We start from the raw sequence: 80,869 nt of genomic DNA, 5'->3' as shown, positions 1-80,869 counted from the left end.
AGCTTTTCACAAATCTTCTGACTACATGTGATCCGATAAAACCGGCTCCTCCTGTGATAAGTATTTTCTTCATAAATTTCCTTTACTAGCAAATATGAACAAATCTACACACTTTAAACGAAATCAAATTATTACAGATTGAAACGAGAGATCCAGGATGCTATTACTGTTGCTAATTGTCAGAAAAACAGAATTTTTCTACTATTAAACTCAAAATAACAAAACATATAACAATCCAAACAAAGAAATATAAAATCCGAACTCCAATAAAGGTTAAGTGAAAAAAATAAAAAACAAACATCCAAACTAATCTTCTTTCCGTACATAGATGATGAGTATATATGTATATTAATGTTTTTTTGAGTCTCAATATCGGTACAGATATTGTTTATTAAACAGAAGATGCGAGAATATGTGATTCAGTTATGTGACGCAGGTCACTTTTAATGTCGCAATATATAAATAAATGAGATAAAACGAGCAAAAAATTCTACACATGAGGAAATAAATACACAAAGCGTGTATTTATAAACAAAAAACACTTGGTAACACTAGTTTTAAATTAACTAACTCTCACAACATGCTAATTCATCACGGACAAATTATCGAAAAAGTAGTAAGAAGAAACGGACACTCAATAAGTGACGTGGCACGCTTAACAAATGTAAACAGACGCTCAGTCTATAATTGGTTTAATCAACAGCAACTTAAGCCTGAAATTATTTATAGGATTGGATGTGTCATCAATCATGATTTTTCCGTAGAGCTACCGCAGCTCTTTACATCTGAAGATTTTCAAAAAGGATTTAGAAAGACTTCATTCTTAAATAACAGCACGGATCAACCTGAGGATCTTTATAACAAACATTATTGGAAAGACAAATACATTGATTTACTGGAACGCTACAACACCTTGCTTCTACATCAGGTATCTGTAGCTTAACTATTTAAATCATGCATTCCTTAGATCAAGATACTCTAAGATACTTTTATCTACTAATGAAGGCTCTTTAAGATATAGCATCACATTGCTAATTATATTATTTTTATTCAGATACTTTTCAGCATACCAGCGACCATTTACGGTTTCGCTGGTATGGTCTGACACACAGCAATCCAGAATTGCTACTTTCAAGGCCGTTTCATCCTCGCTTGGAATCACAATTCCCATTTCATGATCCACAACAACCTTATATAAAGACGTGCCCTGATCGGCTGTTACAAGAGCCAAACCTCCTGATGACAATATTCCTGTTAATTTTGATGGTAGCATCAGATCCGCTGCATTTTTCTTTTGTAAAACAAGATGCACATCGGCCATATTTAACAAGCTATTGAACTGTTCTAAAGGTTGCAATGGCAAGAAAAAGATATTGTCTAACCGCTCCTTATAGACTAATTTAATCAAGTGCTCTTTATATGGTCCAATTCCACAAATCACGAATTTAATGAATTTATAAGCCTGCAAGCTTTTGGCAATTGGAACCAAACTTTGTAACCCCTGTTTTTCACCAATACTTCCTGAATAAAGAATAATTTTATCCTCTACATTAAATCCCCAGGCTTTTTTTAATGATTGCCGATCAGTAATAGGAAAAAGTTTTTGAGTATCGACCCAATTAGGAAACATAATAATATCACGCTGAACCTTCTTTTGAATTTTCGCTTTCATTCCTCCTGAAATAGTACTTACATAATCCACACTATTCAGTATATATTTTTCGAGCCTGAATAAAATCCGGAAAGCAATGTCACCCTTAATTATTCTTAACTGTCTAGCAGACTCAATTTGCATATCATGCACATGATAATCTATTTTACCACCTTTAAAAAAACGATAAAACAGACTAAGAAAACCTAAATGAAAAGGCGGTGCCATCACAAAAATCTGATCATGTTTTTTTTTGAACAGCAAATAGAATATAATAAAAAATGAACATATAAAAAAAGTAAACTCTTGCAACACTCTCTTTAAACCTGAAGGAACTATAGGAATGTACATGGGACAACGAAAAACAGTAAGCTTTCCTTCCTTTTCCGTTTCCTTTTTAAACCATCTACCCGAATATGGCTTATGAACACTCCAGTTAGGATAATAAGGAAACGAAGTAACCATGGTAACCTGGTAGTCTTCATCTACAAGCCAGTCCACCATTTCACCTGTATATTTCCCTATTCCTGTTAATTCAGGAGCAAAATTGATTCCCAGAATTAATACCTTTTTTTTATCAGTAGTGCATTCCTTCGTTTTCTTAGCTTTAACCTCATGTTCATATTCATGAACCGGAAAAACAGATGCCTCTTTTGGCTCATTCTGTTTTTTAATTACTTCCCTTAGATTCAATTTTTTTACATACTGCTTCATCACAATTTCAAGAGCGAACCGATGCTCAAAAGTCTTCCTGGCATTCTCTCCCATAGCTAGTTTTTCATTAGAGGATAAGTCGTGCCAAAACTTAAGAAGATTACCCGTACCATACAGGGTATCATCAGCAGCTATTCCGGCACCTCCTTTGACAATATCTTCCCATATGTTCACCTGATTAGATATCAGAACCGGTTTACTACAGGCAAGAGCTTCAACTACTGCGATACCAAAGTTTTCCTGATGACTAGGCAAGACAAACGCTTCGCAACCATAATAAGCACCCCATTTTAAATTACCAGACAACATTCCAGGGAAAATAATCTGATTGCTACTATTGGAAATAGATTCAGCCAGTTTCAGTAGCTGCTTTCCATACACACTCTCTAAACCTGGTCCGGCTATCAGCAATTTAGGTATTACCAGCGAAGGATCTTTTTCTAGAAGCGAATCAGTAAATTGCTTATACGCCTGAATCAACATCACTATTCCCTTTTTCTCATCAATTCGACCGAGAAAAAGAAGATATTGCTGGTTTTGAAGTTCTGGGAAACGTGCATAAAAATCTGCCATCATATGATGGCTTTTTTCAGGAGGTTCTTCAACACCAAGTCCTACTACCAATTCGCTTTTAGGATGATATGGCAGAAAGGGCATTTCTGCTAACCTTTTTTCCTCTTCGCATGTAAATAAAATACCATCCGCAAAATTAACAAGCTTTTGCTCCACTAATTTCCAATAAATAACATTCCGTATAGCTTTTAACTTTCTTCCCTCCGATTTTTGAAAATATGGATCAAGCATACCATGAGTCATGATATATAATTCAGGCCGATTTTGTGCAATTTTATTTAGTGCTTTATACAATGCATATCCAGGATATTGCCACAAACCATGAAGAATAACTTTGTCATACAGCTTAAGATTCTGTATTAACCAAGGATAAAAAGATTTATGATAATGCCATGGACCCGTTCCCCGTCCAACTGCATGAATCTTTATAACACTACTCTTGATATAATCACTTTGAGGATCATCAAGCGAAACAACTTGATTTTGAATCCCTTCAATATACAAGCCAACAATAAGTGTTCTGACAGCTTGAGACACTCCGCCAAAGTTTGGATTTACTGAAGGAACAACATGTAGTACTTTCATTTATTGATAGATTAAATACAGCTATTTGGTTATTAAAATATTAAGACTGAACTGGCAAACTGTGCCATTTAAATTCACATTTAATATTTAAAAAATAGAAGTGAAAAAAATTTAAACAGCAATCAACTTGATGTCCTTTATTATATCACTTCATAAAAACATAAATAAAGTCTTGTTAAGTAATTAAAAATTAATATCTACCTGACTATGTCCTTAATAATTATCATAAAAGTAATGTCGTTATTCTGATTCTAGGAATAAATCTATTATATGTAGCATAACCCGGGAATTAATGAGAAACACTGGCTACCAATCAATTAGATATGTGAACTATTGTAAATAATAGTAACAAGTTCAGTTATTCAATATATTTCCTATGATTTCACACTTATCTACAAAGTGTTATACATGGTGAGAAAGCACCAGATTTTCGAGTAGGTTTTTAATTAATTTCGTATTAACCTTAAGTCAGAGTAACAAGATTAATACAGATTATATAAGGTCAAAAATTATGGATGTGAACGGATTTTTACTTACAAAAAATGATAGTTTAAAAAAGACATGGATGGTGATTTATACACGTTCAAAATGGGAGAAGAAAGTTGATCGCTTATTAAAGGAAAAAGACATAGAATGTTTTTGCCCTCTAGTAAAAACCAGCCGTAAATGGGCAGACCGAAACACAACTGTAGAAATGCCTCTATTTAGTTCTTATTTGTTTGTTCATATCAACGCCTCGGAACAAAATAGAGTGAGAGAAACAATGGGAATCATCAATTTTATTTACTACTGCGGTAAGCCAGCAATAGTAAATGATTCTGATATTGAAAAAATAAGACAGATAGTAGATACATACAAAGATATTGAAACTTTAAGTATAAGAAATTTTTCCCCTGGAGACCGGATCAAAATAACACAGGGAGCTTTCATTAATTACGAGGGAGAAATTATGGAAATTAAAGGCAAATCAGTTTTAATTAGCATCCAACAATTAGACTGCGTATTGATCGCAAAAGTATCCGTTGACCAAAATATCATATTTGCAAATTCTATTTCCAGTTCAGCTTTAGCTGTACAGGCTTAAAAAAAAAAACATGAATGAAAACTTCAAAGATCAGCACTATGGACAAATTATTGAAAAGGTAATTAGGCGAAATGGGTACAGTATCAGTGAACTTGCACGCTTGACGGATGTGAATCGCCGATCAGTATATAATTGGTTTAACCAAAAATATCTAAAACCTGCAATTATTCATAAAATTGGCGTAGCTCTTAAACATGATTTCTCAAATGAGTTTCCTGAATTATTTATGAAAACCGACCAACGAACCCTCCCTAACACGTCTGATGAAGCCGTATATGTTGAGGATGAGTTTGACGGAAGAACACGAAACGAGCAATATTGGAAGGACAAATATATTGACTTGTTAGAAAAACATAACCAGTTACTACTAGCCTACGTTGAAAAGAATTCTCTTTATTTATAAAAGGTCTAAAAAACAGTCCCCCACAATTAGGGGGAACCAAATTAGATTAAATAGGTAAATTTTATTCTTGTACCGGACTTAACATTGTTTTTAATAAAAAACCAATTTCTCTTAAAAAGAGGAGATGTGGTCTTATTTGCTCAATGGTTAGATCTCCGCTTGCAGAATCAATTAGCGTGTCTGAAATTTCTTGTGTGAGCAACTCAAATTGAGTCACATTCTCCAAAGGCATAAATTTTCCACATTGTTCAATAAATGCTTCAATCTCTTCAATATTGACTGTATAGTCAGTTCCATTCATTCTCAGAGTTGGCTGATCATGAAAACTTATCGATTTTTCTAATTCCATTTGTGCCATAAAGTAAATATACGTATATAATAATGTATTTATACGCAAATAAAAACAAAGAGTTAGCTATATTTTTAAATAAAAAAAAGAGTATAAATGCGATTGTAAATTAATTGCATTTATACTCTTTCAGTAAAAGATTTAAGAAACAATAAGCCTTTATTGTTAAGTAGCATTTATATATCATGGTAAAATTGATTGATAAGATTTAAAACCACAACAAAAATATATTTAATCTCTAAAATTCTGCTCTATTATTTTATATTTTATTCAACATTTTAAACGTGAGAAAAACAAGCATCCCATCATTTATAATCTGGCATCTACTATTTCTCGTCTTAAACATGCTTTTGTATCAAATATTACTCCGTCTTCCATCTTTAATGCTTCATAATCTAAACCCAAAAAATCTTTATGAGCTACCGCTACTATTATGGCATTATAGCGAATACTCATATCTAATGTATTTAAAATATCCACTTTATATTCCCGTTTTACTTCTTCCTTATCTGCCCAAGGATCATAAATAACAACCTCCACTCCAAAATCCATTAATTCATGATAAATATCAACCACACGGGTGTTTCGTACATCAGGACAATTCTCCTTGAAAGTAACCCCTAAAATCAACGCCTTAGAGCCTTTTATACGTTGATCTTTTTGAATCATAAGTTTAACCACTTTATCAGCTACAAACGCTCCCATCGCATCATTTACCCTTCTGCCAGATAAAATAACTTGTGGATGATATCCCAGTGACTGCGCCTTGTAGGCCAAATAATAAGGATCTACCCCTATACAATGTCCACCTACTAATCCCGGTTTATATTTTAAAAAATTCCATTTGGTACCTGCAGCTTCAATAACGTCATTTGTATCAATACCAATCCGGTCAAAAATAAGGGAGAGCTCATTCACAAAAGAAATATTTACATCTCGTTGCGCATTTTCTATAGCTTTTGACGCTTCCGCTACCTTTATGCTAGGTGCTTTATGCGTTCCGGCTAAAATAATAGAACCATATAAGGCATCCACCTCATCAGCAATGAAAGGAGTTGAGCCGCTGGTTACTTTTTTAATTTTAGTCAGCGTATTTATTTTATCTCCGGGATTTATACGTTCAGGCGAATATCCCGCAAAAAAATCTTTATTAAATACTAAACCAGATACTTTTTCCAGTACAGGAATACATACTTCCTCCGTACAACCAGGATAAACAGTAGACTCATAAATCACAACATCACCTGCTTTTAATATTGAGCCTAGCATTTCAGAAGCCTTAATCAAAGGTTGAAGATCAGGTGATTTAAACTCATCTATTGGAGTAGGCACTGTTACTATAAAGGTATTATAAGCCGACAAATCTTCCTTGTTCCATGAAAAACGCAGACCCTTGCTAGCCATAACCAGTTGTAAATCATCAATATCAGCTTCCTGAGTGCGGTCACGTCCTTCCGACAGTTCCTTTACACGCCCCTGATTGATATCAAAACCTAAAACAGCGTATTTTTTAGCAAATTCGATAGCAAGAGGCAATCCTACATACCCAAGTCCAATTACCGCAATACGTGCATTTTTTGCCCGATATGTCTGTCCAATAGAATCCATAGGGTAAAGTTAATATATTTGTCAAATAATGACGATAAGCTATGCACTAGAACTTCTGGGATGTATTTCCTTTGCTATCTCAGGAACGTTCGCCGGTATCCAAAAAAGGCTCGATATCTTCGGTGTCCTAACAGTTGCTTTTGTTACCTCTATTGGAGGAGGAACGGTACGCGATATACTCATGGGTGAGTTACCCGTAAGCTGGATGCTGGACAAATTTTATGCAGGTGTAACTTTTTTTTCTACCATTGCAACATTAATCTTCTGGAAGCGTCTAAAAGCTTTTAAGCTACCTTTATTTCTATTTGACACCATTGGCCTTGGTTTGTTTACCATTTTAGGCGTACAAAAAGGTCTTAATGCAGGATTAAAACCAGAAATATGTGTTGCATTAGGTACCATAACCGGATGTTTTGGAGGCATTACCAGGGATATATTACTGAATACTATCCCTTTACTGTTTCGAAAAGAAATATATGCTACTGCATGTATTGCTGGTGGATTGGTGTATATTACATTAATAAAAATAGGAATCGATATTAATATCACCCGATTTACTTCAATCATTGTTATCTGCATTATACGAATTGTGGCGGTAAAATATAAAATGAGTTTGCCAAGAATGTATTGACGAAAAAAGTATGAATAAAATCCTTCGCCTTTTCACTGTATTATCCTGTATTATTCTGCTATTAACCTATTTGGGTGGCTACATAGATCCCCGGTCATTTTGGCCTTTGGCTTTCATCAGTCTGGCTTACGTGCCTGTCCTGCTCATTACCCTGATCTTCCTATTTATATTAATCCTCCAACGATCCTGGTTTGCAATAGTGCCGCTTTGCTGCATTTTACTGGGATGGTCTAACCTGACAAATTCTTTCAGCTTGCATAAAAGAGCAACAATAGAACCTAAAAGTTCGTTGGCCGATTCCTCAGCAATCAGGGTGATGACCTATAACGTTCATTTCTTCAATGAAGCCACTCATGATCCTGAAAAAAGCAAAGTTGTATTCAACATTATCAATCGCATACAACCCGATGTCGCCTGTTTTCAGGAATTTTATAACGACACCAGGCCTAATAGGTTGAATTCCGTAGATTCATTAGAAAGAATCCTTCAGACTAAGAACTTTCACTATGTAGATTTTAGCAAGCAAGGATCAGGAATAGCTATTTTCTCTAAATTTCCTATTGTATCTAAGGGGATTGTTCCCTTTTCAGAAGATCATGATGGCAATCAATGCATTTATGTCGACTTGCTAAAGAGTGGCCTCACATTCAGAATCTATGCCGTTCATCTGGAATCTATTCGCCTCCAGCAATATCAGCTGAACTACATGAGTAAATTCATTAAGGGAAAAACACAGAGATTAAGACCCTCTAAAAAGATTGGCGGACAGTTAAGAAGAGCCTTTCTGGAACGTGCCCATCAAGTAGATCTGGTGAGGGCACATGCAGCTACAAGCCCTTATCCTTATCTTATTTGTGGCGACTTCAACGACCCACCCTCTTCCTACGCTTTTAATCAAATGGCAAAAGGCATGCAAAGCACGTATAAGGAAAAAGGAAGTGGCTTATACGCGGTAACCCTGCACAAAGGTTTTTTACGCTATCAAATTGATCATATTCTAACTTCACCCGGATGGAGCGTTCTTTCTCATATTATTGTGGCAGAAAAAGCTTCCGATCATTATCCTGTATATACTGACCTATCATTGAGCGCTTCAACCAAATAGCATCAAAAAACAAATCAGTAACTTTACCACTCTGATAAAGCTTCACATATGCCGGATAAAAAAATTAAAATACTTTATGTTGATGATGAAGAGAACAACCTGTTTTCATTTAAGGCTGCTTTCCGTATAAAATATAAAGTTCTGATTGCTAACAGCGGAGATGAGGCACTCAATTTGATGCGCACCAATCAAGTCCACATTATCATCACGGATCAAAGAATGCCCAATATGACAGGTGTCGAATTTTTAGAAAAGGTAATTGAGAAATTCCCTGATCCAATCCGCATCCTATTAACTGGTTATGCTGATATGGCAGCCGTAGTAGACGCCGTAAACAAAGGAAAAATATTCCATTACCTGACTAAGCCATGGAATGAAGAAGAACTTGATATGACAATTAAACGTGCATACGAGGTATATAAGGAACGCGAAGAAGTGAAAATTATGAATGAAAAATTAGCTACCTCTAATGATCAGCTTGAATTTATATTAAGGCAAAAATTACTCGATTAAACAACAAATCAAAGCTTACTTACTCGGAATGATCACTTTAAAAGTAGTTCCCCTATTGAGTACGGAGCTGACCTCTATGTGCCCGTTTAGCTTTAATATTGCACTCTTCACATTATAAAGTCCAAAACCAGAGCCTGTAGACTGAGAGGTCGCTCTGTAAAACAGATTAAAAATCTCATTGATATGATTTCTCAGAATCCCAATTCCATTGTCGCTTATTTGAAAAGTTGCCTGTTCTTTGTTCACCTCAATACTTAGTTCAACAACTTTATCCGACTTATCCTTTTCCTGGTACTTGAACGCATTGGATAAAAGATTATTCAGAATAAGCTGTATTGGCCCTTCATCATTATAAAAAGGTTCCGACTGATCAATCTTTAAAACAAAAGAGATGTTGCTTGTTTCAGCAATTACCTGATATATATTTTTTAAGCCTGACGCTACCTCCTTGAAATCAATTTCTTTAATCTGTAATTCTCCCCTTTGCAGACTATGGTATTCATGCATATTCACAATGTAATTATCAAGGTTTTCCAACGATTTCTCCATCATACCCAGAACTTCTTTCATACCCTCAACATCATCGGTAACCCTTGCTACATTAATTGCACCTAAGATACCCGAAAGCGGGCCACGAATATCATGGCTTACACTATAAGCAAACTTGTCCAGTTCACTATATGCTCTCTGCAATTCCTCATGCTTAACGGCAAGCATATAATTGCTGATAAAAAATTTATTTGCTTCTTCAATAGCTGAAATAATGTCGATTTCAGCCCAGGGTTTTTTAACAAACCTGAATATATTCCCTTTATTGATTGCATCAATAATAGACTCCACATCGGTATAGCCAGTTAGCAGTATCCTAACTGCGGATGGATAGAGAGATCTCATTTCATCAAAAAGCTCAACTCCAGTCTGATCAGGCATCCGTTGATCACAAAATACAATCCTGATATCAGGGTAATTTTTCAAATGCAAGTAGGCCGCCACTGCATTTTCTGCAATAAAAACCTGATAATCAAAGCGAAAAGAAGCTTTAAAACCTACCAAATTATCCGGCTCATCATCAATATATAATATTTTTATCTTTTCTGCCACTTGGTTTTGTTTTATGCGGACAACTTAATTCAGATGAGATAATTGTTAATTACTAAAAATGGGTATTTGCAGACTAAACTGAGACCCTTCCCCAAGTGAAGAATTAACACTTATCTCACCCTTATGTTTTTTAATTGTATTGTATGCAATAGACATACCCAAACCTGTACCCTCACCCACATCTTTAGTGGTAAAAAATGGCTCAAATACCTTTTTCTGTGTTTCAGCACCCATTCCTATTCCATTATCACAAATCTTTATAAACACATTTTCATCATCAGCAGATGTCGTAATTTTCAACTCCCCTCCCGCAATACCACCGAATTTTGCATGAATAGCATGTATGCCATTGACGATTATATTCAGAAAAACCTGGTTTAGCTTTCCAGCATAACATTCAACTAAAGGCACATCACCATACTCCATTATTACCTTAATATTATTATTCAATTGATTATTAGCAATAATCATGGTCGAATCAAGACACTGATTGATGTCCGCTTTTTTTAAGTCATCTTCATCCAACCGCGAAAAAACACGAAGTCCCTTTACAATTTCCGCAGTGCGCGAGGCTCCTTCATTAATACCTTTAACCAGCTGATTGATTTCTACCTTAAGATAGTCAAAATCAAGGTCTTCTTTATATTCTTTAATACGCAGCTGTTTTGCAGAAACAGTGCTATCAGACAGACCAACAATTTCAATTTCATCCAGTGCAGCAAGTAAAATATCAATATCCCGCTTTAATGGATTAATATTGGAAGTAACAAAATTTATAGGATTATTTATTTCATGTGCTATTCCTGCAGTGAGCTGACCTAAAGAAGCCATCTTTTCTGATTCAACAAGCTGAGATTGTGTTTGCTTCAGATTTTCCAATGTACTATTAAGCTCCTCATTTGCTTCATATAATTCCGACGTACGCTCATTAACTCTGGCTTCAAGAACAACATTCTGATCTTTTATGATCCGTTCATTCTCTTGCAAGGCCTTCAAAGTTTCCAGCTGAGACTGCTCCTTTTCGCCTTTAAGGATATTTATCTTATCAGCTAATGCAAATGATAACATAATCGCTTCGAAAGCAGATCCAATCAGTAAGGTAAAGTTGGTAATGTTGTTATAATGAAAAATCAGATTAAAATCTTTTAATACATACACGATCACACAAAAGATAAAACCAGTCCAAGCTATCAGGAAGAACTTTGCAGGGCGAAATCCCTGCAACATGATCACCACAGCCATATACAACACATATATGGCACTAACCATAGCCAAGGCCAACATCATGCTATAACTAACGTTTTGATATCCGGCAAGAGCTAAAGAAATCTGAATACCGTATAAAGCCCAAAAAACAAATGATATCCGGTGCAATAGTGGCGTATACTGTTTAGAAGAAAGAAAATGCTTTGAAAATTCAATGGCCGCAATACCAATAAGCGAGGTACTGATATAAATGAACATATCAGCTATTTCCGGATAGGTGGGTAGAATAAACCGGAAGATATAACCTTGCATAGATGCCTGTGTAAGCATCACAATGCCCAGGTATGCCACATAATACAAATAGGTAATATCTCTTATCGAGAAATAAATAAACAGGTTATAAAGCAGCATAACCATTATAATCCCTATGTAAATGCCAAATAATAAATCAATAACCATGGCATTTTCCACGATCTCCTCTATCGAACCGACGTAAATAGGCAACGTAAGTTGCTTTCCGCTTTTTACCTTCAGATAGATCGTCTTACTCGTTCCTTTGGTAATCGGTATTTGATAAATGTAAGTTTGATGTTTTATGAATCGGTTATTAAAAGGCCTTCTGTGACCTGTAAAATTTGTACGCGTTACCGAATCCCCTTTTACCTGATAAAAATCCACATAATCCATCATAGATTGCGTCAGCTGGATCCCCATTGCCTTCGAATCACTCTCATTCTCCAATGTAAACCGGATCCAATACGAGTAAGGGGTTGTCCCCAGATTAGGAAATTGACTACCCGAAGATCTTATAAAAGCCTTTGATAACAGTGCTGATTGTAAAGATATCGTAGAATTGCTATCTGTCAATATTTCTACCTGATCACCAATAGGCACTAATTCACCCTTAAACTTCAGCACTGGCTGAGCAAAAGAAGCATTTAAAGTGAAAAATAAGAATATCAATAACGCATTAGCTCGTTTTATCATGTTATATCTAGCCCTTATTCCCGGTCAAACAACTCTTTTTTATCCTTCCTTAAGGATGTACTCTCCGCATCCGGAGCAATCGAAACTTTCATTAAGAAAACCTCCTTTTGAACCGGATTCGCAGCATTTACATCCTCCAATGCGAATACCTTTAAAAAACGCTGTCTCAATAAAGACAATTTATCCGCCACATGTGCTGGCAACTCTTTCCCTTTTCCATGCATCAGGCGATTAAAAAAGAAAGCAGTAGAAAGCATTGGATGCACGGCAACGTGTTGCTGACAGGCAAAAATCCAGGCCTTTTGTGCTGCCCTTCCCGCCTCAATCAATGCCTCATGTGTAAATTCGGGAACGCTTAATACCACAATGCCAGAAGCACACTTTATACCATCCAGCGACATTTTCTTAAACGCATTACCTTTATCCCATTGTGCCAGTAACTTCACTGCATTCCAATCCTGTGCCACTCTAAAACCGGCCTTTTCACTTGGGGTTATATCAACCGCATCAATTTCGACACCATTTTTAGTCTTGCCTGCCTCTTCTTTGTTCCATCGTATTTCATGAAAAAACTCCTCATGACCCATTTGGTTCAGTAACCTGACCTTATCACATTCAGCAATTATATCGGCTAATTCAGCCAGTGCCAGTTCATCTTCAGTATAGTGGAGGTTTACATGATCGATCTGATGGACCACATCCTCCATTCTATGATAAAAATCATCCCCCAAAACTTTCCTTTCCGCCAGTTTTCGATTCGTATTACGAATATAAATATATTTTGCCAGTTCAACAGCATCTGCCGTAACCACTTCAGTTGAGGCGCTAAAACGAATAGCAGCAATCAGCATCTGCCTGTCTTTCACAGGAAACAATTCTACAGCATCATTCAAACCCAATGCTTGAGCTTGTATATGAACGTTTTCCAAAGCGCCACCCAGCGACAAATGAGATCCCATTTCATAATAATCACCCCATGACCAGGACTGAAATTTATCATGAAACAAAAACAGGACGTTATGACTGTAGAACCATTTCCAGGGTTGATTATTCCCCGCAGATGGAGCTATTAAAGCTGCATCAATTAGACGATTAAGCTGATCTTCAGTAACTCCAAACGCTGACTCTTCCTTATTTTGAAAATACTGATCAACCTGGGCCTTTATATCAGACCGTTCAATAGGCAAATATGGATTTACTTCTTTGACCTCTTTTTCAGCATGTACTACTTTCTCATCCTTTACCAAATCTTCCAGATCAATGTAATACCGGCCCGATTCATGATATTGATCCAATAAAATCCGTCTGCACACGTCGGTGGTAAGCGCGCCCCCTAAAGTTACCGATGATGCCAGCTGCGGCCATGTATTAATTGATTGTTCCACTTCCAGCATAGAGGCCTTCATCCTGGTAGATATCGTATCCGCACCTATCATCCGCAAAATATATGGCACTTTATCTTCATTACTAAGCCCTCTGATACTTTTCGGATCCAATCCTTCAGTTAGACCATGCAAAACAGGACGATCAGGCTCGAGGTCAAAACGCTCTACATCAAGCATTCCCCGATCATTCGTATCCATCACTACCGGAATTCCAAATTCCTTTGCCTTATAACGACTCTCTATTTTAATATCCAGTCCGTCGCATACTTCAATAAACAGATCCAGCTTTCCATTGGCGGTGAAAAAATGATCCATATTATCCTCCTGGAGGCCGTCCATGTATAAACGAACTTTTATAAAAGGATCAATCTCCAGAATTTCCCTGGCGGCAATAATCGCTTTATTGACACCCAGGTTCTGTACACCGGTCCTAATCCTATTCAGATTGCTCAATTCAGCGGTATCAAAGTCTGCTAAGCGCAACTCCCCACAGGTACGTTCCATCGCTAAGGTTAAAGCAATAGACTGCCCTACAGACAAGCCCACAATACCAATTTTCTTTTCCCGAAGCGCATTTTGCTCTTCTCTGGTAATCTTATAGCGGTTTCTGTTGGTTCTCACTTCCACAAACTCTGCTTCATCCAGCAGATGTACCATACGCAAACTCCATGGATAATAAACCCACACCCCATACTCATCGATCGCAATACCAGCAAGGTGCTGATCAATCAATGCTGGATAATCTTCCTTTTTGATCTTTGTAGAAGGATGCTCAGATTTAATTAGTTCCTGTAACTGACCATAAATTTCGTCATGAAAGAACATTACTTTTTTATCGTCAATTAAAGCATCGAACGTTTCTTTATCAACAGGGTTAGTGATTCTTAATAATATGGGGGTATAATTTTGATTTATCTCCATGAATTTATATTTTACGGATAATTGAATTAAAAGATACTTAAATCGTCTTCATCGAGGGAACCTTTTAAAAAGTTCATTTTGGCATTCTTAATCGTATTTCCCAGATCCCATTTATCGATAGAAGGAATCTCAGTTTCATAATGAATCTTGATGGTTTTTCGCCTTAATTCCTCCAGACGGATAATATTTAAAGTTTCCCTGATTTTAAAAATAGCGTCCTTATCCTCAGGATAGGCCTTTTTGATAGTAGACACATCCTTTAATAACATCGTAGTAGCCAGAAGATCCAGTTTTGGATAATAAAAGGTCCCATTGTTACCAATGCTTTCTTCCAGTTCCATGCCTATTGCTTCCACAGGTTTTATCGTATATGGAGCACACAGCGCAAAAAGCGACTCGATACCTATTTGAGTGGAAATAGCAACCGCAGCACGGATTAGGAAAATACAGCCTATGCCGTATCCGGAGATCTCGCGTGAATTCCATAATCCACATAACTCGCCCGTACCTTTTTGTGCAAATTCCCACACCAGTTTAAATATCTGCGGATCTATAGCTCCCGTAGCCTGTTCAATAGGCAAAGGTTCAGTACCTCCTGCCACTTGTACCCTCGCACCACCATATACTTTTTTACGATCCAACGACTCTACAACAATCACAAATGTCGCCGGATTAAACATCCATTCATTTTTAGATGAAGTAACTTTGGTTACGCCTATGCTTGTCAGTACGTGTGTATGTCCTTCAATAAAGAGTTCGCAGGTTTCCGGTTCATCTACTGCCCGAAATGCTCTTAGCCTTACTTCCGGATTTTCTTTATTTAAGCTATCACTCATTCATATTCTTCAATTAGAGCTGTAAAGCTAGCGATTCATTAAAGATAAGTGCCATTCTCTTACTTATTAAATCAAATATTGCATGGTATTTCCAGCCCATGATTACACTTATACATGTAACCTCAAATTAAAGATTCCGGTAAGAATCTAATATGACTCCCATATAAGTCCCACTTACATGTATTTAAGTCGGACTTTTGTCGGAAACACACTAGTTTTATTTTGCTATCAATAACAATCAGGTTAGTCTAAACCCCTAAATGTCTTGGGTTAGAAATTTGATTGAAGAGATATAAAAGCTACAAATAATTAATTGATACTTTCAATTACACCTTGTTACAAAATAGTCCTTATGTATATAATTCGTTTAAAATTTTTCTTTATGAATCTATAATTTAGATATAATTGTATTTTAAGACACAATTATGGAAAAGACCTATTTAAGTGACTCGGGACCGAAAGTATCATCAGCAATATATGGATTTTATCGCTGGAATGATGAAGCAAGTAATGTTGCGGCCGACATGGAACGAATTGTTAACCTGTGTCTTGAACTAGGCATTAATACCTTTGACCATGGCGATTCGTATGGCTCCTATCAGTGTGAAGAATTATTTGGTCAGGCTATCAGCCAAAAATCCTTTAAAAGAGAAGATCTTGTCATATTTACAAAGTGTGGATTGAGAGTTCCGCATAGTAGTCAGCCTGGCGTTCGCATAAAACACTACGATACCTCCAGCAAGCATATTTTAGCATCGGTAGAAAACTCATTACGGAAGCTACGTACCGATTATATTGATATCTTTTTGCTTAATCATCTCGATCCGATCTCTAATATTGAAGAAACGGCTCTAACATTAACGCAACTTAAAAATTCAGGAAAAATAAAGAATATTGGAATCACAAACTTTTCAGTATTTCAACACCAGTTGCTTGCATCATTTTTAAATGCACCAATAGTAACCAATCATATCGAGCTAAATTTATTAAATACATCGGCCCTGGATAATGGTCAGATTGATTATATCAAGCAAAGGTATATGAAACCTTTAGCATCCGCCCCTCTGGCGGATGGAAGGATTGCTCATGGCAAGGACGACCTTGCAATTAAAGTTAGGATGAAGCTGCAGAAAATTGCAGTAAAATATGAGATGGATATCGAATCAGTAGCAGTAGCATGGTTGATAAAACTTGGAGCGCTTCCTTTAATAGGTACCAGAGAAGAGCAGAGAATAAGAAATATCGTAAAGGCTTTTGACATTGATCTGGATCATCAGGACTGGTATGAGCTTTACGCTACTTCCAGAGAGGATATTTATTTAAAATAAAAAAGTCCGGACCAGGAGGTTCGGACTAATTTTCCTTTCAACTCATTAAGAATGTTTCTACGACAAACATACAATCACATGCCTATTTAAAAAATGATCATCATCATTCTTTATAAATAAATATTTTTTTTCTAATTTTTCTAACAGAAATAGCGGTTAAATGCAAACAATTTGCTTTACAGAACCTTATTGAAAGATTAAGAGCTTAATTTGACACGTATGACAACTGAAAAGAAAACCGAAGAAACAGAAGGAATTTCCGCTTATTCTGTAAAAACTAAGACTAAAAATGTTCCGATGATTGATCCAGTGATCGACATTAAGTCAGGAAGATATATTGCTACTGGTAAAGATAGCGAAGGAAACAAGATGGCCGCCATCCTTGGTAAGGTTAAAGCTGAAGAACATGTTAAATCTGGTGTAGCCACTAAGGGCTCCGGCTGGGATTAGTAATTTAAAAATAGGTCTGAAAATGAAAAATTTTCCGTTTAAAGAACAGAATGTGGTGTAAACGACAATCCGTTCTTTAAACGAAGGGCACCTATTACTATCAAATTTCCTTTGCCAAAATATATAAAGCAAATGGAGTAATGAAGGCAATAACGGCTACCGCATTTCCTATGATAAATGCCAAAATTGTAATCTTGTTAATCTCTGCTGGTTCTTCAAAAAATTCTTTCGCTTTCATTTCTTTCCTTCGTTGTTCTATGTAAATAAACGAGAAATTTTGTTACAATTTTCCCATTAAATAACTTTTAAGAAAATGTTAAGCTTTTTTTATTTCCATTGAAGTTTCAATTCTAATTAGATGATTTTCACTGATTTTTGATAAGATAAGCGAGAAATATCAACCTAATTAATTCCAGCAAATCGCTTCTAAAAATCGTTAATTGTCACTTCAAGAGCCTAAAAGCGCATTTTTTGATGGTTAGACAACTATTATTCCATTTATTGCATGTCTTTATTAAGGGAAAAACAAATCTGATTTCTCGAATTAGGACCTATTCTTCTATAAAAAAAGCTCCGTATTTCGGATTGGGTAATTTCCCAGATATTTAGCAGCGTCTCCACTCTTCACAAATTTGTTTACATATTCCAGATGTTTATCATGATGCAGATCAGACCCTACAACGTCTATCATGTTTTCTTTGATTAGCATCAACGCAATTTGCTTAACCGCTTTTCCATAATAACCTGCCAGGGAAAGCAGATTAAGCTGAAACAGGCATCCCTGTTCTTTCATGCGGCGCAATTGTTGAAAATTATTGTGGTAATAGATATACCGTTCCGGATGAGCAAGTACGGGTAAATAGCCTTTGATATTTAAATCGAAGATAAATTGATCTATATTACGGGTTTCAACTTGATAGGACATCTCAACAAGAACATATTTCCCCTTTAAGCATAATATCTGATCGTTTTTTAAGAGATCTAAAAAATCTAGATCCATCATGTACTCGGCGGCAGCATTCACTTCTACATCTATATGCCGAAGAACAAGCTCTTTCCTCAGAGACTCAAGTACAGGAGTAATTGTATCCACGTTATTGGGATAAACTTCAGTAAAAATATGCGGGGTGCAGATAAACTTCTTGATTCCTAATTCAGAAAGGCCCTTAATATAGGATATGGAACTGGTCATATCTCTGGAGCCATCGTCTATCCCCGGCAGAATATGTGAGTGTATATCTACGCCCATCCATTCTAAGGTGACATTAGTTGGTTTTTTGGAGAAAAAATTAAATGATGAGAACATAGATGCAAATTTAGAAAATAAAAAGAGGGAAAGCATAAGCTTGTCCCTCTTTAACAACACTAAACCAACATAAAACCTTTATTGTTTGATAGTAGTTTTTTTTCTATATAATACGTATTGCTAAATATTGAAAAATTAGAATGCATATACTGCCGCCAGAGAAAATTGAGATGCACTTTTTGTGAAATCACCGTTTTTCTTTAGAAATCTATCCGCTTCAGATGTATTATCCAATCTTAGTTCAGGTATGAAAGTAAGTCCGCCTGCTTTTACATTTGCAGTTAAAGTGAATGCTTTTACTGAAGTTCCGGAAACCTCTGCAACATCTTTAGATGTGAAGTATTCACCGCGTAGTCCTATGATGAAATTATCAGAAACTCCATATTGAGGATACAAAGCAATACCGCTATAACCAAGGCCACCTGCGTTATCATTCGGCATACTGTAATCTGCAGCGTTTAGGCCTAACTTAAATGCTGGAGTGATCTGATAAGCCGTAGTCAAGTCAAGTATGGTTCCTGATCCTAATATTTCAGAAGATGGAGTTCCATCTCCAAAATCAACATCTGCAATACTAGCAGAACGACCTGTAAGGACATTCAAGTAAGCAGTCCACCCTTCAACTGGAGATAAAGACAATTGTGCTCCAAAGTGAGATACACCATTACGGTCTTTATATACGTTCCAATCGTTAAATACACCAATCATTAATCCTACCTGATCGCTCAATGTAAAGTTTGCCTTGATACCTGCATTTTGAAAAGGACCATTAGTAAACAAGTATGAAGTAGAATAATTGAAATTACCGACCGGAGAGATCACTTCATAGCCAATGAATGTACCCATATAACCACCTGTTACAGAAACTTTCTCATTGAAAGCGTAGGTCATATATAAATTCTGAATATGAAAACTATTTCCGGCCACATCTACGCCATCTCCATTAGGAATAGACTGGTATTGACCTCTTGGGCCAAATGAGAGCTCACCGACAAATGAAGCTTTTCCGGTACTTTTCTTCAGCATCAGATCAATCATTCCCAGGGAGAGTGAATTATTGTCACTGGCGAACGAAGTCCCGATGTTGCCGCTACCACCTTTCGGCTGCGCAAAATCATACTTATAATAGGCATCAACAGAACCGGAAATTTCCAGCGGTGACACACTCGAACTGTCTTGAGCATAGGCAGATGTTGCCACTGCAGCGATTGACATCGCAGTAATGAATCTTTTTAGCATGTTGATAATTAATTTGATTGTTTAAGGTTGCTTTGAGGTACAAGAGTTGCAGAGCGATGAGGCCTCAAAGCCCTGCAACTCATTTTATTATTTTTACTGTTTTAATCATTTATAAAGGCTAAAGTGCATTTTCCTCTGTGGTTATTCCATCTTTAGTAACCAGCAGTGTGCCCTGCATGTATTTTTCATTATGCTGAGAGGCATCAAGTCCTAGTTCTTCTTCCTCTGTGCTAACACGTATTGGTTGAATCAGGTTAATAAGTTTGAAGATCAGGAAGGAAACAGTGAAACTATACACTACAGCAACAGCCATCGCTTTAAACTGAGTAAAAAAGAATTCAGGATTGCCATAGAATAAACCATCAGCACCAGCTCCATTAACTGTTTTAGTAGCAAAAATACCTGTTAAAAGCATCCCTACCATACCACCTACACCATGACAAGCAAATACATCAAGTGTATCATCGATGCGGGAGTTTGTCATTTTATGTGCAACTATATTTGATATAATGGCGGCAATAAATCCAATAAAGATACTTTGTGGAATGGCTACAAATCCTGCACCTGGAGTAATTGCTACCAGACCTACTACAGCACCGATACAAAAGCCAAGAACAGAAGGTTTTTTTCCACGGATGACATCAAAGAACATCCAAGCTAGTCCAGCTGCACCAGCAGCAACATTAGTAGTCATAAAGGCAGAAACAGCAAGTGAATTTGCGCCTAAAGCAGAACCTGCATTAAACCCAAACCATCCAAACCATAATAAACCCGTACCAATCAGTACATAAGGAATATTGGCAGGTGGAACTTCGGTATTTTCAAGGTGAGCTCTACGGCGTTTTAAAACCAATGCACCAGCAAGAGCAGCACATCCGGCTGAAATATGTACTACAGTACCACCTGCAAAATCAAGGGCTCCCATTTTAAAAAGGAAACCTCCCGGATGCCAGCTCCAATGTGCCAATGGGGCATATACGAACAGCATGAATAAAGCGATGAATGTGATATACGATGTAAAACGGATTCTTCCGGCTACAGCACCCACTACCAATCCTGGTGTGATGATCGCAAACATCAATTGGAATATGGAAAATAGCGTTAGAGGAATAGTTGGAGCTCCTGCCCAGGGAGCACCTGAACTTACTCCCTTAAAAAACAGGAATGTTAAAGGATTACCTATTATTCCGTTAACGGAATCGCCAAAGCATAAACTAAAACCGACCACTACCCATAATACGGTAACAATTCCAGCTGCTACCACACTCTTTATCATCGTGGATAGCACATTCTTGCGGTGAACCATTCCTCCATAAAAGAAAGCAAGCCCTGGTGTCATCAAGAACACTAATGCTGTTGCAGTCATGATCCAGGCTATATCTGCACCATTGTAAATTTTTCCCCCGTCATCGAAATTTTGCATGGAAGGAATAAAAACTGACCCTATTGCTGCCATTAGCAGCAAAATAAATGGGATAGTTTGTTTAGCTAAGCTTTTACTCATAATTTTTTTTTTAGTGTTGTTAAATTAAAGATTTGTTGGTATTAGTTAATCTTTAGAGTTTTTTGTATTGATTTTTAAATAAAAATAGGCATTTTTTAGATAATTCATAATTATTTTTGTATTTTTTTTAACTTTATTTCAATAAAACACATATTTACCTCAATTACACAAGACAAAAATTGATTATAAATGATTGTAAAGCGATATTTTACATGAATTTACCACAGATAGTATAAAAAAATAAAAATTAAATATTTTTTTATACTTTAATCATTGGGATCGATCAATTAAAGGAAAGAACACCATAAAATTGAATTTTTGGCTCTAATTACAAAATTGACCCGCTTAAAAAAACATTTCTTCAGAATATCTCTAAATGGAACTTTTAGCTTGAAATACTGTTAACACACTATGAAGATTTACACTTTTCGCTTCGAACAGAAAATGCCTGTGACTATGGAGACTGCATGGGATTTTTTTTCCTCTCCTTTTAACCTCGCACACATAACCCCTTCCTTAGGCTTCAAAATTGTAAGCGATTTAAAAACTGATCAAAAAATGTATCCTGGAATATTAATAGCCTATACCGTAGCACCGTTACTAGGAATTAAAATGGATTGGCTGACAGAGATTACCCATATTACTGAACATGAATATTTCATAGATGAACAACGCTTCGGACCTTTCGCCTTATGGCATCATCAACATCATTTTAAAGAAATAGATCATGGAATAGAAATGAAAGATATTCTAACCTATGCGATACCATATGGTTATGTAGGCAGAATTGCTAATGGAATTACGGTAAAAAGTAAAATTCAAAAGATATTTACTTACAGAGAGAAGAAAATTAACGAAATTTTTGGCACTTATAAAGATATATAAGAGGAACCCTGCACTACATTTTGTTTTTCCAGGTATTTATCCAGATATGTTTGAATACCTGACTTTTTAAGTCCCCAATTAGGTGCGATCAACAAATCCAGATCAGAGATTCCAAACAGCCGCTGAATCACTATATCCGGGCGAAGAAGAGGAATAAATTGGGCAAGAAAAGCTGCATACTCTTCCATTGAAAACAACTTAAAGGGCTCACGTTTGTATTGAACACCCATGATAGAACCCTGCACTACATATAATTGATGGAGTTTAACAAACTTGATCTGCGGAAACCGATTAATTTCAGCTGCATAACGTAACATCATTTCGGTACTTTCCCATGGAAAACCAAATACGGTATGAAGACAAACATCAAGTGTAGAATTCTCCAACAAATTTAAAGTATGCTCTAACTCTTCATGGGTACATCCTCTGTTAATCCGGCTGAGTGTTTCATTATAAATGGATTCCATACCCATTTCAAGATCAACATCAAGTCCCTTATGTGCATAACTTTCAAGAAGCGCGATTTTCTCAGCATCTATACAATCAGGACGGGTTCCAATAGAGAGGCCTACTACTTTATCAGAAGGACATGCATCTAGCGCCTCATCATACATCATTTTTAGGTAGTGCGTCGGAGCGTAGGTATTTGTATTGGGTTGAAAATAAATAATAAATTTATCCGCTTTATAACCATTGACGGCACGCTCGATTCCATTCTCAATCTGCTCGCGGATATTAGAAGTCTGACGTGTAAGTTCAGGTGTGAAGGAATCTACATTGCAATAGGTACAGCCGCCGTAACCTTTGCTGCCATCACGATTTGGACAAGTGAAACCACCGTCTACAATAATTTTGAAGACACGTTGCCCCTCATACTTTTTTTTAAGATAGGCCCCGTATGAATTATAATTTTTATATCCATTATCAACCGTCTTCAGCTTCTCCATTAACACAAAGATAATCAATATGATGTTGTAACTTTGAGAATGCTTCGTATTTACTATAAAAAAGACAGACGACTTATTAAAGAAACTGATCTCGAAGATCTCCGCGATATAGCAATGACCAGTATGGTTTGGGTAGATCTTCAAAATTCTACGATAGAGGAGAAGGTGACCGTAGAAACCTATTTCGATATTAAATACTCTTCGGAAGAAGAATCTCAAGAGATTGAAAGTTCTTCCCGTTTTAGTGAATTTGAAGACGAATTAATCATAAATAGCAATTTCTTATCCATAACCGTAGAGGGTTTTGAATATTGTCCTGTATCTATTATCGTTGAAAAGGGAATTTTATTTACCTATAGGTATAATGACCTGAAAACATTTAGTGAATCAGTCAAAAAGATACGAGCCAGTCCTGCATCTTTTAATAATGGCTACCAGGTATTAATGACTTTATTAGAAACATCCATTGATCTGGATGCCGATTTAATAGAAGCACTAGCGAGGAAGATCGCAAAGCTTAATCAGGATATTATTCTTCGTCAGAAGCGTTCAGATGAAGAAGTGCTGATTCAGATCTCGTCTTTTCAAAACGAAACCATGTCTTTAAGGGAAAATATAATAGACAAGCAACGTTTAATATCAGCCTTAATGAAAAGCAATAGCTTCCCCGAAGAATACATGGCTTTTTTACGTATTATGATTAAGGACATCAATTCTATCCTGGAGCACAATAAATTTGCTTTCGAAAGACTAGAATATCTTCAGGATACGTTTATGGGCTTTGTGAACATTGAACAGAACAGAATCATTAAGATTTTTACCGTAGCTACAGTTGCTTTTATGCCACCTACCTTAATAGCGAGTGTATATGGTATGAATTTCAAGTTAATGCCTGAATTAAACTGGGAATGGGGATATGCTGCAGCAGTTTTGTTTATGATTGCCTCCTCATTATTTACTTTAATCTACTTTAAAAAGAAAAACTGGCTTTAATGAAATATATTTTTACATTTTAACAATATCATTATCTTGATCCACGTTTAAATAAGTCCTAAACACACTTTTGAAAACATTGACGTGAAAGAAATAATATTAGTGGATGATGAACCTTTAATCAATAAAATTCACTCGATGCTGCTTAAATCGACAAATGCAGACCTGCAATTGTCGGTTTTTAAAGATCCTACACTTGGAGTTATTTACGTTAAAAACGCACCTGAGAACAAGCTGGTTTTATTGGATATAAATATGCCCGTGATGAATGCATGGGACTTTCTTGATACCCTTAAAGAGGCTTCTATATGCATAGATGTAGTCATTCTTTCATCATCAATAAATCCTGAAGATATCACCAGAGCTGGAAACTATAAAAACATCAAGGGATTTTTAAATAAACCCCTTAATAAAGCAAACATTATGTGGTTAATAAACGAATCAGGCCTTATTACTGAGTTACCTTCATTAGATACCTGATCAGGTTTTTCATTATTTGAGTTTTTAACAAATAATGGAAAATGGTTATCCCCGATAAAGCACATATTATTCCGGCAAAAACATCTAGAAAGTAGTGATGACTCGTATATACCGCCGCGAACCAGATCCCAATCATGATAATTGCGAATAAGATATTAATATATTTCAGCTTGTTTTTGATACCATAAAAAAGCACCAACAAGGGGTAAGAAGAATGAAGAGAAGGCATTGCAGCGAACACATTGGAACTCCTGGCATATATAGATTTAAAAATTTCTGCTCCGAAGTAAGTATCAAAACGTCCCAATCCAGCTGTATTGCCCAGGGTTATAGGATTAAACACAGTCCCATACTGTTGAATATACCAGGGTGGAGCTGCTGGATGTAGGTAATATATAACAAAACCCATTATATTGATTAACAAGAAAGTTAAAGAAAAGTAAAAAAACTGCTCTCTCTTAGTAAAAAACAAGTACAGGGCAAAAAGCATAGGTACAGGTACCCATGTTAAATAAAAAATACCTGCCGTAACATCCAGAAAAGAATTTTGTTTCAGATCTAAATACTCATTCAAACTCAGAACTTGATTCTGATAATTGATGCCAAATAATTTCTTATCCAAATGATAGATGGGTAATATATCAACTGAATGATAGAGATAATTAGGAATGGCCTTCATATAATCGAAAAGAATCCAATATATAATGAAAATAGAAAATCCGATTATAACTCTTCTGGTTACACCGGATACGTAAAATAAAAAGTTTACTAATGCAGCCAGAAATAGCTGCTCAACTTTAAATCCGATCAGGAAATAAGAAACCAGCGGGTATAAAACAGATAAGATAGTGACTATCCAGCTGTGTTTTTGATTAAAACTCATTACACTTTAATGCGTTCTGTCAATTTCTCTCCTGTAACTGGGTCAGTTGCTTTAAACTCTACATATACTACATTTGGAACCCAGAAAGTCCCCCCTTTTATATGTACATAAATACTATTCAGAATGGCATTTCTATTGGCTACTTTCGAATATACATGATATTTATTATCCTTGCCCTTTTTTAAAGACATCAGATATTTTGGGTAGGAGACAAAGTTAAGTTCAAATTCCTCAGTAGTCACCTGCCTTGAACTAATACCGTAAGCCAGCTTTCGCTGAATATAGCTAAGTTGTGCATATTGCCCCTTTTCCGAATAACGGATCCAATATACATTTACAGGATTCTTTTTATCTGGCTTGCCATTCTCATCTAACTTTAGCTGACAAATGATTGTATTCGAATTCGGATCGCGCTGCAGATAAAAGAGTTGGTTCTTGATATTTTTAGGAACTGGAAAATTAGCAGGTGGATCTATACCTGCTTGAAGTGTTAGAGGAGTAAATGTCGCTAAAGTGAATAACAGAATCAAAACAGCCGCTGTTCCACTCTGTTGCTTTAATGATGTCACCTGAGCATCTTTCTCGTCCAGCGCTTTTTTTGAACCCATAAGCCTTTTTATTGCGGTTATGTTTGTCAGGATAGCCATTATAGTAATCGGGATAGTAAAAATAGACATGGTTTCAAAAACATGAACTGAAATCCCAGGAATAAATAATTTATAGTCACTGCCAATATATTTAGCGCTAATGCCACAGGCAAGTGCAGTAATTCCAATCAGCACAACTCGTTCGGGTCTTTGCATGAAGCCGCCTTTACATTCAATACCCAAGCCTTCTGCTCTTGCCCTGGTGTAGCTCACCATCATGGAGCCGATCATGGCAATAAAAGCAAAAAGAGAGCTCAGGAAATAATGGTGGGATATTAAGTAATAACAAATTCCGAGAAAAAGAAAAAGTTCACTATATCGATCCAGAACAGAATCGTACATGGCACCGAAGGTGGATTTCATATTTCCGAGACGGGCAACCTGACCGTCAAGCATATCAAATACGCCGGCAAATAATACCAGAGCTCCTGCCCATCCTACAAATTGCAAATCACCACGATTTCCCTTTTCTGCACCCATTATAAAAATGGCTGCAACTCCTAAATTCAGTATCAGGCCGATCGTCGTGATTGCATTAGGCGTTAATCCCATTTTTATAAGCATTCTTACAAAAGGATTGATTACTTTATAAATGCTCAACTGCAGACTGGTCCGGATAGACTCAAAAGACATAATTTTAATTATTTATTAACGCAAAGGTAATGTTAGAAATCTAATTTAAAGCGTGTTCTTATACCCCATTCTGAAACTTCAGGATGATCAAGATAATTAAATCGCTTTACCAGATCAATTCGAAGTACCTTAAATATATTGGAGAGGCCTACACTTCCCTCTATATAAGGCGATTTGTCTAACGTATAGGTACTGCGGACCGCGTTTTCATTGGTCGGAAAGCTGTATAACTCATTATGTATACTAGGATTATTTTCATTTCTTAACCCTCCATAAAGGCCTTTAAAGGTGACCACTTCACGCAACTTTAGTTTATTTATCAAAGGCACTTTATTTAAAAAGAATCCATTAAAGCTATGGTCAATATTTAAGCTGGCATAATGGTCACTCACAAACTCTAAAAAATTCATCAGGTTATATGAATTTAACTGATAAGAATAGGTTTGATTCGCCCTATGTATGTCAAGAAGAGGAAAGGGAACTTGTCCAAAGATATAGCCACCTTCAACAGTCACATCTGTATATCCCAACTGTGACAGATAAAACCGTTTATACACATTGCCCAGCAAGTTATGATAGTTGTATTCCCCCTGAAGTATTCCTTTGATCCCTGCGGTATATCTTGCAGTAAATACAGGATTAGGTCCTGGAACCGGAGTACGGTAAATTTTGCTTTGATAGAACTTTTCATTGGGTGCCCAGCGCAATTCAAGTGAGAGTTCGGAGGTATTGAGATCATCATGAGAAACTACGGTATTGTTCTGACTGGAGTTATATTGAAGCGATCCTGCAGGTGATTGATTCCATTTCCTGAATCCAAGCGTATATGAAAAATGGTTTTCAAATTCCTTGATATAATCCAACCTGTAAACGTCATTGTACAACCACTGATTATTATCCCCTCGTTTGAAAGATAATAGAAAATTGTCTTCCTGCACAAACTGCAATTCCTGTCCTGGAATCTTCGTATCCCTTTGAAAACTTGCACGGATATAATTTTGCGGGAACTGGTAAATAGACTTGTTATTCAGTGAATAGGTGGAACTTAAAAAGTACTTCCATTTCTCATCTTTAAAACCATATGCTCCATAGCCTTCAAAATAATAGCGCTTACTGAGTTGGGTAGTGGTTCTGCCCCCAAACCTAAGTCTGAATCCTTCAACCGGATTAAAGCTATAGAAGGTATTTGCCGGACCAATTTCTACAGGTCCAAAAGATTTATATCCAGCTATAAGTAAAGTGGCGATCTCAGCTGTACGCTTGAAGGATGACATATTCTGCAGACTGTCAATATTATGATAGATCCCTTGTTCACTAGCTGCTAAAACCTCATGACGGTTGTCTTTCCAAAACGCTTCTGTATGCACATCGGCACTTTTCACTACTTCCTCCATCGGACCGTTAAATACACTGTCAGGGATAGGTTTATCTATGATATAGTTTTTAAACGATACCATACGCTCACCAAAGACACCACTCCCCTTTGATTTGGAAATCCCGAAGTTGATCTGTAAAGTATTTTTGCTTAAATAATACTGTCCCTTTTCATTCTGATTAAAGTCAAGAGTAGATTCAAAGTCCCGGATAAAGTTTAAATTGATATTTTTATGTACGGTTACTAATGCCTGCTTGACGGCGAACTTGCCATCCTGACTGATATATAGCTTGCCCTGAAACAACATATCGCCTTTGTTTCTTGGAGCGTAGCTTAATTCAATGACTTTCTGATTGTCAATCACTACCGTATCCGTAATGTAATACAGATAAAAATTGGGTGCACTGTTTGCAATAGGGCTCAAAAACTGATTACTTACGACAAAAATGTTATTCTCATAAATATCAATATCCTGATACATCCTGTTCATGTAAGCACTTACTCCTTGCTGATCAATATATTTAGGATCAAAGTCAACCTTTTTCATTGCAAGTATCTTAGTCTTGGTTTGAGAAGGATTCTTCTTATAGTACACTTCAGATAGCTTTTCTTCCATATAAAGAGGAAGAATAGTCTGCCCCCCTATTGCTGTCGAATCCTGATTTTTAAAAAGAAACTGATAGTTTTTAAAAAGCTTTTTTTCTTTGAACTTATCCGACAAATCGCTTAAAGCGAATGAAAGCTTCTCGTACTTTTGATACTCAGCGAAGTCATACCCTTTAACCCTGTTGTTATCTTTATTGGCAATTACCTTTTCAATCAGCTCGACAGCAGGATTATTTTTATTCCTGTATTTTTTCCGTCTTCCTGATTTAACAACAACTTCGGATAATACATTCGCATCCGTTTTTAAGAGTACTTTAATGGTTTGGGGAATTCCTGGAGTGATATTTCTCACTTGTGATATATACCCTACGTATGTAAAAGAAATGGTTTTATAATTGCCACTTAACTGTACATTAAAATTACCGTCGGCATCTGTGCTGAAACCTAACCTGGTCCCTGGTATGGTAACACTGACAAAAGGTAACGTTTCTTTAGTCTTTGCATCAATTACTGTCCCTTTAACCACGGTAGTTTGCGCAAATGACAATTGCACAAAGAATACGGAGATGATGGTAAAAAAGCTAATTTTAATAAACCTGTTGATTGAATCCACTTATTTAAAGACAAAATGTTTTTGTAAAAAATAGTTCCACCCTACGCTAACGAAAAGAGATACAATTACTTTACTATATATATAAGATATGCTCATATAATGAGTGAGAACAAATACCCCAGAAGTATTGAGTATTATATTCCCAATCCAAACTAATACATATCTAAAAGCTTGCAAATGCAACTTTTCACCACGGGCTTGGAACACCCATATTCTACCCAGCGCAAAGTTGGTTAACCCTCCTAATATGTTTCCAGCTAAATTAGATGACACATACCAGTGATTAAAAACCTCCACACTGACTATTGTAGTAGAAAAGTCAATAGCTGTGCCACTAAATGATGCAAGTTGTGCTTTGATGAATTTTTTCATTGAATTTACAGAAAGCTTACAAATAAGGCGATTTGCAGGATCAGGTTTGCATAAATTCCTGCCAGAACGTCATCCATCATTACGCCTAAACCACCTGGCAGTTTTTCAAGGCGCCTGATATAAAATGGTTTTGTGATATCAAAGAGTCGGAAAAGAACGAATCCAACGAATAAGGTTTTCAAACTTAATGGCACGAAGAGCATGGTGATGTACATACCGGCAATTTCATCAATAACGATCCGATAATTGTCTTTCCCCCATAGAGGCTCCATTTTCTCTGCAGTGAACCAGCCTACTGCAAAAATGATTAGGGCAATAAGTACTGACAACGGGGGACTAATTCCACAAGTCCGGCTAAAATATAAGCATATACAGCATAACAGAGACGCAATTGTACCCCCTCCTTTTATATAACCAATACCCAGACTTGTGGAAATTAATTTATACATATTATTGAATAGAGTCAACCAGGTCCTGATAATAATCTAAACCGAGGTGGGTAATTAGATCTTCATCCATCATATGGCGCAATGTATTCTGCAATTTCATTAATTGTTTAAAAATGTCATGCTCAGCCCTTAACCCTTCGGCAGTTTGAGGAGACTTTAAATAGAAGGACAACCATTCCTGAATTCCTGACATTCCAGCTCTCTTGGATAGATCCATAAACAAGGCAAGATCTAATACAATTGGGGCAGCTAAAATAGAATCGCGACAAAGAAAGTTAATTTTAATCTGCATTGGATATCCTAACCAACCAAATATGTCAATATTATCCCAGCTCTCTTTATTATCACCATGTGGGGGATAGTAGTTAATTCGAACCTTATGGTACATATCCGCATATAAATCCGGGTTAGCTTCCGGTCTGAAGATCTCATCCAAAACGCTAAGTTTAGAGACTTCTTTCGTCTTGAAATTATCCGGATCATCCAATACCAGACCATCTCTGTTCCCTAAGATATTAGTAGAAAACCAACCACGAACACCAAGCGCCCTGGCGCTTAAACCTGGGGCAATAATTGTTTTCATGAGGGTTTGTCCGGTTTTAAAATCCTTACCAGCAACAGGAGTATGCGTCAAACTAGCCAGTTCTAACAAAGCTGGAGTATCCACCGTTAGATTAGGAGCACCATTTGCAAAAGGAACGCCTTCTTTAAGAGCCGCGTAAGCATAAATCATACTTGGGGCAATTTCAGGATCATTATTACGCAATCCCTCTTCAAAAGCTGCCAGAGTAAGGTGCACATCGCTGATCTGATGATAGATCTCTGTTGATCCGCACCACACCATAACCAGTCTCTCACAATCATTATCCGCTTTAAAATTCCGGATATCGGCAATAACCTGTTCGGCCAAATCATATTTGGTCACGAAAGACTTAATATAAGTGCCATCCAGATTTTTAACATAACGCCTGTCAAACGCCGCTTTCATTGGAACGATAGCTTCTAATTCTGCCTTTACCGCAAATAAAAGATCCTTTTCCAATACTTTTGCTTTTGAGGCAGCTACATATACATTATCTGCGTACACATCCCATCCACCAAACACAATATCATTCAAATCGGCCAAAGGGACAAAGTCTTTAATCTTCGGGTTTCTATCTTCCGTTCTTTTACCAACACGAATATTACTCATTTGAGTAAGGGATCCTATTGGTTGAGCGAGACCCTTTTTAACGGCCTCTACCCCAGCAATAAAAGTTGTCGCCACAGCACCTAAACCAGGAATCAGAATTCCCAACTTACCTGTAGCAGGTTTTACTTGTTCTTTCATTTCTATTGATTTATCAGTTATTAAACTATTAAAATAACAATCTTAGGTTAGCCAATTATTTTGCTTATACCACAATAAGGTCTCTTCCATTCCTTTTTGAAGTGGGTATTCAGGAATAAAATCCATATCCTGTTTCAACGCAGAAATAGAGCAGGACCAGTTTTCAGCATTTAATTCGGCAACTTTTTCTTTATTCAGTGCTGGCGCATCGCTTCTGAACGTATATATCAACTCCATTAAAGACCCTAGAAGACTTACCAGTGGGATCGGTAAATGGAACTTAAATGTTTTTTTCTTTAATAAGTTTTTTGTGATTTCTGCCAGTGCATATTTTGAATATACGGCTCCGTCGGATACGTTGTAGCTACTTCCTATGGGAATAGTAGTACGCAAACTGACCAAAAGCACCTTGACAAGGTCTTTCACATAAATAAAACTTAATTTCTGTGGATTACTGCCAATATAAGGCTCCAGACCTGAAGCTATAGTTTTGATGACAATGAAAATATCCTTTTCACGGGGGCCATAAACAGCTGTAGGGCGAACAATTACTAAAGGGAGATTCTTTATTTCCTTCAACTGCTTTTCAGCAAGAAGTTTACTTTTCCCATATGCAGTAACTGGTCGGGGCACATGATTAACCTCTATAGGGTTATTATCCTCATAGCCGATCGGCCCTAATGCAGCAAGACTACTCACAAAGACAAACTTTTCCAGAGGAATAGCGGCTTGAGCAGCTGCGCTTGCCAGGTTTGTTGAAAGTTCCGCATTTACGTAATCATAATCACGTTGCGTTTTTGCTTTTGTCGATCCGGCACAATGGATGATGAAGTTATATTGATTTAGCTCTAGTTCAGACTGTAATTTCTGAGGCTCGGACATACTGAGATTGACCCAATGGACCGGTAGTGATTGAAAATCTTTTATATTACTGGAAGATCGAACAGCGGCATACACTTCTAACCCTTCATCAAGAGCAGCGGTTATAAGATGAGAACCTACAAACCCGGAGGCGCCTGTAATTAGGATCCGTTTTCTCATAAAGCCTTTTCAAGAAGCCTGTATTTTTTATATATTTTGCCGTTAATGGCCTCAATCGCATTATTCATCATGTAGTTATCCTCCAACATCCAGGAACATTCAGCACCTTTTATGTTATTGGCCATTGCATTCTGAATAATTATACCGTAGAGACACGCCTCAATTCCAAGCTTCCGATACTCCGTTAGCACACCCAAAGCCATCACCCTTAACCAATCAACCTTTTTAAGGCCAAACAAAAGTTTAAATATGCCAAAAGGCAGTAAGCGACCTCTTTTTACCTTTCGGAGCACTTGATTAATATCAGGGATCCCCAGAGCAAAGCCTATAAACTTATCACCCTGTTCAGCAACAAGACAGAATTCAGGATTTAAAATTAGCTTAAGGTCTTTAGCCATATGATCAAATTCCTTTTCCGTCATCGGAACAAATCCCAGGTTTCGATCCCATGCCTGATTGTAAACATCGCGCAATTTGGCGGCTTCATTTTTGAAGTCTTTCATGTTTAATTTCCGGATAATGATATTGCTTCGCTTCAATCTGGCTTGTAAAGCACCTAGTAATCTTACAGACCGGTCATTATGTGTATCATAAGGCACATCATAAGCGAGCAAGTCTGTTTTTTTAGCATATCCTGCATTCTCAATCAGTTGAAGATAGTAAGAGTAATTGTAAGGCATCATCACGACAGGGGGACTGTCATACCCATCAACAAGGAGACCTACTGTTTCATTTGTAGAAAAATTTGCTGGGCCGATTATATTTGTGATACCTTGTTTTTTCAACCATACCTCAGCTTCATTAAGAAGCGCAGTTGCTACTTCCTGGTTGTTGATACATTCAAAGAAACCAAAGAAACCGTCAGTGGTATTATTAAATGTGTTATGATTGTTATTTAATATAGCGGCAATCCGGCCACAAACTTTATTCTGATCATCATAAGCCAGAAATAACTGAACCTTTGAATGTTCATGAAAAGGGTGCTTGCCCGGAGTCAATATATCATGTTGAGCAATATATAATTCGGGTACATAATTCGGATCATTGCGATATAAATCATGTGGGAAATCAATAAAACTTTTTAAACTTTTTTGTCCTTCAAGAGCAAGCACTTTCATTTCTAATTCTTTATGGCTGCAAATATGTCACGTCTTTTAAAGGCGCGTGTTAATTTATCAACCGCTTCGTCAATCTGATCAAACGTATGTGTCGACATCAGTGAAAGTCGAAGTAAGGATGAATCTGAAGGCACAGCAGGAGAAACAACAGGATTTACAAACACACCATCCAGTAATAAATCATTGGTAACCTGGAAAGTTTTTTCGTTATCACGAACATAGATAGGCAGTATAGGACTTTCAGTATGACCAATATCAAAACCATTCTCTAACAATAGCTTCTTAGCATATCGGGTGTTATCCCAAAGTTTGTCAATGATCTGTGGTTCGGCCTGAATAATATCAAGAGCAGCAATAACACTTGCAACTGCTGCAGGAGTCATACTTGCACTGAACAATAAAGAACGGGCTCTATGTTTAATATAATCAATGGTTGCTTCGTCTGCAGCAATAAAGCCGCCCAAAGAGGCTAGTGATTTACTAAAAGTACCCATAATCAAATCGACCTGATCAGTCAGGTTAAAGTGGGATGCTGTACCTGCACCATTTACACCGATAACTCCCAGACTATGTGCATCATCTACAAAGATATTCGCACCAAATTCATTTGCCAGATCAACTATTTCAGGTAACTTAACGATATCACCTTCCATGCTGAATATACCATCTACTGCAATTACTTTGGCTGCTTCTTCTGGCAACAAAGCTAATTTTGCACGAAGGTCATTCATGTCATTGTGAGCATATTTAATAGTTTTGGAGAAAGATAAACGACTTCCGTCTATAATTGAAGCATGATCAAACTCATCAAGGATGAGATAATCATTTCGGTTGGTGACGCATGATAAAACGCCCAGGTTGACCTGGAAGCCAGTACTGAAAATTACAGCGGACTCTTTACCTACATAGGTAGCAAGCTTGCGCTCCAATTCCAAATGAATATCCAGCGTTCCATTTAAGAAACGTGAACCTGCACATCCTGTGCCATATTTATCAATTGCCTGTTTGGCTGCTTCCTTGATTTTGGGATGACTTGTAAGGCCTAAATATGAATTAGAGCCAAACATTAAAACTTCCTTACCATCAATAAACACCACTGTATCCTGGCCGGATTCTATAGCCCGGAAATATGGATACAAACCCTTTCTTTTAATTTCTAATGCTTCTGTAAAAGAAAGAACCCGATCATGTAATTTTTTACGCATTAAGGTGAAGTTAATTTTTTGTAAAAGTAAAACTCATTTATGTGATTATACGCTTTTATTTGGTCTTTTTTTTGTCTTATTTGACCATTAGCCGCAAAAAGTCAAAAATACGTTAATTGATCAATTAATCTCATCTCAATATTTTTTCGCGTCTAAGTAAATGCTTAACTGAAATCCAACACTAGTTTAAATAAAAAAAATTTACATGATATTGTATTTCAGAACATTAAATATAAAAAGAACAAGTTAATATAAAAATATTTTTTTTAAACAACAAAAAAACGTGAACAATTAGGCGTAAATCTTTTTTTTTAGTACGATTAATTTCAAATTAAGCAGCGTATGTTGGATTTTTGCATTCTTAATTTTCTCTGTTTCGAAGATTTAAGCAAAAAATGGCAGTATCTATTAAAAAAGATTATATTTAAAATCTGCGTTTAAAAATACTTCAATTCGCGGTACTTTTCCTAGTATGCCTCATAACTTAATTTCACTTTACTTCCAGATGACTCGCACCTTCTCCGCACCTTCTCCGCTCGGAATTGTCTAAACTGCGGATTAGTTTAAAAATAGTTCATTTTTAGTGAGAGCTTAAATAATAAGTTGTGCTATAATTTTGAATGACTATTTTAAAGGAAAAATAGATTTGTTATGTATAAAATTGAGACAGTGCAGGATAGCCATTGTTCTGATCTTGGAATACGTTCTGTTTTACAACTACACTCCTCATTTATTGAGGTTTAACACAACTCGCATCTATCCTTTTATTATTTATTGCACAGCATGTTAATTCGTACATTTATGTGCTGCTAAGGTTTTTTATTCTTATTAAACTATTTTCGGCAAACAACATGTTTTCAAAACAACGCATCATTTAATCGATGTTAATTGTATCCCTCTGATTAGATTAGTAGATCCCAGGCTACCTACATACGACCGAATCAATAGGTTTTAAAAACAATGTCTGTCTTAAAAATGTTAGTCTTATAATGAAAATAGCATATATTTCTACGTATTTACCCCGTGAATGTGGAATTGCTACATTTAACAGCAATCTGATTCTGGCCATAAGCTCTAATTTTAAAGATCAAGTTTTCTCAGATAGTGGATTTGTAGTAGCACTTAACGATTCTGATGATATTAAGCAGTACATCTATCCGAAAGAAGTAAAATTCGTAATACGCCAAGAGCAACAAAAGGATTACATCCATGCAGCAGAGTTTATTAATAACAGCGATGCTGACTCTTGTATCTTAGAGCATGAGTTTGGAATTTATGGTGGTGAATGTGGAATTTATCTATTGTCATTACTTACCTCTTTACAAAAACCGCTGATTACTATTCTTCATACTGTTTTACGGGAGCCTAATTACACCCAAAAACTCATCACACGACAAATTGCACAGCACTCCTCACGTATAGTGGTGATGAGCAAAAAAGCGGTTATGTTTCTGACTACCATTTATGGTATACCTTTAGAAAAAATACAGTTAATTGAACATGGTGTTCCCGATTTAGAGTCACCTAAGATTAATTTAGTAAAGAATCTGGCTCCGTTTAAGGGCAAAAAGACCTTATTTACATTCGGATTAATCAGCCGGAATAAGGGATTAGAAACTGTGATACGTGCTCTTCCAGGAATTGTAAAAAAACATCCAGATGCTGTATATGTCATATTGGGAAATACACATCCTGGTGTTATAAAGAATTCGGGCGAAGAATACAGAGATTCATTGAAGCAACTTGCGGAAGAACTACAGGTTGCAGATCACCTTTTCTTTATCAATAAATTTGTTTCAGAAGAAGAGTTAATGCATTACCTTACCGCATGCGATATTTATGTAACTCCATATTTAAACGAAGCACAAATTACAAGTGGCACCCTTTCTTATGCAGTTGGTGCAGGTGCCGCTGTGGTTTCTACTCCCTACTGGCATGCCCAGGAATTATTAGATAACAATAGAGGCCGATTATTTAATTTTAAAGATTTCAATACGCTGGCAGATATTGTTAATGATTTGCTTGATAACGAAGACAAATTAACCAAGTTAAAGAAGAATGCCTACGAATACGGCCTACATCTGAGATGGCCTTTTATTGGCAAACAATATATCAATGCGTTTAACAAGGCCATAAAAGATGCAAGGTCCAAAACGGAGAATTCGACATCTCTTCCCGAAAAAGAATCATTGCCTCCATTTGACCTCACACATATCCGACGGCTTACAGACTCAACAGGCTTAATACAGCATGCCAAGTACGGCATTCCAAATTATAAAGAAGGTTACTGTCTGGATGATAATTCACGTGCCCTGATCCTTATGCTGATGGTACATCAATACGATAAATCGGCGGAAGCGTTGGAACTTTTTCCTAAATATCTGAGTTATATCCATTACATGCAGCGCGAGGATGGAAATTTCAGAAACTTTCTGAGTTTTAACCGTGACTATCTGGATGAAAAGGGCTCTGAAGATTCGTTCGGCAGAACTATCTGGGCATTGGGCTACCTGATAAATGCTTCACCAAACAATTCATACCGGGAGTTTGGCGAAGATTTGCTTCGATACTCGATACCTCATTTTAAGAACCTACGCTATATTCGGGGAATTGCGAATACGTTGATCGGGGTGACTTATTATTTGAAGACTTATCCATCAGATGGAAAGATGATGGCCCAGCTTCAAATACTCACCGAACAATTGGTGGCAACTTATAAGGCTAACAGGTCAGAAAACTGGCATTGGTTTGAATCGAGCATGACCTATGATAATGCTATACTTCCGCTTGCCTTATTACATTCCAGTGAAATAACAGGGATTGAAAGCGTACGTTTAATTGCGTTGGAATCATTGACATTTTTAGAAGAAAAGACCTTTTATAAAGAATATCTGACTCCAGTTGGGAATACTGGGTGGCTGATTAAGGGAGGCGAAGCGCCGTTATACGACCAGCAGGCTATTGAAACGATGGCCATGGTACTTATGTATTCTCAAGCGTATCATTTAACTCAGGATCCTAAAATGCTACATAAAATGTATCAAAGCTTTATGTGGTTTTATGGTCTGAATGAGTTGCGGATTCCTTTGTATGATTCAGAAACAAAAGGCTGTTCGGATGGACTGCAAATGAGTGGCATAAATAGAAATCAAGGTGCAGAGAGCACGTTGGCTTGTTTGATATCACATATAGCGGTTCTTAAAGGCATGGATGATGCGTCAAGGTATTATAAAATTAAACGTAAGGCTTCAGCCTCTGTTCTTTAATGCGAATAGCTATATTATCACCTGTCGCCTGGAGGACCCCACCCAGGCATTATGGACCATGGGAACAAGTTGCATCTAATATCGCCGAAGGGTTAGTGATGCAAGGTCATGATGTGACGTTATTTGCTACTGCAGATTCCCTGACTAAAGGAAAACTTGATGCTGTGGTTAAAAAAGGATATGGGGAAGATAATGACCAGGATGCCAAAGTATTAGAATGCCTCCATATCAGTAATTTAATGGAGAAATCTTCTAATTTCGATCTTATTCATAACAATTTTGACTTCCTGCCTTTAACGTATTCCCGACTTATAAAAACTCCCTTTTTAACTACAATTCACGGCTTTTCATCAGAAAAGATTTTACCTGTTTACAAAAAATACAACCAATCTACTCAGTATGTGTCCATAAGTAATTCAAACCGGAGTCCAGAGCTTGATTATATAGCAACCGTATATAATGGATTGAATGTATGTGACTTTGATTTTAATAATTCGCCAGAGGATTACCTATTATTTTTGGGCCGGATTCATCGTGATAAAGGTGCATCTGAAGCTATTCAAATAGCGATTAAGAGTAATAAAAGGCTGATAATGGCTGGCCTTATTCAGGATACCCATTATTTTAATGAACTGATTAAACCCTTTTTGAATGAACAGATTCAGTTTATAGGAAACGTAGGTCCATCGCAACGGAATAAATTATTAGGAAATGCGCTAGCACTATTACATCCCATCAATTTTAAAGAGCCCTTTGGAATGAGCGTTGCTGAGTCGATGCTGTGTGGAACTCCCGTAATAGCTTTTAATAAAGGATCTATGCCTGAGTTAATTGATGATGGAAAAAGTGGAGTATTGGTAAATTCCATAGACGAAGCGGCAGAAGCAGTAAAGACAATATTTCATATTGATCGCCTTTACTGCCATAACTGGGCCAAATCTAAATTTTCAACTGAAAAAATGGTGACCGATTATATTCGTGTATACCAAAAAATAATTTCTACTTAAGGTGTCTCTGAAGTTAATTTATCAATCAGTTCTTTTAATCCTACAATTGCGAACGAAGAAGAATAATCAGACAGTCCGTAAGGTATAATTAGTTTATCATTATTGATTATCGATCCACAAGAATAAACGACATTTGGTACATATCCTTCTCTTTCTTCCTTGTTTGGCACCAGTAATGGTTCCTTTAATCTGCCTATTTCTACACTGGGGTCATCCAGTTTAAACAAACTAGCCCCAAGGCAATATCTTCGCATTGGACCAACACCGTGGGTGATGACAAGCCATCCATATTCGGTTTCGATTGGCGATCCGCAATTCCCTATTTGAACAAACTCCCAGTTGTATTTTGGTTCCTGAAGTAAGATAGGATCTTCCCAAATCGTAATATTTTTGGAATACATGATGTAATTGTTCCATCCATCTATACGGGAAATCATGACATAATTGCCATTTATTTTACGTGGAAACAGTGCGAGGTTCTTATTCTGAGCTCCCTTTCCATATAATGGTCTTATTTTAAAGTCATAAAAATCGCGGGTTTCAAGTAATTTAGGCATAATCATAGCCCCATCAAAAGCAGTGTAAGTTGCATAGTAAATAGGATTTCCGTCCTCATGTGTAAATTTCACAAAACGCGCATCTTCAATACCTTTTCTTTCAAGTTCTGAATAAGGGAAAATAACCCGGTCGGTAATATCGGTATCCAAAGAAAAGACCATCTCATAATACGAGTCAGAAAGCCACAATACCTTTTCATACTGAAGCTTTTTATAATCATCTTCTTCAACTCGCTGACACTCTATAATTATTTTCCTTAAAGCGGCGTATTCAAATTGATCATCAAGCTTAGCTTTTAAAACTTCTAAAACACCCTCATCTATAATTGACGCTATGGCTTTTTCAAAAAACAATTTCTTGTTGTACCGCGCATTTCTTATTACTTCAGCTTCATCAATATAGTTCCCTACAGGAATAACATTGATTGAATTATCTTTATTAATAATAGCTCTTCTAAATACGATTGAGGAAATATGCCCCTCGCCTACAGCTCTAAAACTTATAATCAGTCGCTTTTGTCCTTCTTCTAAATCACTCTGATCGGGATCCTCAACAATAGAAGGATTAAAAAAGGCAGCTGATTCAATTGAATATTCATGAGTAAAATAAGATCCGATTAAAAGTCTGCGATAATGTTTAACTTCATCATAGTCAATATTTAGATCCTCAAAAAGATGTTTTAACTTATTACAGTGTTTGTGAAGTAAACGGGTAATATTCCTTTGTCTTTTAGAATAATCCTGCAAAATTGGAGAAATCAATCCGAAGACTTCCTGCTCGTTGATTGCCATTACTCTTCTAATGATTCCTTTAGCTCTTTCTTCACCGTTAAAAAAAAATCGTGCTATTACTCTTTTTGAATCAGGGTAAACCTTAACTGGTGATCGTTCAATAGGGATTCTCATAAATTTTATATACGGCTATCTAGCCAATTATTTTAAATGAATATTAATAATTTCAATGTACTGATCTTTTTTAAATAATGACAAATAAAACGATTCGGATGTATTTAAGTACGTTTAAACCGCCATTCTATTTCGCTTTATCAAATAGGAATGAAGTACATTAGTAAAGCCGGCATTTATATCGGCTTCGATTAAATCGATTGAATATTGAGCACACTTAAGTCTGAGCTCTTTTAAATTTGATGCAACAGATTCTTTAAATGCTTCACGCAACAAAGAAGGATGCAGCTTGATCTCATCTCCGTTCTCGATATCTATAAAATGATAAGGACGTTCTTTGAAATTAAAGTTTATCTCTTTTTCATAGTCGAGCACGTTGAAAATAATGATCTCATGTTTATTGTGCTTAAGATGCTGTAGCGCAGCAAACAGGTCTGAATAATCAACTTTTTCTGTATAAGACTCATACAAATCAGTAAAAACAATAACTAATGATCTTTTATGAAGCTTCTCTGCAAGTTCATGCAGAGAGGATACGAGTGCTGTTCGTTTATTTTGGGAGTTGTGTAGGATCAGGTTTTGAAGTTCCGATAGGAGGAAATTCTGATGAGCCGTTGTTGACCTGGCGGCAGATGAAAATTCAAGGGTATTAGAGAAGTAGCTTAATCCAAATGCATCCCTTTGTCGTTTAAAAAGTTGCATTAACGCTGCAGCTGAACAAGCTGAAAAAATTAGTTTATTGAATTTATTTTCAGGAAAAAACATCGAGGACGATACATCAAGAACAAGTTGACATCTTAGATTTGTTTCTTCTTCAAATCGCTTTACAAATAGCTTATCCGTTCTTCCATATAACTTCCAATCCACATTTTTAATAGAGTCCCCATTATTATACAAACGATGCTCAGCAAACTCGACAGAGAAGCCGTGAAAGGGACTTTTGTGTAAACCAGTAATGAAGCCCTCTACAACTTGCCTTGCAAGAAGTTCCAGATTAATAAAACCCTCTGAACTAATATCTTCGAGTTGTAATGTTGCTTTCTGAACTTTTCTCATAAAGTAAAAAGCCGGCCCCAAGGAGCCGGCTAGAACTAATTTTTTATACTTAATCTAAGCTAATTGCTTAACTAACTTATCAGCAAGTACTGATTTTGGTACTGCACCAATCTGCTTGTCAACAACTTCACCGTTCTTAAAGAACAGTAGAGCAGGAATATTTCTAATTCCGAATTTAGTAGATATACCGGGATTATTGTCCACGTTTACTTTTCCAATTACTGCTTTTCCTTCGTATTCCTTAGATAATTCTTCTACTAAAGGACCTACCATACGGCATGGGCCGCACCATTCTGCCCAAAAGTCAACTAATACAGGTTTATCAGATTTGAGAACTATTTCATCAAAGTTTGCATCTGTTATTTCTATAGCCATTTTTAATTATTTACGTGGTTCTTAAACAAATTTATGAATACAATAACCTTACCACAAATTAATTGGGACATTGTGACAGGGATATGTTTAAAGCCTTCTAGTTAAACCGATACATGATATTTTTGGAGTTTAAAGCATGTAAGAATTCATTACTTGGAAATATTTTAAAATTCTTTGAAGGCATCTCTACAGAGATGGTTCTTTCTTCCTCATCATATATGGCAAATTTTAATAAACAATTTCTATTCGGGTTCTGCTCTATATTAAGATTAAGAAGCTCATCCATCTGTTCTATAAAGGTTGAGGATAACCCTTGTAAAGGTAGGTGTATGGTGAGACACTTTGACATCTTATCCCTTAAATCTGATAGTAATGAAATCTGAGTAATCTTAAACTCCCAATTATCCTTTTGACGATATCGCTCAGAGATGGTCCCCTTTATCTGTAAAAAGTAACCATCTGCAAAAAACATCTTTTGTTTTACATACTCCTCACCAAATAAAACAATCTCAGCAGAATGATTATAATCTTCCAGCATCATAGAGCCGAAAGGCTTGCCATTTTTAGTATAACGATCTTCAGCATTAGACACTAATCCTCCAATACAGATCTCTTTGTTTTTAAGTTTCTCAAATTCTTCTGCATCCTCCTCATTCATCTCACCGCTTTTAGACTCAGCTAAAAGCAATAAGTGCCTGACCTGATGTGTGCAGAAATTATTCATTTCAAACTTATAATTATCGAGCGGATGTCCGGTAAGATAAATACCGATCATTTCCTTTTCGTATTTAAGTTTTTCGAGCAAGTCCCATTCTTCACAATCAATCATGATGGGTTCCGAAATATTTGCATCAGAAGTACCACCAAACAAAGAAGACTGTGAGGTATTTAAACTATCCTGATAATCATTATTATATTTAACAAGGCGCTCTATACCATTATAAAAGCCTCCATCCGCTTTAAAAAAGAATTGCGCACGGTTGAAACCGTAGCAATCAAATCCACCACTATAAGCCAGATTTTCATAAACTCTTTTATTAACAGTTCGTGAGTTAACACGTTTAGCAAAATCATAGATACTAGTAAACGGCCCATTCAAATCACGTTCCTCAATAATGCTTTCAACAGCCTTTTCGCCTACCCCTTTTATAGCGGACATACCAAAGCGAATTTCTTTTTTCTTATTAACTGCAAAGCTCAGGTTCGACTCATTGATATCGGGACCCAGAACAGCAAGACCCATACGGCGGCATTCCTCCATAAATGTGGTGATCTTCTCAATATTATTCTGGTTGTTTAATACCGCCGCCATGTATTCAGAGGGGTAATGTGCTTTCAAATAGGCTGTTTGAAAGGCTACAAGCGCATAACAAGTTGAATGCGATTTATTAAAGGCATAAGAGGCAAAAGCTTCCCAATCCGTCCATACCTTCTCTAGCAACTTCGCATCATGCCCTTTTTCCTTTGCATTTTCAACAAATTGAGGCTTCAATTTGTCAATCATCTTTTTATCCTTCTTACCCATTGCTTTACGCAATACATCGGCATCGCCTTTTGTAAAGCCGGCAAGTTTTTGAGATAGAAGCATCACCTGTTCCTGGTAAACCGTGATTCCATATGTATCCGCAAGATATTCCTCCATATCCGGAAGGTCATAGGTAACCAACTCCCGGCCATGCTTACGTGCAATAAAATTGGGTATATATTCTATTGGTCCCGGACGATATAACGCATTCATCGCAATAAGATCTTCAAACTTATCAGGTTTAAGTTCCCTTAAATACATTTTCATGCCTTCGCTTTCAAACTGGAACGTTCCATTTGTATCACCACGTTGATATAGTTCAAGTGTGGTCAGGTCATCCAGCGGGATATAATCAATATCAATGGAGATCCCATAATTTGATTTAATTAGCCGAAGGGCATCTTTAATAATGGTTAAGGTTTTTAAGCCCAAAAAGTCCATTTTAATTACTCCAGCATCTTCGATAACCCGTCCATCGTATTGCGTAACTAGCAATGGGGAGTCTTTCATAATGGCTACCGGAATAATATTGGTCAAATCTTCTGGTGCAATGATAATACCGGCGGCGTGAATACCCGTACCTCTGATCTGGCCCTCCAGCTTTCCAGCTGCACGAAGTACCTGTGCTTTCATGTCATTCCCTTTCAGGATCGCATTAAGCTCGGGCACCTGTTCGAAAGCTTGTTTAAGTGTAATGCCAAGGGTATCAGGAACCATTTTCTTCAACGCATTACTATCAGACAAGGGCACATTCAAAACGCGCGCTACATCCGCAATACTACTCCGTGCTGCCATAGAGCCATAGGTAACAATCTGCGCAACCTGGTTTTTCCCATATTTCTCGACCACATAATCGATTACCTTCTGGCGCCCTTCATCATCAAAATCTGTATCAATATCGGGCATTGACTTTCTGTCTGGATTTAAGAAACGCTCAAACAGCAGATTATACTTGATAGGATCAATATTGGTGATACCCGTACAGTAGGCCACAACAGAACCTGCAGCAGAACCACGGCCGGGGCCAATAAATACCCCAATATCCCTTCCTGCCTTTATAAAATCGGATACAATCAAAAAGTATCCTGCAAATCCCATAATGCGGATCGTGTTCAGTTCAAAATCAAGACGTTCCTGAACTTCTGGTGTAATGTCCTGATAGCGTTCTTTCGCACCTCTCATGGTCATATCCTTCAGAAATTCCCATTGATTCATTACGTCATCCTTATGGATACTGAATTCTTTAGGAATTGGGAAATTGGGAAGCATAATATCTCTTTTCAGCTTGAGATGCTCCACTTTATCTATAATTTCATTGGTATTATCTAACGATTCGGGAACATCATGAAACAGCTTACCCATTTCATCCTGTGTCTTAAAGTAGAACTGATCATTTGGAAATCCGAATCGATATCCTTTTCCACCCTCCTCATCTGTTGCTATTGGAGTGATTTGCTTTTCTCCTGTATTTAAACAGAGCAATATATCATGTGCATTTGAATCCTCCTGATCCACATAATGAGAATCATTAGTGCAAATTGTTTTGATGTTATATTTTTTAGCAAACTTTAAAAGGGTATCGTTGATAATTTGCTGTTCAGGAATTGCATGGCGTTGAAGTTCAATATAATAGTCGTCACCAAACAAATCATACCACCATTTAAGTTCTTTCTCTGCTTCCTCTTCTCCTTTTTTAAGAATAGCCTGAGGCACTGAAGCACCTATACAGCAGCTTGTCGCAATAAGTCCTTCATGATATTGAAGTATTAATTCTTTGTCAATTCGAGGCCATTTACTATACAACCCTTCCAGGTAACCTAAAGAGCAAAGCTTAGTCAGATTTCTATAACCCTGCGCATTCTTAGCCAGAAATAGCTGATGAAAACGAACGTCACGTTTTTCTTTGGTAAATTGTTTTTTATGCCTGTCATCTACTAAATAAAACTCACAACCTACAATTGGCTTTACATTATGCTTGCCAGCTTCAGCAACAAACTTAAACACGCCGAACATGTTTCCATGGTCGGTAATGGCCAGAGCCTTCATGCCATCGGCAGCAGCTTTCTTATACAATTTAGAAATATCTGCTGCTCCGTCAAGAAGGGAGAATTGTGTATGTACATGTAAATGAGAGAATTCCGGCATCGCTAATCGTTCTATAGGAAAAACCTAAAATTACGAAAAAATGAAGCTTGAATTACTGGCATGTTGAAAAACTATCATCAATAATTTTAGCTGATAGTAATGCTAATGGAATGCCTCCTCCAGGATGAACGCTTCCTCCAACAAAATAAAGCCCATCAATACTACTGGAAAAATTAGGATGACGGAGGAAAGCAGCAAATTTACCATTTGAACTCGTGCCATATAAGGAGCCTTGATATGAAAATGTATTAGATTCAATAGTTCTTGGATCCAATACATTTTCGGACACAATGAGTGATCCAATATCTACTTTTAATATCCGGCTTAATTTCTCTATAATATGAGTCCTTGCCGCTGCAATTAATCCATCCCAGTCCTGCCCGGTATTAGCTGGTACATTAATCATAACAAACCAGTTTTCTGCATCTATTGGCGCATCAGTAGGGCAATATTTTGATGAAATATTCACATAAACAGTAGGATCATTATAAATAGTTTGCTGGTTCCAAATGGCAGAAAACTCCTTTTCATAATCCTCACTAAAGAAAATATTGTGCAAATCGAGCAAGGGAAATGCCTTATTTATACCCCAATAAAAGATAAGTGCAGAACTGCTTCTTTCCTGTTTTAAGATCTTTTCAGGTTTCTTTACCCCTTTTAACAGCTGATTATAGGTAAACCACACATCCATATTTGATATGACATATGGTGCATAAATAGATTTATCAGTAACTCTTATTCCTTTTACCTTTTTATCTTCGAGAAGAATCTCGTCAACTTTTGCATTATAATGAAAATGAACGCCAAGCTCCTCTGCAAGCCTGACCAGAGAGCTGCTGATGCTATACATCCCATTTTCCGGGAAATAAGCACCAAAATGTTGCTCCAAATGAGGGATAATATTCAGAGTTGCAGGGGCACTATAAGGGTTTGAGCCATTGTATGTGGCATATCGATTAAAAAAACGACGCGTTTTACTGTCCTGAAAATAACTTTCATTTGCCTTGTTCATCGTCCTGAAGGGATCAATATCCAGGAAACTTAAAAGGGACTTCATCGTACTCCAATTGAAGTAAGTGCTCAGCTTATGAAGAGATTTTTCTAAGAAAACATGATGGGTTATTGTATAAATCTTGCTGCTATTTTTCAGAAACCGAGTGATTGATTCTTTGGTGTCACTGGTTTTCAATTCAAACTCTTTAGCCAATTTATCAGGATCTGACCAAGCCGTTAAATTAGTGCTATCCTCGAAAAAGTACTGACATACCACCTCAAGTTTCTTATATCTGAAATAATCTTGGGGGTCTTTATTTGCCAGGCGAAACAATTCATCTACATATTGAGGCATGGTAAACAAACTTGGACCTGCATCAAAGCGAAATCCTAAATTGGTAAATTCAGTTAATTTACCTCCTGGAACTGAATTAGCCTCATAAACATCGACTTTATACCCCTTTATGGCTAGTCTAATTGCAGTAGCGATCCCTGCAATGCCTGCACCTATAACAATAACGTGTTCACTCCGTATTTGACTGTCGACCATTCGAAACTTTTATGCAGGAATGAACTTAAATCCCCTTATCCTTATTAGCCTGATAAGCAACAAGCACTGCAAATACAAGGAGCACTATTAACACCGCAATACCCAAATTACGTTTCTGTTTATCTTTCCAAATCAGATAAAAAATAAAGCCCAATAGTGGAACTGCGAAAACGAAGGCGAATATTAATGAGTTAACTATCATTGTTTTTTTTTAAAAGTCCATTCGGGCAAGGGGAGAAACATCCTGTCCAACAAAATCTCCATGAATATATTTATAATATCCGGCAATGGCAATCATAGCAGCATTATCGGTACAATATTCAAATGCAGGAATATAAATCTGCCAGTTTTCTTTCACAGCTGTTTCAGTAAGCAGATCACGGAGCCCCGAATTTGCTGAAACACCTCCTGCGATTGCAACATCAGAAATGTGGTATTGTTTAGCTGCCTTTTTCAATTTATTAAGCAGTATAGTAACGATCCGATACTGTACAGAAGCACAAATATCTGCCAAATTATTCTGCACAAAATCCGGATCAAGCTTCTTATGATCTTTTACAAAATAGAGTATCGATGTTTTTAATCCGCTAAAGCTAAAATTCAATCCGGGGATTTGCGGTTCAGGAAAAACAAAGGCATGCGGATTACCTATCCGGGCCTGTTTATCCACTAAGGGTCCCCCAGGATAAGGCAAACCCAATATTTTTGCGGTCTTATCAAACGCCTCTCCTGCTGCATCATCAGTGGTCTCCCCAACAATCTCCATATCAAAATAATCCCTCACAAGGATAATTTGTGTATGCCCTCCAGATACCGTAAGACAAAGAAAAGGAAACGCAGGTTTAGGATCATCTATGAAATGAGCCAGTATATGGGCATGCATATGATTTATTTCAATCAGAGGCACATTAAGAGCCAATGCAAAGCCTTTAGCAAAGGAAGTTCCTACAAGTAAAGACCCTAAAAGTCCGGGTCCTCTGGTAAAAGCAACTGCTTGAATGTCTTTTTTGCTTACTTTAGCAGCCAAAATAGCCTCTACCACTACAGGAATGATATTTTGTTGATGAGCCCTGGAGGCAAGTTCTGGAACTACGCCTCCATATTTTTCGTGAACTGCTTGAGTTGCAATTATATTAGATAGGATTTTACCATCTTTACATATAGATGCAGAGGTTTCATCGCAGGATGATTCGATAGCGAGAATTGTAGCCAAACCAGATAATGAATTTGTTGTTGTGATACTTAAAGTACAAAATTATTAAAAAACTACTTAAAATAACATTATGGATTTTGTCAGCAATAATTTTGCTGGCTGCATCACTAATATTTGCACTGCAATTTAAATCAGTCCAAACATTTGCTGCCAAAAAGGCTGCCACCTATTTATCAAAAGAACTCGATACTAAAATCGAGATTACTAGCCTGTACATTAAACCGTTCAAACTTCTAGTTCTTGAAGGCTTATATGTACAAGACCGCGATAAAGATACATTACTTTATACACCTAAGTTCTCTGTTGACTTAAATTTACTTTCATTAAAAAATAAAATCATTGATATCAATACGATCCAACTGGATAACGGATCATTCTTCCTAAAACGTTATCCAAATAAAACCACCAACCTCCAGTTTATTCTCAATTACTTTAACTTTGGTAAACCCAAACAGAAAACAACAGGGAAACCCTACACAATTACTTTAGAAAAGGTCATTGTGAACAACACATCCTTTAAATATAAAAACCTAAATGACTCTACTATTACAACTGGCGTTAATTTCAACCATATTGCACTGAGTGAATTAAATACCGTTTTAACGGCAATAGACATCAATAAACACCTCTTTAAAGCGAAGATTCGCGGTCTATCTTTTAAGGAAAGTAGTGGATTCAAGCTCAATAATTTAAATGCCAATGCAACAATTGATACGGCAAGGATGGAATTTGCGGACCTTCATTTGGAAACAGATAGGAGTCTGGTTAGTAATTATCTAGTATTTAAATACAAAAACTTTGGTGACTTCAGCGACTTTATCAACAAAGTATACGTTAAGGGATCATTAAAAAATAGCACATTAGATTCTAAAGACATCTCTTACTTCACCACTGCACTCGATAAAATGAATATTTCCGTTAAACTTAACGGAGATTTAAGTGGATTTGTAAATAACATAAACGCACAAAAATTCTCCATTACTGCAGGTCAGGCCACTTATGTTAAAGGTGACTTTAAAATTAAGGGACTGCCGAACCTGGATAAAACCCATTTAGATTTAAAAATAGAGCGGTTCTTTACGAATAAAAAAGATGCGGATAATTTAATAAAACGAGCAACAGGACTAACCGGTAGAATTCCAGTAATTGCACAAAAGCTAGGTAATGTAAGCTTTACCGGTTCATTTAAAGGGTTCATTAAAGATTTTGAGACTAAGGGTGAAATCAAAACAAGCCTTGGACGTGTAATTCCTGACATCCGAATTAATCTTTTAAATCTACCGGCCTATTCAGGAACCGTCAAAGCGATAGATTTCAACCTGGGAGAATTACTCGATCAAAAAACACTTGGTCGTACCACACTTACCGCCAAAGTTGATGGAAAAGGCTTTAAAATGAATCAACTCAAGGACAAAATAGATGCAAAAGCAACCTACTTTGATCTAAAAGGCTACCGGTATACCAATATTAATATCAACGGGAATATTATCAATAAACTCTTCAAGGGCAATATTAAAATCAATGATCCTAATATAAAGCTAGATTTCGATGGCGACATTAATTTAAACACGAAACTGCCATCCTTTAATTTTAATGCCTCACTTACAGGTGTAAATCTGCATAAACTCCATTTTTCCAAAGACACACTTCAGTTAGATGCAGACTTAACTACCACATTTACAGGAAATAATTTAAATAACATTGAAGGTAAACTAGAAATGAATCGGTTAAGGTTTACCAGTTCCGACAGTTCATTAGTAGTGAATTCTATCATTTTAAGTGCCGATGGAATTGGCAGCTCCAGATCAATAGCTATAAATTCAGATATAGTCGAAGCTAAAATCAATGGTCAATATGATCTGAATACCCTTCCATCCTATTTTAAATCGGTAGTTAAACGCTATATTCCATCACTAAAAACTGATATCCGGCAGTTTGGCTTACAGAAATTTAATTTTTACTTAAACGTAAAAGATTTTGCCCCTTTGAGCATGCTTCTCATTCCTGATCTAAAAATACCTAAAGGTGCCGTTTTCTACGGTCGATTCAATAGCCAGGATAGTCTCGCCGCAATTAACGGATCCAGTGAACTGATCCAGTATAAAAAGATTAAAGTGAATAATTTCATTATCGATGAATCAGCAGCAAGTAAAGCCCTTAACTTGTTTATGACCGCTGACCGCATTGACATAACCGATAGTCTATACATCCAGAATATAAACGTAGCCAACATACTATATAACGACAGTCTGGCCCTCAATATCAAGCTCTCAGATAAAGATGCCAACAATCAGCTCGATTTAAATGCTTTGGTAGAATTTGGAACTGACACCCTTGCCAAATTAAGCCTGCTTCCTTCTGATTTTATTATTAACAGAGAGATCTGGAAAGTCCCCGAGCAAGTTAAACTACGATTTGATAAACGTAAAGTGTTTATCCAGGGCTTTGAACTCTTACGAAATGACCAACTTTTAACCATTGATGGAATTATCTCTGACCAACCTGATGAAAAGCTGAATATAGGGTTCCAAAATTTCACCCTTGTAACCTTCAATTCTTTGACAAAAGCAGCGGGAGTTGTTCTTGGAGGACAACTGAACGGAAATATAGCTTTAAGTTCTGTTTTAAAAACCGCAAAAGTAGAGTCAGAATTAAAGATTGATACCCTTGTGATGAATAATACAGAGATAGGTGACCTTAAACTAGTCGCAGATCTGGATAATCAGACCAAACTTGTAAATGTCAACATGGATATCACAAAAAATGGCACAAAAACCATGAATATCCAGGGAACCTACAACGCCAGCGCAGAAATCAACACACTCGATTTAAACGTAAATATGGAGGATAATGAACTTGTCATCTTTACCCCTGCCATACGAAGCCTGGTTTCCAATGTTAAAGGTAAAGTGTCTGCCAAAGTAAATATAAGCGGTAACATTCTTGATCCTAAAATAAACGGAACCTTAAACTTAAAAGATGCTCACCTAACAGTGAATTATTTACGAACCCCGTACCGGATCACAGATAATGTTTCCATAGAAAACAGTGTCATAAATCTAGATGATCTGGAATTAACGGACATCAACAACAATAAAGCCATTGCCACAGGAACAGTAGACTTGACCAACCTACAGAATCCGGTGATGAATATTTCAATCAGGGCTACTAGTTTCATGGCATTGAATACAACTGCAAAAGACAATCCCATCTATTACGGAACAGCTTATGCAACAGGAACCTTCAAGTTCAGAGGACCCACAAAAAGTATGAATATCGATATAAATGCCAAAACTGAAGCAGGTACCGTATTCAACATCCCTTTAAATGCCTCTGAAACAATAGGAAATAATGATTATATCACTTTTGTAGCAAAAGACTCTTCATTCACTCCTAAAGCACAATCTTTCTTTCAGGGGCTTGTCATGAATTTCGATCTGGTAGTAGATGAAAACAGTCAGGTCAATATAATAACCAACCTGGGAAAATTAAACGGAAGAGGAAATGCCACTCTAAATCTGAAGATTACCAGTTTAGGTGATTTCGAAATGTACGGCGATTACCTCATATCAAGTGGTAAATTTCAACTTACCGCACAAGATTTCATCAATAAAATATTTGATCTAAGTCAGGGTGGGTCTATCCGCTGGACAGGCGACCCCTCAGACGCCCTCATTAACTTAAAAGCAGTTTATGGTGTGAGAACTGACATCAGCCCTCTTTATCAGGCAGCGGGAAGAGCAGCGTCATCAACAGGAAGGGTACTGGCCGAAGCGATAATGAACCTGAGCGGCAATCTGGCACAACCAGATATCTCCTTTGACATCAACTTCCCTACAGATACTTATTTCAAAGATGAGTTTCAAAACTACTTTAGCGATGTAAATAATAAGAATACACAAGCTTTGAGTTTAATTGTGCGACGCTCATTTTCCCCCAACACCGGACTTGTTAATGTACAAGCCGTTAACTCAACTTTATTCAGTGCCGGTACTGAGCTCTTCTTTAACCAGCTGAATAATATTCTCGCTCAATCTCTTAATCTTAATTTTGTAGATTTAAATATTCGCTCGCTGAACGAGGCCAGCGCTTCATTACGGCTATTAAAAGATCGTTTAGTAATCACAGGAGGTGTTACAGACCGAAGAGCAGAACTGAACGACTTAAACATTATTGGCAATTCAGTGGCCAGAGATGTTGAGCTTCTATACCTACTGCGAAAAGACGGAAGTTTGAATGTAAGAGCATCAAACCGGTTAAACAATAGAAACTTTCTAAATCCTGATCAGGAATATATCAGTGCTATTGGGTTACTTTACCGACAAGACTTTGAAACCCTAAACGAATTTTTACGCGCCTTGGTTGGTAAAAGAAGAAGGGATGAAAGACAATTACCTGCTCCCATCCCTGTTTCTACATCTCCTTCAACTCCTGCTACCGTTATTTTACCATCTTCATCAGACACTCCCAAACGGAAAGTATCCAAATAATATTAAATAATTGGATTAATCATAATAGAATGGCCCATTCGATCACGCTTAGTCTTCAGGTACAATTCATTATGAACATTAGAAGCTATTTCGATTGGAATGTTCTCAACGATCTCTATCCCATATCCTATTAGTCCGGCACGCTTAGTTGGATTATTAGATAGTAATTTCATTTTAGTAATGCCCAGACTTCTTAATATTTGAGCACCTACACCATAATCCCGTTGATCCATTTTAAAACCAAGTTGAAGATTGGCATCAACCGTATCAAAACCATTCTCCTGAAGATTATAGGCATGAAGCTTATTAATGAGCCCTATTCCACGACCTTCCTGATTCATATAAATAACAACGCCTTTCCCCGCTGCATCAATCATTTGCATCGCTTTATGAAGCTGAGGTCCACAATCACATCTGCATGAACCAAATATATCACCAGTCACACAAGAACTGTGTACACGCACTAGAACCGGTTCATCAGGCTCCCACTCCCCTTTAATAAGAGCAAGGTGATGTTCCTGAGTATCAGTTTGGGTATAAGCTATCATTTGAAAATCGCCCCACTCGGTAGGAAGCGTTACCGAAACCTCTTTAGTAATTAAAGATTCCGTTTGCAAACGATAGTTTATGAGATCCTTAATGGAAATTATCTTTAAATTATGCTTCTCTGCAATGATCATCAAGTCTGGAAGACGGGCCATTTCCCCGTTTTCTTTCATGATTTCAACCAAAACACCCGCAGGTTCCATTCCAGCTATACTGGCCAAATCTACGACCGCTTCAGTATGTCCGGCACGGCGTAATACGCCTCCTTCTTTAGCTCGCAATGGAAACACATGACCAGGGCGACCCAGGTCTTCCGGACGAGTAGCAGGATGAATTAAAGCTTGTATTGTTTTGGAACGATCGGACGTTGAAATACCTGTCGTGCAACCATTACCTATTAAATCTACTGATACCGTAAAATTCGTTTCATGAAGAGCTGTATTGTTCCCTACCATCAAATTAAGGCCCAGTTCATCACATCTCGCCTCCGTCATTGGTACGCAAATCAGACCTCTGCCATATGCGGCCATGAAGTTTATAATTTCAGGAGTTACGTTGCGGGCTGTAGTAATAAAGTCTCCTTCGTTTTCCCGATCTTCATCATCAACTACAATGATAACCTTGCCGGCTTTAAGCTCGTCAATGGCTTCTTCAATTGTATTAAGTTTAATATTCATTTGAGTACAAAATTAAGTTAATCCGTCAAGATTACTATAATAGATAGGTAAAGATTCACAAGAACATCCCTATACTTATTTAACGGTTTTATTCTTCTTAAAGCGATTAAAGAATTTTACAATGGCCTGCTTATATGAATCAGCATCAAACAAAGCAGAATCGCTGGCAGCCTTGTAAGTTAAAAATATACCAAGGGGGGTTAGGACAAATATAGCAATCCACATGCCGAATACAGGTGACATGGAACCTTCTTTAGCTGATTTTTCTCCAATCGTAGAAATGATATGATAGATCAGGAAGAAGATGATGGACATGACAACTGGCAGACCCAGCCCACCTTTACGGATGATTGCGCCAAGAGGAGCCCCTATTGAAAACAACACCAGGCAGGACACTGATAAGGTAAACTTCCGGTTATACTCAATCAAATAACGCCTGATTGTTTTTTGCAGTGATAAATACTCTTCAGTTCTTCCTGTCAGCGTCTCGGTAACAGATCGCGCTTCATTTAGTGCATAACTTACTGCAGACGACCTCTGATCTTGCTTAAAAAGCTCGGAAACACTGTTCTGGTATACTTTAACAGTCCGAACAGGACGATCGGGCGGTTTCACAAAACTAAACAGTCTGTATGATGGAGCAATAAAAGGCATTATTGCCTTTACAGCACTATCCGCCTGCCGTGTTGTCGAATCTTTATAAATCTTCAACTGACGAAGGTTTAACATGGCATAATTAGACTTAAAAAGACCCTCATCTGTCCGTTTCATTTCAAAATCATCCAGCGGAAACTTCTGCTCTGTAGCTTTAAAACGATATCGGGTAAAACGTTGTCTTGGGTTATAAGATTTATCACCTGATGTTTCTTCATAACGAACCCCATCTTTCAATTCCAATACCAATGTACGGTCCTTGTTTATTTTGTACATTAACCCTTCTTTAGCTAATGTAGTAGAAATATTCCCATTAGTTCCTGTTTGATCATAGATCAAGACATTTTTCAAAGTACGACCATCATCTCCTTTTTGTTGAACACGTATGGCGTAACCTTCAATACTATTATTAAAAATACCTTCTTCTATCAGGAATGATGCTTTTTGATTTCGGACATCATACAATAAAGAACCCATTTTTAAGTTTGCAACAGGAAGCATATAATCGGAAAACAGAAACGCAGAGATACTTAATAATGTGACAAGCAAAAACAAAGGACGCATTGCCTTTTGTAAAGAAACTCCAATAGATTTTATAGCAACAAGCTCATAACTTTCACCCAGGTTCCCAAAAGTCATAATGGACGAAAGCAACATAGCCAAAGGCAGAGCCATCGCCACATTTGTTGCCGAAGCGTATAGTAACAAACGCAAAATCACATGCCACTCAAATCCTTTACCAATCAGATCGTCGATGTATTTGAATAAAAACAACATCAGCAACACAAACATCACAATGAAAAAGGTTACAATAAAAGGCTTAATGAATGCCTTAATTAGTAGCAGATATACTTTCTTCACTTTACAAAATTAGTGAATTGTTACTTATGCACCTAATACACTGATCAAATACTGAATTTGATTATCCCAAATAAGTCTTCTTTCTTCAATAGCTTCAGGCGGCGCAAAATCTGTTATGGATAAAGCAACATCATTTGTTAACTCATCCTGTAGAATCTCCATCTCAAAGAAATATTGAGGTTCATCATCAAGCCATCTAAACCGAACAAATTTGTTCTCTTTTACGTTTGTAAGTTTTGCTCTGTGCTCTTCTCCATCCCACATAAACGAATAGATTTGTTCCCTGTATAAAACGTCATCAGCAAACCATTGAGCCAATCCATTGGGTTCATTCAGGAAAGTAAACAAAATTTTAGGTGAAGAATGAATTTCGTACTCTAACGTAAACTTCTTTTTCTCAGACATTTTCTTGATTCAAAAAACCTAATGCAAGCATTTTTTAGATTTATTTCCTAAAGAAAAGTAATTTAAACTATATTTGCAACTCAATTTTGAAAGGCGGCAATGTAATTTGCTTTGTTGCAAACTATAAAGCCAATCAAATATGAACACGGCGGGGTAGCTCAGATGGTTAGAGCGCAGGATTCATAACCCTGAGGTCGGCAGTTCGATCCTGCTCCCCGCTACCAAATAAACAAAAGAGGCATTATCCAGATTTGATTCAGGAATGCCTCTTTTCGGTTTTAATGTCTTTATTAAAACATGACCGATAGCGGGATTGTTTAAACTTTCATTTACTACCTTTATCATATCACCTATTACGTATTGTGCGATTAATCATCGAGCGCATATTTAAGCTAATTAATTGTTTTATTGTTTTTGATATTTGATACTGATTTTTAAGTATCATGCGCAACCTTCTTATGCATTTTCTTCTCTTTTTTATCACAAAACACATGAGTATAACTAACCTATTCATGTAAGCTTGAATTTTAAATACTCTAATAAGAATGCGATATGGGTCCATAATAAGTCCGGTATTAGATAGTTTAAGTCGGACTTACACCTGATTCTTATTAGTTTATTTTTGCTATAAACTATAATCAGTTATTGTTTAAACTATACAATAAAGCACTTTGTAGCGTATTTAGGTGAATGCGTTTGATCGGGTATTGTTACAATCACTTCCACCTTACCTGTGTTAAAATAAAAAAATGTGATTTATGTGGATCATTTGAGCTCTCATGGCTACTGTTTCAGTAGCACGAGTTATCATCCTAACGAAAGCAGGATTAAAAAATGCAGACTCTAGTCTTGCTTTCGCTATTCAATCTATTTTCATTTTAACAATTACTTGGGGAGTAGTATCCTATCAGGGAACCTTTGCCGGATTAAAAGAAATTGAAAGTAAATATGGATGTTATTAATCCTGGCAGGAATAGCCACTTCTCTTTCCTCCTTGTTATCTTACAAAGCATTATCCATGAGGCCTGCCTCCTACGTTGCAACCATAGAACGACTCTCCATGGTTTTCTTAATTGTAATATCCATACTATCCTTAAAAGAAAAATTCACCTGACAATTGCTGGTTGGAGCCTCTTTTATGGTAGCTGGAGCCGTATTAATTGCACTTTCTGAACCAAGAAAATTAAAAAGGCCAAATGGAAATCATCCATTCGGCCTTTTTAAAAAATAATCATTTAATTGCATCTGCATCAACCCCTTCAAATGTAATCTGCACAGGCTTAATTAAGCCATCAGCATCAAATTCCATTTTCTCAATACAAGTAACACGATGATTCCCGTTCGTCTCTCCCAGCGGTCGCCTGTGGTATACAATGTAATATTGCTCCTTACCTGGATGCTTGATTACAGAATTATGACCGGCACCAGTTGCAACTTTAGGATCTTGTTTCAGTATTTGGCCTATTCTTTTAAAGGGCCCTGTAGGCGAATCTGCTATTGCATAAGCTACCGAATAATCAGGTCCTGTCCATCCTCCCTCAGACCACATAAAGTAATATTTACCATTTCGCATAAACATATAAGGCCCTTCCACATATCCTTCAGGGGTTATTTCTTCAAAGGTTTTTCCATTTGCAAAAGGGGTAAATCCCGTAAAGTCGTCCTTTAATTTGGCAATATTGCAGTGCTTCCAGCCTCCGTAAATCAGGTAATGCTGCCCATCTTTATCTTTAAAAACAAACTGATCTATTGGCTGCGCCCCATTGTGAAACTTGTCTACAAGCGGTTTGCCCAGATGATCGCGAAATGGCCCCTCCGGTTTATCAGAAACGCCTATTCCTATACCTCCTACTTCCTGATCACTCTGGATATCATTTGCTGCGAACAAAAGGTAGTATTTCTTATCCTTCTTAATTATGGAAGGGGCCCATACCGCTTTCTTGGCCCACTTGAAGTTCAGGGTATCAACAACCCGTTCATGTTTGGTCCAGTGCGTTAAATCTGATGAAGAGAAGGCATCTAAAAATACCTGGTTCTCATACTTGTCTGAAAAAGTGGGATAAATCCAATAGGTCTTTCCAAAGACAGCACCTTCCGGATCAGCATACCAACCGGGAAACACGGGATTACCAGATTTGCCCGCTATCTTTTTTTGCGGTTGTGCGTTTAAATAAAGCGTAGTAAAACCACAAACAAACAGTAATAAAATAGATTTCATGTTCGATTATATTAAAATTAAATTTCTTTAGAGGCTTAAACAAATGGTGAATCTATTTAACCCTAATTAAATAAATAGCTCAAAACTTATCGTTGGTCAATACGCAAATAGCATAACCAATACAATTATATAATTTCAAAAGTATAGGTTCCCGCTTCTATTTGAAATTGATCACCTTCAGTGGTATGGATCGGATTCAACTTTTGATTTAAAGATTTTGGTCCCTCTCGAAGTGATTTAACTTTCCCGGATTCAAGATATACAGAGGCACTTGAGTTTGCAGGTACGATAACCTCATAAACGATTTTTTTACCTACCCTCTTCCATGATGATTTTATGATACCGTAAGGCCCTTCATGTTTTGCTTCAAATTGGCTTAAGCCAGGAACAAAGTGAGGCCTAAGAAGCACATTCTTGAAACCTGGTGATTGAGGATCAGGTTTAATGCCACCCGGCCCTTTAAACAACCATGCACCGATTTCACCAAACATGATATGATTTAACGAGATATCATATTTAGATTGAATGTTCCAATTTTCATATAACGTAGTGGCTCCGTTAGCAATCCACCATCCCCAGGAAGGATATTTCTCATTTGAGGCGAGTCGATATGCTACATCGGCATGTCCATTTTCACTTAAGGCGTTCAAAATAGCCTTGGTTCCCAGTAAACCAACATCCAGCTGAAAATGATCTGCTGCTACCCGGTTAGCCAGACTAGAGGCAACTTTTTCTTTCATGTCCTCCGGCACCAAGCCCCAATAAAGTGGCACACTCAATTCGGTCTGCACACCACTTCCATAAATTCCAGTATCCCGATTCAGATACTTATCATTAAACGCTTTTTTGATCTTAGCTGCTAAAGCACTGTATTTTTCATAATCTGCAGTGTGGCCAAACAGCTTAGCCGCATTGGAAAGGATAATGGCATCGGCATAATAATAACAAGTAGAGGTAAGCTCTACAGGTGACTTTGATTTCACAGGCACCCAGTCACCCAATCCCCAATCAGTTAAACCGGTAGGACTCAACTCATCGATATGATCCACGTACCGTTTAATGGGCTCATAACAATCCTGCAGTGTTTTAATGTCGCCATAAAAAAGGTACAGGTTCCATGGAATAATGGCAATAGTGCTTGTCCAGTCCGGACCGTTACCCCATTCATACCCCCAACCATTAGTGGGAATAATAGAGGGAAGAACGCCATTGGGTTGTTGTTCATCGCGATGGTCAGCCATCCATTTTTCATATACGGTTATCCCGTCAAAATTATATAAACCGGTTTCTATAGCAATCTGTGCATCACCTGTCCAGCCATTTTTCTCCCGTTGCGGACAATCTGTTGGATAACCAAAAAGATTAGACAGGTATGAATTATTTGTTGCAAACCAAAGCTTATTAATAGTTGGATTAGACGATTTAATTGATCCCGAAACAGGAACATCGCTATGCATAAAGTAGCCCTTCAGACTTTCTTTTGTCAACTGTATTGGTCTGTTACTGGTTACCTCTACATATTGAAAGCCCTTATAATTAAAGCGCGGCATAAAAGTTTCTAATCCCCTACCGCTTAGTGTAAAGACATCGGTTTGAAAAGGATCCTGATTGTCTGTGGGGCGATAATGTAAATCTATATTGGACAAGTCAACCCGGCCATCTTTTCCGAGGCGTTCACCATGAATTAACCGAAGCCTTGTACCCTCTTGAGCCTGCAACGAAATTTTACTTACTCCTGAAATGTTCCTGCCCAGGTCAAACACATACGTGGTATCATTAATCCGGGTTATTTTCTGCGCTTTAATTTCCTCTACATTTCGTACAGGTTGCATGGCTTGAGATACAATATTTAAAGAAGGAGCTGTTCTATTTATCACCCCTTTCCATTTTGAATCATCAAAACCAGGAGAATTCCAGCCTATCTGCTCCAAACGTGCATCATAATGTTCAGCAGTATATATGCTGTTAAAAATAACCGGACCTAATGAAGTTTTCCATGATTTATCAGATTTAATCATCTCTACTGTTCCATCTTCATAGGTAATTCTGATATCCATACAAAATGTTGGTCTGGCACGCCAATGAGCCTTATGAAAGTCCCAAACAGCTGTGGACTGATGATTATACCATCCGTTACCCAGCATCACCCCAACTGCATTTTCGCCTTCCTGAAGAGAAGAGAAAATATCATGAACCACGTACAGGTTCCGCCTGTCAAAACGGGTATACATAGGATCCAAACGATGATTGCCTATTTTCTTTCCATTGACATATAATTCGAACAAACCTGCAACTGCAATATAAGCCCTGGCTTGTTTCACTTTTTTCTTCGTAACAAAGTCTTTTCTGAATAATGGGGCAGGTTTCAAATAAATATCACCTTCATCGCTGATCCATGTACCTTTCCAGTTTGTTGATGACATTAAACCAGTTTCAAAAGTAGCAACAGGGGAATTCAACGGTTTTCCTGTTTGATCCCAGGATGCTACCCGCCAGTAATATTTGGTAACTGGAAGCAGTGCAGTCCCAGAATAGGATACCAGCATCGCATCATTATTCTGTTTTTTGGAATCCCATACCAGATTTTCACCTTTCAGGAGACCTAATGAATCAACACCAATAATCAATCTAAAGGCAGTTTGTTTAGCTCCTTGACGTTTGTCGCTGAGCTGCCAGGTAAACCGAGGTGCACTTGCATCAATTCCTATCGGATTAATCAAATATTCGCATCTTGTTTTGACAACTTCTAAGTTCTGTGCCTCAGCATTTGCAGAGAAAATTCCTGCAATACCGAACACGAGCAAAGCTTTTAAAAAGAAATATTGCTGTTTCATAAAGATCTATAATTTGGGTTCACCTGTTTTAAGAGGTTCATTTTAAAAGATAAATAACAGGCTATTTACTAATTTTAGGTTTTGGTCCCATCGTATAAATAAGAGTTCCTCCTTCCGTAATATCATGATGGGAAATATACAACCGATCAAGAGCATTACCGTTCAAGGTTACCTTTTGTACATATACATTCTTATCACTCTGATTTTTAGCTTCTACTTTAAATATTTTCCCATTTTCAAGCTGTATAGCGGCTGAGTAAACAGAAGGACTTCCTAACCAATACTGATCAGAAGCAGGTGCCACCGGGTAAAAACCTAGTGAACTGAATATATACCAGGCACTCATTTGTCCGCAGTCATCATTCCCTCCTAATCCACCAGGACCAGTGTGATATTGCTTTTTCAGAATCATCCTTACTTTCTCCTGCGTTTTCCAGGGCTGTCCAGTCCGGTTATATAAATAGGCAACATGGTGTGAAGGTTCATTACCATGCACATAGTTTCCAATAATGCCTTCCCTTGTAATATCCTCTGTTTCTGCAAAAAACTCATCAGGCAAATGCATACTGAACAAGGAATCAAGATGTACAGCAAACTTCTTTTTACCACCCATCATTTCGATCATCTGATCGGGATCCTGTGGAACATATAAACTATAATTCCAGGTGTTCCCTTCAATAAAACCCTGTCCGTCAGTTTTCAATACATCAAATTCCTTCCTGAAAGTGCCGTCAGTCATTCTTGGCCGCATATAACCAATAGAAGAATCGTATACGTTTTTCCAGTTATCTGCCCGCTTAATAAATTCATTGTACAGGTCTGTGCGCTTCAACTTATTTGCAATTTGCGCAATACACCAATCATCATAGGCATATTCCAGCGTAGAGGAAACAGAAGTACTGTTCTTATCCTGAGGAATATACCCCATGTCAATATAATAACCAATGCCTTCATAACTCCTGGTCCGGGCTGTAGTTACACAAGCTTCAAGCGCTTTTGCCGCACCACCTTTAAAAGTTCCTTTTATAATGGCATCAGCAATAACAGATACACTATGATAGCCACTCATGCACCAATTATCGTTTGCGTAATGAGACCATATAGGCAGCATTTTCTGGGCACTCTGGTCATAATGAGCTAACATGGATTGAATCATATCTGCGTTTCGGGAAGGGTTTACAATGTTCAGATAGGGATGGAAGGCCCGGTAAGTGTCCCATAAAGAAAAAGAAGTATAATGAACAAAACCCTCTGCTTTGTGCACATTCTGATCCAAACCCTTATACTCGCCGTTCACATCCATGTAAACCGTAGGCATCATGGCAGCATGGTACATCGCGGTATAAAAGTTGACCATCTCTTCAGTTCCAGCGGCTTTAATTTTAATTTTACTCAGCTCCTTTTCCCATTGCTGCTGTCCTTCTTGCTTCACCTGGTTGAAATCCCAATGTGGTATTTCCGCCTGCATATTCTCTAGTGCATTTTTTGTACTTACCGGAGATAAGGCAAACTTGATCTTAATCTTTTCCTGATCTGTAGTATTGAAATTGAAGTACATCCGCAATTGCTTTCCTGCTATTTCAGGAAAGTTTTTACTCTGATCAAACTTTCTCCAAAACCCTTTATAAACCTGTCCCTTGGAATAATCCCTGGTACCATATTCTTTAAACGGCTTTGAGAAAGACATGGCAAAATAAACCATGCGGTTTTTTGCCCAACCATTTGTCTGCCTGTAACCCGTTACCAGCGAATCATTTTCTACCCGTACATGCGTCCACACCGTTTTATCTTCATAATTATAAATCCCCGCCATCAGGTCCAGAATAATATGCGCCTCATCAGATGCGGGAAAAGTATATTGATGAAAACCGGTTCGTGTGGAGGTAGTCAGCTCCGCAAGGATTTGCTGGTCATCGAGTTTAACTTTATAATAATTAGCTTCTGCTACTTCATTTTTATGAGAGAAAGCGGACCGGTAACCATTCTCAGGATGGTCCGCAGTTCCCGGATTCAACTGCAACTTCCCTACAGTAGGCATGATGAGAAAATCGCCTAAGTCTGAATGTCCCGTACCACTGAAATGCGTATGACTGAACCCCACAATAGTGGGATCGTCATATTGATAACCGGCACAATAACGGTATACATCCTTATTATACTTCCCGTCCTTTTCATAAGGAATCGTATCAGTATCGGGACTAAGCTGTACGGCTCCAAAAGGTACTGTAGCACCCGGAAAGGTATGTCCCATCTTTTGCGTTCCAATAATGGGTTTCACATATTGAATCAATAATTGATTTTGCTTATTCTGACTATAAGCATAAAAGCTTGAACACAGAACGAACACCGTTAGCAGTTTCTTCATTATAAAAAATAACAGTTTTAAAAATAATTATCAATTCGCAATCGCCCGATCTATAGGTTTTCTACATCATCCTTATTTGAAGTTTCAGCACTATTTATCTGTTGAAAACATCAACCTGATTAGGAGCTCCAGTACTATTTATCTGTTGAAAAGGAATATGGATAATCCTTTTTATCAGATCCCCTTTGTGTATTAGCTGTTTGGGTCATACTAAAATCAAGCACTGCACCCTTTAACAATTCACTATGGCTCACCCAGTTTTTGCTATAAGGTTTTCCATTCCAGCTTAAAGATTTGACATACTTATTTTCTGCACTGTTAGCCCCGGCATTGATGATCACCTTCTTTCCATTTTCCAGATTAAGAGTCACCTTTTTAAATAAAGGAGCTCCAAGCACATACTGATCTACAGCAGGTGTAACCGGATAGAAACCCATCGCTGAGAATACATACCAGGCAGAAGTCTGTCCGTTATCCTCATCTCCACAATAACCATCAGGTGTGGCGCGATACATTCTGTTCATTGTTTCACGTGCCCAGTACTGTGTCTTCCATGGTGCGCCTGCATAGTTATACAAATAAATCATATGCTGAATCGGCTGGTTTCCATGTGCATACTGGCCCATATTAGCTATCTGCATCTCTCTGATCTCATGGATCACGCCTCCATAGGCACTTTCATCAAAAACGGGAGGCATTGAAAATACGGAATCCAGTTTAGTTACAAACTTCTGATCTCCTCCCATTAAATTCACAAGTCCATTCATATCATGAAAAACAGACCATGAATAATGCCAGCTGTTTCCCTCTGTAAAAGCTCCACCCCATTTAAAAGGACTAAAAGGAGATTGAAAGCTTCCGTCTTTATTCTTACCACGCATTAAACCGCTTGAGGGATCAAACAAGTTGCGGTAATTCTGACTCCGTTTAGCATAAATTCCAATCTCAGATTCAGGTTTGTTAAGCGCTTTTCCCAGTTGATAGATGGCAAAATCATCATAAGCATACTCCAGCGTTCTGGCAGCATTTTCATTGATATCCACATCAAAAGGAATATAACCCAGCTCATTATAAAACTTCACTCCTTTACGGCCTACTGCTGAGATAGGGCCTTCGTTATTCGCTCCGTGAGTAAGCGCCTTATATAAGGTGTTGATATCATAGCCACGTAATCCTTTAATATATGCATCCGATACCACTGAAGCTGAATTATTACCAACCATAATATCTGCATATCCCGGACTTGACCATTCAGGTAACCATCCTCCTTCTTTGTAATCATTAATTAAACCTTCCTGCATTTCCTTGTTAATTGAAGGATAAACCAGGTTTAAAAAGGGATACAATGCCCTAAACGTATCCCAGAAGCCTGTACCAGCAAACATATATCCAGGCAATGTTTTACCATTGTAGGGACTGTAGTGAACGATTTTATTATTGGCATCATGTTCATACATCTTATGAGGGAAAAACAGGGTACGGTACATACAAGAATAAAAAGTACGCACCTGGTCAACTGTTCCTCCTCCTACTGAAATAGCATTCAGTCGTTTGTTCCACAATGCTTTCGCTTTCTGAGCGGTAACATCAAAACTGTCGCTACCTAGTTCTCGTTTCAGGTTCAACTCTGCCTGTTCAAAACTAATAAAGGAGGAAGCAACCTTCATGTTCACCTTTTCCCCTTTTGTTGTTTTGAAACCAATAACGGCCCCAGCATGGTTTGCTGTTAACTCTAACCCTTCTACAATTGATTTATCACTCCATACTTTAGCATCTGCAAAAGCTTTGTCGATATAGATCACAAAGTAGTTTTTAAAATTAGGAAGAGGACCACGACTATAACGAGTAGAATAACCAATAATCTTGCGTTCTGCAGGAATAACTTTCACATAAGAGCCTTTATCGAAGGCATCGATGACGATATAGGAACTGTCACCCTTAGGAAAAGTGAAACGAAATTGTGCCGCCCTTTCTGTTGGTGTCAACTCTGTTGTTACATTGGCATCAGCTAAATAAACGCTATAATAATAAGGTTTGGATACTTCTGCTTTGTGTGAAAACCAACTTGCACGCTCATCCTGTTCGAACACCATTTTACCTGTTACCGGCATAACGGAGAACTGTCCATAGTCATTCATCCATGGTGATGGTTGATGTGTTTGCTTAAAACCACGGATCTTATCGGCTGTATAGGTGTAAGCCCAACCATCTCCCATTTTCCCTGTTTGTGGGGTCCAAAAGTTCATACCCCAGGGTACCGCTATTGCAGGATACGTATTTCCATTGGACAAATCGGGTTTTGAATCCGTTCCCATAAGGGGGTTGACGTACTCTACAGGGTCGGTTACCTGATTAACATTCTGACCCAATACGACAAAAGAGCTGATTGTAAGGGCGATGGCGAAAAACATTTTAGGCTTCATAATTTATTTAGCTTATTCTCAAATGGTTTATACTAGCAAAGAGGTAATTATTCATCACATTCTTCTTAAAAACAAATTTAATAATTAAAACGATTTAGCAAACTATAAGTTTTATTATTATAATTGTGCTAGACTTTCGTTAAACTCTATAATTTCTTCGTTATGCACACAAAAATAAAAATTTTAGCTGCAATTACGCTCCTTTCTTCTTCGCTTTATGCCCAGAATGACCCCAAAATAGTATCTTTCGTTAATCCATTTATCGGTACAGGTGCTATAAATGCCTCCAGTTTATCGGGCAGTAATTTTCCAGGAGCGACAACTCCTTTTGGTTTTGTCCAATTGAGTCCTGATACACAAGATAATCCAGATAATCCAGCTTCAGGATACGATCATAATGACAAAACGATCGTTGGTTTTAGTCACACTCATCTAAGTGGCACTGGTGTTTCAGACCTGTTTGATGTTTTATTAATGCCAACAACAGGAGAAATCAAAACGATTCCTGGCGATCCTGATAAACCAGGGAGTGGTTACCGATCAAAGTTTTCACATGAAGATGAAAGTGCCAAGCCAGGTTACTATCAGGTTAAGCTTCAGGATTATGGCATTAATGCTGAGTTAAGTGCAACAGAACATACAGGAATTCATCGTTATACATTCCCCAAAACAGAACAAGCTCATGTGGTCATTGACTTAAACCATACGTTAAATAAAAAAAGAACATACTGGAGCTGCAAAGTTATTGGAGCAGAAATTCGTATGGTCAACGACAGAACCATTGAAGGGTATAGAATCCTGACAGGTTGGGCACAGCTGCGTAAGATTTACTTTCACGCTGAATTTTCAAAACCTATTCAGAATATTTTAATGGTAAATGGCAACAGCACCTATCATAACATCCCCATTGTCAACGGAACCAATGTTCGCTCTGTACTGGATTTCAACACCTCAGACAATCAGGAGCTGATTGTAAAAGTTGGATTATCAGCAGTAAGTACTGCGAATGCCCGAGAAAACTTTAAGGAAGAAATACAAGATTCCAACTTTGATCAGGTGGTAGCTCAGGCAACAGAAAAATGGGAAAAAGAGCTTTCAAAAATCAGTATAGAAGGCACACAAAAACAAAAAGAAATCTTTTATACAGGCCTTTATCATGCCTTTATACAACCTAATAATGTAGCAGATGTAAACGGTGATTATATGTCAACTGATATGACTATAAAGAATGCTCCTGACAAAATGCACTATTCCACCTTTTCATTATGGGATACCTACCGGGCCGCACATCCATTATATACCTTACTTCAACCGGGACGCACTGCAGGTTTTATCAACAGTATGATGCGTCAGTATGATACCTATGGTTATTTACCTATCTGGCAACTTTGGGGACAGGAGAACTATTGCATGATCGGCAACCATGCCATTCCGGTTATTGTAGATGCTGCACTTAAAGGAATAAAAGGATTTGATATCAATAAAGCTTACGAAGCCATTAAGGGTTCCTCAACTATCAGTCATCCTGGTTCTCCGTTTGAAGTATGGGAAAAATATTCCTATATGCCCGAAGATCTCCAGTCTCAATCTGTATCCATAACCCTTGAAATAGCATATAACGACTGGTGTGTGGCACAACTAGCTAAAAAATTAAATAAAACAGCAGATTACGAACACTTCATGAGCCGTGCTGCCTATTACAAGAACTTATATGACGCACAATCAGGTTTCTTCCGCGGTAAAAAAGCAAATGGAGAATGGTTATCCCCTTTTAATCCACTGCAATATGGAGGCAATGGAGGCAATCCATATACAGAAGGCAATGCCTGGCAATATTTCTGGTATGTACCCCAGGACATCAATGGACTTATTAGTTTAACAGGTGGAGAAAGCAAGTTCAACGCAAAACTGGATCAATTCTTTACACTGAATGACCTTCCGGGAGAAGTAAACGGAAATGCTTCAGGATTTATCGGACAATATGCACATGGAAACGAGCCAAGTCACCATGCTGCCTATTTATATAACTACAGCAGCCAGCCCTGGAAAACGCAGTTATACGTGGCAAAAGTGCTCAATGAATTATATAACAATACATTTTCCGGCTATTCAGGAAATGAAGATTGCGGACAAATGAGTGCCTGGTATGTATTCAGTTCAATGGGATTTTACCCTGTAAACCCAGCAAGTGGAATATATGATATTGGCTCACCGATTTTAAAAAAGGCAACTATTCATTTGAGCAGAGATAAAAATTTCACTGTAACTACAAAAAATCCGTCTGCAAAAAATGTTTATATCCAATCACTTAGATTAAATGGGAAATTGTGTAACAAAACATATATTACGCATCAGGATATTATTGAAGGAGGAACACTTGAATTTACGATGGGTAGTAAACCAAACAAAAAATGGGGCATCACATCAGCATCAAAATCTCCAGACTTTGCAATGAAATAACAGGTAAATCTAGATCATTATGAAAAAGTTAATTCTATTTTTCGTCTGCTTATCTGTTTTTGTCAACGTGCATGCGCAAGAAAAAACAGCTTTCCAAACGAGCAGTCCATGGATGCCCGAAATAGATGTACGTTCAGATATTGCCATCGTATACGGCGCGAATGACCGGCCGAATATGACCTTTGAAGAACGTGTCAAATCGTGGAGAGACCATGGATATCAAACTCATTTTATGACAGGAATTGCTTGGGGTGAATACCAAGACTACTTTCTTGGCAAATGGGATGGTAAAAACCACCTTGGAGAAGGTCAGGTACAAATGAATGGGGACACCATCTGGCATGGGAAAAACATCCCCTACATTGTACCGGTTAATTCTTTCATTGAATACATGAAAACAGCAGTGATCAAAAAAGTTATTGATGCTGGAATTAGTTCCATATACCTGGAAGAACCTGAGTTCTGGTCAAGAGCAGGTTACGGTTCAGCCTTTAAGGCAGAGTGGCAGAAATTCTATGGTTTCCCCTGGAGGGCTCAGCATCTTTCTCCTGAAAACACCTACCTCTCTAGCAAACTAAAATATCAGCTGTATTATAACGCAATAAAGGAAGTTTCAATTTATGGGAAACAGTACGGAAAGAGTAAAGGAATTGAAATAAAATTTTACATTCCCACCCATTCCCTTGTAAACTATTCATCATGGAAAATTGTGAGCCCCGAAGCAAGCTTAGCCTCTTTACCAAGCATTGATGGTTATATCGCTCAAGTATGGACCGGAACGGCGCGAGAGCCAACCTATTTTAATGGCTTAGAAAAAGAGCGGGTATTTGAAAATGCTTTTTTAGAATACGGTTCAATGGTATCCATGACAGCACCTACCGGCCGTAAAGTATTCTTTTTAACCGACCCTATAGAAGATTGGCCACGTGACTGGAGCGATTACAAACGTAATTATGAAGCCACATTCACAGCAAAGCTCCTTTACCCTATGGTGGCTGATTATGAGGTCATGCCCTGGCCGGAACGCATCTATACCAGGCCTTATAAAATTGCAAACAGTGATAGCAGTGTGCTCATTCCCAAATACTACTCCACTCAAATGCAAGTAATGGTGAATTCTTTAAATCATATGCCCCGATCAGATAACCGCGTTTCTGGTGTAAATGGCATTGGCGTATTAATGGGCAACTCCCTCATGTTTCAGCGTTTCCCCACGCACAACGGATTTGAAGACCCTCAATTCTCTAATTTCTATGGTCAGACATTCCCTTTGCTTAAAAATGGCGTGCCCGTTCAAACCGTACACATGGAGAATTTAGGTTTTGAAACCACCTTAAAGGATATTAAAGTTTTGATCATGAGCTACTCCAATATGAAACCTATGTCCGATTTAGTGCATAAACAACTCCGGGACTGGGTCAACAAAGGTGGTGTATTGGTTTATTGCGGACGAGATGATGACCCCTATCAAACCATAATGGAATGGTGGAACACGAAAGGAAATAAATATAAAGCGCCATCTGAAAATCTATTTCAATTACTAGGATTAAAAGTCGGCACAAAAACCACAAAATTTACTGTTGGAAAAGGGACTGTGCACATTATCAGACAAAATCCCAAAGAGTTTGTCATGCAGGCACAAGCTTCCTCCGGTTACATTGCTACGATCAAAGAAGCTTATGAAAAGGACGCTAAGGCCGGACCCCTTACCTTTAAGAATAATCTGTATTTAGAAAGAGGTCCTTATGATATTGTATCCGTAATGGACGAAAACACCAACACTACACCTTACAAAATCAGCGGTCCAGTAATTGATCTTTTTGATCCTTCACTCCCAGTCTTGGCACAAAAAGTTATCAAACCTGGCGAACAGGCATTCCTATATAATATCAGCAGAATGCCGAATAAAACACAGCCTCAGGTTTTAGCTTCTGCTTCCAGGATCTATAATGAAAAGACCAGTAGCAATACCTATAGTTTTGTTGCAAAAAGTCCTGTTCATACCATTAACAGTATGCGAGTACGCTTACCTGCACTACCCAAAGAGATCGTGATTAAAGACAGCAAAGGACAGCAACTAAATGGGTTTAAAAACTCATGGGATGACACATCAGGAACCTGCTTTCTGAGTTTTGATAACAGTCCGGAAGGAATAAACGTAAGTTTAACCTGGTAAAGATAAAGGGGCAAAAAACCCCTTTATCTTATTTTTTTTGACGAACCCCTTATTATCATGGAAGTAGGTAATACAACAGACTGATTTTCTATAGTTACCAACGGGTCTGAATTAAGTTTCTTTAACAAAATAGTAATCACTTCATTGGCTATTTCAGCTATTGGCTGTGTAATAGCGGTAATGGTAGGAGAACTCAATTCAAATAAATCATGATCATCAAACGCAATGACGGCTAAATCATCCGGTATCGTTAAACCCAGTCTTTTAATCGCTTTTAAACCACTTATAGCAAGGTAATTGGTGCCAAATAAAACGGCATCCAATCCCTTTTTATTTTCCAAAAAGGACAAAATATGATTGATATTATTCTCCGGATCGGTTGAAAAAGGGATCTCCATTACATGCTCCTTCAAATCATGTTCAGACAATGCAGACTTGTAACCCTGCAACCTTCCCAACATTTGAGATTGAACTGAAATTAAGGTAACAAACCCAATATTTTTAAACCCACCATCAATCAGATGTTTGATCGCATTATACGTACTCGAGCTATTATCCACTTCAACAGCATCCGTTTCCACACCCTGAAGTACACGGTCAAATTGCACAACAGGAAGGCCAGCAGCGATCAATTCGTTAATATCTTCCTCTACTCCTACAGGCGCGGAAATAATATAACCATCTACATGACGCTCCCTGAACATTTGGATCAGATCCTTCGTCTTTTTTGGGTCATTATCCGTGCTGGAATAGATGATCTTATACCCATTTTTATAGGCATTTTCTTCAATAAAGCGTGCTATACCCGAAAAATAAGGATTCGAAATATCCTCAACCATCAGACCAATGGTATTAGATTTACCTGTGCGTAAACTCCTTGCAAGCGAATTAGGCTTATAACCCACTTCTTCCACATACTTTAAAACACGTTCAACAAGTTCCTTCCTGATTCTCTTTTCAACTGCATGCCCGTTTAAGATAAACGAAACAGTAGTAGCTGAAATATCCAGACTTTTTGCAATGTCGTTAATAGAAAGTTTTTTCTTTTTCACTCTAAATATTGTCTATACTGTCAAACATAAAAAGTTTATTTGATAGTCGGGTAAATCATCTGATTTATTAATGTAAATCAATCCTCTTTCTCTGAAAGCTATAGATCAGATAAAAAAGTGCAGGCAGAATAAATATACTACCCAGTAATAAAGCCCAACCCAGTGCTTCAATCGTTTTATCATGTCCACGATGTTCCAGCAACGACAAATAACCCCCATTTTTGAGGATCACAATATTAGGAAAATGCCTGAACGTCGTAGTAAACAGAATCATCGTAACCTGAAAACCTGCAAGCAAACGAATCATGCCCGTTTTCCCTTTATAAAGCAAATACCATAAGAAAATCAGAGAGAGCGTCGCGGCGATAATAGCAGCTAAGCCTATTGTATTCCCAAATACCCATTCTAAAAGAGGAATCCCTTCTAATGTAGCGGCAATAAACACCAATCCGCCACATACAACAGCCGCAATATTCAACCGGAGTGCTTTACTCACAAACATCTTCTTTTCCTTCTCATTATCCGTTTCGCCAATCAGGTATATTGCAGCAAGAAATCCACATATAGTCACCGTGAATAATCCAACAGCAACAGAAAACCAATCCAACCAGCTAAATATATAAGCAGAAAGAAAATCCGTTGCAGAAGGGTCTATTTTACCCGACACGGCACTTCCGGCAATAATCCCCAGAAAAAAGGGAGTCACAAAGCTTGAATAAGCAAAAATCTTATTGTAAAGGTGTTGCATATCATCCACTACCGCATCATAATGCCGGAACGTAAAAGCCGTTCCACGAGCAATAATACCCAGCAACATAATCGTAAGCGGAATATGCAGATTGATAGACATCCGGGAATAAATATCCGGGAAGCCGACAAATAAGATCACAATGGTTATAATCAGCCACATATGATTTGCCTCCCAAACAGGCCCAATCGCACGGTACAGCGTTTTACGGGTTTGCGCTTTGTTATTTTCAGAAGTAAACAATTCAATGATACCGGCGCCATAATCAGCTCCACCTAACAAAAGATACAGCAATATAGCTGTCCATAAAAAAGCAATTACAACGTATAACATGGCTTAAATATCATAAAGTTTATCTACCATCTTAATCTGACGGTAAAGCATAAAGACAACCAGGATGGCTAAAGAGACATACACCGCCGTATAGAGGTAAAAAGAATATTGTATCCCCGGCATAGGCGTCACCGCATCAGCAGTTTTCATAATTCCATTAATGATCCAGGGCTGACGACCTACTTCAGTAACCGTCCAGCCTGCTTCAACAGCAAGGAAACCCATAGGAGTGGCCATTGCAAACAGCTTTAGCAGCCATTTACGCTGCAACCAGTCCCGCTTTTTCCACAAAGCAATAAAATATAATACGGCAATGGAGAGCATAATCATTCCCAGCGCAACCATAATCTGAAAAGCAAAATGCGTAATCGCTACTGGAGGTTGTTCATCCGCAGGAATTTGATCCAATCCCTTTACTTCCGTAGTAAAATCCCCATGAGCCAGAAAACTTAACATACCAGGAATCTTAACCGCATAGTTGACTTCCTTATTTTTCACATCAGGAATCCCGCCAATGATCAGTGAGGCCGACTTTTCCGTATAAAAATGCGACTCCATAGCCGCTAATTTTGCAGGTTGTCTTTGTGCCACATCTTTAGCAGATACATCCCCGCTCAAAGGCTGAAGAACAGCAGCTACAGTAGCAAACAAAGCCGCAATTTTAAAAGCTTTCGTATGGAAGTGCACATTTTTGCCCTTTAATATCATCACAGCATGCACGCCTGCCACAGCAAATCCAGTGGCGACAAAGGCAGCAATACACATATGCAGCGCCTGAGAGAACCAGGCATCATTAAACATTGCCTTAATCGGATCAATGTTGATATACTTGCCATCCACATAATCAAATCCAGCAGGGCTGTTCATCCAGGCATTAGCAGCCACAACAAGAATTCCAGAAAGAAGTCCGCTTACCCCTACCACAACACCTGTAAACCAATGAAACCAGGGATTAAACCGATCCCAGCCATATAAAAAGAATCCAAGGGCAATAGCTTCAATAAAGAAAGCCGTTCCTTCCAATGAGAAAGGCATTCCAAAGATCGGTCCCGCATGTTTCATAAACTCAGGCCAAAGCAAACCCAGTTCAAAAGATAGAACCGTTCCTGATACCGCACCGGTAGCAAAAAATATGGCCACACCTTTACTCCAGGCCTTCGTTAGATTCTTATATACCACTTCATTGGTACGCAACCAATAGAAATGCGAAACAGCCATAAAAAAAGGCATAACCATTCCAATACACGAGAAAATAATATGAAAACCCAGGGAAAGGGCCATTTGTGACCGGGCAGCTATAAAATTATCCATTTAGCAAAAGTAATAAAGTTTAAAAACGGAAAATTAAGGATTCTCGATCAGAATGAGGAATTCTTATTTATCCGAACTTAAGCACTATACGAACATTACTTTGCTAATCATCAATTATGCAAAGTAAGATCTACAGCACCTTTTCTAAATAATGAACTATGGCACCACTATATAAATCTAACTTATTTGATTCCAGCGATAAAGGTAATATCTTTGTTTATAAGCTAACAAATTGAAATTTTTATACCTTACACTGATAACCGCATTTATTACGCTTAGAGGAGTATCGCAAAGCTCTACTCATTACTTCAAAAACTATCAGGTTGCAGACGGTTTGTCAAGCAACACCATAACAGCCATTACTCAGGATAAAAAGGGCTTTATGTGGTTTGGTAGCCGCAATGGATTAAATCGCTTTGACGGGAACAAATTTAAAGTGTTCAAAAATAAACTGTTAGATCCAACCAGTCTAGGAAGTAATTCCATACTTAGCTTACATGAAGATGAGAAACAGCAGTTATGGGTCGGTACTTATAGAGGAATTTATATCTATAACCCTGTAAATGAAAATTTCAAGTTGTTTAAATTTATACCTCCCGGTGAAATACGATTTATTCAGGGCGACAGTCAACACAATATTTGGGTCATATCAAACTATATACTCTATAAATTCAACCAATTAACACACAAGATCACCGTATACCCAATTCGACAGCAGCAAACCATTGCCTTACATGTTTCACAAAAAGGGACTGTGCTTATAGCTACAAATACAGGGCTAATAAAAAAATACATTGCCAAAAGCAATCAGTTTACTGCCTTTAATATTTCAAAAATATATGGAAAAAATCTAGCTCAGATTAAATACATCTATTCAATAGGTGACACAGCAATCATGGTAGGCACCGTTACGCAGACATTACTTGTAAACCTGAAGAATTCTTCCGTAAAGAACATCGTTAAAAATCAGAGTACATTTGTACATACCATATCTAAAAAATCCTACAATGAATTCTGGATAGGTACAGAAGCCGGATTGTTCATATATAACCTAGCAAATGACAGCTATAAAACAGCTGAAAATGAAGCAGGAAACCCTTATTCGATCACTGATAATGTGATTTACACGATGCATAAGGACAGGGAAGGTGGCACATGGATAGGCACATTCTTTGGTGGAATCAACTATTACTCCAAACAATCTAATAATTTCAGTAAGTATTTCCCCAAGTCCGCAAAAACCAGTTTAAGCGGTAATATTGCACATGAAATCTGCAGGGATAAGTATGGTAAGATTTGGATAGGAACAGAAGACGCCGGACTCAATCAATTGAATTTAGCGAACGGAAAGTTCCTAAACTTTTTACCTGATAAAAAACCAGGCAGTATCTCCTACCATAACATCCATGGGCTGATTGCCGTTAATGACGAACTTTGGATTGGAACGCTTGAACATGGCCTTGATGTGATGGATTTAAGAACCAATAAAATTATCCGGCATTACAATGCGGCCCAAAATTCAACCTCGTTTACAAGTGATTTTATCGTTTCTCTTTATAAAAGAAAAAACGGCGACATCCTGATAGGTACCTGGAATGGGCTATTTAAGTATAATAGAAAAACAGATAATTTCTCCCTGATTCCATTCTTTTATGGACATATCCAAACGATCAGTGAAGATGCCGAAGGAACTTTATGGGTAGGCACTTACGGAAACGGCGCATATTACGCTAATGAAGCTAAAAACAAAAGAGGTCATATTATATATAAGCCCGGGATTAAATCAGGCCTGATCAATAACTATGTAAATAATGTGTATCTGGACAGCAAAAAGAACGTTTGGTTCTGTACAGAAGGTGGTTTATCCCATTACGCTGTTTCTACTGGTAAGATAATCAGTTTCACAACAGATAATGGACTTCCAGACAATCAGATCTTTCGAATATTGGAAGACGATAGCGGCAAATATTGGATTTCAACGGCAAGAGGCTTAAGCAATTATAATCAGGCCACTCTCCGCTTCAATAATTATCATGGCTCTGATGGGCTCCCTACAGAACAATTTAATTATAATTCTGCCTTTAAAAACACGGATGGCACTTTATTCTTTGGAACCATAAAAGGACTAATCAGCTTTAAACCTTCTGAGTTGATTACAAACCACTTTATACCTCCGGTTTATATCACCGGATTACAGATTAACAATAAAGATGTATTAATCAAAGGAGAGACCTCGCCGCTTAAGAAAGCTATTATTTATACCAAAGAGCTGGTACTTCCTTATGATGAAGCCAACATAAATTTCGATATAGCTGCTTTAAGCTACATCATTCCAGAACGAAATGAATATCAATACAAGATGGAAGGACTGGATAAAACCTGGATCAGTTTAAAAAACAACAGGAAAATTTTCTACACTAAACTTCCACCCGGCAAGTACACCTTTGAAGTGAAAGGTTCAAACAGTGAGGGAATATGGAACGATAAAGTAACTCAGCTCAGCATAATCATTACGCCTCCTTATTGGGCAAAGCCTTGGGCTTACTTATTCTATACCATTATTATAACAAGCATCATCTTCATTATATTCTGGTATTATTACTTAGCGCTCAATGAGAAGAACAGACGTAAAATAGATATTTTGGAAATCAACAAGGAACGCGAAATTTATAACGCCAAGATTGAGTTCTTTACTAATGTTGCTCATGAAATAAGGACGCCTTTAACGCTGATTAAAATGCCACTTGACAAATTAATAACCAAACAAATCGATGATCCGGATACACAAGAAAGCTTAAACATGATGAGAAAAAACACAAACAGGCTTATTGATCTAACCAACCAATTACTTGATTTTAGAAAAGCAGAAGCGAATAAGTTAAACCTTAATTTTATTAATACAGATATCAATGAGATACTGAATGACGTATATGCAACATTCAAACCGATAGCTGAGCAAAGAGAACTAATTTACAGGCTGGACTTACCACGTATTACCCTGCATGCCTATGTAGATGCTGAAGCCTTTAAAAAAATAATCAGCAATTTGTTTAACAATGCTATTAAATATTCCGATAAGACCGTTATTGTTAAGTTACTACCATTTAGTAGTGATGATGATAATTTCAATATCGAATTCAGAAACGATGGATCAATAATTTCCAATGAACACAAGCATAAAATTTTTGAGCCTTTTTACCGTATCGAAACCACTAAAGAAGCTGGCACAGGTATAGGTCTACCCTTCGCCCGTTCCCTTGCGGAATTGCATAAAGGTCAATTGCAATATAAAGATTCTGATACTGACTTGAATATCTTTCTTCTTTCCATGCCGATTCATCAGGATACAGAAATAAATTTGAAAGAATATAGAGAAGATGATACTGCGGCTATCTTAAACGCTGAAAGAGTGCCAGAGATAAACCACTCAAAGCCATTTATACTCCTTGTTGAAGACAATAAGGAGATTTTAAATTATTTAAGTAAAGAGCTAAACGTAAATTATAATATCAAGCAAGCAGGTAACGGGCATGAAGCGATAGAAGCTCTTCTGAAAGATAATATTCAATTGATTATCAGTGATATTATGATGCCTGTTATGGATGGTATCGAGCTTTGCAGAAAGCTTAAAAATGATCTGAATTATAGTCATATTCCCATTATTCTCTTAACAGCAAAAAACTCACTTAACTCCAAAATTGAGGGTCTTGATGTCGGTGCAGATGCCTACATCGAAAAACCATTCTCATTTGAACATCTATTGGCACAAATGAGCAACTTACTCCTTAATAGAAACATCATTAAAGAGCACTTTGCCCGTTCCCCTCTCACTCATATCAAAGGAATTGCCTATTCAAAAGCAGATAAAGACTTTCTTGAAAAACTGAATACTGTCATCTATGATCAGATCAGCGACATGGACTTAGATGTCGATCAGTTATCAAACTTGATGAATATGAGCAGGCCAACGCTATACAGGAAAATTAAGGGCTTATCAAATCTCACGCCCCATGAGTTGATTAGCTTATCCAGACTGAAGAAAGCAGCTGAATTACTTGCTGAGGGCAATTACAAAATAAACGAAATAGCTAACATGGTAGGGTACAGTTTACCAACTAACTTTTCAAGGGATTTTCAGAAACAATTTGGAATAAGTCCTTCTGTTTATCTGAGTAATTTGAAAGCTGACATATAACATAACAGGTTTGCCCTCTTAGCCTAACGTAAGAGCGGCAAACTTGTTGATTTTAATATTTACAATCTCTTAAGCCCTTTTAACTGGTCTTTATTTGATTCTAAAAAACTAATCGCATAACCTCCTCCTGAAGCACAAAGTTGTGTCAGTTTTGATTTGTTTGTTACCACTAGTTTTGTAACTGTATAAGCCTGAGGGTTTGTTTTGTAATGCGCATCCTTCGCATCTGCATAAATCGTCGCTATATACGTTTTCCCTGGCTGTAAAAAGCTAAAGAAAATAGTAGACATACGTGGATTCTATTGTATTTTGGAATATAGACAAATCCTGAAACTAATATGGTTTAAAAAATGGATCACATTGTCTTCAGGACTTATTATCAATCCTCTTTCAGTGAGCTGATCAATTTGTTGCCGGACAGTCAAAGCAGCTTTAATGTACACAGAATTAAGGTTTACAAAAGGTATAAAAGCAAAAGACACGCCTTGGGACGCTGTTCCTATGGGTAGCGTGACGTGTACTGCTAACGTAAACATACAAAAGTTTATGTAACTATAATCTAATTATTATAGATTCATGCAGGCATCAATTATTACACCTGAATATCTATTCTCTTTGCCAAAAACTGTTTGAAATCCAACACTGCATGAATAATAACAACGGTAGACCCTAAGAAAATTGGGTCAACTTATTCTACAGAATTACCAAATAGATTACACAATACATTTTCCTTCAGGGGAATTTTCTCTATTTGATTTTCAAATATCATTGATATTGGTTATCAGACAGGTTAAGCAACTTGTCTTTAGTTAATTTAAGTCTCCATTTCCAATATTAATACCTTTTAGTGCTTGAACGACACCCGCCCAATTGGGATTAGATGCTGACTAACCTGCTTTTCAAGCACTTTTCTGCTACTCCTATCGGCTTGTTTAGTTATGCGGTTAGGAAGGCCCAACATCAGGAGATTTCCTTTATAAAACATTTCTTTGATCTTCTCTTCCATACCCCGATAATCACAAGGTCGCATAAAAACCTCTTTTACAGGGTAATTTGATGGATTTTCTGATTGGAAAGCACCAATAATTGCACAGGGACTGAACGCCGCGCTGTTCAACAAGATACTTTCGTTGGTTTGAGCGATTGTGGAGTACAGCATCAGCGACATACTTACAAGTGCCAGGCAGTCTTCAGGAACTTTTTCTGTAAAAGTGATGACTTGTCCTTCGAAATTTTGATACCCTTCTAGATCCAAATCCTGAAAGCCCAGGTTTTCATAATACTCTTCCCTGAAGTTAAATACAACCAGCATCAACCGTATCCGGTGTTTCATATAAGCACCGCTTGCCCCTTTAGGCCTTTTTATGTCTGTTTGAGTGTTCAAGGAACCGAGTGTAACACTTACCAAACCTTCTGCACTTTTTCTTACCGAGTGGCTCATCTGCAGCACTTCATGCAATTTACTGTTCGCATTAAAATCCAATCCCTGTAAAAAAGAAAGGTCCCCGTCATGCAAATCCCTTTTTCCTTTCTCTCCTCTCACATTATTTAATATCGACTGGTACACCAGTTGCGTACTCCTGTAAGCTGCCGTCCCATCCTTAAAAAAATAAGCTGGTTCAAACGCAGTCCGGATAACTGCCGCCGAAGAACTTGACAGTCCAAACTCAGTAGCACTCCTAATCGTTTTTTCGGTTTGTTTAAATGCCTTTGCTTTACCCTGAATGATGTTCTTTCCTCTGTAAGCTCGATAAATTACAGAACCTACGGTTCCATGTACCATTCCTTTATTGTCTATTGTAGCCATAATCTTGATGTTATCCGGTAAAGTAATCACTAAAAAATTTTAAGCACGAAACAAATGCTAAATCTTCTCAAATGTTCTCGGAAACGTCATGATATGACAATAAAAGGCAGATAGGATAGAACAATAGTTTAAATGACTGTAATTAAAAGTAAAAACAAAGCAACAAAGTACTAGTTTGAGTCCGACTTAAACTATCCACAATTGGACTCATTTTGCATTCTTACTGCATTCTTACCCGAATCTTTTAAAATCAGGGTACCATTTAAACACCCTGCGAACCAGTCCCTCCAACCATATATCAAGACCTCAAAGCATTTATGCAAAGCCCCCTCCCACATATAGAATAGTTTTTTCCCCTTGAGTTCTCACTGAAACTCAGTAAATACAGTTTCCTGACCAAGTTTCAGTTCTGTAATTCTTCTTGTATCGGTCACCGGGCTTAATTTGGTCCAAAAGCTTGGTTTAGAATAATACAATGTCACCTGCTTGTTAATCAGTATTTTTTTTAAAAGATCAACGTTGATCCCTCTTTTAATACCATTACTTATAAATTGAATTCCACGAACTCCTTCAATGCTCACAATAATATCCCCTTTGCCTCCAATATCGACTACACTAACAACACCCTTCAATTGCTTACTATTCTCTTTAGAGAGCTTAGAGGG

At 37.4% G+C, this 80,869-nt stretch carries 60 protein-coding genes and 1 tRNA gene (1 of these 61 running past the window's edge); 19 read left to right on the top strand and 42 right to left on the bottom strand.

Annotation, left to right across the window (positions count from 1 at the left end; translation table 11 throughout):
* Window positions 1–73: NAD-dependent epimerase/dehydratase family protein (locus BFL47_RS19585; protein ID WP_139125735.1), on the bottom strand; the 73-nt coding region annotated here is incomplete at its 3' end.
* Window positions 74–580: 507 nt separating this feature from the next.
* On the opposite strand from BFL47_RS19585, the gene BFL47_RS07940 reads away from it, so the two are divergent.
* Window positions 581–943: a helix-turn-helix domain-containing protein gene (locus BFL47_RS07940; protein ID WP_069659272.1), complete on the top strand. Its 363-nt coding sequence runs from the start codon at window positions 581–583 to the stop codon at window positions 941–943.
* A 9-nt stretch (window positions 944–952) separates the two neighbouring features.
* Here BFL47_RS07940 and BFL47_RS20050 read toward each other — a convergent pair whose 3' ends face one another.
* Window positions 953–3,523, bottom strand: coding sequence for a WcaI family glycosyltransferase (locus tag BFL47_RS20050; RefSeq protein WP_211480954.1), 2,571 nt, complete (start codon window positions 3,521–3,523; stop codon window positions 953–955).
* A 511-nt stretch (window positions 3,524–4,034) separates the two neighbouring features.
* Here BFL47_RS20050 and BFL47_RS07930 point away from each other — a divergent pair.
* Window positions 4,035–4,607 (top strand): UpxY family transcription antiterminator, encoded by a 573-nt coding sequence (locus BFL47_RS07930; RefSeq protein ID WP_069659271.1) that lies wholly within the window; start codon window positions 4,035–4,037, stop codon window positions 4,605–4,607.
* Between the two features lie 10 nt (window positions 4,608–4,617).
* Window positions 4,618–5,010: a helix-turn-helix domain-containing protein gene (locus BFL47_RS07925; RefSeq protein ID WP_069659270.1), complete on the top strand. Its 393-nt coding sequence runs from the start codon at window positions 4,618–4,620 to the stop codon at window positions 5,008–5,010.
* A gap of 61 nt (window positions 5,011–5,071) precedes the next feature.
* On the opposite strand, the gene BFL47_RS07920 is transcribed toward BFL47_RS07925, so the two are convergent.
* On the bottom strand, window positions 5,072–5,368 hold the full coding sequence (locus BFL47_RS07920) for a hypothetical protein (protein WP_069659269.1): 297 nt from the start codon (window positions 5,366–5,368) through the stop codon (window positions 5,072–5,074).
* A 300-nt stretch (window positions 5,369–5,668) separates the two neighbouring features.
* A complete protein-coding gene (locus tag BFL47_RS07915) occupies window positions 5,669–6,967 on the bottom strand; it encodes a nucleotide sugar dehydrogenase (protein WP_069659268.1) in 1,299 nt (432 codons plus the stop codon).
* Window positions 6,968–6,995: 28 nt separating this feature from the next.
* Between BFL47_RS07915 and BFL47_RS07910 the strand changes: the two genes are divergently transcribed.
* From BFL47_RS07910 to BFL47_RS07900, 3 genes are read left to right on the top strand one after another with little or no spacing between them, the layout of a single operon-like run.
* Window positions 6,996–7,598, top strand: a complete 603-nt coding sequence (locus tag BFL47_RS07910; protein ID WP_069659267.1) for a trimeric intracellular cation channel family protein — start codon at window positions 6,996–6,998, stop codon at window positions 7,596–7,598.
* A gap of 10 nt (window positions 7,599–7,608) precedes the next feature.
* Window positions 7,609–8,703 carry an endonuclease/exonuclease/phosphatase family protein gene (locus BFL47_RS07905; protein WP_069659266.1) on the top strand — a complete coding sequence of 365 codons (1,095 nt, stop codon included), beginning with the start codon at window positions 7,609–7,611 and terminating at the stop codon, window positions 8,701–8,703.
* Between the two features lie 48 nt (window positions 8,704–8,751).
* Window positions 8,752–9,216 carry a response regulator gene (locus BFL47_RS07900; RefSeq protein ID WP_069659265.1) on the top strand — a complete coding sequence of 155 codons (465 nt, stop codon included), beginning with the start codon at window positions 8,752–8,754 and terminating at the stop codon, window positions 9,214–9,216.
* Between the two features lie 15 nt (window positions 9,217–9,231).
* Here the strand turns inward: BFL47_RS07900 and BFL47_RS07895 are convergent, their stop codons facing one another.
* Genes BFL47_RS07895 through BFL47_RS07880 form a run of 4 tightly spaced genes read right to left on the bottom strand, consistent with a single transcriptional unit; the run spans window position 9,232 to window position 15,652 of the window.
* Window positions 9,232–10,317 carry a hybrid sensor histidine kinase/response regulator gene (locus tag BFL47_RS07895; RefSeq protein ID WP_069659264.1) on the bottom strand — a complete coding sequence of 362 codons (1,086 nt, stop codon included), beginning with the start codon at window positions 10,315–10,317 and terminating at the stop codon, window positions 9,232–9,234.
* Between the two features lie 45 nt (window positions 10,318–10,362).
* Window positions 10,363–12,510 carry a sensor histidine kinase gene (locus tag BFL47_RS07890; RefSeq protein ID WP_069659263.1) on the bottom strand — a complete coding sequence of 716 codons (2,148 nt, stop codon included), beginning with the start codon at window positions 12,508–12,510 and terminating at the stop codon, window positions 10,363–10,365.
* A gap of 14 nt (window positions 12,511–12,524) precedes the next feature.
* Window positions 12,525–14,816: an Rv1355c family protein gene (locus BFL47_RS07885; RefSeq protein WP_069659262.1), complete on the bottom strand. Its 2,292-nt coding sequence runs from the start codon at window positions 14,814–14,816 to the stop codon at window positions 12,525–12,527.
* A gap of 26 nt (window positions 14,817–14,842) precedes the next feature.
* Window positions 14,843–15,652 carry a hypothetical protein gene (locus tag BFL47_RS07880; protein WP_069659261.1) on the bottom strand — a complete coding sequence of 270 codons (810 nt, stop codon included), beginning with the start codon at window positions 15,650–15,652 and terminating at the stop codon, window positions 14,843–14,845.
* A 425-nt stretch (window positions 15,653–16,077) separates the two neighbouring features.
* Here BFL47_RS07880 and BFL47_RS07875 point away from each other — a divergent pair, with 425 nt between their 5' ends.
* Both BFL47_RS07875 and BFL47_RS07870 read left to right on the top strand, forming a co-directional pair.
* A complete protein-coding gene (locus tag BFL47_RS07875; RefSeq protein ID WP_069659260.1) occupies window positions 16,078–16,980 on the top strand; it encodes an aldo/keto reductase in 903 nt (300 codons plus the stop codon).
* 219 nt (window positions 16,981–17,199) lie between these two features.
* The gene (locus tag BFL47_RS07870) at window positions 17,200–17,430 is read left to right on the top strand and encodes a hypothetical protein (protein ID WP_069659259.1); all 231 of its coding nucleotides are present in this window, start codon (window positions 17,200–17,202) and stop codon (window positions 17,428–17,430) included.
* A gap of 100 nt (window positions 17,431–17,530) precedes the next feature.
* On the opposite strand, the gene BFL47_RS19760 is transcribed toward BFL47_RS07870, so the two are convergent.
* From BFL47_RS19760 to BFL47_RS07855, 4 genes are all read right to left on the bottom strand, one after another.
* Window positions 17,531–17,668: a hypothetical protein gene (locus tag BFL47_RS19760; protein ID WP_170827292.1), complete on the bottom strand. Its 138-nt coding sequence runs from the start codon at window positions 17,666–17,668 to the stop codon at window positions 17,531–17,533.
* Window positions 17,669–17,989: 321 nt separating this feature from the next.
* Complete coding sequence (locus BFL47_RS07865; RefSeq protein ID WP_069659258.1) at window positions 17,990–18,736, bottom strand: tyrosine-protein phosphatase; 747 nt, start codon at window positions 18,734–18,736, stop codon at window positions 17,990–17,992.
* A gap of 135 nt (window positions 18,737–18,871) precedes the next feature.
* Window positions 18,872–19,975, bottom strand: a complete 1,104-nt coding sequence (locus tag BFL47_RS07860; RefSeq protein WP_069659257.1) for a porin — start codon at window positions 19,973–19,975, stop codon at window positions 18,872–18,874.
* Window positions 19,976–20,093: 118 nt separating this feature from the next.
* Window positions 20,094–21,479, bottom strand: coding sequence for an ammonium transporter (locus BFL47_RS07855; RefSeq protein WP_069659256.1), 1,386 nt, complete (start codon window positions 21,477–21,479; stop codon window positions 20,094–20,096).
* A gap of 411 nt (window positions 21,480–21,890) precedes the next feature.
* Here BFL47_RS07855 and BFL47_RS07850 point away from each other — a divergent pair, with 411 nt between their 5' ends.
* Window positions 21,891–22,364, top strand: a complete 474-nt coding sequence (locus tag BFL47_RS07850) for an SRPBCC family protein (RefSeq protein WP_069659255.1) — start codon at window positions 21,891–21,893, stop codon at window positions 22,362–22,364.
* Here the strand turns inward: BFL47_RS07850 and BFL47_RS07845 are convergent.
* Entirely contained in the window at window positions 22,349–23,311 is a 963-nt protein-coding gene (locus BFL47_RS07845; protein ID WP_170827291.1) for a TIGR01212 family radical SAM protein, read from the bottom strand. The two genes, BFL47_RS07850 and BFL47_RS07845, sit on opposite strands and share 16 nt — an antisense overlap.
* Before the next feature lie 39 nt (window positions 23,312–23,350).
* Here BFL47_RS07845 and corA point away from each other — a divergent pair, with 39 nt between their 5' ends.
* Together corA and BFL47_RS07835 are read left to right on the top strand one after the other, a co-directional pair.
* Window positions 23,351–24,304: a magnesium/cobalt transporter CorA gene (gene corA, locus BFL47_RS07840; protein ID WP_069659254.1), complete on the top strand. Its 954-nt coding sequence runs from the start codon at window positions 23,351–23,353 to the stop codon at window positions 24,302–24,304.
* An 84-nt stretch (window positions 24,305–24,388) separates the two neighbouring features.
* On the top strand, window positions 24,389–24,784 hold the full coding sequence (locus BFL47_RS07835) for a response regulator (RefSeq protein ID WP_069659253.1): 396 nt from the start codon (window positions 24,389–24,391) through the stop codon (window positions 24,782–24,784).
* Here BFL47_RS07835 and BFL47_RS07830 read toward each other — a convergent pair.
* The 9 genes from BFL47_RS07830 to spt are packed head-to-tail and all read right to left on the bottom strand — an operon-like array spanning window position 24,756 to window position 35,056.
* The gene (locus BFL47_RS07830) at window positions 24,756–25,667 is read right to left on the bottom strand and encodes a phosphatase PAP2 family protein (protein WP_069659252.1); all 912 of its coding nucleotides are present in this window, start codon (window positions 25,665–25,667) and stop codon (window positions 24,756–24,758) included. The two genes, BFL47_RS07835 and BFL47_RS07830, sit on opposite strands and share 29 nt — an antisense overlap.
* Complete coding sequence (locus BFL47_RS07825; protein ID WP_069659251.1) at window positions 25,667–26,947, bottom strand: DUF4833 domain-containing protein; 1,281 nt, start codon at window positions 26,945–26,947, stop codon at window positions 25,667–25,669. Before BFL47_RS07825 ends, BFL47_RS07830 begins: the two co-directional genes overlap by 1 nt.
* A 32-nt stretch (window positions 26,948–26,979) precedes the next feature.
* Window positions 26,980–29,541 carry a DUF5686 and carboxypeptidase-like regulatory domain-containing protein gene (locus BFL47_RS07820; RefSeq protein ID WP_069659250.1) on the bottom strand — a complete coding sequence of 854 codons (2,562 nt, stop codon included), beginning with the start codon at window positions 29,539–29,541 and terminating at the stop codon, window positions 26,980–26,982.
* The gene (locus BFL47_RS07815; protein ID WP_069659249.1) at window positions 29,542–29,913 is read right to left on the bottom strand and encodes a GtrA family protein; all 372 of its coding nucleotides are present in this window, start codon (window positions 29,911–29,913) and stop codon (window positions 29,542–29,544) included.
* A 5-nt stretch (window positions 29,914–29,918) separates the two neighbouring features.
* Window positions 29,919–30,362: a phosphatidylglycerophosphatase A family protein gene (locus BFL47_RS07810; RefSeq protein WP_069659248.1), complete on the bottom strand. Its 444-nt coding sequence runs from the start codon at window positions 30,360–30,362 to the stop codon at window positions 29,919–29,921.
* A gap of 1 nt (window position 30,363) precedes the next feature.
* Window positions 30,364–31,692 carry an inositol-3-phosphate synthase gene (locus tag BFL47_RS07805; protein WP_069659247.1) on the bottom strand — a complete coding sequence of 443 codons (1,329 nt, stop codon included), beginning with the start codon at window positions 31,690–31,692 and terminating at the stop codon, window positions 30,364–30,366.
* A gap of 42 nt (window positions 31,693–31,734) precedes the next feature.
* The gene (locus BFL47_RS07800; protein WP_069659246.1) at window positions 31,735–32,733 is read right to left on the bottom strand and encodes an NAD-dependent epimerase/dehydratase family protein; all 999 of its coding nucleotides are present in this window, start codon (window positions 32,731–32,733) and stop codon (window positions 31,735–31,737) included.
* The gene (locus BFL47_RS07795; RefSeq protein WP_069659245.1) at window positions 32,730–33,851 is read right to left on the bottom strand and encodes a hypothetical protein; all 1,122 of its coding nucleotides are present in this window, start codon (window positions 33,849–33,851) and stop codon (window positions 32,730–32,732) included. Before BFL47_RS07795 ends, BFL47_RS07800 begins: the two co-directional genes overlap by 4 nt.
* 2 nt (window positions 33,852–33,853) lie before the next feature.
* Window positions 33,854–35,056, bottom strand: coding sequence for a serine palmitoyltransferase (gene spt / locus BFL47_RS07790; RefSeq protein ID WP_069659244.1), 1,203 nt, complete (start codon window positions 35,054–35,056; stop codon window positions 33,854–33,856).
* A 989-nt stretch (window positions 35,057–36,045) separates the two neighbouring features.
* On the opposite strand from spt, the gene BFL47_RS07785 reads away from it, so the two are divergent.
* Window positions 36,046–38,322 (top strand): glycosyltransferase family 4 protein, encoded by a 2,277-nt coding sequence (locus tag BFL47_RS07785; protein WP_069659243.1) that lies wholly within the window; start codon window positions 36,046–36,048, stop codon window positions 38,320–38,322.
* The gene (locus BFL47_RS07780; RefSeq protein WP_069659242.1) at window positions 38,322–39,329 is read left to right on the top strand and encodes a glycosyltransferase family 4 protein; all 1,008 of its coding nucleotides are present in this window, start codon (window positions 38,322–38,324) and stop codon (window positions 39,327–39,329) included. The genes BFL47_RS07785 and BFL47_RS07780 overlap by 1 nt, the downstream gene beginning before the upstream one ends.
* On the opposite strand, the gene BFL47_RS07775 is transcribed toward BFL47_RS07780, so the two are convergent.
* The 7 genes from BFL47_RS07775 to tsaD form a co-directional block, all read right to left on the bottom strand.
* Window positions 39,326–40,792, bottom strand: coding sequence for a glycoside hydrolase family 130 protein (locus BFL47_RS07775; RefSeq protein ID WP_069659241.1), 1,467 nt, complete (start codon window positions 40,790–40,792; stop codon window positions 39,326–39,328). The genes BFL47_RS07780 and BFL47_RS07775 overlap by 4 nt on opposite strands.
* A 114-nt stretch (window positions 40,793–40,906) precedes the next feature.
* Window positions 40,907–41,848, bottom strand: coding sequence for a DUF58 domain-containing protein (locus BFL47_RS07770; RefSeq protein WP_069659240.1), 942 nt, complete (start codon window positions 41,846–41,848; stop codon window positions 40,907–40,909).
* A 54-nt stretch (window positions 41,849–41,902) separates the two neighbouring features.
* Window positions 41,903–42,223 (bottom strand): thioredoxin, encoded by a 321-nt coding sequence (gene trxA, locus BFL47_RS07765; RefSeq protein ID WP_069659239.1) that lies wholly within the window; start codon window positions 42,221–42,223, stop codon window positions 41,903–41,905.
* 97 nt (window positions 42,224–42,320) lie between these two features.
* Entirely contained in the window at window positions 42,321–45,893 is a 3,573-nt protein-coding gene (dnaE, locus tag BFL47_RS07760) for a DNA polymerase III subunit alpha (RefSeq protein ID WP_069659238.1), read from the bottom strand.
* 52 nt (window positions 45,894–45,945) lie between these two features.
* Window positions 45,946–47,436 (bottom strand): 1-hydroxycarotenoid 3,4-desaturase CrtD, encoded by a 1,491-nt coding sequence (crtD, locus tag BFL47_RS07755; protein ID WP_069659237.1) that lies wholly within the window; start codon window positions 47,434–47,436, stop codon window positions 45,946–45,948.
* 25 nt (window positions 47,437–47,461) lie between these two features.
* A complete protein-coding gene (locus tag BFL47_RS19755; RefSeq protein WP_170827290.1) occupies window positions 47,462–47,638 on the bottom strand; it encodes a hypothetical protein in 177 nt (58 codons plus the stop codon).
* Window positions 47,639–47,647: 9 nt separating this feature from the next.
* Window positions 47,648–48,649, bottom strand: a complete 1,002-nt coding sequence (gene tsaD, locus BFL47_RS07750) for a tRNA (adenosine(37)-N6)-threonylcarbamoyltransferase complex transferase subunit TsaD (RefSeq protein WP_069659236.1) — start codon at window positions 48,647–48,649, stop codon at window positions 47,648–47,650.
* A gap of 77 nt (window positions 48,650–48,726) precedes the next feature.
* Here tsaD and BFL47_RS07745 point away from each other — a divergent pair, with 77 nt between their 5' ends.
* On the top strand, window positions 48,727–53,139 hold the full coding sequence (locus BFL47_RS07745) for a translocation/assembly module TamB domain-containing protein (RefSeq protein ID WP_139125787.1): 4,413 nt from the start codon (window positions 48,727–48,729) through the stop codon (window positions 53,137–53,139).
* Window positions 53,140–53,141: 2 nt separating this feature from the next.
* Here BFL47_RS07745 and BFL47_RS07740 read toward each other — a convergent pair whose 3' ends face one another.
* The 3 genes from BFL47_RS07740 to BFL47_RS07730 all read right to left on the bottom strand — a co-directional run bounded on the left by BFL47_RS07740 (window position 53,142) and on the right by BFL47_RS07730 (window position 56,282).
* On the bottom strand, window positions 53,142–54,362 hold the full coding sequence (locus tag BFL47_RS07740; RefSeq protein ID WP_069659234.1) for a bifunctional 3,4-dihydroxy-2-butanone-4-phosphate synthase/GTP cyclohydrolase II: 1,221 nt from the start codon (window positions 54,360–54,362) through the stop codon (window positions 53,142–53,144).
* A gap of 75 nt (window positions 54,363–54,437) precedes the next feature.
* Window positions 54,438–55,877, bottom strand: coding sequence for an LptF/LptG family permease (locus BFL47_RS07735; RefSeq protein ID WP_069659233.1), 1,440 nt, complete (start codon window positions 55,875–55,877; stop codon window positions 54,438–54,440).
* Between the two features lie 24 nt (window positions 55,878–55,901).
* The gene (locus BFL47_RS07730; protein ID WP_069659232.1) at window positions 55,902–56,282 is read right to left on the bottom strand and encodes an START-like domain-containing protein; all 381 of its coding nucleotides are present in this window, start codon (window positions 56,280–56,282) and stop codon (window positions 55,902–55,904) included.
* 147 nt (window positions 56,283–56,429) lie between these two features.
* Between BFL47_RS07730 and BFL47_RS07725 the strand changes: the two genes are divergently transcribed.
* Both BFL47_RS07725 and BFL47_RS19270 read left to right on the top strand, forming a co-directional pair.
* Window positions 56,430–56,506 (top strand) — tRNA-Met (locus tag BFL47_RS07725).
* Window positions 56,507–57,061: 555 nt separating this feature from the next.
* Window positions 57,062–57,244, top strand: coding sequence for a hypothetical protein (locus tag BFL47_RS19270; RefSeq protein WP_083257066.1), 183 nt, complete (start codon window positions 57,062–57,064; stop codon window positions 57,242–57,244).
* A 269-nt stretch (window positions 57,245–57,513) separates the two neighbouring features.
* On the opposite strand, the gene BFL47_RS07715 is transcribed toward BFL47_RS19270, so the two are convergent.
* From BFL47_RS07715 to BFL47_RS07700, 4 genes are all read right to left on the bottom strand, one after another.
* Window positions 57,514–58,500, bottom strand: coding sequence for a glycoside hydrolase family 43 protein (locus BFL47_RS07715; protein WP_069659231.1), 987 nt, complete (start codon window positions 58,498–58,500; stop codon window positions 57,514–57,516).
* 125 nt (window positions 58,501–58,625) lie between these two features.
* Window positions 58,626–61,334 carry an alpha-L-rhamnosidase gene (locus tag BFL47_RS07710; RefSeq protein ID WP_069659230.1) on the bottom strand — a complete coding sequence of 903 codons (2,709 nt, stop codon included), beginning with the start codon at window positions 61,332–61,334 and terminating at the stop codon, window positions 58,626–58,628.
* Between the two features lie 61 nt (window positions 61,335–61,395).
* Window positions 61,396–63,699, bottom strand: coding sequence for a GH92 family glycosyl hydrolase (locus BFL47_RS07705; protein ID WP_069659229.1), 2,304 nt, complete (start codon window positions 63,697–63,699; stop codon window positions 61,396–61,398).
* 134 nt (window positions 63,700–63,833) lie between these two features.
* Window positions 63,834–66,110, bottom strand: a complete 2,277-nt coding sequence (locus BFL47_RS07700) for a GH92 family glycosyl hydrolase (RefSeq protein WP_139125789.1) — start codon at window positions 66,108–66,110, stop codon at window positions 63,834–63,836.
* A 174-nt stretch (window positions 66,111–66,284) separates the two neighbouring features.
* Here BFL47_RS07700 and BFL47_RS07695 point away from each other — a divergent pair, with 174 nt between their 5' ends.
* Both BFL47_RS07695 and BFL47_RS07690 read left to right on the top strand, forming a co-directional pair.
* Window positions 66,285–68,582 carry a GH92 family glycosyl hydrolase gene (locus BFL47_RS07695; RefSeq protein WP_069659227.1) on the top strand — a complete coding sequence of 766 codons (2,298 nt, stop codon included), beginning with the start codon at window positions 66,285–66,287 and terminating at the stop codon, window positions 68,580–68,582.
* A gap of 19 nt (window positions 68,583–68,601) precedes the next feature.
* Window positions 68,602–70,758 (top strand): hypothetical protein, encoded by a 2,157-nt coding sequence (locus BFL47_RS07690; RefSeq protein ID WP_069659226.1) that lies wholly within the window; start codon window positions 68,602–68,604, stop codon window positions 70,756–70,758.
* 23 nt (window positions 70,759–70,781) lie between these two features.
* Here BFL47_RS07690 and BFL47_RS07685 read toward each other — a convergent pair whose 3' ends face one another.
* The 3 genes from BFL47_RS07685 to BFL47_RS07675 form a co-directional block, all read right to left on the bottom strand.
* Complete coding sequence (locus BFL47_RS07685) at window positions 70,782–71,810, bottom strand: LacI family DNA-binding transcriptional regulator (protein ID WP_069659225.1); 1,029 nt, start codon at window positions 71,808–71,810, stop codon at window positions 70,782–70,784.
* Between the two features lie 67 nt (window positions 71,811–71,877).
* Window positions 71,878–72,891 carry a cytochrome d ubiquinol oxidase subunit II gene (locus tag BFL47_RS07680; protein WP_069659224.1) on the bottom strand — a complete coding sequence of 338 codons (1,014 nt, stop codon included), beginning with the start codon at window positions 72,889–72,891 and terminating at the stop codon, window positions 71,878–71,880.
* Between the two features lie 3 nt (window positions 72,892–72,894).
* Window positions 72,895–74,202 carry a cytochrome ubiquinol oxidase subunit I gene (locus BFL47_RS07675; protein ID WP_069659223.1) on the bottom strand — a complete coding sequence of 436 codons (1,308 nt, stop codon included), beginning with the start codon at window positions 74,200–74,202 and terminating at the stop codon, window positions 72,895–72,897.
* A 232-nt stretch (window positions 74,203–74,434) separates the two neighbouring features.
* Between BFL47_RS07675 and BFL47_RS07670 the strand changes: the two genes are divergently transcribed.
* Window positions 74,435–78,397 (top strand): hybrid sensor histidine kinase/response regulator transcription factor, encoded by a 3,963-nt coding sequence (locus tag BFL47_RS07670; protein WP_069659222.1) that lies wholly within the window; start codon window positions 74,435–74,437, stop codon window positions 78,395–78,397.
* Window positions 78,398–78,456: 59 nt separating this feature from the next.
* On the opposite strand, the gene BFL47_RS07665 is transcribed toward BFL47_RS07670, so the two are convergent.
* The 3 genes from BFL47_RS07665 to BFL47_RS07655 form a co-directional block, all read right to left on the bottom strand.
* On the bottom strand, window positions 78,457–78,687 hold the full coding sequence (locus BFL47_RS07665; RefSeq protein ID WP_069659221.1) for a glycoside hydrolase family 97 C-terminal domain-containing protein: 231 nt from the start codon (window positions 78,685–78,687) through the stop codon (window positions 78,457–78,459).
* Window positions 78,688–79,241: 554 nt separating this feature from the next.
* Window positions 79,242–80,204, bottom strand: coding sequence for a hypothetical protein (locus BFL47_RS07660; protein WP_069659220.1), 963 nt, complete (start codon window positions 80,202–80,204; stop codon window positions 79,242–79,244).
* Window positions 80,205–80,569: 365 nt separating this feature from the next.
* A protein-coding gene (locus tag BFL47_RS07655) for a hypothetical protein (RefSeq protein WP_069659219.1) crosses the window boundary here: on the bottom strand, window positions 80,570–80,869 show its 3' portion. The gene runs 78 nt beyond the window's last position; the window shows 300 of its 378 coding nt (coding positions 79–378); its start codon lies beyond the right edge, outside the window; its stop codon occupies window positions 80,570–80,572.

The sequence above is a fragment of the Arcticibacter eurypsychrophilus genome, assembly GCF_001730525.1.
In the GTDB taxonomy this organism is placed as follows: domain Bacteria; phylum Bacteroidota; class Bacteroidia; order Sphingobacteriales; family Sphingobacteriaceae; genus Arcticibacter; species Arcticibacter eurypsychrophilus.
Note: the sequence above shows the minus strand (reverse complement) of the source record. Positions and strands in the feature narration are given on the sequence as shown.

Coding starts and splice junctions, on each gene's coding strand:
- BFL47_RS07800 (WP_069659246.1), bottom strand. CDS start 32,733: ATGAGAAAACGGATCCTAATTACAGGCGCCTCCGGGTTTGTAGGTTCT.
- BFL47_RS07795 (WP_069659245.1), bottom strand. CDS start 33,851: ATGAAAGTGCTTGCTCTTGAAGGACAAAAAAGTTTAAAAAGTTTTATT.
- BFL47_RS19755 (WP_170827290.1), bottom strand. CDS start 47,638: ATGATAGTTAACTCATTAATATTCGCCTTCGTTTTCGCAGTTCCACTA.
- BFL47_RS07805 (WP_069659247.1), bottom strand. CDS start 31,692: ATGAAAGAACAAGTAAAACCTGCTACAGGTAAGTTGGGAATTCTGATT.
- BFL47_RS07740 (WP_069659234.1), bottom strand. CDS start 54,362: ATGAATATTAAACTTAATACAATTGAAGAAGCCATTGACGAGCTTAAA.
- BFL47_RS07825 (WP_069659251.1), bottom strand. CDS start 26,947: ATGTCTTTTGAGTCTATCCGGACCAGTCTGCAGTTGAGCATTTATAAA.
- BFL47_RS07890 (WP_069659263.1), bottom strand. CDS start 12,510: ATGATAAAACGAGCTAATGCGTTATTGATATTCTTATTTTTCACTTTA.
- BFL47_RS07700 (WP_139125789.1), bottom strand. CDS start 66,110: ATGTTTTTCGCCATCGCCCTTACAATCAGCTCTTTTGTCGTATTGGGT.
- BFL47_RS07830 (WP_069659252.1), bottom strand. CDS start 25,667: ATGAGTTTTAATCAAAAACACAGCTGGATAGTCACTATCTTATCTGTT.
- BFL47_RS07775 (WP_069659241.1), bottom strand. CDS start 40,792: ATGAGAATCCCTATTGAACGATCACCAGTTAAGGTTTACCCTGATTCA.
- BFL47_RS07850 (WP_069659255.1), top strand. CDS start 21,891: ATGAAGATTTACACTTTTCGCTTCGAACAGAAAATGCCTGTGACTATG.
- BFL47_RS07885 (WP_069659262.1), bottom strand. CDS start 14,816: ATGGAGATAAATCAAAATTATACCCCCATATTATTAAGAATCACTAAC.
- BFL47_RS07940 (WP_069659272.1), top strand. CDS start 581: ATGCTAATTCATCACGGACAAATTATCGAAAAAGTAGTAAGAAGAAAC.
- BFL47_RS07660 (WP_069659220.1), bottom strand. CDS start 80,204: ATGGCTACAATAGACAATAAAGGAATGGTACATGGAACCGTAGGTTCT.
- BFL47_RS07815 (WP_069659249.1), bottom strand. CDS start 29,913: ATGAAAAAATTCATCAAAGCACAACTTGCATCATTTAGTGGCACAGCT.
- BFL47_RS07675 (WP_069659223.1), bottom strand. CDS start 74,202: ATGGATAATTTTATAGCTGCCCGGTCACAAATGGCCCTTTCCCTGGGT.
- spt (WP_069659244.1), bottom strand. CDS start 35,056: ATGCGTAAAAAATTACATGATCGGGTTCTTTCTTTTACAGAAGCATTA.
- BFL47_RS07730 (WP_069659232.1), bottom strand. CDS start 56,282: ATGTCTGAGAAAAAGAAGTTTACGTTAGAGTACGAAATTCATTCTTCA.
- BFL47_RS07900 (WP_069659265.1), top strand. CDS start 8,752: ATGCCGGATAAAAAAATTAAAATACTTTATGTTGATGATGAAGAGAAC.
- BFL47_RS07715 (WP_069659231.1), bottom strand. CDS start 58,500: ATGAAATCTATTTTATTACTGTTTGTTTGTGGTTTTACTACGCTTTAT.
- BFL47_RS20050 (WP_211480954.1), bottom strand. CDS start 3,523: ATGAAAGTACTACATGTTGTTCCTTCAGTAAATCCAAACTTTGGCGGA.
- BFL47_RS07695 (WP_069659227.1), top strand. CDS start 66,285: ATGCACACAAAAATAAAAATTTTAGCTGCAATTACGCTCCTTTCTTCT.
- corA (WP_069659254.1), top strand. CDS start 23,351: ATGCTTCGTATTTACTATAAAAAAGACAGACGACTTATTAAAGAAACT.
- BFL47_RS07665 (WP_069659221.1), bottom strand. CDS start 78,687: ATGTCTACTATTTTCTTTAGCTTTTTACAGCCAGGGAAAACGTATATA.
- BFL47_RS07690 (WP_069659226.1), top strand. CDS start 68,602: ATGAAAAAGTTAATTCTATTTTTCGTCTGCTTATCTGTTTTTGTCAAC.
- BFL47_RS07855 (WP_069659256.1), bottom strand. CDS start 21,479: ATGAGTAAAAGCTTAGCTAAACAAACTATCCCATTTATTTTGCTGCTA.
- BFL47_RS19270 (WP_083257066.1), top strand. CDS start 57,062: ATGGCTACTGTTTCAGTAGCACGAGTTATCATCCTAACGAAAGCAGGA.
- BFL47_RS07810 (WP_069659248.1), bottom strand. CDS start 30,362: ATGTATAAATTAATTTCCACAAGTCTGGGTATTGGTTATATAAAAGGA.
- dnaE (WP_069659238.1), bottom strand. CDS start 45,893: ATGCCGGAATTCTCTCATTTACATGTACATACACAATTCTCCCTTCTT.
- BFL47_RS07785 (WP_069659243.1), top strand. CDS start 36,046: ATGAAAATAGCATATATTTCTACGTATTTACCCCGTGAATGTGGAATT.
- BFL47_RS07680 (WP_069659224.1), bottom strand. CDS start 72,891: ATGTTATACGTTGTAATTGCTTTTTTATGGACAGCTATATTGCTGTAT.
- BFL47_RS07870 (WP_069659259.1), top strand. CDS start 17,200: ATGACAACTGAAAAGAAAACCGAAGAAACAGAAGGAATTTCCGCTTAT.
- BFL47_RS07915 (WP_069659268.1), bottom strand. CDS start 6,967: ATGGATTCTATTGGACAGACATATCGGGCAAAAAATGCACGTATTGCG.
- BFL47_RS07905 (WP_069659266.1), top strand. CDS start 7,609: ATGAATAAAATCCTTCGCCTTTTCACTGTATTATCCTGTATTATTCTG.
- BFL47_RS07770 (WP_069659240.1), bottom strand. CDS start 41,848: ATGAGAAAAGTTCAGAAAGCAACATTACAACTCGAAGATATTAGTTCA.
- BFL47_RS07875 (WP_069659260.1), top strand. CDS start 16,078: ATGGAAAAGACCTATTTAAGTGACTCGGGACCGAAAGTATCATCAGCA.
- BFL47_RS19760 (WP_170827292.1), bottom strand. CDS start 17,668: ATGAAAGCGAAAGAATTTTTTGAAGAACCAGCAGAGATTAACAAGATT.
- BFL47_RS07845 (WP_170827291.1), bottom strand. CDS start 23,311: ATGGAGAAGCTGAAGACGGTTGATAATGGATATAAAAATTATAATTCA.
- BFL47_RS07910 (WP_069659267.1), top strand. CDS start 6,996: ATGACGATAAGCTATGCACTAGAACTTCTGGGATGTATTTCCTTTGCT.
- BFL47_RS07710 (WP_069659230.1), bottom strand. CDS start 61,334: ATGAAACAGCAATATTTCTTTTTAAAAGCTTTGCTCGTGTTCGGTATT.
- crtD (WP_069659237.1), bottom strand. CDS start 47,436: ATGGTCGACAGTCAAATACGGAGTGAACACGTTATTGTTATAGGTGCA.
- BFL47_RS07705 (WP_069659229.1), bottom strand. CDS start 63,699: ATGAAGAAACTGCTAACGGTGTTCGTTCTGTGTTCAAGCTTTTATGCT.
- trxA (WP_069659239.1), bottom strand. CDS start 42,223: ATGGCTATAGAAATAACAGATGCAAACTTTGATGAAATAGTTCTCAAA.
- BFL47_RS07920 (WP_069659269.1), bottom strand. CDS start 5,368: ATGGCACAAATGGAATTAGAAAAATCGATAAGTTTTCATGATCAGCCA.
- BFL47_RS07880 (WP_069659261.1), bottom strand. CDS start 15,652: ATGAGTGATAGCTTAAATAAAGAAAATCCGGAAGTAAGGCTAAGAGCA.
- BFL47_RS07780 (WP_069659242.1), top strand. CDS start 38,322: ATGCGAATAGCTATATTATCACCTGTCGCCTGGAGGACCCCACCCAGG.
- BFL47_RS07865 (WP_069659258.1), bottom strand. CDS start 18,736: ATGTTCTCATCATTTAATTTTTTCTCCAAAAAACCAACTAATGTCACC.
- BFL47_RS07925 (WP_069659270.1), top strand. CDS start 4,618: ATGAATGAAAACTTCAAAGATCAGCACTATGGACAAATTATTGAAAAG.
- BFL47_RS07860 (WP_069659257.1), bottom strand. CDS start 19,975: ATGCTAAAAAGATTCATTACTGCGATGTCAATCGCTGCAGTGGCAACA.
- BFL47_RS07930 (WP_069659271.1), top strand. CDS start 4,035: ATGGATGTGAACGGATTTTTACTTACAAAAAATGATAGTTTAAAAAAG.